Genomic DNA, 109,831 nt, shown 5'->3' with positions numbered 1-109,831 from the left:
GAACGAGTGTGATTCAGAATCTATCATCCGATTGTGAAGTGTTACGGTGAGAGAGAAAGAATAGGCGTCTGCTGTTACTAGATTCTTAGTCTCGCTTGAGCTCGCTAGAATGACGAGAGCTTTTGATCTAGATGTTGTCTAAGTCACCGTCATTCTGAACAGCGAGGAACGAGTGTGATTCAGAATCTATCATCCGATTGTGAAGTGTTACGGTGAGAGAGAAAGAATAGGCGTCTGCTGTTAGCAGATTATTAGTCTCACTTGAGCTCGCTAGAATGACGAGAACTTTTGATTTAGGTGTTGTCACAGTGGCCGTCATTCTATACAAAAAGCCCAGAAACAAGGTTCTGGGCTTTGGTAAAATAGATTGCGATTAAAGAATAAAGCGGCTTAGATCTTCATCTTCAATTGTGTCGCCTAGGCGCGCTTTCACGTAAGCGGAATCAATAACGAATTTAGCGCCAGATTGCTCCGCTGCGTCGTAAGAGATTTCATCCATTAAGCGTTCCATAACGGTGTGTAAGCGACGAGCACCGATGTTTTCTGTGCTTTCGTTGACCGTCCATGCCGCTTCCGCGATTTGCGTGATGCCGTCTTCTGTGAATTCGATGTCCACATCTTCCGTTTTCATCAACGCAACGTACTGCTCTGTTAGAGAGGCTTTTGGTTCTGTCAGAATGCGTTTGAAGTCGTTGCTGCTTAGTGCTTCTAGCTCAACACGAATTGGTAGGCGACCTTGCAATTCTGGGATCAAGTCAGATGGTTTTGCCACTTGGAATGCACCAGATGCAACAAACAGAATGTGGTCTGTTTTTACCATGCCGTGCTTGGTTGATACCGTGCTGCCTTCAATCAATGGAAGTAGGTCGCGCTGAACACCTTCGCGTGAAACGTCTGGGCCTGAGCTCTCGCCGCGTTTACAGATCTTGTCGATCTCATCGATAAATACGATGCCGTTGTTTTCAACGTTGAAAATCGCTGCTTCTTTTAGCTCTTCTTGGTTTACCAGTTTCGCCGCTTCTTCTTCCGCTAACGCTTTCATTGCGTCTTTGATTTTCAGCTTACGTTTTTTCTTAGTGTCGCCTGCCAGGTTTTGGAACATGCCTTGCAGCTGGTTAGTCATCTCTTCCATACCAGGAGGCGCCATGATCTCTACGCCCATCTGCGGTGCGGCTACGTCGATTTCAATTTCTTTATCGTCTAGTTGGCCTTCACGCAGTTTCTTACGGAAGATCTGGCGAGTGTGAGAAGACTCTTCCGTTTGCTCTGCTTGACCCCAACTATCACGTGCTGGTGGCAGTAGCGCATCAAGAATGCGTTCTTCCGCTTGCTCTTCTGCGCGGAATTTCACTTTCTCCATTGCTTGTTGATGCGTCATTTTCACAGCGACATCGGTTAGGTCACGGATGATGGTTTCAACTTCTTTACCAACGTAACCCACTTCGGTGAATTTTGTCGCTTCAACTTTGATGAAAGGGGCATTTGCCAGTTTTGCGAGGCGTCGTGCGATTTCAGTCTTACCAACACCAGTAGGGCCAATCATCAAGATGTTTTTTGGCGTCACTTCGGCACGCAAGCTTTCTCCAAGCTGCATGCGGCGCCAGCGGTTACGAAGTGCAATCGCAACCGAACGCTTGGCTTTTTCTTGACCGATAATGTGGCGGTTCAATTCATGAACGATTTCGCGAGGCGTCATTTCAGACATATTCTTTCCTTACTTCGTTACGATTACGCGGTTGGTTTTTCAGGCTCTACTGTTGAGTCTAGCTCTTCTACCGTGTGGTGATGGTTAGTGAAGACACAAATATCACCCGCGATATTGAGAGCTTTTTCCGCGATCTCACGAGCATCTAGATCTGTGTTTTCTAGTAGGGCGGTTGCGGCAGCTTGTGCGTAAGCACCACCAGAGCCAATCGCAATCAGGTCGTGTTCTGGCTGTACGACATCACCATTACCGGTAATGATTAACGATGCGGTTTCGTCGGCAACGGCAAGTAAGGCTTCGAGCTTGCGCAAAGCACGATCGCTACGCCAGTCTTTGGCTAGCTCAACTGCCGCTTTGGTTAGGTGACCTTGGTGCATTTGCAGTTTGCTTTCGAAGCGCTCAAAAAGGGTGAAGGCATCCGCAGTACCGCCGGCAAAGCCCGCTAGTACTTGGTTGTTGTATAGGCGGCGAACTTTGCGCGCATTACCTTTCATTACGGTATTGCCTAGAGATACTTGGCCATCACCCGCGATGACGACTTTATTATTTCGACGTACAGATACAATGGTAGTCACAGTCGACCTCTTGATTATTTCTCTTTGGATTTAATTCAGTATATGGGGGAGGAGAAATGGGGATTCAAGGGGGCAAAAAGAAAGGCCCTAGGATCTTAGCTCCTAGGGCCTGAGTTTAAAGATTTTCTTTCCAAATCGCACACGGCTCGATTTTCGCGCGTTGCAGTTTATGACGGTCACGTTCTGCATCACGTTTGAACTTATACGGACCTAGCACTACGCGATACCATGAACTGCCTTCTTTCTTACGAATCTTGCTCGACATCCCTTGGAACGCGATTGCAAGCTTACGCTCTTCGGCTTGTGCCTGGGTTTTGTACGCGCCACACTGCATGATGTAAGGAATTTTAGAAACTTCAATTTCTTTAGCCACAACTTCAACTTCACGTTTCGGTAGTGACTCAACATATTCCCATTTTTCTTCTGGTGGTGGCGGCAAGTCTTTTTTCGGCTTTGGTTTGCTGACAGTGGTTGTTGGCTGCTTCACGACTGGTTGTTTAGGTTCTGGGTCGCTACTCAAAAGGTAAAGACCATAGCCAAAACCGCCCACGAGCAAGATAGCGAGCAGGCCACTGCGCCAAGGTTTTTTTCTTCTCGGCGGCTGTTTTTTTGTCGACTTTTTTGGGGCGCCTCGCCCCCGTCTTACATAATCTCTATTTGCCACGGTTATTTCTGGTCATCAAGGATTCTTGCAAATATGTTAATCCAGAACGAGTTGAGAAAACACCCTATTGATAGAATCTTGATAGCTAAAGCGCGACAACGCCCGAGTGTAGGAGTGTGTTTCTGTTCTCGCTTATATTTATTTGGGGATATACAAAAAGCAGGAGGGGTAAATAAAAAGCGGCGCCTTAGCACCGCTTTGGGGATGAATACCTAATCTTTAGGTTAAGGGCGCTGTGGTGGCGCTGCACTTCCACGAATGACGAGATTAGTTTCAAGCAGACGCGAGCCTGAATGCACGTCGTGGCCTTTTAACATCTCGAGCATCATTAGCATCGCTTGTCGACCAATCTCATAGCGAGGTTGAGAGATGGTGGTCAACGGTGGATCGCAGTACTGAGCGAAGTTAATGTCATCAAAGCCCACAACAGAGAGATCTTGCGGTACTCGTAAGCCAAGCTTTTTCGCTTCTTGAATTGCGCCGATGGCCATTGTGTCACAGTGACAGAAAATAGCCGTTGGTGGTTCTGGCAATTCGAGCAGTTTACGAACGGCTTTTGCTCCGCCATCAAAAGAGAACTCAGTAATGACACTATATTGTGGATCTTTATTGATGCCGGCACGGCGCAGGGCTTGTTGGTAGCCTTGCTGGCGGAACTGACACAATATTGCTGTATCTGGTCCAGAGATTTGAGCAATGCGTTTATGACCTAATTGAGTCAGGTAATTCACCGCTTCAAATGCTGAGGTCAGGTTATCAATATGTACTGTCGGAAGCTCGAGCTCTGGCGCAAATTCACACGCCATTACCATCGGAGGTAAGTTCTTTTGCTCTGGCTTACTGACATCGAATGGTAGATCTGTACCAAGCAGTAGCATTCCATCTGCCTGCTTAGTAAATACGAGGTTAACGAAAGAGCTTTCGCGTTTCTTCTGTTGTCCGCTATCGCCCAGCAGGACTAGATAGCCATGTTCCATGGCTGCATCTTCAATACCGCGAATAATTTCAGAAAAATAAGGATCACAGATGTCGGGAACGATAGTAACAATGGTTTTTGATTCGTTTCTACGTAAGTTACGCGCTAATGAGTTTGGAGAATAACCCGCTTCAAGTACGGCATCTTCTACTCTCTTTCTTGTAGAAGAAGAGACTTTCTCTGGATTCATTAAGGCTCGAGATACCGTAGCCGTAGACACTCCCGCAAGCTGGGCAACATCCTTCATTGTCGCCATAGTTTTTAACCTCTCATTTATTTTTTGCCAAGATGACGTTATTCCGGTTTGAAATCAGAGTAATCAAACCGAGTTAGAGCTGTGTTTGCTCTTCGCTCAGTTCGTGTTGACGAGTGGGAAAATGGATTCTTCACCGCGATATCAATTTGTGGGAATAGTCATTGTTTTAATCTAAGCCTGTGCAAACAAGTCACTTTAGACTTTTCTAATTTGGATAGTCTATTCATTTCTAAAGTGAAAGTTACGGTCTGTTTAACAAAAATTGTAATCTTGGTGTGATTCTGGTCACATTAAATGGTAATTCATTACATAGTTAAACGTTTGCTAGCTGAGATCTTGTGGTTCTATGTCTAAATTCCAGCGCACTTTCTTAGCATTTGGCAACAACTCAATAGCAGGTTTGGCACTGGTTAATAACTTTTGCATCAATGAACGATGCTGAGTTTGCAGTAATAGTTGCCAACGGTATTTACCAGCCCGCTTGGCCAAAGGTGAAGGAGTAGGGCCTAACACCATGCAGGAATCATCGAACAGAGGGTGTGACTCTAACGTAAAGCGAACCTGACGCAGGAAGTCTTCAACTACCTCACTTTGGTTCGCCTCTGCTTTAAACAGAGTCAAGAAACTATAAGGCGGAAGCTGAGCCAATTTGCGTTCTTCCAGAGCAGTCACAGCAAAGTGGCGATAGTCTTTTTGAAGCAGGGCCTGCAGCAAGCTGTGCTCAGGATGGTGGGTTTGTAGGATAACCTCGCCAGGTTTACTTGCGCGGCCGGCACGACCTGCGACTTGAATAAACAACTGCGCTAGTCGCTCGGAAGCGCGGAAGTCACTACTATAGAGAGAGCCATCAACATCCAAAAGAGCAACGAGCGTTACATTTGGAAAATGGTGCCCCTTAGCCAGCATTTGGGTGCCAATCAGAATTTGATGTTCACCTTTACGAATCGATTCAAGGGCATCTTCCAAACTACCTTTGCGACGTGTGCTGTCTCTGTCGATGCGAATGGCGTTGTATTCTGGAAATAACTGAGCCAATTGTTGTTCGAGTTGTTCCGTTCCTACGCCGACGGTAACCAATTGAGTTGAACCACACCCCTGACACTGATGAATTACCGGTTGTTGTGAGCCGCAGTGATGGCAGCGTATTTCGTTGCTGTAATGGTGGAACGTGTAGTACGCATCACAGCGTTTACATTCTGCAATCCAACCGCATTCATGGCACATCAAAGCGGGCGAAAAGCCTCGGCGGTTAAGAAACAACATTACTTGATTGCCAGCTTTTAAATGCTTGCGCATCTCGGCAATCAGTTGGGCAGATAAGCCACTTTCTAAATACTGACCTTTTACATCTAACACTTTATTAGTGGTTGGCACGGCAGAGCCAGCTCGTTGGGTTAGTGTTAAATGGTGATATTTGCCTGACAAGGCATTGTGCAATGTCTCCAGTGCAGGTGTGGCTGAGCCCAGAACAATCGGAACTTGTTCTTTATGAGCGCGCATTACAGCAACATCGCGTGCATGATAACGCAAGCTATCTTGCTGTTTGTAAGAGGTGTCATGTTCCTCGTCCACAATGATAATCCCGAGATCAGCAAAAGGTGCGAGTAGGGCAGAGCGTGTGCCGATAATGATTCCGGCCGCTTTGTCGCGTGCAGAAAGCCACGCATTCAGACGCTCCGTCTCGTTTAACCCGGAGTGGATGACGTCAACTGGCACATTAAAACGGCGTTTAAAGCGGTTGATGGTTTGGGGCGTTAAGCCAATCTCTGGTACTAAAACCAAGGCTTGTTTCCCTTGCTCTAAAACTGGCTTGATAAGGTTGAGGTACACTTCTGTCTTACCTGAGCCCGTGACGCCTTCTAATAAATAGGAGGCAAAACCTGTTTGGCTATTTACACTCGCAATAGCCAGCGCTTGTTCGTGGTTGAGCTTTGGCTTTTCGACGTCGCATTCAACGTGCTGTCCCCACTGGGTGATTACAGGCTTCTTCTCGATACGTTCAATCCAGCCTTTCTCTTCTAAAGACTTTAGTACTGTTGAGGCTATCTCTTGGTCGACAAATTCCTGGTGAGGCAAAGCGCCGTTAACCAACATTTGCAAGACCTTCTGTTGTTTGACCGCTCGACGATCAAGCCCTTGCATCAGCTTGTCTTTACCGGATTCGGTAATTTGCCACTCTTGTAGCGTCGCAAAATCTGCAGGCTTTCCTTTACGTAGAGCTGCTGGCATCGCATTGTGTAGCGTATCTCCAAGTGGGTATTGGTAGAACTGGCTGCACCAAGTCAGCAACGAATAAAGCTTTTCAGACCATATCGGCTGAGAATCAAGAACTGCTTTGATTGGCTTGAGTTGATCTTTGGGAAAGTCCGAGTGATTAACCATCGCGGTGACGATGCCAACTAACGTTTGGCGTCCAAAAGGTACGGAAACGCGTCCACCAATGATCGGAAACAGGTGCCCCGGAATGGCGTAATCAAATTGTTTGTCGAGCGGAACGGGTAATGCCACTCTAGCAATGGTTGGACGCATAAATTCTTAGCTATTAAAAAAGAGGGAAAGGAAATGAGAGTCTATTAAAATCGATATGGAAATTCGAGTAAAGCAATGCGATTCAGCGTGAATCGTGCCTCTATGATTAGTCTGGCTAAAAAAGTGGCGAAAAAGTTGCCAAATGTGTTGATCCGAGCAATGTGATTCTTTACTATATCGCGCCTTGAGATATGGCTTCGGCAATTAGTTGATGCGGTATCCCATTTTATTATTAATTGCGTGTGGTGTGCGGCTTAGATTCGTATAGCGACACGGCCTACTATTGAGGTTATCCCATGAAAGCTGGTATCCACCCAGAATACAAAGCAGTAAAAGCGACTTGTTCTTGCGGCAACTCTTTTGAGTTCAACTCTACTCTAGGTAAAGAGTCTATCCACCTAGACGTATGTGACAAGTGTCACCCATTCTACACTGGTAAGCAACGTATCGTTGATACAGGCGGCCGTGTTGATCGCTTCAACAAGCGTTTCGGTGCACTATCAAGCGGTAAGAAATAATAGCAGCCGCTATTACGATTACAGTTTAGAAAAGGACGCTTCGGCGTCCTTTTTGTTTTAATGGCTACCAAGCGAAGAGGAATGTATGGGGTTTGGAATATTCCCGATTATTTTTCACTCAGCGCTTGCAACCTAAAGTGTGATCTGTATAATGCAGCGCACTGGTTAAGCCAGTTGTGAACCAATGAGCAGTGAGGAGCGAGCAAATCTAAGGATTTGTGAGGTAATGTATACTCAGCTTATGTTCGCGGTTAATACAATTAGCTATCTTTTCTTCGGAAAAACTATCCTCAAAGGTGACTTTGGCATATAGGGATAGTTAATCGAAAATTAACTGACAATGCGTCCTAATCTTGGATGCTACGGTTTCACATAAATCAATCGGCATTCTCTCGTCTCGACGAGTTTGAGTGGCGATATTGTTTGTGTAATTTATTAAATTTGGAGCTCTGTCTCATGCAGAACCAACGTATCCGTATCCGCCTAAAAGCTTTCGATTACAAACTAATCGATGCTTCTACAGCGGAAATCGTTGAAACAGCTAAGCGCACTGGCGCACAGGTTCGTGGTCCAATCCCACTGCCAACTCGTAAAGAGCGTTTCACAGTTCTTATCTCTCCACACGTTAACAAGAAAGCACGTGACCAGTACGAAATCCGTACTCACAAGCGTCTAATCGACATCGTTGAGCCAACAGACAAGACTGTTGATGCTCTAATGCGTCTAGACCTTGCTGCGGGCGTTGACGTTCAAATTAGCCTAGGTTAAGGGAGATTAGAAGTATGATTGGTCTAATCGGTCGTAAAGTGGGCATGACCCGCGTATTTACTGAAGAAGGCGTTTCTATCCCAGTAACAGTTGTTGAGGTTGAAGCTAACCGTGTTTCTCAAGTGAAAACTCTTGAAACTGACGGCTACGCAGCAATCCAGGTTACAGCTGGTTCTAAGAAAGCTAACCGTGTAAACAAAGCTGAAGCAGGTCACTTTGCTAAAGCTGGCGTTGAAGCTGGTCGCGGTCTTTGGGAATTCCGTTTAGAAAACGGCGAAGAGTTCGAAGTTGGTTCAGAACTAACTGTTGAACTATTCAACGAAACTAAGAAAGTAGACGTTACTGGTACATCTAAGGGTAAAGGTTTCCAAGGCGCTGTTAAGCGTTGGAACTTCCGTACTCAAGATATGACTCACGGTAACTCATTGTCTCACCGTGCTCCTGGTTCTATCGGTCAATGTCAGACTCCAGGTCGCGTATTTAAAGGCAAGAAAATGGCAGGTCACATGGGTGCTGAGCGTGTAACGACTCAAAACCTAGAGATCGTACGTGTTGACGCTGAGCGCAACCTGCTTCTTATTAAAGGTGCAGTCCCAGGCGCAACTGGCGGCAACGTGATCGTTAAACCAGCTGTTAAAGCATAACGTCTCAGGAGTAAGTAATGGAACTAATGGTTAAAGGTGCCGATGCACTAACTGTTTCCGAAACTACTTTCGGACGTGAGTTTAACGAAGCTCTTGTACACCAAGTAGTTGTTGCGTACGCAGCAGGTGCTCGTCAAGGTACTCGTGCTCAAAAAACACGTTCAGAAGTTTCTGGCGGTGGCGCTAAGCCATGGCGTCAAAAAGGTACTGGCCGTGCGCGTGCTGGTACAATCCGTAGCCCAATCTGGCGTACAGGTGGTGTTACTTTTGCTGCGAAACCACAAGATCACAGCCAAAAAGTAAACAAAAAAATGTACCGTGGTGCTATGAAGAGCATTCTTTCTGAGCTTGTTCGTCAAGAGCGTCTAATCGTTGTTGATAACTTCTCAGTTGAAGCACCAAAGACTAAAGAGCTAGTTGCTAAGCTTAAAGAGCTTGAGCTAACTGACGCTCTAATCGTGACTAGCGAAGTAGATGAGAATCTATTCCTAGCTGCTCGTAACCTATACAAAGTTGACGCACGTGATGTTGCTGGTATCGATCCAGTATCTCTAATCGCGTTTGACAAAGTTGTAATGACTGCAGAAGCAGTTAAGCAAGTAGAGGAAATGCTAGCATGATCACTGAAGAGCGTATCCTAAAAGTTCTACGTGCACCGCACATCTCTGAAAAAGCAACTATGGCAGCTGAGAAAGCGAACACTATCGTTTTCAAAGTAGCTAAAGATGCGACTAAAAAAGAGATCAAAGCAGCTGTAGAAAAGCTATTTGAAGTTGAAGTTAAGTCTGTAAATACTCTTATCACTAAGGGTAAGACCAAACGTCAAGGTCTACGCCAAGGTCGCCGCAGCGACGTTAAGAAAGCGTACGTTACTTTGAAAGAAGGTCAAGATCTTGACTTCGTTGGCGGCGCGGAATAACAGGAGTAGTTAAAAATGGCTATTGTTAAATGTAAGCCGACTTCCCCTGGTCGTCGTCACGTTGTTAAAGTTGTTAACGCTGACCTACACAAGGGCAAGCCATACGCACCTCTTCTAGAGAAAAACTCTAAGAACGGTGGTCGTAACAACAAGGGTCGTATCACAGTACGTCACATCGGCGGTGGTCACAAGCACCACTACCGTGTAGTTGACTTCAAACGTACTAAAGATGGTATTCCAGCGACAGTTGAGCGTCTTGAATACGATCCAAACCGTAGCGCAAACATTGCTCTAGTTCTTTACAAAGACGGTGAGCGTCGCTACATCCTAGCACCTAAAGGTGTTGTAGCTGGTGATGTTATTCAGTCTGGTGTTGATGCACCAATCAAAGCTGGTAACACTCTACCAATGCGTAATATCCCAGTAGGTTCAACAGTACATAACGTTGAACTTAAGCCTGGTAAAGGTGGTCAGCTAGCTCGTTCGGCTGGTGCTTACGCTCAAATCGTTGCTCGCGACGGTGCGTACGTAACTATCCGTCTACGTTCTGGCGAGATGCGCAAAGTTCTTTCTGAAGGCCGTGCAACAATCGGTGAAGTTGGTAACTCTGAGCACATGCTACGTGAACTTGGTAAAGCAGGTGCATCACGTCATCGCGGTATCCGTCCAACGGTTCGTGGTGTTGTAATGAACCCGATTGACCACCCACATGGTGGTGGTGAAGGTCGTACTTCTGGTGGTCGTCACCCAGTATCTCCTTGGGGTATGCCTACTAAAGGCTTCAAGACTCGTAAGAACAAACGCACTGACAAGTACATCGTACGTCGTCGTAACAAGTAATCTATATAAAGAGGAATCGCCATGCCACGTTCTCTCAAGAAAGGTCCTTTTATTGACCTACACTTGCTGAAGAAGGTAGAGAAAGCGGTGGAAAGCGGAGACAAAAAGCCTATTAAGACTTGGTCCCGTCGTTCAATGATCATCCCTACGATGATCGGTTTGACCATCGCTGTCCATAATGGTCGTCAGCACGTACCAGTATTTGTAACTGATGAAATGATCGGTCACAAACTGGGTGAATTCGCACCAACACGTACTTACCGCGGTCACGCTGCGGATAAGAAAGCTAAGAAGCGCTAAGGAGTAGATAATGGAAGCAATTGCTAAACATAACTTTGCTCGCATTTCGCCTCAGAAAGCTCGCTTAGTTGCGGATCTAATCCGTGGTAAATCTGTTGACCAAGCTCTAGAAATCCTAACGTTCAGCAACAAAAAAGCTGCTGCACTAGTTAAGAAAGTTCTAGAGTCTGCTATCGCTAACGCGGAGCACAACGAAGGTGCAGATATTGACGATCTGAATGTCGCAAAAATCTTTGTAGATGAAGGCCCAACCATGAAGCGTATTATGCCTCGTGCTAAAGGTCGTGCGGATCGTATCTTGAAGCGTTCAAGCCACATCACTGTTGTTGTAGCAGATCGCTAGAGACTAGGAGAGTAAGCAATGGGTCAAAAAGTACATCCAAATGGTATTCGTCTAGGCATCGTTAAGCCTTGGAATGCTACATGGTTTGCTAACACCAAAGATTTCGCTGACAACCTAGACGGCGACTTCAAGGTACGTCAGTTCCTTACAAGTGAACTGAAAAAAGCGTCTCTATCACGTATCGTTATCGAGCGTCCTGCTAAGAGCATCCGTGTGACTATTCACACTGCTCGTCCAGGCGTTGTTATCGGTAAGAAAGGTGAAGACGTTGAGAAGCTACGCGCAGCTGTAGCTAAAATTGCAGGTGTACCAGCGCAAATTAACATCGCTGAAGTACGTAAGCCTGAACTAGATGCGCAACTTGTTGGTGACAGCATCGCGTCTCAGCTAGAGCGTCGTGTTATGTTCCGTCGTGCTATGAAGCGCGCAGTACAAAACGCAATGCGCCTAGGCGCTAAAGGTATCAAAGTGGAAGTAAGCGGTCGTCTAGGCGGCGCTGAAATCGCACGTTCAGAGTGGTACCGTGAAGGCCGTGTGCCTCTACACACTCTACGTGCTGACATTGATTACGCAACTTCTTCGGCTCACACTCAATACGGTGTGATCGGCATTAAAACTTGGATCTTCAAAGGTGAAATCCTAGGTGGTATGCCAGCAGCTAACGCTGTAGAGCCTAAAGGCGACAAGCCTAAGAAGCAGCGTAAAGGCCGTAAGTAAGGAGTCGACAGATGCTACAACCTAAACGTACTAAGTTCCGTAAGGTTCAGACTGGTCGTAACCGTGGTCTAGCTAAAGGTACTGATGTAAGCTTCGGCGAATTCGGTCTTAAAGCTGTTGGCCGTGGTCGTCTAACTGCTCGTCAAATCGAAGCGGCACGTCGTGCAATGACACGTCACGTTAAGCGTCAAGGTAAAATCTGGATCCGTGTGTTCCCAGACAAACCAATCACAGAAAAACCACTTGAAGTTCGTCAAGGTAAGGGTAAAGGTAACGTTGAGTACTGGGTAGCCCAAATCCAACCTGGTAAGGTTATGTACGAAATGGGTGGTGTACCTGAAGAATTGGCACGTGAAGCGTTCCGTCTTGCGGCACGTAAACTGCCTTTCAAAACTACATTTGTAACTAAGCAGGTGATGTGATGAAAGCACAAGATCTACGCGAGAAAAGCGTTGAAGAGCTTAACGCTGAGCTAATGAATTTGCTACGCGAACAGTTCAACTTGCGCATGCAAGCTGCGACTGGTCAACTACAGCAAACTCATACTCTGAAAGCTGTACGCCGTGATATCGCACGTGTGAAAACTGTTTTGACTGAGAAGGCAGGCGCATAATGAGCGAAGTAAAACGTACTCAACAAGGTCGTGTTGTTAGCGACAAGATGGACAAGTCTATCACTGTTGCTATCGAACGTTTCGTAAAACACCCAATCTACGGTAAATACGTAAAACGTACGACTAAAGTACACGCACATGACGAGAACAACGAGTGTGGCCTAGGCGACACAGTTGAAATCGCAGAGTGTCGTCCACTGTCTAAGACTAAGTCTTGGACTTTGGTAAAAGTTCTAGAAAAGGCGAAGATTTAATCTCGTTAATTCTATGAAACTAAAGCGGCTCCAAAATATTTTTGGAGCCGTTTATTTTTTGACTACCCAATCACAAAAAAGGGTGGTACAATTCGCGTCCCTTTTAAAGAGGCAGCCCGACCCGTGATGGGTCTAGTTATTAATATTTAGCGGAGCACTAACATGATCCAAATGCAAAGTATGCTGGACGCAGCTGATAACTCAGGCGCACGCAGCGTAATGTGTATTAAGGTTCTGGGTGGCTCTCACCGCCGTTATGCACATATCGGTGACGTCATCAAAGTTACTGTGAAGGAAGCAATCCCTCGCGGTAAAGTTAAAAAAGGTGATGTTCTGAAGGCGGTGGTAGTGCGCACCCGTAAAGGCGTACGTCGTCCTGACGGTTCTGTCATTCGCTTCGACCGAAATGCTTGCGTATTGCTAAACGACAATACTGAGCAACCAATCGGTACACGTATCTTTGGTCCTGTGACACGCGAACTTCGTGGCGATAAGTTCATGAAGATCGTTTCACTGGCTCCAGAAGTTCTGTAAGGAGCACGTAGAAATGGCAGCTAAAATCCGTCGTAATGACGAAGTAATCGTTCTTGCTGGTAAAGACAAAGGCAAGAAAGGTAAAGTAACTAAGGTTCTAGCAACTGGTAAAGTTATCGTTGAAGGTATCAACCTAGTTAAGAAACATCAGAAACCTGTTCCAGCTATGGGTATCCAAGGCGGTATCGTAGAGCAAGAAGCAGCTATCGACGTTTCTAACGTGGCTATCTTTAACGCAGCTACTGGTAAAGCTGACCGTATCGGTTTCCGTTTTGAAGACGGCAAAAAAGTTCGTTTCTTCAAGTCTAACGGCGAAACCGTTTCTAACTAATAGAAGTAATTTGGAGTTCTACTATGGCGAAACTGCATGATTACTACAAGTCGTCTGTAGTCGCTGAACTGACCAAACAGTTCGGTTACACAAGCGTCATGCAAGTCCCTAGAATCGAGAAAATCACCCTAAACATGGGTGTTGGTGAAGCAATCAACGATAAGAAACTGCTAGAAAATGCAGCGTCTGATATGGCAACGATCTCTGGTCAAAAGCCACTTATCACAAAAGCGCGCAAATCTGTTGCAGGTTTCAAAATCCGTGAAGGCTACCCTATCGGTTGTAAAGTAACCTTGCGTGGCGAACGTATGTGGGATTTTCTTGAGCGTTTAATTAACATCGCTCTTCCACGTGTACGTGACTTCCGTGGTGTTAGCGCTAAGTCTTTTGACGGTCGCGGTAACTACAGCATGGGCGTTCGCGAGCAAATCATCTTCCCGGAAATCGACTTTGATAAAGTTGATCGAGTACGCGGTCTAGACATCACTATTACGACGTCTGCTGGTACTGATGAGGAAGGCCGTGCTCTGCTGGCTGCCTTTAACTTCCCATTCCGTAAGTAAGGTGAAGGGTTACTGTTATGGCTAAAAATTCAATGAAAGCACGTGAAGCAAAACGTGCGAAGCTAGTAGCTAAGTTCGCTGAAAAGCGTGCAGCGCTAAAAGCTATCATCAGCGATGTAAACGCATCTGAAGAAGATCGTTGGAACGCGGTTCTTACACTGCAATCTCTTCCACGTGATTCAAGTGCATCACGTCAGCGCAACCGTTGCAACCAAACTGGTCGTCCACACGGTTACCTACGTAAGTTCGGTCTAAGCCGTATTAAGGTTCGTGAAGCTTGCATGAAAGGCGAGATTCCGGGTCTTCGTAAGGCTAGCTGGTAATTGCCACTTAATCATTTGGAGTAAATCATATGAGCATGCAAGATCCGATTTCGGATATGCTGACCCGCGTTCGTAACGGTCAGGCAGCAAACAAAGTTGCTGTAAAAATGCCTTCTTCAAAGCTTAAAGTTGCAATTGCTGCACTACTAAAAGCTGAAGGTTACATCGTTGACTTCGCTGTTGAAGGCGAAGCAAAACCTGAGCTAGAAGTTACACTTAAGTACTTCCAAGCTAAACCAGTAATCGAGCAACTTAAACGTGTTTCTCGTCCAGGTCTACGTGTTTACAAGAAGAAAGATGAACTTCCTTCTGTAATGGGTGGTCTTGGTATTGCTATCGTTTCTACTTCCAAGGGTCTTATGTCAGACCGCGCTGCACGTAAAGCAGGTCTTGGTGGTGAAATCATCGCTTACGTAGCTTAATAAGGAGTAGACTATGTCTCGTGTTGCAAAAGCACCTGTCGCTATTCCAGCTGGCGTAGAGGTGAAACTAAACGGCCAAGAAATCACTGTAAAAGGTGCGAAAGGCGAACTAACTCGTGTTCTTAACAACGCAGTTGTAATCGCTCAGGAAGAAAATAACCTGACTTTCGGTCCTAAAGAAGGTGTTGCTAACGCATGGGCTCAAGCAGGTACTGCTCGCGCTCTAGTTAACAACATGGTTGTTGGTGTTACTGAAGGCTTTACTAAGAAGCTAACTCTTAAAGGTGTAGGTTACCGTGCTGCTATCAAAGGCAACGCTGTAGGTCTAACACTAGGCTTCTCACACCCAGTTGAGCACGAGTTGCCAGCGGGTATTAAAGCTGAATGTCCAAGCCAAACTGAAATCGTGATCACTGGTGCTGACAAGCAACTAGTTGGTCAAGTTGCGGCTGACATTCGTTCTTACCGTGAGCCTGAGCCATACAAAGGCAAAGGTGTTCGTTACGCAGATGAAAATGTGCGTACTAAAGAAGCTAAGAAGAAGTAAGGTAACACTATGGATAAGAAAGCATCTCGCATCCGTCGTGCTACACGTGCACGTCGTAAGATTGCAGAACTGGGTGCGACTCGCCTAGTTGTACACCGTACTCCTCGTCACGTGTACGCACAGGTTATCGCGGCTAACGGCTCTGAGGTTATCGCAGCAGCTTCTACTGTAGAAAAAGCGATCCGTGAGCAAGTGAAATACACTGGTAACGTTGATGCAGCTAAAGCAGTGGGTAAAGCTATTGCTGAGCGCGCTCTAGAGAAGGGCGTAACTGCAGTTGCATTTGATCGTTCTGGTTTCCAATACCACGGTCGAGTAGCGGCGCTAGCAGAATCTGCTCGCGAAGCTGGTCTGAAATTCTAAGGTAGGGTTGGAAGATGGCTAAAGAACAACAAGTTCAAGCGAATGATTTGCAAGAAAAGCTAATCGCAGTTAACCGTGTTTCTAAAACGGTTAAAGGTGGTCGAATCATGAGCTTCACTGCACTAACAGTAGTTGGTGACGGTAACGGTCGTGTAGGTTTCGGTTACGGCAAAGCTCGTGAAGTACCTGCAGCGATTCAAAAAGCAATGGAAAAAGCGCGTCGTAACATGACTACGATCGCTCTAAACGAAGGCACTCTTCACCACCCAGTGAAAGGTCGCCATTCGGGCTCTAAAGTTTACATGCAGCCTGCTGCAGAAGGTACTGGTGTTATCGCAGGTGGTGCGATGCGTGCAGTACTAGAAGTTGCTGGTGTACACAACGTACTATCTAAAGCGTACGGTTCTACGAACCCTATCAACATCGTTCGTGCAACGATCGATGCACTAGGTAGCATGAAGTCACCAGAAATGGTTGCTGCTAAACGTGGTCTAACTGTTGAATCTATTTCGGAGTAAGAACACCATGGCAACTATTAAAGTAACTCAAACTAAAAGCTCAATTGGTCGTCTGCCAAAGCACAAAGCTACTTTGCGCGGTCTAGGTCTTCGTAAAATCAACCACACAGTAGAACTTGAAGATACTCCGTGTATTCGCGGTATGATCAACAAGGTTTACTACATGGTTAAAGTTGAGGAGTAATCAGAATGCGTTTGAATACTCTAGCACCGGCTGCTGGCGCGAAAACTTCTGCGAAGCGAGTAGGTCGTGGTATCGGTTCAGGCCTAGGTAAAACTGGTGGCCGTGGTCACAAAGGTCAAAAATCACGTTCTGGCGGCAGTGTTCGTCCAGGTTTCGAAGGCGGTCAGATGCCTCTGAAACAACGTCTACCAAAATTCGGTTTCACTTCTCGTAAGAGCCTAGTGTCTGCTGAAGTTCGTCTAGCTGAGCTAGCGAAAGTTTCTGGTGACGTAGTTGATCTAAACAGTCTTAAAGCTGCTAACATCATCACTAAGAACATCGAATTTGTAAAAGTTGTTCTTTCTGGTGAAATCAACAAAGCAGTGACTGTTAAAGGTCTACGTGTGACTAAAGGCGCTAAAGCTGCAATCGAAGCTGCAGGCGGTAAAATCGAGGAATAATCTCGAGGAACGAGGTACAGATGGCTAAGAAACCAGGACAAGATTTTCGTAGTGCTCAGAGCGGCTTAAGTGAACTAAAGTCGCGCTTGTTATTCGTAATTGGTGCACTTTTAGTATTCCGAGCCGGCTCTTTTGTGCCGATTCCTGGTATTGACGCTGCTGTACTTGCCGATTTGTTCGAACAGCAAAAAGGTACCATCGTTGAAATGTTTAACATGTTCTCCGGTGGTGCTCTTGAGCGTGCATCTATATTAGCATTGGGCATCATGCCGTATATTTCGGCATCTATTGTTGTCCAATTGCTAACTGTAGTTCATCCAGCGTTAGCTGAACTCAAAAAAGAGGGTGAAGCAGGCCGTCGTAAGATAAGCCAATACACACGCTACGGCACGCTTGTACTTGCAACCTTCCAAGCTATAGGTATTGCAACTGGCCTACCAAACATGGTCGACAATCTGGTTGTTATCAACCAAACCATGTTTACGCTAATTGCTACCGTAAGTTTAGTAACCGGTACCATGTTCTTGATGTGGTTAGGTGAACAAATTACAGAGCGCGGAATTGGTAACGGTATTTCGATACTGATTTTTGCAGGTATTGTTGCTGGATTGCCTTCTGCAATCGGTCAAACAATCGAGCAAGCGCGTCAAGGTGAATTGCATGTACTTCTTCTGTTGCTAATCGCGGTATTAGCTTTTGCAGTAATTTACTTCGTTGTTTTCATGGAACGTGGTCAACGCCGAATCGTCGTTAACTATGCGAAACGTCAACAAGGTCGTAAAGTATTTGCTGCGCAAAGCTCGCACTTGCCTCTTAAAATTAACATGGCAGGTGTAATTCCAGCGATTTTTGCATCAAGTATTATCTTGTTCCCAGGAACATTGGCTCAGTGGTTTGGTCAAAACGGTGAGAGCAGCGCGTTCGGTTGGTTAACTGACGTGTCTTTGGCTCTTAGCCCTGGTCAACCGTTGTATGTAATGCTTTATGCAGCAGCAATTATCTTCTTCTGTTTCTTCTACACGGCGTTGGTTTTCAACCCGCGTGAAACAGCAGATAACTTGAAGAAGTCTGGTGCATTCGTACCCGGTATCCGCCCAGGTGAGCAGACAGCGAAATACATTGATAAAGTAATGACACGTTTAACCCTTGCTGGTGCACTGTACATTACCTTTATCTGTCTGATTCCCGAGTTCATGATGGTCGCGTGGAACGTACGTTTCTACTTCGGCGGTACATCGCTACTAATCGTAGTTGTTGTAATTATGGACTTTATGGCACAGGTACAGACTCATCTGATGTCTCAACAGTATGATTCTGTGTTGAAGAAAGCGAATCTGAAAGGCTACGGCCGTTAATCCGGCGGTAGACTCAGTTTCATTTACGGAGTTTAGCAATGAAAGTTCGTGCTTCCGTTAAAAAAATCTGCCGTAACTGTAAAGTAATCAAGCGTAACGGTGTCGTTCGCGTGATTTGCAGTGAGCCAAAGCACAAACAGCGCCAAGGCTAATTAGCAGAAATTTTTACTTGAAAATGAAGGTTGGGTCGAGTATATTCCTCGGCCTACCTTTTGCGTGCAAAAGAAGTAGTATTCCGCAGCGTATCCATAACGGGCTTTGCTGCGGCTAATTCTTTTATAGAAACACTTAGGAGTGAATAATGGCCCGTATAGCAGGCATTAACATTCCTGATCAGAAACATGCAGTAATCGCTCTAACAGCGATCTACGGCATCGGTAAAACTCGCTCTCAAGCTATCCTAGCTGAAGTGGGTATTGCTGAAAATGTTAAGATCAGTGAACTAACTGAAGAGCAGATCGATCAACTGCGTGATGGTGTAGCTAAGTACACTGTAGAAGGTGATCTACGTCGTGAAGTATCAATGAACATCAAGCGTCTTATGGACCTTGGCTGTTACCGTGGTCTTCGTCATCGTCGCAGTCTACCACTACGTGGACAGCGTACTAAAACCAACGCTCGCACCCGTAAGGGTCCGCGTAAGCCGATCAAGAAATAATCGGGAAGGTAGAGTACAATGGCTAAACAACCAACTCGCGCTCGTAAGCGCGTACGCAAGCAAGTTGCAGATGGCGTTGCGCACATCCATGCTTCTTTCAATAACACAATCGTAACCATTACTGACCGTCAAGGTAACGCTCTTGCATGGGCTACTGCAGGTGGTTCTGGTTTCCGTGGTTCTCGTAAGTCTACTCCGTTCGCTGCACAGGTTGCTGCTGAGCGTTGTGCTGAAATGGCTAAAGAATACGGCCTAAAGAACTTGGAAGTTATGGTTAAGGGTCCTGGTCCAGGTCGCGAATCTACTGTTCGTGCACTAAACGCCGCTGGTTTCCGCATCACAAACATCGTTGATGCTACACCAATCCCTCATAACGGTTGTCGTCCACCTAAGAAACGTCGCGTATAACGTTTCTAGGACAATTGGAGAAGAATCATGGCAAGATATTTGGGTCCTAAGCTGAAGCTTAGCCGTCGTGAAGGCACTGACTTATTCCTTAAGTCTGGTGTTCGCGCGATCGATACCAAGTGTAAAATTGATAACGCACCAGGTGTACACGGCGCTCGTCGCGGTCGTCTATCTGAGTATGGCGTTCAGCTTCGTGAGAAGCAAAAAGTACGTCGTATGTACGGCGTTCTAGAAAAACAATTCCGTAACTACTACAAAGAAGCTGCTCGCCTAAAAGGCAACACTGGTGAAAACCTACTTCAGCTTCTTGAAGGTCGTCTTGATAACGTAGTTTACCGCATGGGCTTTGGCGCAACTCGCGCAGAAGCACGTCAGCTAGTTAGCCACAAAGCTATCCTAGTAAACGGTAAAGTTGTAAACGTTCCTTCTTTCAAAGTAGCGGCTAATGACGTTGTTTCTATTCGCGAGAAAGCTAAACAGCAAGCTCGTATCAAAGCAGCTCTAGAAGTTGCTGAACAACGTGAAAAACCAACTTGGATTGAAGTAGATGGTGGCAAGATGGAAGGTACATTCAAGCGTATGCCTGAGCGTTCTGATCTATCAGCTGACATCAACGAACAATTGATCGTCGAGCTTTACTCTAAGTAAGGTTTAAACTAAAGAGAGGACACAATGCAGGGTTCTGTAACAGAATTTCTTAAGCCACGTCTAGTTGACATCGAACAAATCAGCTCGACTCACGCAAAAGTAACTCTTGAGCCATTAGAGCGTGGCTTTGGTCATACTCTGGGTAATGCACTTCGCCGCATCCTTCTATCTTCTATGCCAGGTTGTGCTGTAACAGAAGTAGAAATTGAAGGCGTACTTCATGAGTACAGCACGAAAGAAGGCGTTCAAGAAGATATTCTTGAAATTCTTCTAAACCTTAAAGGTTTGGCTGTGCGCGTTGCCGAAGGCAAAGATGAAGTGTTCATTACTTTGAACAAATCAGGCTCGGGCCCTGTGGTTGCAGGTGACATCACCCATGATGGTGATGTAGAGATCGCTAACCCTGAACACGTAATTTGTCACCTAACGGATGACAACGCAGAGATCGCAATGCGTATCAAAGTTGAACGTGGTCGTGGTTATGTTCCAGCTTCTGCGCGTATCCATAACGAAGAAGACGAGCGTCCTATCGGTCGCCTACTAGTAGATGCTACTTACAGCCCAGTAGACAAAATTGCCTACGCTGTAGAAGCAGCTCGTGTAGAACAGCGTACTGATCTAGACAAGCTTGTTATCGATATGGAAACAAACGGTACTCTAGAACCTGAGGAAGCAATCCGTCGTGCAGCTACAATCCTAGCTGAACAATTGGATGCATTCGTAGATCTTCGTGATGTACGAGTTCCTGAGGAGAAGGAAGAGAAGCCAGAATTCGATCCGATCCTACTGCGTCCTGTAGACGATCTTGAACTAACAGTTCGCTCTGCTAACTGTTTGAAAGCAGAAGCGATTCACTACATCGGTGATCTAGTACAACGTACTGAGGTTGAGCTACTTAAAACGCCTAACCTTGGTAAAAAATCTCTTACTGAGATTAAAGACGTACTTGCGTCACGTGGTCTGTCTCTGGGCATGCGCCTAGAAAACTGGCCACCTGCATCAATCGCTGAAGATTAATCGATACTAGTTAGAAGGATTAGGTCATGCGCCATCGTAAGAGTGGTCGTCAACTCAACCGCAACAGCTCACATCGCAAAGCGATGTTCAGCAACATGGCTAGCTCTCTAGTACGTCATGAAGTTATCAAGACTACTTTGCCAAAAGCAAAAGAGCTACGTCGCGTAGTTGAGCCTTTGATTACACTAGCTAAGACTGACAGTGTTGCTAACCGTCGTCTAGCATTTGCACGTACTCGTGACAACGAAGTAGTTGCAAAACTATTTAACGAACTAGGTCCACGTTTTGCTGCTCGTCAGGGCGGTTACACTCGTATCCTAAAAGCTGGCTTCCGTGCTGGTGATAAAGCTCCAATGGCTTACATTGAGCTTGTAGATCGCCCAGCTGCTGAAGAAGCTGCTGAGTAATCAGTTCGTAAGAACGAGAAAGCCGAGCATTAGCTCGGCTTTTTTGTATCTGTAATTCAGTAAACCTTTATATCCAGCCTGCATTTATTTCAACCCATGCAGACTGGCAATTTAAAAAGTGATTATCACTTGCGCTTATTTACTAGTATTCCACAACCCGCCCAACGAACTTAGAAGCCCTTCGCTAGCGCCTTGCTTGTTCAAGTAATCCAAGATTACTGGAGCAAACTGACTGATCATAGATGGGTCTAAACCTAACGTATCGAATGCACTTTTTACTGCACTGATATTCTCAATATTTCCTAGTAAGCTTTGTGCTCCTTGCAAGTTTGAAAGTCCAGGAATAAAAGACTGTAATTCACTACTATTTTCTTGCGAAAGCTGGCTTTGAGCCAAAGCGAGTAGCGCACCACTGCCTCCGGCTGCTTGCTCAGTGGATACTGGTAATTGGCTAGTTAGCATGTCTGTTAATGGAGATGACTCGGTGTTCAAGCTGCTGCCGACCATGTCCATCAGGCCACTTTCTTTACTTTTTTGAGTGACTGAATCTAAGAATGCGTGCGCACTACCAATGTTGATTGATAGGAGCGCTAGAGTTAGGAGTGTTTTACGCATAGTACCTCCAAAGGTTGAGCGTTTTTTAAAAGTGATTTTATTTTTAAAGGCTATCAGAGTGAAAGGTTCAGAGGTGAGAAAGTCTATTCAGTTTAGACAAAAAAACGGCGCTAGTGCGCCGTTTTATTTAATCATAATTGAAAATGGTTTCAATTAGATAATATCTAATAGTTCTACTTCGAAAACTAAAGCTGCAAATGGAGGGATAGCCGCACCAGCGCCACGCTCACCGTACGCAAGATCTTGTGGTACGTATAGCTTCCACTTAGAGCCAACAGGCATTAGTTGTAGTGCCTCTACCCAACCTTTGATTACACCTGTAACAGGGAATTCAGCAGGTTGACCGCGAGATACAGAGCTATCGAATACAGTACCGTCAGTTAGCTCACCGTGGTAGTGAACGCGAACTGAGCTTTCTGCTGTAGGAACTGCACCAGTACCTTCAGAAATGATTTCGTACTGAAGACCAGAGTCTAGAACGTTAACTTCAGGTCGTAGAGCGTTGTCTTTTAGGAACGCTTCGCCTTCTGCTGCCGCAATTTTTGCTGCTTCTTGGCGAGCTGTTTCTGCACGAGTGTGAAGTTCTTGTAGTGCTTTGTTGATTTCATCAATTTCGATTGATGGCATGTCACCAGTTAGTGCTGTTGCAATACCTGCTGCGATAGCATCAACGCTAAGACCTTCAAGACCAGAGCCTGCAAGTTGCTGACCCATTTGCAGACCAATGCCGTAGCTTGCTTTTTGTTCTGCAGTTTCAAATTTAATTTCAGACATGAATGTCGCTCTTATTAGGAGTGATAAAGGTAACAGGATATCAGTTTCGAGCTTAGGTTTAAATGATTGCGACTGAATGCTTAATTGAGGCGGCCAGGTTGTGACTTATCTCTTACTCCAAGTGAAATTTCTGCTAATTTAATCCCAATTCCATTTTAGTTTGGTGAAAAACATATACTCTCCGCGTCGGTATTTTTATACTGGCCGTAGAAGTGTTAAGGGACTCATTACAATGAATCGTCGCAGAAAGAAAAAGCAGCAAGTCGACTATGTCGAATTGGTTAAACAAAAATTCGCTGCTATCGACTGGAAGCAGCCGTTCAACAAAGAGCAATGGTTGGAGCGTATACAGCCTGTTAAGCAGTTTTGGTTGCGTCTGCCTAAATTTCACCAGCGTGCTTTGATGGTCTTAGTGCCATTGATTCTGGTACTCCTTGTTATTCCTTTGCCTAATAAAACAGATCAACCAGTTGAGCAGACTGAGGTCGATCATCCACGCGTAGCGATTGAGCTGAACGCGCAGAGTTTAAGCCAGCAGAGAACCTCTCAGAACTCTGGACCGAAATCTGAAGACTGGAAAGAGTACACGGTTAAAAATGGTGATACATTAGCGCAGGTTTTCAGAAGTAATCAGCTCTCTATGGCGGATCTTAGCGCTCTGGTCAAAATAGAAGGCAGTGATAAGCCGCTAAGCCAAATAAAGCAGGGACAGTTGATTCGCTTTAAGCTTAGTGACGAAGGCGAGTTAGATATGCTACAGCTGGAAAAAAGCGGGCGGTCCGTTATGTTTTTCCGTTTATCGGATGGGACTTTTGGACGTAACAAGTAAACGCTTCAAATGAAAAGACGCGAAGATATCGCGTCTTTTTAGTTAGTCTTTCATAGCGATTAGTTTTCATAGTAACCAATCGAATTGAAGCTTATTGCGCTACGGATTCTTTCCGCATATCCACATGAGGGATACCATCTTCAAGGTAGCACTCTGAGATAACCTTGAATCCATGACTTGCATAAAACTGGATGAGGTGTTCTTGAGCACCTATATCTATTGTCTGTCCTGGCCATAATGTTTCGCATTGTGCCAAGGCCTTGTCCAATAACTTATGACCTAAGCCACCGCCTCGCGCGGTTTGCTTTGTCACCACTCGACCAATACTCACATTGTCATACGTGGTGCCTGCGGGCAGTAATCGTGCGCAAGCAACCAGTTCATCACCGTGATAGCCTATTAGATGATAAACGCCTTCGAGTGTGTCCTTACCATCCAGTTCAGGATAAGGGCAGGTTTGTTCAACAACGAATACATCTACACGCAATTTCATCATTTCATACAGCTGTGTGGTTGTTAGCTGAGCAAAGGGCAAAGTAATCCAAGTGAGCATGTTGTTATCCGTAATGAGAATCGAGTGACTGACTTTACTTTGTTTTGAGCTCATACTCATTAACAAAGGTTAATTAGCACTGGTTTTCCCACCAAATCTGGTGATAATGTGCCCTCTTTCCATCTCACCTGAGGATATCCCCGTGAGCAAACAAACATTCGATCAAGTTGGGCTGAACCCAGCGTTACTCGCCACACTTGATTCCCTGAACTATACCCACATGACGCCAATTCAAGCTTTGAGCTTGCCTGCAATCCTAAAACATCGTGATGTCATCGGGCAGGGTAAAACGGGCTCAGGTAAAACCGCTGCATTTGGTTTAGGGGTTTTATCGAACCTCAACGTCAAACGCTTTCGTGTCCAGTCATTAGTATTGTGTCCAACACGTGAGCTTGCAGACCAAGTAGCGAAGGAAATTCGTACTTTAGGTCGCGGCATTCATAATATTAAAGTGCTTACTCTCTGCGGTGGGATGCCTATGGGGCCACAAATTGGTTCGTTAGAGCATGGTGCGCATATCCTAGTTGGTACTCCTGGTCGTATTTTGGATCACCTTGAAAAAGGCCGAATTGATCTTAGCGAACTGAATACCTTGGTGCTAGATGAAGCTGATCGCATGTTGGACATGGGTTTCCAAGACGCATTAGATGCAATCATCGATGCAGCGCCAAAGCAGCGTCAAACTCTACTTTTCAGTGCTACTTTTCCAGAAAAAATTGAGCAAATTGCGCAGCGTATAATGCAGACACCGGAAGTGATTAAGGTGGAATCGACGCATGATACTTCAAGCATTGCGCAGTACTTCTATAAAGTTGAAGGCTCGGAAGCGCGTGATGAAGCATTGGCGAATTTGCTGCTGACTCACCAACCAGAGTCCGCGGTTGTTTTTTGTAATACCAAAAAAGAAGTGCAAAGTGTCGCAGATGAGTTGCATCACAAAGGATTCAGCGTTATCGATATCCATGGGGACTTAGAGCAGCGTGAACGCGACCAAGCATTTGTGCAGTTTGCTAACAAGAGTGTGTCTATCCTTGTTGCAACAGACGTTGCGGCGCGTGGTTTGGACGTTGATAATCTTGATGCTGTCTTTAACTTTGAGCTATCGCGCGATCCTGAGGTTCATGTGCACCGTATTGGTCGTACAGGTCGTGCGGGTAGTAAAGGTTTAGCGTTCAGCTTTTTTGGTGAGAAAGACGGTTTACGTGTAGCTCGTATTGAAGAATACCTAGAGATGGACGTGGTACCAGCAACATTGCCTGCCAAATCAAATCAGCAGCCATACCAAGCGAAGATGGTGACGATTAACATTGATGGCGGTAAGAAACAGAAAGTACGACCGGGTGATATTTTAGGTTGTTTGACAGGAAAAAATGGTATTCCAGGCTCTCAAGTCGGAAAGATTCACCTGTTCCCTGTGCGCGCTTATGTTGCCGTCGAAAAATCTGTGGCTAAAAAGGCTCTACAAACCATTAGTAACGGCAAGATGAAAGGGCGCCAGTTCCGGGCGCGAATTCTTAAATAGCTCAAATAGCAGAGAAAAAGCTCTTCGTTTGAAGAGCTTTTTTCTTTTTTGAGTTTATTTGAGAGTGTGATCTTTGGTTAAGCGTGCTTTGATTCGACTCAAACTGATTGGCGTAATGCCCAGGTAGGCCGCAATTTGACTATCGGTAATACGTTGCTTTAAATCTGGGTAATGAGCGCAAAATAATTGATATCGTTCCTCTGGAGAGTAGAGCAACATAAAGCGTTCTTTATTCTCTTTATTAACCAGTTGGTTTTCGAGTAGCTTTAAGTAAATGGCGTGCTTTTCTGCTCGCCAGTGATGCAACGTTTCAATTGGCAAGCAAAATAGCTGACAAGCGCTCAGCGTTTCCAATAAGTAAGGCGAAGGTTGGTCCTTTATTATGCTCTCAAACCCGATAACCCAGTCCTTCTCCCAATAAAATTCTTTACTGAATTCTTTGCCGTGCTCCGTGAGATAGCTTGCGTGGCATAACCCCTCAATGATGAAGTAAAGGTGTGAGCTCAACTCTCCTTGGTGATTAAGAATGTGGCGTGTAGGCAGTTCGAGCAACTCACCATTTTCAATAAGTTGGTTTGCTTCTGTCTCTAAAAAGCCATGATTGACTAAGTCTAAAAAAAGATCGCTGTGCATGTGATAACTCGGAAACGGTTTTCTTTATTTTAACGGGTTTTATTGATAACAAAAAAGCGGCTCATGAGAGCCGCTTAGTGTTGCTGTCAAATCAACCTTATTTATTCAGATCGATTTGATAAATTGCGAAACCAATGTCGTCTGTTGACACGCGTTTCATTGGGTATTGTCCTTTCTCTTTGATGAACTGCGCCGCTTTATCGCTAGGGGAGGTTTCGAAACGAATATCTAGCTTGTTATCGGACTTAATCGGTGCGAAAGACCAGTTGTTGTCAGCGCTTGGTGTCACTTCTCCTTTTTCTTCACTCACGCGAGAAATATAAGTGGCGACGACAGAGCGGTTTTCATCTGGTGCGTCAAACGCAATGAAATCTGGGCCTGTACCAGGGAAAGTATTGCTATAAGCACGGTAGTTATTGGTTGCGATGATGAAATCTTGCTTCGGATTGACAGGCTTACCATTGAACGTCAGGTTCACAATACGCTGAGAATCTGGATTAATCACTTTACAATCCGCATCGTACTTCGGCGGTTGGGTAACGTCGATTTGGTAGTTAACCCCATCAATAACATCGAAGTTGTAAGTACGGAAATTATCCCAATCAATCAAAGATTGCGGTTTAGGATTGTTGATGTCGATGTGGTTGAATTGACCCGCACTGCACTCTAGCCATTCGCGAACTTCTTTACCTTTCACTTTCATCGCAACCAAGGTGTTTGGATATAAGTAAAGATCGGCCGCATTACGGAAGGTGAGCTGACCGGATTCTACTTCTGTAAAGTTATTCGGATCGTTCTTACGACCGCCGACTTTAAATGGTGCTGCCGCACTCAGTACTGGAATGTCAGAAAGGTCTGGGTCGCCTTGAATAAAGCGTTCTACGTAGTCTTTCTGAGCAAGGTTAACGATTTGAATGGTGGGGTCGTCCTGCACTAATGCCAAGAAGCTGTACATGACATCATTTGCTTTGCCGATTGGTTGGTTTACAAATTCACGAGTGCCTTTGTGATCTTCTTCTAACGCTTTCACAATATCTGCATCGGCTTTAGCTAATGACTTCTTATTTACTTTATCGAAGATAGGGCGTGCTTCTGCTTGGCCTTCGACGACTTGCCATCTGCCGTCTTTCTCTTTCAGCATCAAATCCATCACACCTACGTGACTTCCCCAGCGGCCCGGCATCACGGACGTTACACCATTGATGGTCCCTTTATTTATATCAACACCAGGTAGGTTTGCGAAGTCTTTCCCTGGGAAGACGGCGTGAGAGTGACCAAAAGCAATCGCATCAATACCTTCAACTTCTGTGAGGTAGTAAACAGAGTTTTCAGCGCCTAGTTTGTATGGATCAGTAGAAATGCCCGAGTGTGGAATCGCCACAATCACGTCTGCGCCTTCTTTCTTCATTTGAGGAATCAGTTTCTCTGCGGTTTCCTTAATGTCTTTAGCAAAGACTTTGCCTTCTAAGTTCTTCTTATCCCACACCATAATTTGTGGTGGTACAAAGCCGATGTAACCCACTTTTATTTGATGCGCTTCGCCGTTTGTGTCTTTAAATGTGTGAGTTTTGATGAGGTAAGGCTTGAAGTAATGCTCACCGGTTTGTTTATCAAATACGTTTGCATTGATGTAAGGGAAGTTTGCACCCTTCAACGTCGTTTGTAGGAAATCTAAGCCATAGTTGAACTCATGATTGCCAATGTTGCCCACATCGTAGTCTAGCTGGTTCATCGCTTTGTAGACTGGGTGCACGTCGCCAGGATTAATCCCCTTTGCCGCCATGTAATCGCCCATTGGGCTGCCCTGAATTAAATCACCGTTATCTACTAGTACCGTGTTTTCTGTCTCGGACTTAGCTTGTTTCACTATTGTCGCTGCGCGACTTAAACCGATTTGCTGTAATGGTTGGTCTTTGTAGTAATCGTAATCCATCACGTTGGTGTGAATGTCGGTGGTTTCGATAATACGAAGCTTGATGGTATCGGCCATTGTTGGGCCAGCAAGCGTTAGCATGCCACTTAATACTGCGAGGGAAATAGGATGAACTGCCACTTTCATTTGGTGCTCCAATTCAATGATAAGGGGAAATCGTACTGCGTAATGTATCAAACACAGATGCAACTCGATGATAAAGATACAGAAAACTGTGAACATTAATCAGTTTACTGAACCTTATTCATATTAACCGCCGACTTTTTCACGCTTTTGAATGAGACCAAACAAAAACTTCTTAGCAGATTTTTGAATAAAAAATGAAATTTTAGAATTTCAGGTAATATAAACGCCCCGCCATAATGCTTGCATAACGATATCAATGGACGATGAGCAAGCACATGGCAACGAACGATTCAGTCACTTCTTTTCCTAAACCAAAGCCCCGGTTAGTTTCTGACAACCCAGTCGCTGGTGTTACTCGTTTTGCAAAGCAATCGCTACAGCCTGGTGAAGTCGCCTTAGTAGGTGCAGGACCAGGCGATCCTGAACTTCTGACGGTGAAAGCACTGAACTGCTTGCAGCAAGCTGATGTGGTTTTGTACGACTACTTGGTGTCTGAAGAAATCATGGCATTGATTCCAAGCGATACGATTTTGGTGTGCGTTGGGAAGCGAGCTGGGCATCACAGTGTGCCGCAGGAGAAGACGAATCAGCTTTTGGTGGATTTTGCCAAGCAGGGCTACAAAGTAGTGCGCATTAAAGGTGGGGATCCGTTTGTATTCGGTCGTGGTGGTGAAGAGTTAGAAGTGCTTGCTGATGCCGGCGTTCGTTTTCAAGTTGTCCCTGGCATTACCGCAGCAGCTGGCGCAACCGCTTATGCTGGTATTCCACTGACTCATCGTGATTATGCGCAATCGGCCATCTTTGTGACTGGCCACTTGAAAGAAGAAAGTGATGAGATGGATTGGTCCACGTTGGCGCGTGGGAATCAGACTTTAGTGATCTACATGGGGCTGATGAAATCACACTATATTCAGAATCAACTCATTAAGCATGGTCGTTCAGCGTCGACTCCGATTGCCATTATTGAGCGTGGCACGCAGATTCAACAAAAAGTATTTACGGGAGAACTCTCCCAACTCTCTGATTTATCGAAGGAAGCACAGTCGCCATCTTTGATTGTTGTCGGAGAGGTAGTGCGACTGTCTCAAAAGTTAGACTGGTTTTTGTCTAGTACTGAATTCAACAAAAGTGCTATTGCCAACTCCATATAATTTCAGACCAAAGATTAGAGACGTAATGCGCCTTCAAGCTTAAAAAGGAAATACAAAACATGGACCAACAACGTTTAACTCACCTTAAACAACTCGAAGCGGAGAGTATCCACATCATCCGTGAAGTTGCGGCTGAGTTTGATAACCCAGTCATGATGTATTCGATTGGTAAAGACTCATCAGTGATGCTGCACCTAGCGCGTAAAGCTTTTTACCCAGGTAAGATTCCATTTCCATTGCTGCATGTCGACACCGATTGGAAGTTCCGCGAGATGATTGAATTTCGTGATCGCACCGCGGCCAAATACGGTTTTGAGCTTTTGGTACATAAGAATCCAGAAGGTCTAGCCATGGGCTGTAGTCCGTTTGTTCATGGTTCTTCTAAGCACACTGACATCATGAAGACTCAAGGCTTAAAACAAGCGCTGAACAAGTACGGTTTTGATGCCGCCTTTGGTGGCGCGCGCCGCGATGAAGAGAAATCACGGGCGAAAGAGCGCGTGTATTCATTCCGCGATAAGAACCATACATGGGACCCTAAAAACCAACGTCCTGAGCTATGGAAGACGTACAACGGTCAGGTTAATAAGGGTGAGAGCATTCGTGTATTCCCACTGTCTAACTGGACTGAGCTTGATATTTGGCAATACATCTATTTAGAAAACATCGAGATCGTGCCGCTTTACCTCGCGGACAAACGCCCAGTTGTTGAACGCGATGGCATGCTGATCATGGTTGATGATGATCGTATGGAGCTTCAACCGGGTGAAGTGATTGAAGAGAAGAGTGTGCGCTTCCGTACCCTTGGTTGTTATCCATTGACTGGGGCTATCGAGTCTGAAGCAAACACTTTAACTGGCATTATCGAAGAGATGCTGGTGGCAACGTCGAGTGAGCGCCAAGGCCGAGCGATCGACCACGATCAGTCAGGATCGATGGAGCTTAAGAAACGTCAAGGTTACTTCTAAAGGATCTAAGGAAAGATAATGAACAGTGCAGTTGAAGCTCAATTAGCCGAGCTTGGTATCGAAGGCTATTTAACACAACACCAGTACAAGTCGTTACTTAGATTCTTGACTTGTGGCTCGGTGGATGACGGTAAAAGTACATTAATCGGTCGCTTACTCCATGACTCAAAACAAATTTATGAAGATCAGCTAGCGGCAGTGCATTCAGACAGCCAACGTGTGGGTACCACGGGTGAAAAGCCCGACCTTGCGTTGTTGGTCGATGGCTTACAAGCTGAGCGAGAGCAGGGGATCACGATTGATGTGGCTTACCGCTATTTCTCGACGCAGAAACGTAAATTCATCATTGCAGATACTCCTGGACACGAGCAGTACACACGTAACATGGCTACAGGCGCATCGACATGTGACTTAGCTGTGATTCTGGTTGATGCACGTAAGGGCATTCTCGATCAAACTCGTCGTCACTCTTTCATTTCCAACCTGTTGGGTTTGAAGCACTTTGTTGTGGCGATCAACAAGATGGACTTAGTGGATTACTCCCAAGAGCGCTTTGAAGAGATCCGCGATGAGTATCTGAAGTTCTCTGAGAATCTGACAGGGGATATTGATATTCAAATCATCCCGATCTCAGCGCTTGAAGGGGACAATGTGGTGGATAAAGGCCAAAACCTGACTTGGTTTAAAGGCCCATCACTGCTTGAGCTTCTTGAAACGGTCGATGTGGATCAAGAAAAAGGCGCGGGTGAATTCCGCTTCCCTGTGCAATACGTTAATCGTCCTAACCTCGATTTCCGTGGTTTTGCGGGGACCATTTCTTCTGGTTCGATCAAAGTCGGTGATGCCATTAAAGCATTGCCATCGGGTAAAACGTCAACTGTGGCACGTATTGTGACCTTTGATGGTGATATCGAAGAAGCTCGTGCCGGATTAGCTGTCACTCTGACGCTAAGCGATGAGATCGATATTAGCCGTGGCGATTTGATTGTTCTAGATAATGCTCAAGTGGAAACCACAAACCATTTGCTTGCCGATGTGGTGTGGATGACAGAGCAACCCCTGCAACCGGGTCGTGACTATGACATCAAAATCGCAGGTAAGAAAACCGTAGGTCATGTTGAAGCGATTCGTCATCAATATGACATTAATAATCTCTCGACTCATAGCTCGGCAGAGCTGCCATTGAATGGTATTGGTTTGTGTGAATGGTCTCTTAATGAGTCAGTCGCGCTGGACAATTATCAAGACTGTGCAGATACCGGTGGCTTTATCATTATCGATCGTCTGACAAACGTGACGGTTGGTGCTGGCATGGTTAAAGAGAGCCTCGCCGTGGTTGAGCGCGATTTGACGGACATCTCTGCGTTTGAAGTTGAGCTTAATGCGCTTGTCCGTAAACACTTCCCACACTGGGAAGCAAAAGACGTCAGCCAGTTTCTGAAAAAGTAACTGGCTCACCCAAGTACGATAATTTCAGGCACTGTTTGCTGTTGTACTTGGGGTGTCGCTACCTAACTGAATTGCGAAATGTCGTTAGGTATTCTCCTAATACCAGAGTGCTTCGGTGGAGCCCAAGAAACCGAGCATTCTGATGTTCTTTTCGCTTGCGCTGATTTTTGTCTGTTTGCTCGTTTGTCGGTGATTCATGGATAAATGAGTCGTTGTTGTGCCCTTTAGGGCTATTTGGTAAGGAAAGGCTATGTGGGAACAAGGGTTTGTGTTAGCGATTTTGCTTGGCATTATCACTTGCTTGCTTGTCACGAAAATTAAGCCTAGTTATGTCTTTGCGGGTGCCGCTTTTATTGCATTCATGGCTGGGATGATGGATTCAGCCACTATCGCATCCAATTTTACCAACTCTTCATTGTTAACCCTGGTTCTATTGATTCTTGCATCCTGTGCTCTAGAAAAAACACTGCTGATCAGTTGGGTGAGCCGAAGTATCTCTGAGGGCCAGTTAGGCAGCGTGATTGCTAAGCTCGGTGTATCGACAGCCTTGCTCTCTTCATTTACGAATAATACCGCTGTGGTTGTCTCATTGATTGGGGCGATTAAGCGTAATCAGCAGCATGCACCTTCGAAATTACTTATTCCCTTGTCTTATGCCGCCATTTTTGGTGGCACGTTAACTTTGATTGGTACGTCGACTAACTTAATCATCAACAGCTTTGTCGAAGACGCAGGCTTACCGAGCCTGAGCTTTTTTACACCTACGATGATAGGTTTGGCTGTGCTGGTGGGAGGGATGCTGATTCTTATCCCACTGAGCTACTTGCTACCGAATTATGATGATCAAAATCAAGAAGATTTACCTTACTTTCTTGAGTCTCGCGTTGAGCCAGGCTCACCGCTAGTTGGGCGTACGATCAGCGAGAATAATTTACGTGCGCTGCGCAAACTGTTTCTTGCAGAAGTGGTGCGCGATGGTGTTACTGTTTCTTCTGTGGGACCGGATTTTGTGCTCAATGCAAAAGACCGCCTGTTATTTTGTGGCGATGTTGAGAGCGTCGCGACCCTGCAAGAAATTCCGGGCCTCAAGTTGTTTGGTCAGCAGCACTTAAATGGGCAAAACTTTATCGAAGTTGTGGTGAGCTCGTCGGCGACATTTTGCTACAAAACCCTCAAAGAGAGCCGATTCCGCGACCGATTCGATGCCGTTGTTGTGGCGATTCGCCGAGGCCACGAACGCCTAGAAGGTGGCTTGGGTAGTATTGCCTTAGCGCCAGGAGACACGTTAGTTCTGGTTCCAGGAAAGCGTTTTGAGTCTGAACGCCGAGCTCATCGTAAAGAGTTTGTTTTAGTGCATGACTTGGACTCTAGCGCTCGGCTTGATACGAATAAGTCTTCTATTGTATTACTGGGCTTTGCAGCCGTAATTGGATGCGCTCTATTAGAGTTAGTACCGATTATTAAAGGTCTAGCTGCGTACCTTATCGCGCTTATTGCGTTTGGTATTGTGCAGATTTCAGAACTGCGCCGCCGTTTTCCGATCGATATCGTCGTGATTGTCGGTTCCGCTTTGTCTATTGCTCAACTGATGATCTCTTCTGGATTGTCAGAAAGAATGGGAGTGATGTTTATTGAAGCGTTTAATGGCTGGGGAGTATTTGGTGCCTTGGTGGCGACTTATATCATGACATTGGTACTCACTGAATTGGTGACAAACAATGCCGCGGCTGCGCTTTCTTTTCCTATCGGCTATAGCATGGCGGTGGGTTATGGCGTGGATCCGATGCCATTCATCATGGCGGTTTTGTTCGGCGCGAGTGCGAGCTTTATCTCTCCCTACGGTTACCAAACTAACCTGCTGGTGTACAGCGTAGGAAATTACAAATTGACCGACTACGTGAGAATTGGAGTGCCAATTTCGATTGTGTACTCTGTATTAGTACTTACTTTGATCCCGGTCTTTTTCCCGTTTTAATTCCGATATTTACAAGGATACGTTATGACTGCCGAAACGACGGTAAAAGATGAAAACATTGTTTGGCACCAGCATTCGGTTGATAAACAGTTTCGTGCTGAATTAAAGAAGCAAAAACCTGCCGTATTGTGGTTCACTGGTTTATCTGGAGCGGGTAAATCAACCGTAGCAGGGGCGTTGGAAAATCGCCTTGCAGCATTGGGTTACCACACCTATTTATTGGATGGTGACAATGTACGGCATGGTTTGTGTAGCGATTTAGGTTTTTCTGAACAGGACCGTCGCGAGAACATTCGTCGCATTGGTGAACTGGCGAAGTTGATGGCAGATGCGGGTTTAATTGTTCTGTCGGCGTTTATTTCACCGCATCGTGCAGAGCGGAAGTTAGTGCGCGATTTATTGCCAGAAGGCGAGTTTATTGAAGTGTATGTCAATGCATCTCTAGAGGTTTGCGAAGGTCGAGATCCTAAGGGTTTATACCGTAAAGCCCGTGCGGGAGAGATTCCTAATTTCACTGGTATTGATTCGGAATATCAAGCGCCAGAGAACCCTGAAATCGATTTGCCCGCAGGAGAAAAGAGTGTCGAGGAGTTGGTGGATTTGTGCTTAATCGATCTTAAACAACGCGGTGTGATCCGATAAAAAAGCATTTAGATCATAGGTGACCTAAAGCTCTTTGAGCGGCTGGAGAAGTATTTGGATCATAGGTGGTCAAATGCTTCTCCAACTGGCTAGACAGTATGATGAACCGTACTTTTAGCTTCACTATGGACACTAAATCTATGATTTAACAGTGCAAGCATTTGATCGTAGTATTCGGCATGTGGTTTGTTTCCGAGCAAGGTACAGAGCTCATTGCCTGTGGGTGTGAAGCGGTAATATAAAAGGCGGACACCTTTACTGTTTACGTTCAGCGACAAGTTTTTACCTTGGTAGGTGAGGACCAACGGTGTCTCGATACTAATTTCGCCAGATTCAAGTTCGGCACTGTGCAGCAGCCCTAATTCAATTAAGAGCAACAAGCTTGAATACGGCAGTTGAAAACTTCCCATATTTAGGCTGTTGGCGACGTCTCGCTTGCCGAAGCTAAATATGCCTCCTTGCGCTTTGTAACCAATCAGCAGTTTTCTGCTGTGATCCCCTCCAAAACTGCACGCTAAAGAGGCGGCTCTTTGCAGAGTTTGTGCTTCCTTTGGTGACATATCTTTGAGGGTTTTCAACGCTTTCATGGATGTTGAACCCGGATTGGTCACTTCACGCTTCATCACTTGAGCCCATAGCTTTTGCATCGCGCTGTTATGGATGTCTTGAGCCATCTCAAAAAATCGATGCAACCAATCTTGGTCTGGCTCTCCCGCTGTCTCATCTCGGCATGAACTGTGCGCTAATTTTAAAATCTGTTCTAAGTTTTTTTGTCGCTGTTCTTGGCGTCTTTGCTCTCGCAATTGGGCTCTTTCAAACGCAGATTTGGCTGGCGGTTCGGTTTGCAGTAAGGCGTCAAGACCGTGTATTTGGGCAATGGTTTTTACCTTACTAGCACTGTCTTTTATGTAGCCTTGTTTCTTTTCTTGTTGCGTATTTTTTTTTGTGTCTGACTGATGTTCGATGACAACAGGTTGCTTTGTCGGGTCTGCCATTCGTTTTCCTACCAAGAACTGCGCGGTTCGCACGTTTAAATTTACACCTTATCTGACCAAGCGACCAGACAGGAGTTCTCAGTTTTTGAACGAATAGGGCTATTCAAAATGATAATGAGTTGTTAAAATTGTTATCGTTATTTTGGAGGGGCTATGAAGTTCTCAGAAGCAGGTAAACTCAAAAAGCACCTGTCGATAGCGTTTCTTTTGGTTATTTATGTGGGCGTATTAGCGTATTTATCTCGTTATATCGTGTAGCACAAAGCTAAAAAAGGCGCCAGTGTGACGCCTTAGGTGTAGCGAGGCTTATCGACGACTTAAATTACATATCGTCGTAGGCTTCTATTTCTGATCCCTCAATAACGTAAGCCGTTTCTGCCAGTTCGTGGTTTATCGTCTCGGTTTTCAACGTTCCAACCACATATATAACATCCCACAACTCTTGAACAGGCGCGCCTTTCGGAAACTTCACGTAAATGATCTGGTTTGGAGGCGGTGGTGGCACGTGAATACAAGCTCCAAAATATGGCACCAATAAAAATTCGGTGACGGTATCGGCATCACCTTCAAGTGGGATAACAAACCCCGGAATTTTAACTTGGCTTCCGTTCAGTTCTGGTCGAACGTTACCAATCTTGGACTGCTGGGCTGCGCCACCACTGTGATCAGATGCGGGCATGCCTATACTGTCGAACAATTTACGCTCTTTTTCTGGAACAAGGTCAATCCAGTCAAGCTTTAATGGTTCTTCGCTGGCCATAACAGGCGCTGTGAATGCGACGACCAGCAAGCAACTTGCGAGTATTTTTTTCCACATTTTATTAAATCCTTATTGTCATTCCGTCACTCAGTGACTGTCGGTAGGCGCGGAGTGCGGGAATGAAACCAATCACAATACCAGCGCATTGTACGAAACCTAATAGCATCCACTCATAAGTAGATAAGATGCTTAAGGTGAGATGTATTCCATAGTGCTGTTGGATGATCGGCTGCGCGATAGCCAGAATGGCATACAGCCCAGTAACGCCAGTAATAATACCAGCAGCAGTGAGCAAGCTGGCTTCACTAATTAATAGTGAGAAAACATGACGAGGCCTTGCTCCCATGGCTCGCAAAATCGCCATTTCACGGCGGCGTTCCTGTAGGCTAGTTAATAGACTGCTTAACATACCTAACAACCCTGCGATCACGACAAAACCAGATACTGCCATTAGGGCTTGCTCTGCAACCGACATCATTCCCCATAACTCATGCAACGCAACGCCGGGCATAATGGCGCTGAGCGGCTCTTTGGGGTAGGTGTTAATTTGTCTTTGCAGGGCGAAAGTTTGAATACGAGATTTCAAACCAACGAGCATAGCGGTAATTTGTTTGGGCTGAAAGTCTCTGTTTTTGAGATCTTGTGCCTTGGGTGTCGGGCCCAAACGCGCACCACTTTCCCATCCGACGTGAATGGCTTCGATGGCTTCCAATGATACATGGACAGTTTTGTCGACTGGTGTTCCTGTAGGTGCAAGGATACCGACAACTTTAAATGGCAGATTGTCATGACGGCTAAAGCCAACGTCGCTAATGCCGTGGGCAATGATGATTTCGCTACCGATATCATAACCAAGTTGTTTAGCGACATCAGAACCTAGCACGGTTTCAAATAAACCATTGAATTCTCTGCCCTTGCTAAATGTTAGTGGTTGCTTACTTCCAAACTTGTAATGCTCAAAGTAACTGTGATTGGTTCCCATAACTCGGAAGCCTTTATGCGAGTCGCCAAGCGAGATTGGAATAGCCCAATCGACTGAACGATGATTGACAAACTCTTGGTAGCTTTTCCAATCGATGTTGTTGGTCGCATTACCAATACGAAACACAGAATAGAGCAATAGGTTCACTTGCCCAGAGCGTCCACCAATAATGAGGTCAGTGCCTGAAATTGTATTGGAGAAGCTATCCTTGGCTTGAGTTCGGATACGCTCGACGCCCAAGAGGAGTACCACTGAAATCGCAACGGTCATGATGGTTAGAATTGCCGTCGCTTTGCGGTTCATCAAGCTTTTCCAGGCGAGCTTTACAACAGCACTCATGATATGGCTCCTAGGCTAGATACTTGATTAATGTCGGGTAGATTGAGCGTGCGATCGAATAAGGGTTCGAGTGTTGGGTCGTGGCTAACGAATACCAGTGTGGCATTGGCTTGATTCGCTTGCTCCATAAGGAGCTCAATAAATGCTTTACGATTGTCATAGTCTAAAGCTGAGGTTGGTTCGTCAGCGATCACTAACTCTGGATGTCCTATCAGAGCTCGAGCCGCAGCCACACGTTGTTGTTGACCAATACTCAATTCAGAGACAGGGCGTGTATGAAGCTCGTTTGGCAAGTGCAGTCGTTCTAGTAGGGCCTGAGCCTGTTCATTTAATGTTTGAGATGAGGCACCTAAATGGGCACGGTCACGTCGTATTTTACTGAACTGACATGGCAATAATACGTTTTCAAGTACGTTAAGGTACGGCAATAAATTGAACTGTTGAAAGATGTAGCCAATATGATTGGCGCGAAAGCGGTCTCTCTGACTGGCACTTAAACTAGCAAGGTCAGTATCGAGTACAGATAGAGAGCCTGAAGTTAATGTGTTAATCCCCGTCAACAAAGCGAGCAAGGTCGATTTACCGCAGCCACTTGGACCTTTGATAAACACATGCTCGCCTTGTGTAATGTGTAATTTGGGGATGTGGATGGTTGGGTTGGTTGAACCGGGCCAGAAAAATTGGGCATCCTCTAGCTCGACAACATTTGGTGTGGTTTCAGTCATATTAAATCACCAAAGCTGTGGCGTGTAAGTGGGTACTCACACGCCACTCGTGTTATTTGATTACGATTTGGGTGTTATCTTTGCTTAATTTAATTGCTGATTGCATGGTATCAGTGAATATATTGACGCTGATGGACTCTGTAGTTGGGAATTGGTTAAACCAATCGGTTTGGATTTGGCTAAGCTGATTAACTTGTTCGCAATTGAAGCGATATTGCACCGAAAATTCACCGTGACCGCCATGATCGTGCGCCTCATCATGATCGTCATGGTGGTCATGTTTATCATGATGTTCATTATGATCATGGTGTTCGTGTCCTTCATGATCGTGATGTGCATGGTCATCATGGTCGTGCTCACTATGATCATGTTCCTCATGAGTTTCGCTTAGGTTGTGGCTCACGTAAGCTTCTTCAACATTACAATCAGCTTGTGAGTTAATAGCGAACAATGCGTTGCTGTCTTCGAGTGTAGCGACGGCTTGTTTAAGCGCTTGCTCTTGTTGTGCGTTTTCTGGAGCATGTTCGAAACCCACAACATCAGCTCCAGGAGCTGTGATCTCTACTAACAGATCTTTGCCATCTTGGGCGATATTAAACTCGACGTGACCATGCACATGAGCACCATGCTGGCGGTATTCGTTTGCATTCGCTGCTGTCGATAAAGTGAGGCCAATAGCAAGGGCTAAAACGTGTTTTGATGACATTGTATTTTTCCTAATTTTACTGGCATTAACCAAAGGCGGTATTGCTCAGATTCGAGTTTCACTAAGTTATTGTTCCTGACACACTAGGTGCGGAAATGAACTCAATAATTTTGAGTGTGGAATAGTTTGGAAATTAAGCAAAATAAGGAGGGGCACGAGCAGCGCCAAGAACTTCTTCGCCGTACACGAGATGCAAAAAAACATGATGATGCTGGGCGCGCGTAAAAGTCGGTGTAGAGAGGGTAGGTTGTACCTTTGCTATACCGTGCTGAACACCAGAAAATAATTGGCAATGATGATGGGTATGATGGTCGGGCGTCAGATCGACTTGATGGAGTACAACCGCAAAGTTCCAAGCGATCAGCAACGCAACACTGAAAAATAAAGCAGTGCGATACCAATATCTTAGTGTTTTTTGCTGGTGGTGGTACATCTGAGCTCCTCTTACCGACTGTTATAATATAACACCCATAATGAATAAAAGTTCACTCTTTTGTTGGCTAGCAGAAAAATTTAACTCCACACATACGTGCCGAAAAATATTGGTAATACTCTCTGTGGAAGTGTCGCACTTATAAAGAGCAGAGTTGTCACTGCCCATGCTTCTAATCAAATTCATATAGCTCCTTACAACAAGAACAAGGAGCCATTCAATGAAGCTAGATGTTCTGTCTAATAAGCTCAATGACTTTTGTTATCTCATCTTGCTCAAGTGCGCCCTCTTTGACAAACAGAACTTTGCCCGTTTTGTCTTGAACAATAATGGCCGAACTTTCTTCTTTCAGGTCCCAAGTATTAGCAACTACGCCATTTTCATCAAGAACCATGGATGACCATGGGAACTCTTTTTTGCTGTCTTGAGCTGAAGACTTCACGAAAGAGCCTGTCCCCCAAATTGCATCATCTTGGTTGATGATAGTTGTGGTCTGGTAGCTTTCTTGTGGAAAATTTGCCGCTGTTATTGCCGACATTAAAGGGGCATTCATTTCTTTTGAACTGCTACGGCCTGCAATGGCTTGAATGACACGAACTTTGCCTTGCATATGTTGAGTTGCCCAGGGTTGGTATGCAACGCCTTCGCCTTGTAAAACAATCTCGCCGTAAGCGGCAACATTGACAGGAGGAACGCTTTTTCCCACTGACAAGTTGTGTGCAAAGGTCAAGCTTGGCGTTAAGGCCAGTAATAGAGGTAGGAGAGTCTTAGTTTTCATATTGTTATATTCCGTACGAGGTTTGGAAGCTTCCAGTATATATCCAGAACCTAGAAATTTGTAGGACCGTTGGTAACATTTATTTAACGTATGGAGTGGTGTAATCTTGCGTTATATTTAGAATTTGCTAAAATGAGTTCCGTCGCAAATTGCGCATTAAGATTGCAGAGGAAAAATAAGCAATCCGTGTTTTCTCAAAGGAATTGAGGTGAGTTATGCTACGTGAGTTTGCTGTATATCGACCATTACAAGTGGCCCGTTTTGTTAAAACGTTGTTCAAAGGTCAGTTTTTTATTGTTGGGGTTGGCTGTTTTCAGTTCGACAATGGCAAAGTGTTACTACCTGACGTCAACGATCATAAAAGGCTCACCATCTTTAAAGAAGTCAACCAAGTGATAGCATCATTATCGGCTTAGTTAGCTTGGTACCCACTTAGATTTAGAAAAGAGCGACCATATCGGTCGCTCTTTTTGTTGCTGGTTAGGTTTATCCTTGGAGGCTTGGTGGGAAGCAAACTCCCGTTCCTCCGATGCCACAGTAACCATCAGGGTTTTTCGCCAAATATTGCTGGTGGTAGGTTTCCGCAAAGTAATACGGACCTGCTGGTTGTATTTCGGTGGTGATGTTCGCGCGTTGCTCTTCTTGCAGTGCTTGCTGATACAAGAGTTTCGATTTCTCTGCGCTCTCGAGTTGCCCCGTCGAATAAGTGTAAATTGCAGAACGATATTGAGTACCTAAGTCGTTACCTTGACGCATTCCCTGAGTTGGGTCGTGTTTTTCCCAAAAAACAGCCAGTAGCTTTTCTAATGAGATGACGCGTTCATCGAAAACGACTCGTACGACTTCTGTATGACCCGTTTTACCTGTACAGACCTCTTCATACGTGGGATTGGGTGTGTACCCCCCAGCGTAACCGACCGAAGTAGATACAACGCCGTCGAGTTGCCAAAATACGCGCTCAGCGCCCCAAAAACAGCCCATTCCGAGCAAAATCTGCTGTTGGTGTGACGCAAGAGGCGCCTTTAGGTTAGATTTATTTACAAAATGATGATCGTCAATCTGCATTGGTTGATCTCTACCTGGCAAGGCATCTTCTATACTGATCAATGTTTGTTTGTTGAGCATGGTATTTGTCCTTCAATACGTGTCTTAAATTTGCGAACTTTTTCATTTCGTCTGTATCTGATGCTGTGATGACATAGACCGCGTTAAACCTATTAATATTACAGACTTAGAATCTAATTGGCGTTATCATTATTTACGTTTACTTAACCTCATTCAGCCATAAAAGCATGATAAAAAAAGCTCTCCCCACCATTGTTGGCCTGTTTGCCTTTTCTCATGGTGCCTATGCCGATGTTTCTTTGACTTTGAAAGGCATTGATGGCGCTTTAGAAGAGAATGTCAGTGCGTATCTATCATCTATTCCAGAGAAGGATTACTCCACTTCTCTGCGTTTTCAAGCGAGATTAGATCAAAGTATCACTGAAGCGCTTAACGCGCTTGGGTATTATCATGCAAAAATTTCATACTCTATTCCTGAAGCGAATGATGAGTTAATTGTGCTCATCAAGCCGGGCTTGCCAGTGAAAGTGAAAGTCATGGATGTGGTCATCACTGGAGAGGCTAAGGACGATGAAGAGTTTGCAAAACTTATTGAGCGCTCTCCGCTAAAAGTTGGTCAAGTTTTGAATCAAGGCCAATACGACAGCCTTAAGTCAGGCATTCGTAACTTGGCGCTTCAGCGTGGTTACTTCAATGGTGAGTTTACGCTAAGTCGATTAGAGGTTATCCCTGATCTGAACGAAGCTAATGTCCGTTTGCACTACAGCAGTGGAATACGTTTCAATTTTGGCGACGTTTCTTTTATTGGCAACCACATCTGGGAAGACCGTGTCGCATCACTACAACCTTTTAAAGAAGGGGACCCATACAACGTTTCGAAGCTGGGCGAGTTTAACCAGAAGCTATCAAATACGGAGTGGTTTTCCTCAGTTTTTGTTGAGCCTGAATTGGATAGGCTTGATGATGGCCGAGACTTGCCAATTAAAGTGTCTTTATCTCCTGCTTCGAAGAATCAGATCGAGACGGGTATTGGTTACTCAACGGATGTCGGCGTTCGAGGAACGTTGAAGTGGAAGAAACCTTGGGTGAGCTCCCGAGGACACAGTTTCAACACTGCTTTATCCCTATCTAAGCCAGAGCAAACCGTGACTGCTTCTTACAAAATTCCTTTAGAAGATGTCGCTAACGATTATTATCAAGTTCAATATGGGCTTAAAAACCTAGACAACCGTGACACGCAGAGTATCGAGTCTAACCTTGCAGTGGAGCGTCATTGGTTAGCAGACGGTGGTTGGCATAATACCGTTTATGTTCGTCATTTGTACGAGAGCTTTACGCAAGGTTTACAAGATGATGAATTCAACTTCGTACTTCCAGGTGCGACATTTTCTCGGACTAGGGTTCGAGGGGGCAATATGCCAATGTGGGGAGACAAGCAAAGCATCACTATTGAGTATGGTGATACCGCTATGCTTTCTGAAACTAGAGTGCTCCGCTTAATTGGCTCGACTTCTTGGATTCGTGGTATTGGAGAGAATCATCGTGGTTTGTTCCGCTTAGAAGGTGGTGCGAATATTACCGATGAACTTGAAAAACTATCACCGTCGCTGCGTTTCTTCGCTGGTGGTGACAATAATATTCGTGGTTACGGCTATGAATCTATTTCACCTGTGGATGAGAGTGGCGCCCTGACGGGGGGTAAATACATTGTTAGCAGTACATTAGAATACCAATATCGTGTTTATGGAAACTGGTGGGCTGCAACGTTTTACGATATTGGTGATGCGTTTAATGAAACACCAGATTGGAAATCAGGTGCTGGTGTTGGTATCCGCTGGGCGTCTCCGGTGGGCCCTGTTAGTTTTGATTTTGCATGGGGGTTGGATGCAAAACCAGAACGAGAGTTTCGTATCCACTTCTCATTGGGGCCTGAGCTATGATCAAAATGATGTTTAAGTGGACCAAATGGCTGTCGCTCAGTTTGATTGGTCTATTGCTGTTGCTCATCATTATTGTCGCGACAGTTTTATTTACCCACCCAGGCCTCAAATTTGCCTTGTGGGGAGCCGAAAAAGCACTACCACAATTGCAGATTGAAAAAGTGCAGGGTTCATTGTTTCCTCGCTTCGAACTGCATAACGTCAGTTTTGTCGATGAGTCTTTGAATATCGACGCCAAAGTCGAGCGTTTAGCTTTGGCAGTGAACTTCCGCTGTTTCTTTGACCCTAAGGTCTGTGTCGATGAGTTAAGACTGCAGGGGCTTGACTTTAAGATGCCAGAGCTACCGCCAGCAAGCGAGGAGCAAGAGGAAACACCACCACTGCGTTCTATCAGTACGCCAGTGCCAATTTTTGTTAATAAAGTCAGCTTTAATGACATCAATGTCAATGTGCTGGGCAATCAAATTGATTGGCAAACATTCTCGACCGCTTTGTCGATGCAGGGTGATCGTTTGGTGATCGCACCTACCGCGTTGAAAGACATTAATGTGGCTTTAGCACCAAGTGAGGCTAAACCTGAAGCGGCTGCCGAGGAGCCGAAAGAAACTGACGTTACGCCGCAAGATATTGTGTTACCCGAAGTATGGATTCCACTGACGGTTGAAGCGCGTCGTCTTGATATTCACAATTTCAAACTGGCGGGTGAAACGCCAGTGATCGTCAATCATCTTGGTTTGGTTGCAAGAGCAGGCGGTGAACGTGTTGATGTCAAAACGTTAGAGCTCGACATGCCAGAAGTGGAAGGCAAGTTGAGCACACAAGTGACGCTTTCTTCTGATTACCCTATCAAAGCGCAATTGGACGCGTTAGTGAAGCAAGCGGATGCGAAGGGACAAAAACTGTCGCTTTCGGTCTCGGGTTCGGTTGGTGATTTGTCACTAAATGCTACGCTTTCTGAGCTTGTACAAGCGGAGATCAAAGGTGATATTCAACCGCTTAAAACACAGTTGCCGTTTGATGTCGCGATTAAAAATGTACAGGCGCAATGGCCGCTATTTGGACAAAGCGATTACCAGGTTTCTGTACCAAGCTTGGCGGCAAAAGGCTCACTTGATGGCTACGAAGTCGCATTAGAAACCAAAGCTTCGGGCAAAGATATTCCCGCCGTTGATGTCGCACTAAACGGCAAAGGTACGCTAGAGCAAATTGACCTCGAAAGCCTTGTAGTGAAAACCTTAGGGGGCGAACTCTCTGGGAAAGTCATGGCCAATTGGGCCGCGCCAATCAACTGGCAAGCTGACTTGAACCTGAAAAACATTCAACCAGGTTTACAATGGAAAGAAGCTGAAGGGGATATCAGCGGTAACCTTTCGACTTCGGGGTCGTTAACAGAACAAGGCGGTTGGCAAGTCAGTTTGCCTAAGTTAGACATTGACGGCATTTTGCGAGGGTATCCGCTGAATGTTGAAGGGCAACTTGAAGCGTCTGATAAAAACGGCAAAGGCGACGACATCCAACTTACCACTCAGGGTTTAGCGCTTTCTCATGGTCCAAACCAACTCAGTGCAAAGGGTAAGATCGATAAGCAAATTCTGATGGATGTTGAGGTTAACTTCCCTGATTTTGCGAAAAGTGTTCCGGATCTTGCAGGTAAAATGCAAGGTAAAGTCGCACTACGTGGTAGCTTGAAAGAACCAGACATCAATCTTGATCTCGCTTTAAATCAGATAAACTGGCAGCAACAGGCGAACGTAGAAACGATCACCTTAAAGGGTGATGTGAAGCCTCTGCCAGCACCAAAAGCGAACATAAGCCTAATTGCGAACAACATTACCTATGACGACATAAAAGTTGATAGTGCTGACCTTGAAGTCTCTGGGGATGAAAAACTGCATCAACTGACGCTCGATGTAGTGTCTGACCTGGTGTCGACCAGTTTAGAAATTGAAGGGACATTCCAGCAGAAACCAGAAATGATTTGGAATGGGGCGCTGCGCCGCTTGACGCTGAGCTCGCAACAAGGCCCGTGGGCGTTGCAAAAATCGACCGCGGTGAAGGTCAATATCGACAAACAGATCGCGAACGTTCAAGCGCATTGTTGGTTGCAAGCGGAGTCGAGCGTATGTCTAACCGAAGACATTAGTGTCGGTAAGAGTGGCCAGGCGAAGTTAGCCATCAATGATTTTGATTTTGACCAAATCAAACAATTCCTGCCGCCAGAAACCAAGCTGCAAGGCTCGGTTAATGCACAGGCTTTTGCTAAATGGGCACCAGAGAAAAAGCCTGAAGTAACCTTAAGTGTCAATATGCCAAAAGGCCAAGTTGAACAAGCGCTTGAACAGCCAATTAAAGTCGGTTGGGAAAGCTTCAACTTTAAAGCAGCATTAGCGAAAGACAAGCTTGATGCCGAGTGGCTATTTGATGTGAAAGATAACGGTGACTTGTCTGGTAAGGTTTCTTTACTGAATGTCTCGTCTGAAAAGCCCACTATTGATGGTAAGGTTTCACTCTCTACGTTCCACTTGGACTTCTTGGCACCGTTGATTGGTGAGTACAGCTTGTTTAAAGCAAACATGAATACTGACCTAGCGATATCAGGTGACGTTATGCATCCGAAGGTGAACGGTCAGTTCTTGATTGACCAAATGAAGCTACAGGGTGAAGTCACACCGATAGATATAAACTCAGGGCAGGTCGTCATCAACTTTAAAGGTCATCAAGCGGACTTGAATGCCGGAATTTTAACCCCGGATGGTGAGTTGAACGTTACCGGTGATGCCGACTGGCAGGACTTACAGAACTGGCGCACTAAAGCGCGTGTATTTGCTAAAGAGCTCAATGTTGATTTGCCTCCAATGGTAAAAATCAAGGTTGAGCCTGACATGACAATAGATGTGACCCCTCAGCTTGCGAAAATTGAGGGTGATATTAATTTGCCATGGGGAAGAATTGTCGTCGAAGAGCTTCCACCAAGTGCGGTAGGTGTATCGAGTGATACCGTTATTCTCGATAAAAACTTGCAACCAGTGGACGATGTGGCTGCGATGCCGTTTGATGTGGAAACGAACATCAACATTAAAATTGGTGATGACTTCCAACTTGCCGCTTTTGGCTTAAAAGGTGGGTTGAAAGGGAACCTAAACGTGACACAAAAAGACAAAGGTCCTTTCATCGTTGGTGAAGTGAATGTTGTTGACGGTTCTTATCGTTCGTTTGGTCAGGACTTATTGATTAAAGAAGGTAAGATCCTGATGAATGGTCCACCAGATCAACCTTACTTGTCTATCAAAGCGATTCGTAATCCAGACAATACCCAAGATGATGTCATTGCGGGGGTACAAGTGTCGGGCCCAGCATCTGATCCGAGTATAGAAATTTTCTCAGAGCCCGCGATGAACCAAGCCAATGCACTTTCTTATCTACTTCGTGGTCAAGATATTGATGGTGAAGCCGGTGGTAATGCAATGACGACTACCTTAATTGGTTTAAGCTTGGCGAAGAGTGGTCGTGTGGTTGGTGAAATCGGTGAAGCCTTTGGCGTACAGGATTTACAGCTGGACACTGCTGGGTCGGGCGATGACTCGCAAGTGACGGTGAGTGGTTATATTCTGCCAGGTTTGCAGGTGAAATATGGTGTCGGCATCTTTAACTCCCTAGGTGAGTTCACTGTGCGTTACCGATTGATGCAAGACTTGTATTTAGAAGCGGTATCTGGTGTAGATAGCGCCGTTGACCTACTCTATCAGTTTGAGTTCGATTAAAGTGCTTTAACCTAAGCATACACAGTCATGACTAAGGAGTGGTTATGCAGCATTTGATTTTTGTCTACGGCACGTTACGCAAGGGAGAGTACAACCATCAGTATTTGCGCTCGGCGCAGTTTCTTGGTTTACATGAAACGGATGCTCAATTTGCAATGTATGACTTAGGCCCTTATCCAGCGTTGTCTGATGGGCAACGCTCGATTCAAGGTGAAGTGTATCTGATTGATGATGAAACCTTATCCGAGCTAGATAGGTTAGAAGATGTGCCAGTGGAATATCGCCGAGAGAGCATCGTTACGCCGTTTGGCCAAGCTTGGATCTACTTATATCAAGATACTGAGCAATTAACCGAAGAAATCGCTTCCGGAGATTGGTGTCAAAAGGTGTGAGCTATACTGACATTATCAATAGCAACGAGCTAAACACTAAGGAGTCACGATGAAAACATTCGTAATTGGATCAATGGCGTTGCTTCTTGCTGCATGCGCACAAACAACACTACCGACTTCGAATAATGTGACCGATTGGCAAGTGTTTGGTAAGCAGTCAGCTTTAGATGGATTACGGGAGTTATCTGAGGAGCGAATTGCGAAGCTGGATGATGTTAACCATGCGACGGCAGAACTGATAATGGCTTATCAAGCGGGTTACCAGCAAGGCAAGCAAGAGTATTGCGAGCAAAGTGCTTATATGCTCGGTGTTATCGGGCGGCCGTATTTTGGCATTTGTGATGATGTTGACCCCTTCTTTCAACATGACTACGACGCTGGACGAATGTCTTCAGCAGGCGCACCTATCTAGTTGACACAGGTAAGATGAAAGCAAAAGAGCTGCCCTAGAGCAGCTCTTTTTAATTTTGTATCAGCAGTGATGCTTATTTTTTCTGAGCTCGCTCGTAAGATTCTAGGATTTCAGCTTTGGCGGCAGCAACATCTGCCCAACCATCCACTTTCACCCATTTGCCTGCTTCAAGCTCTTTGTAACGCTCAAAGAATTGCGTGATCTGCGCTTTCAGTAGTTCTGGGATATCGTCCACATCTTGGATGTGCTCGTACTCTTTCGAGATTTTTGAGTGGGGAACCGCAAACACTTTTGCATCTTCACCCGATTCATCTGTCATCTTCAAAACGCCAACAGGACGGCAGCGAATGACTGAACCTGGCATGAGTGGGTATGGTGTTGGTACCAATACGTCGACTGGGTCGCCATCAAGAGACAGGGTATTGTTCACGTAGCCATAGTTGCATGGGTAGAACATTGGTGCAGACATGAAACGGTCGACAAATACAGCACCAGAGTCTTTATCTACTTCGTACTTGATTGGATCTGCATTTGCAGGAATTTCGATCACGACATAGATATCTTCAGGCAGCGACTTGCCTGCTGGTACATGGTTTAAGCTCATTAGAATATTCCTTTTCATTAACGATGAGTCACACAAAAGCGGCTTCATCTGATGATAAATTCGCGTTTCACTTTAGCGACAAAAACGCGGCAGGTAAACACCTGCCGCGTTGGACAAAGGTCTGAAATTATTCTTCGTCGCGGTGCAGTTCAAGGAACTCTTCAACTTTGCGAACCATGTTCTTCGAACCCACAAAGAAAGGTACACGCTGGTGCAACTCAGTAGGCTTGATGTCCATAATGCGATTCACGCCGTCCGATGCAATGCCGCCAGCTTGCTCAATGAGGAATGCCATAGGGTTACATTCGTAAAGCAGGCGTAGCTTGCCTTGCGGGTGGCTTTGTGTGCTTGGGTAAAGGTAGATACCGCCTTTCAGTAGGTTGCGGTGGAAATCAGCAACCAGCGAGCCAATGTAGCGAGAAGTGTATGGGCGACCGTCTTCTGGCACGTTTTCTTGGCAGTACTTGATGTACTTCTTCACCCCTTGAGGGAAACGAATGTAATTACCTTCGTTGATGGAGTAGATCTTACCATCATCAGGAATCATCATGTTTTCATGAGAAAGACAGAAGCTGCCGATAGATGGGTCGTAAGTAAAGCCGTTTACACCGTTACCAGTTGTGTATACCAACATGGTGGAGGAGCCGTAAATTACGTAGCCCGCAGCCACTTGTTTGTGACCAGGTTGTAGGAAGTCTTCTTCAGTTGGTGGGGTACCGATTGGAGAAACACGACGGTAAATCGAGAAGATAGTACCAACAGAGACGTTCACATCGATGTTAGAAGAACCATCAAGTGGGTCCATCAGTACTACATATTTGGCGTTTTGGTTGAGTTCTTTATTGAACGCAACTGCTTCGTCTTCTTCTTCACTGGCAACGCCACACACTTGATCACGAGCTTCAAGCGCGGCTTTAAACTTATCGTTCGCGTAAACATCGAGCTTTTGCTGATCTTCACCTTGGACATTTTCCGTGCCTACAGCACCAGTGATATCACCGAGACCCGCTGCGTTGATTTCGCGGTTAACGATTTTTGCAGCTAAACGAATGGAGGCTAAAAGGGATGATAGATCACCGCTAGCGTGGGGGAAATCCGCTTGTTTTTCGACAATGAACTCGCCTAGGGTGCGCAGTCCTGACATGGTTAATCCTTACATTTTCATTTCATTGGGGGTAGTGCGCAAGTGAGCATCTCTTTATGGATGTTAAACGATTGCGCTGGATGTAAGTTTAAGTCGCAGATCTTTTTAATGGTAATGAAGTAACTGTTTGAGATCTCAATTTATTTGTAGACTTGTTTGAGGGATTCATCAGTAAGCAAGAGGTTGTACAGTCTGTGTTCAACCTTGTCATATTTGTGAAAGGGACTGCAAGAAGAAGGCTAAAGTCACTCGCTTTTCAGGCGGTAATCGCGATAATGAAAGCATTAAAAAACGCATTACAAGGTTTAGTTTATGCACATTCATATCTTGGGTATCTGTGGCACATTTATGGGCGGCGCAGCGATTCTAGCGCGCCAATTAGGACATAAAGTCACTGGTTCTGATGCCAACGTTTATCCGCCAATGAGCACACTGCTTGAGTCTCAAGGTATTGAAATTATTGAAGGCTTTGACCCGTCTCAACTCGACCCCCAACCAGATCTTGTGGTGATTGGTAATGCGATGAGCCGTGGCAACCCTTGTGTCGAGCATGTGCTCAACACTAACATGCGTTACACCTCTGGCCCGCAGTGGCTCAACGAGTTTTTGCTGCATGATCGTTGGGTATTGGCGGTATCGGGTACACATGGGAAAACGACCACGTCGAGCATGCTTGCTTGGATACTTGAAGATTGTGGTTATCAACCGGGTTTCTTAGTCGGTGGGGTACTCGGTAACTTCGGAGTGTCTGCTCGTTTGGGTGAAAGTATGTTTTTTGTCGTTGAAGCGGACGAATATGACAGTGCTTTTTTCGATAAGCGTTCTAAGTTTGTGCATTACCATCCTCGCACTTTAATCATGAACAATCTTGAGTTTGATCATGCTGATATCTTCGATGATCTAGAAGCGATCAAGCGCCAATTCCATCATTTAGTGCGAACGGTTCCCGGCAATGGCTTAATCTTAGCTCCGAAGCAAGACCAAGCTTTGGCGGATGTATTCGAGCGTGGTTGCTGGACAGAAAAGCAGTTTTCAGGTGTTGATGGCGACTGGCAAGCGCACAAATTAGTGCTTGATGGCTCAAAATTTGACGTTGCGTTGCAAGGCGAGAAGGTTGGTACCGTCGAATGGAATTTGGTGGGTGACCACAATGTGGATAATGCGCTGATGGCAATCGCTGCTGCACGACATGTTGGAGTCACTCCGGATCTTGCTTGCCAGGCATTAGGGCGTTTCATCAATACCAAGCGCCGTTTAGAGCTGAAAGGTGAAGAACAAGGTGTGACGGTTTACGATGATTTTGCTCATCACCCAACGGCAATTGAACTTACTGTCGGTGGTTTGCGTAACAAGGTAGGTGAAAAACGCATCCTTGCTGTGTTAGAGCCGCGTTCTGCTACCATGAAGCGTGGCGTACACAAAAACACACTTGCAGAGTCACTACACAGTGCAGATGAAGTCTTCTTGTTCCAGCCAGATAATATCGAGTGGTCTGTGCAAGACATTGCCGACCAATGCACACAGCCAGCGTTTGTCGATGCGGATATAGATAACTTTGTAGCCAAGATCGTTGAACGTGCGCGACCAGGTGACCAAATTCTAGTCATGAGTAACGGTGGCTTTGGTGGTATTCACGGAAAACTTCTTGAGCAGTTAAAACAAAAAGCCTGATTGATATGCAAAACAAAACACAACCCTCTCATAAAAAAGCCATCACGTTGGCATTAACGGGTGCTTCTGGTGCTCCCTACGGCCTTCGTCTTTTAGAATGCTTGGTTGCGGCGGATTATCATGTCTACGTTCTGATTTCTTCGGCGGCTCGTGTTGTGATGGCAACCGAGCATAATCTTAAGTTGCCAAGTGGCCCAGAAGCGGCGCAGCAAGCATTGGTAGAGCACCTGAACTGCAATCCAAATAACATCACCGTTTGCGGTAAAGACGATTGGTTCTCGCCGGTTGCGTCTGGTTCTGCTGCACCTAAGCAAATGGTGGTTTGCCCATGCTCTGCGGGAAGCGTTGCGGCCATAGCACACGGTATGTCGGACAACTTGATCGAACGGGCCGCTGATGTAGTAATGAAAGAGCGCGGGCAGCTGTTGCTCGTGGTTCGCGAAACGCCATTTTCAACGCTACATCTGGAGAACATGCACAAGCTATCGCAAATGGGCGTCACCATCATGCCAGCAGCTCCAGGCTTCTATCATCAGCCAAAGAGTATTGAAGACTTAGTGGATTTTATGGTGGCGAGAATTCTTGACCACTTAGGTATTGAGCAAGGTTTGGTGCCTCGTTGGGGTTATGACCAGCGCTCGTGAGCTGATTGTGTAACCACTCAAATACCTTTACAATCCATCCAACTCATCGGGGAGCAAACCCATTTAGCATTGAGTCAATCAATGCATTGGGGCGCTGAGACCTAAGTGTTTAACTAGGGACCCGTATTACCTGAACCAGATAATGCTGGCGTAGGAATTGAGTCTGGATATTGGAAGTCCTTAATAGCCGCCTCAAACCCTGTGCCGCTCAACTTATTTCTCTGAAATACTCATGGAGAGCGAGCAGTGAAACCCACTCTAAATCTGATTGCCCTAGCTGCAATTACTTCAACTTCAGCGTTTGCTGCTGAAAACCCATTAACTATTTATACCTACGATTCTTTTGCCGCAGATTGGGGGCCGGGTCCTAAAATCGAGCAAGCTTTTGAAGCAAAATGTGGCTGTGACGTTAACTTCGTAGCGTTGGACGATGGTGTGTCGATTCTGAATCGTCTTCGTCTTGAAGGCGGTAATAGCAAAGCGGACATCGTATTAGGTTTGGATAACAATCTGATGGCAGAAGCGAAGAAAACCGGTCTGCTTGCCGAGCACAATGTAGATACGTCCAATACAGTGTTACCAAACGGTTGGAGTGACACGACGTTTGTACCGTACGATTACGGCTACTTCGCGTTTGTGTACAACAAAGAGAAACTGGCTAATCCGCCGAAAAGCATGAAAGAGCTGGTGGAAACGCGCGACGATCTGAAAGTGATTTACCAAGATCCGCGGACTTCAACGCCGGGCCAAGGCTTAATGCTATGGATGAAATCTATTTATGGCGACGATGTGACGCAAGCGTGGCAGAAGCTAGCGAGCAAAACCGTAACGGTCACGAAAGGTTGGTCTGAGGCGTATTCTATGTTCCTCAATGGTGAGTCCGATTTAGTGCTTTCTTACACCACTTCACCTGCGTACCACTTAATTGCGGAAAACGATTCGAAGTTTGCTACGGCGAATTTTGCTGAAGGCCACTACATGCAAGTTGAAGTAGCCGCCAAAGTGAAAGGGGCAAAAAACTCAGAACTTGCTGATCAATTTATGAGTTTCATTTTAAGTGATGAGTTCCAATCGGCGATGCCAACGGGTAACTGGATGTACCCAGTCACTGACGTTGAGTTACCTAAAGGTTTTGAAACTTTGAGTGTTCCAAGCAAGTCGTTGAGCTTTAGTGCTGATGAAGTGGCAAAAATGCGTAAGTCTTGGATTCGCGAATGGCAAAGCGCATTGACGTTTTAGCTGACGTTTCCATCCTCATCTGAATGAGATAGGTTTTACCTTTGAATTCTGTTCCAAAAATAGGTTTAGGGGTCGCGATGATCATCGCGACCTTTGTTATTTCTGCCCTAGGTGCTTTGATTGTTCAAGCCCCTTCACTTGATGTGTCTGTGGTATGGGGCGACCCGTACTATCAACATGTCACCAAGTTCAGTTTCTACCAAGCGTTTCTTTCCACATTGCTCAGTGTTGGCTTTGCCATTCCAGTAGCGCACGCACTTTCGCGTCGCCAATTTATTGGTAAATCATTACTGCTTAAGCTGTTTGCATCGACACTGGTGTTGCCGGTTTTGGTTGGTGTTTTTGGGCTGTTAGCGATTTATGGCAACAGTGGTTTGTTGGCGCAGTGGTTGCAAAGTTTCGACACTAAACTGCCATTCTCTATTTACGGTTTGAACGGCATTTTACTCGCCCATGTGTTCTTTAATTTACCTTACGCGGCACGATTGCTTCTGCAAGCCTTGGAGTCTATTCCTGCCGAGCAGCATAAGCTTTGCGCGCATCTTGGGATGAGCCATTGGGATAAGTTTCGCTGGGTAGAATGGCCGCGTTTAAGGCAGCAGCTTCCCCACGTTTGTGGGTTGGTGTTTATGTTGTGCTTTACCAGTTTTGCCACTGTAATGGCGTTGGGGGGCGGGCCAAAATCCACCACCATTGAATTGGCCATTTACCAAGCGATTAAGTTTGATTTTGATTTACAAGCTGGGGCGTTATTGGCGCTGTGGCAGATGCTGTTATGTGGACTGCTTGCTATTGGAGTGCAGAAGTTAACAAGGCCTGTTTCTATCAGTGCTGGAAGCACATCGGTACAGCAATATTTAACGAAGGATCATGGGTGGTCAAAAGCTTGGGATAGCTTTTGGATCATAGGTGCCTTTTTACTGGTAATACCGCCGTTATTGATGGTGTTACTGAGTGGCATCAACCAACAAGTTTGGACAGTATTAACCGATGAGCGTTTTTGGTCTGCGCTATTGAACTCCCTCAAAGTCGCCTGTGTCGCTAGCGCGCTTGCGGTCGCTGCAGGGGTGTCCATACTATTGACCAGTCGCCGTTGGCGGTTGCAGTACAAAAACACGCGAGCTGATCAGATTGAGTTAATCGGCACCGTTATTTTGGTGACTCCAGGTCTGGTGATTAGCACCGGTTTATTCTTACTACTGCGCGCATTTACCGATGTTTTTAGCTTGGCATTTTTTGTCGTGATTTTGGTGAACGGTTTGATGGCTTTGCCTTACGTGATCAAAACGCTAGCGCAGCCAATGCTGCACATTGAACAACAGTATCAGTATGTATGTGCCAGCTTAGGCATGCGTGGCTGGCAACGGTTTAAAGTGGTGGAGTGGCAGGCGCTACGCAAGCCGTTTGCACATGCGTTTGCGATCAGCTTTATGTTTGCAATAGGGGATTTAAGTGCCATAGCACTGTTTGGTGGACAAGAGTTTCGTACCTTACCTCTGTATTTGTTCCAGTTGCTTGGCAGTTATCAGATGGACGCAGCTGCGGTGGTATCGGTGACCCTATTGTTGTTGAGTGTGGGCTGTTTTGCCTTGATTGAGAAAGTATTGAAAACGAAGGAGAGAGCGTAATGTTAGTGTTGGATGATGTGCAGTACACCTACCAACGTGAACTGTTTCGTTTTGACTTAACGATTGAGCAAGGACAGATTGTATCGCTGATGGGACCAAGTGGGGCAGGGAAGTCAACCTTGCTGGCGTTGGTGGCAGGATTCATCCATCCTGACCGTGGTGATATTTGTGTTGATGGTGAGTCCATTGTGCGTAAAGAGCCTTATCTGCGTCCGTTCTCTATGTTGTTCCAAGAGCACAATTTGTTTGCTCACTTATCGGTGCGTGACAACATCGGTTTGGGCTTACACCCAGGGCTAAAGCTTACGGTGGACCAAAATCGTCAGATTGAACAAGCCGCGCAGCAAGTTGGTGTTGCAGAGTACCTCGACCGTTTGCCAGAGCATCTTTCTGGTGGCCAGCGTCAACGTGTTGCCTTAGCGCGTTGTTTTGTTCAGCCTCATCCCATGTGGCTGTTGGATGAGCCGTTCTCGGCGCTTGATCCGGTGTTGCGTGAAGAGATGCTGAGCTTGGTAAAAAAACTGGCAGCAGAGCGGGGAATAACCGTATTGATGGTCACGCACCATTTAAGCGATGCCAAAGCGATTGCCAGCCACTTTGTGTTTGTGGCGGATGGTAAAGTGGAAGCCGCGGGTGATATGTCTGCATTGAGTGAACAGCATGCTAGTGAGAAGCTTGCGGCATTTATCCGAGCCGCATGCTAGTGCCTGATAGTTGCTAGGTCATGCTTCTCCGCAACACAAACCATGCCTAGGGCCAAATTCAAATTGAGATCTTAAGCTCATGATATGGTCAATCATTGCTTGTACGCGCCGTGGGCGGTTTGCTCCAGGACGATAGACTAGATAAATAGGCATTGGTACCGTGTGCCATTGCGGCAACACTCTGACTAAGGTGCCACTTTCTAGCTCTTGCGTCATGTTTTGCACAGGTAAGTTAGCGATGCCTAGTCCTTTAAGTGCGCCTTTCAATATTGCTTCTACAGTTGTACTTGAGAAGTTACTGGTTATTGAAACATTGACGGTATTATCGTGTGAGATCAGCGTCCAAGGCCCTATTTCTGAAACATATTGATACCTCAAACAGTTGTGTTTTGTCAGGTCTTCTGGCGTTTCAGGTACGCCGAACTCAGCTAAATACTCAGGGCTAGCAGCCAGGACTCGAGTCGTATAGCCTAATTTTTTTGCGATCAATCGATCATCAACTATCTGACCGACTCGAATTGCCATATCAAAGCCGTGTGAAAACAGATCAACAAAATCGTTCGATGCTTCTAACGCAATTTGTACTTTTGGCCATTGTTTTAAAAATGGCAAAAAGATGTGTTCCGCCATATACGCATCCAACGCTGGTGGCGCGGAAATACGCAGCCGGCCTTGGATCTGTTGTTCCATCTCCAGTACGTCATGGCCAATTGAGTGGAATTCCTCAACTAAGCTTGCAGCACGCTCTAAAACCATTTGGCCAGCTTCGGTGATCACTAACTTTCGGGTTGTGCGCTCTAGGAGTTTGGCTTCAAAGTGTTGTTCGAGTTTGGTTATGGCTTTACTAACAGTAGATTTCGGTAGGTTTAACTCCAGCGCGCACTTGGTTAAGCTCAGTAGTCGACAGCTTGTGACAAAGATAGAAAGCGTTCTAAAGTCAATTGTTTCTAAATTGCGAACAATCACTTTCAATTATCCATATTGTTTCAATATTAATCTGATTATAGTCTGGCACCTCATCCTTAGCCATCAAGTTATTGTCATTTGAGGTAAACAACATGTCCAACTCTGTAGACTTATTTTCTCCTATCGAACTCGGTCAATTAGCATTAGATAACCGTGCTATTATGGCGCCTTTAACGAGAGCTCGTGCTGGCGCAGACCATATTCCTAATGACCTTATGGTTGAATACTACGCTCAACGTGCGAGTGCCGGACTTATCATTGCTGAATGCACCATGGTGATGGAAGGTACGTCTGCTTTTATGGCAGAACCGGGCATTTACAACGAAGAGCAAATCGCAGCTTGGAAAAAGGTAACGGATGCGGTTCATGAGAGAGGCGGTAAGATTGTACTGCAAATTTGGCATGCGGGACGAGCTTGTCATCCTGATCTGAATGAAGGAAAAACACCTGTAGCGGCGAGCGCATTGGCCATTCGTGATGAATTAGTCCATACCCCTTCGGGTAAGCAAGCATATACGGTACCACGAGCACTCGAAGTGGATGAGATAGCTTCCATTGTTGCGGCGTTTAAACAAGGTGCAGAAAACGCCAAGAAAGCCGGCTTTGATGGGGTCGAGATACATGGCGCCAATGGTTATCTTATTGATAACTTCCTTCGTGACGGCTCAAATTTACGTACCGATGAATACGGTGGCTCGGTTGAAAATCGTGCTCGATTTTTACTTGAGATAGTGAAAGAAGTCGTTGAGGTGTGGGGACCCGGAAGAGTCGGTCTGCGTACATCTCCGCTAAATGGATTTAATGACATGAAAGACAGTGATCCAGTTGGTTTGGTGCGTTACTTAGCAGAGCAACTTAATTCTTTCGATCTTGCTTATTGGCACGTGATGCGTGCGGATCTGAAAGGCGTACAAAAAGCAGATGTTCTCAAGCCAGCACGCGAAAACTATCAAGGTCACTTAATGGCGAACGTGGGCTACAGTGCACAAGAAGCGGCAACAGCAATTGCAGAAAACAAAGTTGATGTGGTCGCATTTGGCGTTCCCTTTATCGCAAACCCAGATTTAGTTGAGCGATTTAAGAAAAATGCACCTCTTAATGAGGCGAAACCAGAACACTTTTATTTGGGGGGAGCAGAAGGTTATACCGATTACCCAGTGATGGCATAACCCTTACTTGTTTCATATAAAAAGGACGCTAATGTTAGCGTCCTTTTTCGTTTCTGTATTTACTTAGCCTTGCGGTTTTACGACCATCACATTGATTGGAGAATATTCCACAACCTTACTCGCGACAGAGCCAAGCATTACTTTATTGATTTTAGAGCGCTTGTGGCTTGGCATAATGATGAGATCAGCGCCTAAACGTTCTGCATAATCAAGAATGGTCGCGTAGGCCTTGCCTTCAGCAACATGCACTTGGTAAACCACATCTTCAGCAATATGCTCATTAGCGAAAGTTTTTAGTTGCTGCTTCACGTCTTGCTTCATTTTGGCCGCAGCATCTTTCGGAAAGTATGTGGCAACCATCGACATGTGAATACCAGGTAGTACAGTCAGAAGATGGATTTGAGCATTTGCTTGCTTTGCCTGCCAAACCGCTAGTTCAACCGCTCGGTCTGAAAAGCCTTGGTCATTTAGATCAACCGGAACAAGAATTTGTTTGTACATTCAATGTCTCTCATTAAGGCCCCTTTATCCTCGGGGCCAAATCGGTTATGCGCTCAATTGTTCCTTACGAGCACGACGTTTTTGGTTCATTGCAAGCACCAGCAAAATCATTAAGCATGGTACAAACACCCACTCTTTCATCGGACGGTCTGCATCCTGGATAACCCACTTGATTTCCCAATCAAAGTCGATACCTGCGGACTCTGCTGGACTACCAAATTCAACCATATCGACAATCATTTTGTTGTCACTTTCGGTCAGCATCAGACCCATAGATGAAATACGTGCGTCTGCTGTTGTCGCACTGTCTTCGAATGGAAGACGAACCGTTTTCTCAATGTAGTCGCCCTCAAGGTTTTCACCGGCAACACGTAACTCCAATGATTCTCCTACATTTAGTGTTTCCGTGATTTGAGCTACCTCAACGCCAGGAGAAAGAACTTTCGCTGGGTACAGCATGTCCCACCAAAAACCTGGACGGAAAAACGAAAATGTCAGTACTAATAATAGGACTGTTTCCCACCACTTGTTACGCGTGAACCACCACCCTTGAGTTGCCGCAGAGAATATCAGCATTGCAATGATCGATGAGATGACTGTGAGTGCCAAATGCCACCAAGAGTCGATCCCCATTAACAATAGCTGGGTATTGAACACAAACATGAACGGCAAAATAGCGGTTCGAATATCGTAAGTAAAACCTTGGATACCAGTACGAATTGGATCTGATTTCGCAATTGCTGCTGCTGCAAAAGCCGCAAGGCCTACAGGTGGGGTATCGTCGGCCAAAATACCAAAGTAGAAAACGAACAAGTGCACCGCTATCAACGGAATAATTAAGCCATGCGCTGCGCCGAGCGTAACAATAACCGGCGCCATTAGCGTAGAGACCACGATGTAGTTCGCCGTTGTTGGCAGACCCATCCCCAGAACCAAGCTAATGATGGCGGTAAACAGCAGCATAAGAATGATGCTGCCACCAGAGATAAACTCGACGAAGTCGGTCATCACTAGGCCGATACCCGTTAGTGTAACAACACCAACAACGGTGCCCGCTGCCGCGGTTGCAACGCCGATACCAATCATATTGCGCGCACCAGAAACTAAGCTCTCGGCAAGATCGACAAAGCCATCTTTGGTTTGCTGAAGCATGTCTCCTTGCTTTGACAGCAGTGCAATCAACGGACGTTGAGTCAGCAAAATGAAAATCATGAATACCGTTGCCCAGAATGCCGAAAGGCCAGGTGAGAAACGTTCGACAGTCAAACACCAAACCAATACGACGATAGGGAGTAGGTAGTGCAAGCCTGACTTAACGGTTGGGCCAGGATCAGGTACTTCTGTTAATTCTGCATCAATCTCAATTGCGCCATCTTGCACGTGATTTGCTGAGACTTTCACCAACCCAACGTACGCGATTAATAGTGCGACGGTAACAATTGGTGTCGCGGCATCACCAAAGACGTCCTTTGTCCAACCCACTCCGTAGTAAACCAATGCGCTGATCACACACAATCCTAAGATTGTGCCAGTAAAGGACAGCAGACTTTGTACTAGTGTTGGATTGTGGCGACGAGGAAGGCCTGTCATGCCTGCTTTACATGCTTCAAGGTGAACAATGTAAATTAAAGCAATATAAGAGATTAGCGCTGGAAGTAGGGCAGCTTTAATCACCTCAACGTAGGAGATACCGACGTATTCCACCATCAAAAATGCTGCTGCACCCATGATTGGCGGTGTTAACTGACCATTGGTTGAAGCCGCTACCTCTACCGCACCCGCTTTTGTGCCGGGAAAGCCAACACGCTTCATCAGTGGAATGGTAAAGGTGCCAGTTGTTACTACGTTTGCGATTGAAGAACCAGAAACCAGACCAGATAAACCTGATGCAACAACGGCCGCTTTAGCTGGGCCACCTTTCATATGGCCAAGCAACGAGAAGGCAACTTTAATGAAGTAAGCACCAGCACCAGCGCGTTCCAGCATTGCTCCAAACAATACAAACAAGAAGACAAAAGAGGTAGAAACACCTAGCGCAACTCCAAATACGCCTTCAGTTGTTAGCCACAAGTGAGACATGGCCTTGTTCAAGCTTGCCCCTTTGTGCGCGATAACGTCAGGCATGTAAGGGCCTGCAAAGGTGTAAGTAAGGAAAACAGCAGCCACGACCATTAATGGTGGACCAAGTGCTCGGCGTGTTGCTTCTAAAAGGAGGAGCATACCGATAACAGCAACAACGATATCAACTGTTGTCGGTGCGCCTGAGCGTCCTGCTAGCTCAGTATAAAAAAGGTATATATAGGCTGCTGAAAAGCTGCCTGCCAACGCGAGTATCCAATCAACAAGAGGGATATGATCGCGAGGAGAATTCTTCATCGCTGGATAAGCAGTGAAAGCCAAAAAGATCGCGAAAGTAAGGTGGATAGATCGCGCTTCCGTGTCGTTCAGTACGCCAAAATTGAAAATAAATGGTAACGGGGATGCGTACCATAATTGAAATAGTGACCAACACAGAGGAACAAACCAAAGGATTCGTCCTTGCATTCCCGAAGGGCTACGTGCACCTGTGTCTGCCTGAGCCACCATTTCTTGCACATCTTGTGACGGAGCTTGATTCGTCGCCATGTACTTTTTCCTTATTATTGATGGTCCTGTCTGATTTTTATCGAGAACCACACTTCGCCTCTATCAGTGTAGTGAATGGAGCGAAGTTTGCTTTCGAGTATTTTGCTGCCTGAACTCAAAGTGTTGATTGTTGGATACTCTGTTAGGCGGCGTTTAAGTTTTCTTGGGTATGAGCTCGCAGTTTTCAGAAGAAAACTGGCGAATGAAGCATACAGTTAGAACGTGCTACAACCTGTATGCTCAAACAGGCAGAAAATACTCTTTCCTGCCTGTATGTAGAGTCTGAGGTAATTACTTAATTAGACCCATTTCTTTGTAGTATTTTTCTGCACCTGGGTGAAGAGGAATAGAAAGACCAGCTTTCACCATGTCTTCTTTCTTCAAGTTTGCGAATGCAGGGTGTAGACGTTTGAAGGTATCAAAGTTTTCAAACACAGCTTTTGCCACGTTGTAAGCGACATCGTCTGAAACATCAGAGGTCGTTACCATTGTTGCTGCAACACCAAAGCTGTTTACGTCTTTGTCTGTACCGCGGTACATACCAGCCGGTACTGAGCTAAAGGCGTAGTATGGGTTGTCGGCAACAATTTTATCGATTTTAGGGCCTGTTGCTGAAACTAGCTTCGCATCACATGATGTGGTTGCTTCTTTGATTGAACCGTTCGGGTGGCCGACCATGTAAATGAAGGCGTCAATTTTGTTATCACAAAGTGCCTGAGAGCGTTCAGAGCCTTTTAGCTCAGACGCCAATTTGAAGCTGTCGTTTGTCCAACCCATCGCTTCCATGACAACGCCCATCGTTGCACGGTCACCAGAGCCTGGGTTACCGATGTTTACTCGCTTACCTTTCAGGTCTTCAACGTTTTCAATACCTGAATCTGCACGCGCAATGATGTTGAAAGGTTCTGTATGAAGAGAGAACATTGCGCGTAGCTTCTTGTACGGGCCTTGTTCTTCAAACTTGCTCGTACCGTTGTAGCCGTGGTACTGCCAATCCGATTGCACGATACCAAAATCTAATTCGCCTGCACGGATAGTGTTAACGTTGTAAATTGAGCCACCAGTCGATTCTACTGAACAACGGATGTTGTGGTCTTTACGACCTTTATTTACCAACTTACAGATAGCACCACCAGTTGGGTAGTAAACACCTGTCACAGAGCCAGTACCGATGGTAATAAACTCTTGAGCGTTAACTGCGCCTGCGCCCATTACGGCTGCAGCGATAGCGCCTACTTTGAGAAGTTTGTTAAATGCCATGAATTTCCCTTCCTTATATTCATTATTTACCCGGAAATAACCATAAATCACTTCTGGAGTTTCCTATTTGGAAACGGCACCTTTTTCAATCCAATCGTTTGAAAAAGCGAGCGAATCATAACAAAAAATTGGCAGAAAATTATCCAATTGTTAAATGTTATAGTTGATAAGTCTGAATTTTGTATCAGGGGATAGGATTCAATTTGTGATTTAATTCTTTTTATAACAATTACTTAATTAACGTTTAGTGACTGAAATGAAAAAGATCAATTGCGTGATGTTAATCACAAAATGGGTGGTTAAAGAACGAGCGGAGTAAGCAAAAAATTTACATAAATTATGGGCTACAAAATGAGACTTCTTTTATAACCCACAATGAGTTAGCTGATTGAAGCTTTATAGAACTTAACCAGTATATTCGAACAGCTCGCACACTGATTTGAAGAGTTGCTCAGTCGTAATTGCCATGGTTGGCGTAATGAAAATGGTATCGTCACCCGCGACAACGCCAAGAATACCTTCGGATTTACCGAGTGAATCAAGCAAGCGAGCAATCAACTGTGCTGCACCTGGGCCGGTGTGAATTACCACTAACGCTGCATTACGATCGATGTCTAGTACCAGTTCACGCAGAGAGCTGCTGACTGTTGGGACACCTAGCTCAGCAGGAAGACAGTAAACCATTTCCATTTTTGCATTGCGCGTACGGACGGCGCCAAATTTAGTCAGCATACGTGAGACTTTAGATTGGTTGATACTCTCAAACCCTTGCTGTTTGAGTGCGTCAACAATCTCGCCCTGTGAGCCAAAGCTTTCTTCTTTTAACAGGGCTTTAAAGGCGCGAACTAAGTTGTCTTGTTTTTCTGAATTGCGCATAGTCATTACAAATCTCTTATTACGGGTCAGCAATTTTGCATATTCTCGCATATATATTCAGGCGGTGCCAAAGAGTCCCAGGATTATGTTAGATGCGTCACTGTAAACTATATACCACATAGAATTCTTTAGCGCGCTGAAGTAGGGCTGTATCTGTTTTCTTGAATTCCTTGTCATTTCAACAGAATAAAAGAATAATCCAAGCCCCATTTGTAGCACGGTAACAGCGAGTTGCGCGAGGTCGCAAAGCTAGCGTTAATTGATTGTAATCAAGTTGTGATTCCGATAGCTTTATTTAAGTTGGTTACAAACTACCCTACGAATACGTTTATAAGAGAAATACTCTCAAGGAGAACTACATGAAAGTAGCCGTTATTGGTGCCGCTGGTGGCATCGGTCAAGCCCTGGCCCTTCTACTTAAGAACCGTCTTCCTGCTGGTTCTGATCTAGCCCTATATGATATTGCTCCAGTAACTCCTGGTGTGGCCGCTGATCTTAGCCACATCCCTACGCCAGTTTCTATCAAAGGTTACGCTGGTGAAGATCCTACTCCAGCACTAGAAGGCGCGGATGTTGTGCTAATTTCTGCTGGTGTTGCGCGTAAGCCAGGTATGGATCGTGCGGATCTATTTAATGTAAACGCTGGTATCGTTAAATCGCTAGCGGAGAAGATTGCGGTTGTTTGTCCGAAAGCTTGTGTTGGTATCATTACAAACCCTGTAAATACAACAGTGCCAATTGCTGCTGAAGTTCTTAAAAAAGCGGGTGTTTATGATAAGCGTCGTCTATTTGGTGTAACAACGTTGGATGTTATCCGTTCAGAAACGTTTGTTGCTGAGCTAAAAGACAAAGATCCAGGTGACGTTCGCGTGCCAGTAATTGGTGGTCACTCTGGCGTAACGATCTTACCTCTACTGTCTCAAGTGGAAGGTGTTGAGTTTACAGCTGAAGAAGTAGAAGCATTAACGAAACGTATTCAAAATGCAGGTACTGAAGTTGTAGAAGCGAAAGCGGGTGGTGGTAGTGCAACACTATCAATGGGCCAAGCTGCATGTCGCTTTGGTCTGTCTCTGGTTCGTGCTCTTCAAGGTGAAGAAGGCGTAGTTGAGTGCGCTTACGTTGAAGGCGACGGCGAACACGCGACTTACTTTGCGCAACCTGTGAAACTGGGTAAAGAAGGCGTTGAAGAAGTACTAAGCTACGGCAAACTCAGCGATTACGAAAAGTCTGCATTAGACGGTATGCTAGAAACACTAAATGGCGACATCAACATTGGTGTTGAATTCGCAAAGTAATCTAGAAAGCCTATATAAGAAGAAAGCCGATCATTTTGATCGGCTTTTTTGATCCTTGATTTCTCAACTTCGTAAAAATGGTCGAATAAAACCACGTAGTGAAGGAGAAGATGATGGAAGCGAGTCGAATCCGTAAAGGCATGGTTGTTGAGTGCCAACAAGGCGTCGGTACGATATTAGTGGTCGACCATGAAGCAGAGACGGTATTGTTGTCCAAACAAGGGACTGAACAGCAACTCGCCGTTAGCTTTGATGAAATAGAAGATGATCCACAACTGCATGGCGGTAGTGACAGATATTACTAGCGCCTCGGGCGTCGTCATTAGGTATCAAACGTAAAAAAGGAAGAGTATGCTCTTCCTTTTTGCTATAAGTCTTGCGTTATGGGTAGCTATTGATTACTTCGTGCGTTGTACTGCGACATGAGCCAGAGTAACAAGCGCTTGTTTGTATTCAGACTCTGGCAACACTGATAGTTCTGCGATTGCTTTGTCTGCTTCTTCTAGAGCTTTTTGCGTTGTGTATTCCAGAGAGCCTGCTTCTTTCATGACCGCAAGAATTTCTTCTAAGCGATCCATGCCATTCGCTTTCTCAATCGCTTCACGAATCATGATGGCGTTTTCTGGTGTGGTATTACGCATAGCATGGAGTAGAGGTAAAGTTGGCTTGCCTTCGGCCAAGTCATCACCCACATTTTTACCCATGTCTTCGCCATCAGAAGTGTAATCCATGACGTCATCAATGAGCTGAAACGCAGTGCCTAGATACTTACCGTAATTTTGCATTGCGATTTCCACATGCTCAGGAGCATCATTTAAGATTGCACCGATTTGAGTTGCGGATTCAAATAAGCGCGCAGTCTTAGAGTAGATGACTTGCATGTAGCTTTCTTCTGTCGTGTCAGGGTCGTTACAGTTCATCAACTGCTGTACTTCACCTTCGGCGATCACGTTTACGGCATTGCTCATTAGTTTAAGGATCTTCATGGATCCTAGTTCCGTCATCATCTGAAATGAGCGTGTATAGATAAAGTCCCCAACTAATACGCTAGCCGCATTGCCAAATGCTGCATTCGCAGTGGCTTTACCACGGCGCATGTCTGATTCATCTACCACGTCATCATGCAGCAAAGTCGCTGTATGGATGAACTCAATAAACGCAGCTGCCATTGTATGACCATTGCCTTGGTAACCAAGTGCACGGGCTGACAGTATCGCTAAAAGCGGTCTTAGACGTTTGCCTCCACCACTCACGATATAAAAACCGAGCTGGTTGATTAAAGAGACATCAGAATTAAGTTGGGCTTGAATTGTTTCATTCACTTTTGCCATGTCATCGGCAGTAAGCGCTTGGATAGTTTTAAAATCCATCGTATATCCGGCTGAAGTTAGACCCTGCAAGGCTTATTCGATTTATATAATTGTCGAATAATACACTAAAAAACGTTGATTAATACATTACTAAAGGGCATGATTGCCGCACTTTTCTTTGGCGATTAGCTTTTCGCCAATTTTTTCAAAATATGGCTTGTCATAGGAGCATCTATTCTGTAGAATCTGCGCCCTATTGATGATTAGTTTAGCGCACACCCTCAAGAAAGGCTGTGCGGAAAAAGCGGAGTAAAATATGTACGCTGTTTTCCAATCTGGTGGTAAACAACACCGTGTAAGCGAAGGTCAAACTCTTCGTTTAGAGAAATTAGACGTTGAAACTGGTGCAACTGTAGAATTTGATAAAGTTCTTCTTGTTGCTAACGGCGAAGACATCAAAGTTGGTGCTCCTCTTGTAGAGGGCGGCAAAATTGTTGCTGAAGTTGTACAACACGGTCGTGGCGATAAAGTTAAAATCGTTAAGTTCCGTCGTCGTAAGCACTCTCGTAAGCAACAGGGTCACCGTCAGTGGTTCACTGAAGTGAAGATCACTGGTATCAACGCTTAATCTATTAGGAGAGTTTAACAATGGCACACAAAAAAGCTGGTGGTTCTACTCGTAACGGCCGCGATTCAGAAAGCAAACGTCTAGGTGTTAAGCGTTTCGGTGGTGAATCTGTACTTGCAGGTAACATCATCGTTCGTCAACGTGGTACTAAGTTCCACGCTGGTAACAACGTAGGTATCGGTAAAGACCACACTCTATTCGCTCTTACTGAAGGTAAAGTGAAGTTCGAAGTGAAAGGTCCTAAGAACCGTAAGTTTGTAAGCATCGAAGCTGAGTAATTAGGTTTTTAACCAAATTACTTAATAGCTTTAAGCTGAATTCAAAAGCCCTGCCGAATCGGCGGGGTTTTTTATTTGTGGCAGTCGACATATCGAAGTTTCTCGCTAAGATCCTAAGCGATTTGAATCTGGGAGCTTAGATCTGTCATCTGCTAAAATTGTCGGATGACATAGTAAGATTTAATCCACGCACGAAGTAGTCGGAGTAAAAGATGAAGTTCGTAGATGAAGCGGTAGTAAAAGTTCAGGCTGGTGATGGCGGTAGTGGCGTTGTCAGTTTCTGGCGTGAAAAATTCATCACTAAAGGTGGCCCTGATGGCGGTGATGGCGGTGACGGTGGTGATGTTTATATCCAAGCCGATGAAAACCTAAATACCCTGATTGATTACCGTTTCCAGCGCTTCTACGAAGCTGAGCGTGGTGAAAACGGTCGCGGTGGTAACTGTACAGGTAAGCGTGGTAAAGACATCGTTCTTCGTGTACCTGTGGGTACGCGCGCTGTGGATATCCACACAAATGAAATCGTGGCGGAAGTTGCTGAACACGGTAAGAAAGTGATGATCGCAAAAGGCGGTTGGCACGGTCTAGGTAACACGCGTTTCAAATCTTCAGTAAACCGCGCGCCTCGTCAGAGAACATTGGGTACAAAGGGTGAAGTACGCGAAATTCGCCTTGAGCTATTGCTTCTTGCTGATGTGGGTATGCTTGGTCTACCTAATGCTGGTAAATCAACCTTTATCCGCGCAGTATCAGCAGCAAAACCGAAAGTCGCTGATTACCCATTCACGACTTTGATCCCAAGCTTGGGTGTCGTAAGTGTCGTACCAGAGAAAAGTTTTGTTGTTGCAGACATCCCTGGTTTGATCGAGGGTGCAGCAGATGGCGCTGGCCTTGGTATTCGATTCTTGAAGCACTTAGAGCGTTGTCGAGTGTTGCTGCACATGATCGATATTATGCCAATTGATCAGTCCGATCCGGTGCAAAATGCATTGACGATCATTGATGAACTAGAACAATACAGCGAAAAACTGGCAAGTAAGCCGCGCTGGTTAGTGTTCAACAAAGTTGATCTAATGCCTGAAGAAGAAGCGAATGAGAAGATCCAAGAAATCTTAGACGCACTAGGTTGGGAAGACGAGTACTTTAAGATCTCGGCGATCAATCGTAACGGTACTAAAGAGCTTTGTTACAAACTGGCTGACTTTATGGATAACCTACCTCGCGAAGAGGAAGAAGTGGCTGAAGAAGATAAAGTTAACTTCATGTGGGATGATTACCATAAAGATGCGATGGCGGGTAAAGACGTTATCACTGAAGATGACGACGACGATTGGGATGACTGGGACGATGAAGAAGATGACGGTCACGTTGTCTACGTTCGTGACTAATCAGAACGGTCAAACAATGCCTGTTTGCCTATAATTCATTAAGCCGCAATTATTTATTGCGGCTTTTTTTGTATCTAAATCATATTTAGGTGATGTGATTTACGGCACAATAACCGATACGTCGTGTTTTTTGAGGGTTAGTTTGGCCCTCGCGCGTATGAATGAGTAACACCCTAAAAGGAATTAGACTTATTTATGACTCTAGAAACCATACCGCCTAGAGAGTTGGCGGTATCTACTCAACGATCGATTTCTCGTCTTGTCGCCCAAGCCGGACAAATGCTACTTGCTCATGGTGCTGAAAGTACTCTTGTGAGCGATATTATGCGTCGTATTGGCCTAGCTTGTGGGGTGAATGAAGTTGCGGTAGCACTATCAGCTAATGCATTGGTTGTGACGACGGTAATGGATGGGCATTGCATCACCACCACCCGAAGCTGCGCTGATCGTGGCATCAATATGCGCGTTATTACGCAAATTCAACGAATCTGTATCATGATGGAGCGTGGTCTGCTCGATGCAACCATGGCGCAGAAAAAGCTGAACGCTATCAGTCCAGAGCGTTATAACCGCTGGTTGGTGGTGTTTATGATTGGCTTGTCTTGTGCGGCATTCAGTCATCTAGCTGGTGGTGATTGGGGAGTCTTCATCATGACCTTTTTAGCTTCAGCTGGTGGCATGATCGTTCGCCAAGAAATTGGTCATCGTCATTTCAACCCTCTATTGAACTTTGCTGCGACCGCTTTTGTGACTACCTTAATTTCAGCACAAGCGGAAATTTACCAAATCGGTAATCTACCTACCGTAGCAATGGCATCGTCAGTATTAATGCTTGTACCTGGTTTCCCACTCATTAACTCTGTCGCAGATATGTTGAAAGGCCACATTAATATGGGGATTGCTCGATTTGTGATGGCTAGTTTACTAACGTTGGCGACATGTTTGGGGATCGTTGCTGCGATGAGTGTAACTGGAATTTGGGGGTGGGCAATCTAATGAGTTTATTTGAATTGATGTTTGGCCTGTTGAATGACATGTTTTTTGCGGCGATTCCCGCCGTAGGATTTGCATTGGTTTTTAACGTGCCACAAAGAGCTTTAGTGTATTGCGCTGTTGGTGGTGCGATTGGTCATGGTAGCCGCTACTTGATGATGCAGTTTGGCATTCCTATTGAGTGGGCAACCTTTTTTGCTGCGACGTTAGTTGGGATGATTGGTGTGTACTGGTCTCACCGTTTTCTCGCGCATCCAAAAGTGTTTACTGTGGCTGCTTTGATCCCGATGGTGCCGGGTGTGTTTGCGTACAAAGCAATGATCGCTATGGTAGAGATCAATCATGTTGGCTACTCACCCGAGCTTGTCGCAACCTGTATGGAAAACTTTCTTAAGGCCATGTTTATTATTGCAGGTTTAGCTGTTGGTCTTGCGGTTCCAGGGCTGTTATTCTATCGCCGCAGACCAATTGTATAAGGACCTAACATGATCATTAGTATGATTGCCGCGATGGCCGACAATCGCATCATTGGCAAAGACAATCAAATGCCTTGGCACCTTCCCGCTGATTTTGCTTGGTTTAAGCGTTGTACCATGGGTAAACCGGTTATTATGGGACGTAAAACGTACGAGTCTATTGGTCGCCCTTTACCAGGTCGCTTGAATATTGTTATTAGCCGTGATGAGACACTAAAGATCGAAGGCGTCACTACCGTAACATCGATTGAGCAAGCTTTGGACGTGGCTGGTGACGTGGAAGAAGTGATGATCATTGGTGGTGGTGCGATTTACGCATCTTGTCTGCCGATGGCCAATAAACTGTATGTAACACACATTGAAGCGGCCTTTGATGGTGATACTCAGTTCCCAGATTGGGGAGACGAGTTTAAGGAAACTTACTCAGAAATGTATCAAGCCGATGAGAAGAACGCCTACAACATGCGTTTTACGGTGTTAGAGAAGTAATTCGAGATTAAAACGGGGTAATGCCGTTCGTATAGCAGCGAGCGGTCATCCCAACCTACCGTCATCCTGAAAAGCGACGAACGAGCGAGGTTCAGGAGCCTCTATACGAGTACTTTGTTGTCAAAGGTATTTCTATCTATTCGCAGCGCGAGGATATTAGATTCCTCGTCTCGTTAAGGCTCGTTGGAATGACCCTACAGGAGGTGTTAAGTGACAAGTATTCTTCCTACTATGGATTATCGACTGTTATTCAGTGTTTAACTTAACGCATCCTGAGTAAAAATTTTCTTATCTTCCCAACGGATCATGGTCAGGCTTCCGCCCCAAACGCAGCCAGTATCTAGCCCGATGACTTCGTTGTTCATATAGCCTTGTAGTGCTGCCCAGTGCCCAAAGAGCACCGCTTTATTTAAGTGAATACGTTTGGGCACATCAAACCATGGAATAAGTTTGTTACCGGAAACTTGTTGCGGTGGCAATTTACAATCCATATCCAAACGACCATCAGGGAAACAAAAGCGCATCCGCGTAAAAGCATTGATAATATAACGGTATCGCTCCAAACCCTGTAGAGAGTCATCCCAAGAATCAGGTTGATTGCTGTACATGTTTTTTAATAGCCAAGGGAGCTTTCCACTTTGGATGATGCGCTCAACTTCACGGGCACACTTTCTCGCTGTTTTTAGATTCCACTGCGGTGATATGCCAGCATGACACATCACGAACTCGTCATGCTCGGCCAATAGAGGTTGCTGAGCTAGCCATGTCAGTAATTCCTCTTTGTCAGGGGCCGTGAAAATAGGTGCGGTTCTATCTTTGTCTTTGACCTTTTTTATCCCGTGAGCCACTGCGAGAAGGTGAAGGTCGTGATTACCAAGCACCACGATTGCGCTTGCGCCAAGTGACTTCACAAAGCGTAACGTTTCTAGTGATTTAGGCCCTCTGGCGACCAAATCACCAGCAAGCCAAAGTTGGTCTTTTTTCGCAGAGAAAGATACTTTTTCTAGTAGTCGCTGCAATTCATCAAAACAGCCTTGGATGTCACCAACAATATAGGTAGCCACTGAATCTCCAATTTACTAATTTAAAACATTTGGAACAGCCAAGCGAAATGGTTCGATTTCGGTGATGAACTCTTGCCCTTTCTCATCCAGCATTTTGTAGTGTCCTTGCATAACGCCGACAGGGGTTTCTAACGCGGTTCCGCTACTGTACGTGTATTCATCATTGCTTGGAATAAAGGGCTGCTGGCCTACCACTCCGTCACCTTCAACCGTCATTTGCTTGCCATTCGAGTCTGTGATTAGCCAGCGGCGGCTCACTAACTGTACGGTTTGCTGGCTAAGGTTTTTGATGGTGATGATATAAGCGAAAACGTAGCGTTGTAGCTCTGGGTTGGACTGTTCTTCGATGTATTTGGTGTGAACTTGAATTTTGATGCAAGGTTGAATGACGTCCATGTGCACTCCTCAGAAACGTAATATCCCAATAATAATAAGCCAAACCTACAAGGGTTTGGCTCATTGTTTGAGTTCTTAGTGCTGCGGGTTATCCGCAAGCCAGTTCGCCATTGCGACGAATTGTTCTAGCGTCAGGTTCTCTGGACGCATGCTTGGATTAACACCTAGTTCTTCTAGTACTTCTGTGCTTAACAACGATTTGTAGCAGTTACGAACTGTTTTACGACGTTGGTTAAAGCCTTCACGACAAACGCGATCGAGCAAACGCAGATCTTTCGCCGGGCATGGCAGCTCTTCGTAAGGTACTAAACGAACAACGGCAGAATCCACTTTCGGTGGTGGAACGAATGCCGTTGGCGGTACTTCCAGTACCGGTACCACTTTACAGTAGTACTGAGCCATTACCGTTAAACGGCCGTAAGCTTTGCTGCCAGGGCCGGCGGCTAAGCGGTTTACCACTTCTTTTTGCAACATAAAGTGCATGTCTTGAATGTCTTTATGGAACTCAAAAAGGTGGAACATCAATGGTGTAGAGATGTTGTACGGCAAGTTACCAAAAATGCGCAGCTTGTTGTTTGGCTTCACTAGTTGAGTGAAGTCAAAACGCATAGCGTCACCCTCATGGATGGTCAACTTATCTGCCAGTTCAGGGTGAGTACGTAGGCGTTCCGCCAGATCGCGGTCTAATTCGATAACTGTGAACTTATCTACTTCACGACCTACTGGCTCAGTAATTGCTCCAAGACCAGGACCGATTTCAACCAGGTTTTGACCTGGTTTTGGGTTAATCGCTGATACGATTCCATCAATAATGTATGGATCGTTCAGGAAGTTTTGACCAAAACGTTTACGCGCTTTGTGTCCTAAATGGACATCATTTCTCATTGTTTCTTCTCTACCAAATCTATCGCATGCGTGAGCGCTGTTCGGAAACTCCCTGTATCCGCTTGACCTGTCCCTGCCAGATCTAATGCAGTACCGTGGTCCACCGATGTTCTAATAAAAGGTAGACCAAGAGTAATGTTTACTGAACGACCAAAGCCTTTGTATTTTAATACTGGCAACACTTGATCATGGTACATGCCTAAAACAGCATCAGCATCATTTAAATATTTTTCATTGAAAATGGTATCAGCCGGCAGAGGGCCGATCAGGTTGATACCTTTTTCTTGTCGAATTTTTTCCAGTGTCGGAGTGATGGTTTCGATCTCTTCACGACCTAAGCAGCCATCTTCGCCAGCATGAGGGTTAAGCCCGCAAACGTAGATGTTTGGTTGTGCGATAGCAAACTTTTCTACAAGGTCTTTATGAAGAATATCGATGATTTTTTCTAATCGCTCTTCGGTGACAGCTTTGGACACATAAGCTAAAGGAATATGTGTTGTAACCAGCGCCACGCGTAGTCCTTCCGTTGCTAGCATCATTACGACTAGCGGCGTTTGTGACTTCTCGGCGAAAAATTCAGTATGACCACTGAATGCAACACCTGCGCGATTAATCACCCCCTTATGAACAGGGCCGGTGACAATAGCATCAAATTCATCATTCATACAGCCTAAAGCCGCTCTTTCTAGCGTTTTTAGTACATAGTGGCCATTCGCTTCATTGAGCTCGCCTGCGACCGCAGGTTCCGATATTTGGATATGGTCAACGATAAGCGTGCCCGCTTTTTGTGCTTTAGGTGCTTCTTCTGGATTGTAATCAGACAGTTGGACTTCGATGCCAAGCTGCTTGGCTCGCTCCGTCAGCATATTCTTATCGGCACAGACGACAATTTGGTGCGCCCAATCTTCTTTCGATAGGGCAAGCACTAAGTCTGGGCCGATACCCGCAGGTTCCCCTGCGGTTACGACAATTCTACGAATTGTATTAGTTGTCATTGTTGTCATCCACGATTTCAACAAACGCACTTGCGCGTAGCTCTTGCATCCATGCGCCCGCTTCTTCATTAAATTTACGGTTAAATAGAATACGGTAAGCTTTGTTCTTCATCGCTGAGTCAGTACGGTCAACTTGGCGACGATCCAACACTTCAACGATATGCCAGCCGTGAACGGTTTTGAACGGTTCGCTGATTGAGCCAACTGGCAGAGTTTCTACTTGGTGCTTGAATTCTGGCACGTAAAGATCTGGTGTTTGATAACCTAGTTCACCGTCTTGTGCTGCCGAGCCAGGATCTTGACTGTATTGTGTTGCCAATTGAGCGAACGTTGCTTCACCGGCTTTGATGCGGCGTACAAATTCATTCAGTTGCTTCTTCGCCCCTTCGTCGCTCAGAATCACTGTTGGTTTAATCAAAATATGACGCGCATTTACTTCCGTTACCGCAACCGTTTCTAGGCCTTTTACATCCTCTATTTTTAGGATGTGGAAACCAACGCCACTACGGAATGGACCAATAATGCTGCCTTTGTTTTGCATCTTGATCTGATCAGCAAAGATGGTTGGCATCTCTTCTTTACGCATCCATCCCCAATCACCACCCTGTAAAGCTTTAGGACCTTTTGAGTAGGCGTAGGCCATCTCCGTAAAGTCTGCACCTTCGTTTAGCTTTTTCGCGAGCGCTTTAGCTTCTGCTTCTACAGCTGACTTTTCTTTATCGTCAGAGAAGCGCAGTTGAATGTGTCCAATTTTGTATTGAACAGTCGCATTGGTTTCTTGTGATAGTTGCTCAGCAAGGCTATCGACCTCTGCTGGAAGGATATTAATACGGCGACGAACCAGTGCATTGCGAGCTTCTGATGCGGCGATTTCCTTACGAATTTGTTCGCGGAATTCTGGGTAACTTAAACCTTCACTTTCTACAGAAGCAGCGAGTTGTTCTACCGATTGCTCATTATTACGTGCGATCTCTGCAATCGCTTGGTTTAAACGGTTGTCGTCAATACGCACACCAATACGGTCTGCTTCTTGGCCTTGCAACGTATCAATGATAAGTTTTTCAACGACTTGTTCTTTTAACACGCTGGTAGAAGGTAAGCTCTTTCCACTTTGACGAGCGTTGGCTTGCAGCGTTTTCATCGCTGTTTCGATGTCGCTTTGTAGAACTACACCGTCATTCACGATGACCGCAACCTTATCGATCTCTACTGGTGCTGCAACCGCTCCGCAAGAGAGTAGGGTCGTGAATAAGATTGATTTCCAAATTTTCATTTAAAATTCCGTCAGTATTTTTGAATAGGCGTCTTATTCATTTAAGACGCCTATTTTGATTAATTGTTCAGATAGAATGGGCGGCCGTACTTAATCGCGTTGTCAGAACCATCCAGTTCTTTGACAGCAGTGTCTTCACGCTGGTTAGTCGCAAAGCCTTGAATACCGAAGTTAACGCTGAAGTTATTTTCGTATTCAGGTGATGCCCCGGTGCTGCCGATAGCTTGGTCTTCCCAACCAAGCAATTGGTTTGAGTAAGTGACGCCAATGTACCAACAGTCAGATTGGTAACGTAGGCTCGCTAACCATTCTAGGTCCGCATTTTCATTGAGGTCGTAGTAGTATTGACCACTCGCAGACCAGTTCGGGTTGAACTCGTAGGCCGCTACAATACCTGCTTGAGAAATACCTTTACGAGTAATTGTGTCTAGGTTTTCGAGAATGATCGTATCTTCGATGTATTCACGCGTAACGTAGCGATAGTTACCCTGAATAAAGCCGCCGTTGAATTGGTATTCCAAGGTACTGTTTGCCAACTGCATGGAGCTCAAATCAATATCGTATTGAATTCCACCGTGATAGAACAAGTAATCGTTGTAGTTGAAATCAGCTTCAATCGCCCATGATGAGTAATTGGTTGTCTCATCCGGAAGATTTGGGCTGTTGCTCAGTTTGGTCTTTTTATCGAAGTAGTAAATCTGACCAAATGAAACGTTAAGACGCTCTTTATAGTCATCATCAAAGAAGCGAGTACTCGCACCGTAGCTTAACTGGTTCGCCGAGGCGATTTTATCAATGCCACTGTACTTACGACTGCGGAATAGCCCGTAGTAGTCGGTTTGTAGCAAGGTGGTATCGTAGTTGTAGATGTTGGTCTGATCTTCTTCAGGTACGTACAAGTACTGCAGCTGAGGCTCCAGTGTTTGGGTGTAGCCCTTGATCCAGCTTGTATCTCGCTCTAAGTAAAGTTGCGCATGCGTACGGAACTCAGGAATAACACGAGAAACTTCATCATCCAACTGGTTTTGCAAGTTTACATCTGTCAAACCCGTTAAGTCTTGAGAGTAATACGTAGAGAGCACACGCGCTTCTGTTGTCCACGTTGCCCATGAGTTTGAGAGTGGTAATGTAAGCCCTGGTTCAATGTGAACACGGGTCGCATTTGGTCGCGCAGCATCGCTGGTATCGAAGCGGCTGACTTGGCTCTTCACGTCAAAGTTAAGGTAGTCTCCCCACAACGGCGTGTAGTAGTTCAAGTCTAACTGAGGAAGCAGGCGATAAGGGCGGTTCTCTTCTTTCAATAAGATTTGGAAGTCACGAACGGTTAACGAGGCATCCCAGAAGTCAGAACGATATTGTACTTGTCCTTCTTGAACCAGTTGACCATCTTCACGGTTACCAATATCGGAGTCGAGATCGAGGAAGTAATCAATATCACTCACTTTTGAGTAATCAACTTTGACTATCCACTGTTTATTGATGATACCGTCGTGTTTAACTTGGTAGCCCCAACGAGACTCGTCCTGATATTTGCGATCACTATTGAGGTATTCGCCTTTGATTTCCCCATTTCCCCAACCATCTGTTAGGTAGCGGAAATCAGTATCGAGTTTTGTACCACGTTGCTGCATATAGAGCGTGGTGAGTGTCATGTCATATTGAGGCGCGATGTTCCAATAGAATGGCACCTCGACTTCCATACCATCACTAGAACCGTACGATAAAGAAGGGAAGAGGAAACCCGTTTTACGCGTATCTCCAATTGGCATGGTTAGATACGGCACATAGAAAACAGGCACATCTAACACTTCAAATCGAGGGTGGTGCAGCGTCGCTGTCTCTTCATCTTGGTCAACATCGATGCCTGACGCAACCAATCGCCATGAATTATCGCCTTGAGGGCACGATGTGATAGAGCCGTCTTCGAGTTCATAAACCGACTGACCTGTGCGGGCGATATAGGCTGCAGTGCCTCGGCCTTGTTGGCAAAGGAACTGATAATCGGTGTTCTCAAGTGAAAACGTATCTTGATTAATGTCGTTAGTAACACGAGCAGATCGAGCTTTGACTTGGCCGTCATTGAAAGTCACGTTGCCTTCGGCAACCACGACGTTGTCTTGTTGGTGCAGCGTTACGCTATCTGCGGTAATTTTCTTCTGGCCTTGGGTGACTTGTACATTACCTGAGTACTGAGCTTTGTCACCATTGATGGCTTGCAGGGTGTCAGCTTCTACCACTACTGGGGTATTAAGAGCGTCCTCCTCGCCACTTGTATCGACCAAACATTGATCTGTGGCGGGCATTTCCTGCACACTATCATGGATATTCGCTTCAGCTTGAGTGGTGGGTACAAACAAGGCGGTGCTGATAGAGGCCGCTAAAAATGTGCGGGAGAAATGTTGCATTGAATTGAACTTTCCTGTGTCACTACTACTCGATGGCTATAGGGCTTGTTGTACCCTAGCGTAATAGCCAAATGAATCAACTATAGTCGCATTTATCCCAGCGTATTGATTCACTGTGGCATAATGACGACAAAATAGCTGCAAAGATAAGCAGGCGAAATGGCCTAGCCGAAATAAAACTAATTCCATTATCATAAAGGAAATCGTTGCATCCGGCACTATAAGACCGCCGTCGTCGATAAAAATTCATTGATAGAGAACACATAATGCATATTTTTGGCAAAATTCTGGGTGCCTTTTTTGGCTTGTTACTTGGCGGGCCGCTAGGTTTACTCTTTGGCTTATTTATTGGCCATCAATTCGATAAAGCACGTCGCTTGAGTCAAGCCGGGTTCTCTACTGGCGGCTTTGGAAAAGGGCCAAGTCAAGCTCAGCGCCAAGAAGAGTTTTTTAAAGCGGCGTTTGCGGTAATGGGACATGTGGCAAAAGCGAAAGGCCAAGTCACCAAAGAGGAAATCCAACTGGCTTCAGCCATGATGGACCGCATGAATTTGCATGGCGAACAGCGTCGCGCAGCGCAAGACGCGTTTCGTGAAGGTAAAGACAGCGACTTTCCGTTAGAAGATGTTCTTGTTCGTGTGAAAATTTCGACAGCTGGTCGCTTTGACTTGTTGCAATTTTTCTTAGAGCTGCAAATCTCGGCGGCCTTTGCAGATGGCTCGATCCACCCGAGTGAACGAAATGTACTACACAAGATTGCACGTGGTTTGGGTTTCTCTTCTGAGCAATTAGAGCGTCGTTTGCAAATGCAAGAAGCCGCATTTCGTTTCCAAAGCCAGGGCGGTTTTCATGGTCAGCATCAAGGCCAATCTTCAGGTGGTAGCTGGCAACAAGCTTCACAAGCGGATCAGTTGGCCGACGCGTACAAAATTCTGGATGTGTCTTCAGATGCAGACAGTAAAACCGTTAAGCGTGCTTATCGTAAACTGATGAACGAGCATCACCCGGACAAATTGATGGCTAAAGGCTTACCACCAGAGATGATGAACGTCGCGAAAGAGAAATCTCAAGAGATTCAAAACGCTTACGATCTTATTAAGAAGGTTAAAGGCTTTAAGTAGTCGGACGTTTTCTATCAAACATTTGGATGTAAAAAAGGGCACTCAGTGCCCTTTTTTTTCATGTCTTAGTCTTTGAGTTGCCGGTGTCTTTAGCTTTTGGCCTATTATGTCCCTAATGCTAATTGACCTCACATCCCCCAGTTTAGTTGGCTTGATTCAAGTCCCAATCGTATTCGTATTTCACTTTGCCAGAGAAGTTTTTGTATTGCGGTGCGTACTTTGCGATGTGTTTGAAGATTTGTTTTTCTCCACCAAAGTCCGTTGCAAACCAATCATAAATAGAAGACAGCTGTGCCGTGTTACCTTGGATAGATACGCCTTTGCTGCTGTTGATAAATGTTTTGGCGGCACTATCCAGTAGAGCTTGCGTGTTGTCAGCAGTGAATGCTTGAGATTGCAGATTAGGGCATCCTAGGCTGGCACAGTTAACCGCGTAATGCGTTCTTGGGTCATTCCAAATTGGACGCAAAATTCGATGTTCAATATCGTTTAAAGTTAGATCCTTCCCATTGACCACGACCACATCGTCTCCCCAAGGACCAAAGCTAAATAAACCACCTAGCTTGGTGATTGATTCGACTGGATAGTTATCCAAAATAAGATCTACCGTGATGGCGTTGTAAAGGTTTACCCAATAGGCATATTGCTCTGCTTGGTTGTATTGTAGAGGGTCTAGTTTTGCCAAACGCTGGATGTATTGTTTCAGCTTAGTTTTATCGACAGAGGAGACTTGGCTATAACGAAACAAGGTATTCTCGCCTTGTTCAACTAAATAAGTATCGAGCAGTTGTTGCCATTCTTGATGAGAAATTTGGGTTTGGTTGGCTTGATTCGATTGTTTCCAATATAGCCATAAGTCGGATTTTGGAGCGGAAAATGTCGAGAAAGAAACCAGAGCACACAACAGCAATAACAGACGCTTCATAGAGATACCTTTGAATGAGATATTGTTGATAGTGTAGACCAGTTTAGTGCTTGTTTTCTTTCAGTAATCAGTGGCCTTTATTCGCCGTCATTCTGAGGAGCATAAGCGATATCAGGAATCTAATACCCACAAAATCTTGAGTAAAGACAGTATGAATCTGCACAGTGCGCTCTGGCAGTCGCTCCTGAATCACACTCCTTCGTCGCTGTTCAGGATGACGAATTTCAACAGAGGCGTTCGGTATTCCGTAAGCAAAGCGATATAAAATCAGTTGTCTAAATAATTAAAAGGGCCGACAATTGCCAGCCCTTGATTTGTGTATTTACTAACGCGTCTTAACGCAAGAAGCTCGGAATATTCGCTTCGTACTCGGCAATCTTATCTTCGTGCTGAAGGGTTAGACCAATGTTGTCCAAACCGTTTAGCAAGCAATGACGACGGAACGAATCGATTTCAAAGCTGTACTCTTTGCCGTTGGCGCGAACCACATTCGCTTCTAGGTCTACTTCCACTTCTGCGCCTTCATTCGCCTCAACAAAATGGAAGATTTCATCCACTTCTTGCTCAGTCAAGCGAACTGGTACCATTTGGTTGTTGATCGAGTTGCCGTAAAAAATATCGGCAAAGCTTGGAGCGATCATCGCTTTGATGCCGTAATCCGCCAGTGCCCACGGTGCGTGCTCACGAGATGAGCCACAGCCGAAGTTCTCACGAGCCAGCAAGATAGACGCGCCTTGGTAGCGAGGTGCGTTCATCACGAACTCTGGATTTGGCTGTTCGCCAGCATCGTCTAGGAAGCGCCAGTCATGGAATAGGTGCTTACCAAACCCTAGGCGGGAGACCTTTTGTAGGAACTGCTTTGGAATGATGGCATCAGTATCAACGTTCGCTGCATCTAGAGGAACAACTAAGCCTGTGTGTTGTTTAAAGCCTGACATTGGTTTGCTCCTTAGTCTAGTTCACGAATATCTACAAAGTGACCAGCAATTGCTGCTGCCGCTGCCATCGCAGGGCTCACTAGGTGGGTACGGCCATCACGACCTTGGCGGCCTTCAAAGTTACGGTTTGAAGTAGACGCACAACGTTCATGTGGGCCCAAACGGTCATTGTTCATTGCTAGACACATCGAGCAACCTGGTAGGCGCCACTCAAAGCCCGCTTCTTTAAAGATAACGTCCAAGCCTTCCGCTTCTGCTTGCGCTTTTACTTGCTCAGAGCCAGGAACGATCAGCGCTTGAACGTGAGGCGCGACTTTGCGACCTTTCGCTACTTCAGCGGCTGCGCGCATGTCTTCGATACGTGAGTTAGTACAAGAACCAACGAAGACTTTATCGACGTTGTAATCAGACAATGACTTGCCTGCCTCTAGGCCCATGTAAGCCAATGCTTTTTCTGCCGATGCCTTTTCTACTGGGTCGGCAAAGCTTTCTGGTGCTGGGATAGGTTGATCTACCGCGATCACTTGGCCTGGGTTAGTACCCCAAGTGACTTGTGGTTTAATGTCTGCTGCGTTTAGCGTCACGACTGCATCAAACTGAGCATCATCGTCAGTTTTTAATGTCTTCCAGTATTCTACTGCTGCATCAAAGTCGGCACCTTGAGGTGAGAATTTACGGCCTTTGATGTATTCGAACGTGGTTTCATCTGGCGCAATCAAACCGGCTTTCGCACCTAGCTCTATCGCCATGTTACATACGGTCATGCGGCCTTCCATTGAAAGGTTTGTGATCGCTTCACCACAGAATTCAACCACGTAACCTGTACCACCCGCTGCTGTCGTTTCACCGATGATGGCTAGCACGATATCTTTCGCCGTGATGCCCGGATCCACTTTGCCTTTTACTTCGATCTTCATCGTTTTTGCGCGCGCTTGTTTTAGCGTTTGAGTTGCTAATACGTGCTCAACTTCAGATGTACCAATACCAAAAGCGAGAGAACCGAACGCACCGTGTGTAGCCGTGTGCGAGTCACCACAAACAATGGTCATTCCCGGTAGGGTAATACCAAGCTCTGGGCCCATAACGTGCACAATACCTTGGTATTTGTGGTTAATGTCGTAAAGCGTAACACCAAACTCTTCACAGTTTTTCGATAGCGTTTCCATCTGGATACGTGCCATCTCACCGGATGCGTTGATGTCTTTGGTGGTTGTTGAAACGTTGTGGTCCATGGTGGCAAAAGTTTTGCTGACCTGACGCACTTTACGACCTTTTTCACGCAAGCCGTCAAATGCTTGCGGAGACGTCACTTCATGTACCAAGTGACGGTCGATGTACAAGATTGGGTTTTCCCCTTCTGCTGCGACGGCAACGTGTGCGTCGTAGACTTTTTCGTATAATGTTTTGCCCATTGTTTGCTTCCTTTCCTCGTCGCCTTTGCCGCAATAACTGCGTTAGCGGCACCCATTTATCCAGTTATTTAGCGAACTAAACGCCTTAATATAAATGGGCTTGCTGCCTTGCTATTGCACCAATGACTTAGAGGAAAGCCATTGGTTGACCGAGGATTTAGTATTTATTATTAATCTGTTTTGTATTAAGAGTTTAAGATGTACTCAGCGATCTTATCGCCCATCTCAGACGTCGAAAGTGCTGGGTTGTCACCAGCAAGGTCACCCGTTAGTTCCCCCGCTGATAGCGCTTTTGAAACTGCCGTTTCGATGTCTTGTGCCGCCGTTTCCTCACCTAGGCTATAACGTAGCATCAGTGCCGCAGACAGGATTTGTGCCACTGGGTTAGCGATGTTCTTACCTGCGATATCTGGTGCACTGCCGCCTGCTGGCTCGTACAGACCGAATTTGCTTTCGTTTAGACTTGCTGACGGCAACATGCCCATAGAGCCAGTGATCATCGCGCACTCATCAGAAATGATGTCGCCGAAGATGTTTGAACACAGCATCACGTCGAACTGTGCTGGGTCTTTGATAAGCTGCATAGTCGCGTTATCAATGTACATGTGTGACAACTCGACATCTGGGTAGTCTTTTGCGGTTTCTTCGACTACTTCACGCCATAAGATAGAGCTTTGTAGAACGTTCGCTTTGTCGATAGAGCACACTTTCTTGCGACGTAGACGAGCAGATTCAAAAGCGATTTTTGCAATACGTTCGATCTCAAAGCGGTGGTACACCTCAGTATCAAATGCTTTTTCTGTTGCGCCTTCACCTTCACGACCTTTCGGTTGGCCGAAGTAGATACCACCCGTCAGTTCACGGACTACCACGATGTCAAAGCCGCGACCCGAGATGTCTGCACGTAGCGGTGAGAAAGCTTCAAGACCTGAGTGAATTTGCGCTGGACGTAAGTTACAGAACAGTTGGAAGTGTTTGCGTAGTGGCAGTAGGGCACCGCGTTCAGGTTGGTCATTTGGTGGTAAGTGCTCCCACTTAGGGCCGCCAACCGAGCCGAATAGGACTGCATCAGACTCTTCACATGCTTTTATTGTGCTCTCTGGAAGTGGGCAACCGTGATTGTCGATCGCGATACCACCTACATCATGCTCGTCACGCTCAAACGCAATACCATGTTTCTTTTCGATTGCATCCAATACTTTATGTGCCTGCGCCATTACTTCCGGGCCAATGCCGTCACCGGGTAGGACGGCAATTTTGTACGATTTGTCTGTCATGTTAATCCTTTAAGTTTTCTAATTTTGAGCTTAATTATTTCAACGAGCGTGTTCTTTCCTGAGCCGTGTAGCCCGGTTGTTATTACACAGTCGCAATCTTTTTCTGCTTCATTTCTTCGATTTTATCTGCACGATGAATGCTGTTAATAACGTGCAATAATGCTTGGCCGGAAGCCTCAACGATGTCGGTGGAAACACCCGTACCGTGGTATTTGCGACCTTTGTAGTTGGCAATGATGTCTGCTTGACCCAAACCATCTTCACCTTCACCTTTCGCGGTTAGGTCGAATTTATCCAGAACGATGTCGTAGCCTGTCACGCGGTAGATACATTGGTATAGCGCATCAACTGGGCCATTACCGACCGCTGCTTCACACATTTCTTCATCACCGCATTGCATTTTGATGCTGGTGGTAGCCATTACGCTGCCAGACTGCACGCTTAGGTAGCTCAATTTGTAGAAGTCATCTTCTTCACGCAAGTTCGAGAAGTGCATTAGGGCTTCTAGGTCGTAATCGAACACTTGGCCTTTGCGATCAGCAAGTTTCAAGAAATCCGCATACAGCGCGTCTAGGTTGTACTCGTCTTCGTTGTAACCCATGGTATCCATATGGCTCTTCACGGCAGCGCGACCGCTGCGGCTGGTTAGGTTCAGAGCTTGGTTTTTTAGGCCAATAGACTCAGGGGTCATGATTTCGTAGGTATTCTTATTCTTCAACATGCCATCTTGGTGGATGCCTGAAGAGTGGCTAAATGCATTTGCACCCACAATTGCTTTGTTGCTTTGAATCGGCATATTGCATAGCTGGCTAACCAACTTACTGGTGCGGTGAATTTCATCATGCTTAATGCCAGTGTGAACGCCCAAAAACTCTTGACGCGTCTTGATGATCATTGCGATCTCTTCAAGTGAACAGTTACCCGCTCGCTCTCCAATGCCATTGATCGTGCCTTCTATCTGACGTGCGCCAGCTTGAACGGCGGCAATAGAGTTGGCAACTGACATCCCCAAATCGTCGTGACAGTGAACGGAGATGATCGCTTTATCAATGTTCGGAACGCGGTTAAATAGGGTTTCAATAATCCCACCAAACTCACTTGGTACCGTGTAGCCAACGGTATCTGGAATGTTGATTGTACTCGCACCTGCATTGATGGCGGCTTCTACCATGCGACATAGGTTGTCTATAGGAGTACGACCTGCATCTTCACAAGAAAACTCGACATCATCAGTGTAGTTACGCGCATGTTTAACGGCGTTGACTGCCATTTCTAGTACATCGTCGTAGCTGCGGCGTAGTTTGTCTTCTACGTGAATGGTGGAAGTGGCTAAAAACGTGTGGATACGGAATTGGTCAGCCACTTTTAATGCTTCAGCGGCAGCATCAATGTCTTTCGCAACGGCACGCGAAAGGGCACAAACTCGACTGTTTTTTATGTTTTTTGCGATGGTTTGTACAGACTCGAAATCACCTGGTGAAGAGATTGGGAAGCCAGCTTCGATAACATCAACGCCGAGTCTTTCCAGCGCATAGGCAATCTGCAGTTTTTCTTTAACCGTCAAGCTTGCTGACAACGCTTGCTCGCCATCACGCAATGTGGTGTCGAATATAATGACCTGATCGTTCATGTTTGCTTCCTTCCTGATTTCTGCACTTTCGCGCAAGTGAATCGTTTACTTCCAGTATTTAGATATAAAAAAACCCGCATTCTCATGCGGGTTCTTAGAAATTGGTGTGGTTATTTTTCTTCCACAGCCTACCCGCGCGAACTGGTCACGATCAGGAGGAGGCTAAGCAGGATAGAAAAATGAGCTGACATAGTTGTTAAGCTTTCCACATAATTAAGTTAACAAATTAGTACCGCACTCCATGAAGCGCGTCAACCCTAAAGTCGATTTTTTATTCATATCGGATGAATCTTTTCGTTTGCTTGAAAAAAATGATGCACTAAGTGAAACGACATGATGCGATAGAAACGTGCTAGAAGAAGTAAGTTCTCATCAAGTTTGCGACGTTTCATTACCAAAACAAGCATCGGGATTGCGACTTGTCACACAAAGGTCCGAATTGTTTGGCAAAAGTTTTGAATGACCATTTATAGTAGTGCAGTTGCACTAGGTAAAAGAAATATAAGGGTTAGGGAAAGAATGAGGTTAACAAAACAATTTGGACGTTCAGCCATAGTATTTACTCTGGTCAGCTTGTCGGGTTGTCAGCTGTTTCAATCGCAGACCTATGTGGAAGTGGCTTCCCCCGTTGTTATGAATGATCACTCACAGAGCGTCATGGTCATCAATGATCAAATGGATCGATTTTTGAGTTATGAAGGACGCGAATCGTTCTTGAATCAGATGCTTGTTGCCCTTGAGTCTGACAGCCGAAATAAGTTTAAAGGTAAAGATCCGGAAACGTATTCTTGGTGGAAGATCCGTGTTCAACCTAGTGAGAAACAGCAAGCGGAAGTTTTCCGACCAACTACTGAAGGTGTCGATACCTCAAACCCAGTAGAGTTTATGGATGTCTCTTACCGCTCTAAGACCACATTAAACCTACGCTCCAAACCGAGTCTTGAAGGGGCAAAGCTTGGCGTATTATCGAAAGGGGAAGTCTTTAATGTGCTAGCAAAAGTGGTTGATCAACCTTGGTTTCTCGTTGAACAGAAAGGAGTGATAAAAGGTTATGTCCATAAGGATTATGCGCGCAGCAATGTGATAAATCGTGACATTTTATCTACTCAGCCTAACCCTCTACTAGAGCCTAACTCGAGTAAAACGGAGCAAACGAGTATAGAGCATGAACTGTCGGGAAACTATACTTGCCGCTCACTGAGCTATGAGCTTACAAAAGATGGCGACATGACGACAGGCTCTTTGCGCGCCTGCCGCAAGAAGAGAAAAGTCTGGTATATAGACACCCCTCAACCGCAACCATCAAACCCTTCTTAATGTTCTATTTTTATGGTTATGCCCAATAGATAAATCGTTGGGCACACCTTAATTTGGCCTTTGTCATTAATTGTCCAAACTCCCGTCATGCTGTTGTCACCTAAACCTCCTACTTTTCACAAAAAGGCGTTGTCAAAGTAAGGAAAGGTCACATGCGAACCATAGAGACAATTACACAGCCAATTGCAACCATTGCTAAGTTTGATTTAGCGCTCTCTAGTGTTTGTCTTAAGCACCGTTTTAATCAACAAGTCGCCAATATCAGTAAAGGAGTTTCCCACAGTGGTGACGGGCATCTTTACTTGGTGTTGGGGTTATTAGCTTGGTATTTAGATAAGGAGCAAGGAGTATGGTTTTTACTGGCGGGTTTACTTGCTTTTGCTATCGAGCTACCAATTTATTGGACGCTGAAAAATAGTTTTAAGCGTCGTCGCCCTGAAGAGCTTAGTGCACTCCTTCCTGCTTTTATTACCCCCTCTGATCGCTATAGTCTTCCTTCAGGACACACTGCCGCTGCGTTTGTCATGGCGACGCTGATTGATCATTTCTATCCGAGCCTAGGCGTTGCTGCATTCTTTTGGGCAAGTTTAATCGGAACCGCGCGAATCTTATTGGGTGTGCACTTTTTTACCGATGTCATCATTGGTGCACTGCTTGGCAGTCTTTGTGGTGGATTAGCGATTGCGATGTTAGGAGGCTAATTGATGAAAATCTTGTACGGTGTTCAAGGGACAGGAAACGGACATATTGCACGCGCAAGGGCGATGAGTCATGCGTTTAAAGAGCACGATGTTGAGGTCGACTTTTTGTTTTCTGGGCGAGCGCCGGAAAAATACTTTTCAATGGAAGCATTTGGCGATTACCAGACTCGCCGAGGCTTCACCTTTATTACCGAAAAAGGCTCTGTAAACTACGCGAAAACAGCATTGAATAACAATTTGGTGCAGTTTTTCAAAGAAGTTAAGCAACTCGATCTATCGTCCTACGATCTTATCATTAATGATTTCGAACCTGTGACTGCGTGGGCAGCGAGACAACAAAATAAGCCTTCTATTGGTATCAGCCACCAAAATGCTTTCCGTTATCCGGTGCCACTAAAGGGAGCAAGTTGGTTAGATAAATCCGTCATTGAATACTTTGCGCCTTCTCAACACCACCTTGGTTTGCATTGGCATCATTTTGATCAACCTTTGTTACCACCGATAGTGCATACCGTCGATAGCCAAGCAGAAAACGACGACTTCGTGTTGGTGTATCTACCGTTCGAATCGATTGAAGATATCTCGGACTTATTGTTCCACTTTAATCAACAAGCGTTTATCTGTTATCACCCGGATGTGATCGAATGTGAGCAGGTAGAAAACATAGAACTGCGCCCTTTATGCCACAGCAACTTCCAGCATCATTTGCATCGCTGTAGTGGTGTCATTGCTAATGGTGGGTTTGAGCTTCCTTCAGAAGCCTTGTCTTTGGGGAAAAAATTGTTACTAAAGCCACTCGCGGGTCAATTCGAGCAGCAGAGCAATGTTGCGACCTTAGAAGATTTAGGGCTTGCGATGTCGATGGAGAGCTTAGACATTTCCGCAGTACGCCAGTGGCTAAAGGAGCAACAAGCCGAAAGTGTGAAATACCCAGATGTTGCTCAGGCTATTGTTCATTGGGTACTGCAAGGTGCATGGGATTCAAAAGCAGAGTTATCCAGACAGCTGTGGGAGCAGGTTGATTTTCCAAGTTACGTGTCGAACATTTAAGTACGTTGTTCTAAGTACATTGTTCCTTCCATTTTTGACACGATTTTGTTGCAGCCTTTCTGTTTGGAAGGCTGCATTTTTATTCTTCCTCTCTCATTTCTATTCAGTGTGTATTTGCTGATAATTTGACTGATAAGTGCAAAATTCAATCAGAGGTATAGCTGTCATCTGTTGTTCTTATTCCAACTAATAACTGAGCTAAATGCATGCTTGTGTTGACCGCCTGTCCTATCAATTTGCTAAATACGTCCTCAAAGAATGCATTTTTACGTGTTTTATAGTTTTTTATGTTTTTATCAAGTCTTTGTTATTTAACAAATAAATACCTAATTGGCTAAAATTTACTGATTAAATATCAATCTAGTTGCGAAACCGCAATCGATTAGTTGATAGTACAGTTCGAGCCGGAAGTATCCGGACGATAAATATAATAAAAAGTTAGGTTATCTATTCGTAAAATGATTCGAATCCAGCCGCCGTCTTTTGTGCGAGATGGGATTCTATTCGTTATGAATTTAATGAACAAAGTTGACGATTACAAAAGAGGCGCACTCAATGTTAGAGAAGAAAGACGCGATGAGCGCAATTGCTAGCTACCGTATGGAAAGCACTTTGCGTGGTGTAGATTTAAACCTACTGACTGTATTTGATGCTGTAATGCAAGAGCAAAATATTACTCGTGCAGCACATAACCTAGGTATGTCTCAGCCGGCGGTAAGTAACGCCGTGGCACGCTTAAAAGTGATGTTTAACGACGAGCTATTCATGCGCCAAGGCCGTGGTATTCAGCCTACGCAACGAGCACGTCAACTGTTTGGCCCTATTCGCCAAGCACTACAGCTGATTCGCAATGAACTTCCTAGCTCTGTATTCCAACCAGAATCTTCGACTCGCTTATTCAAGCTTGCGATTTGCAGCCCTTGCGACATGCGTTTTGCTCCGAAGATCATGGCAAAAGTGAATCAACAAGCACCAAACGTTCAGCTTCACCTAGATGCAGAATTTGACCGTTTGTTGTCTGAGCGTATGCGCTACCAAGAAATTGATTTCGTGATCGACTACGCTCGTTTTGATGAGCAAGGTTTCTCAAGTACTGAAATCTTCAAAGATGAATTAGTGGTTATCGCATCAAAAACACACCCACGCATTCAAGGTGGTGTGACGGCTGAGCAACTGCTTAACGAAAAGCATGCGAAGTTATCGAAAGTGCATGGCCAACGTAGTTTCTCAGAGCAAGCGTACCGTGAACTGGATTGCCAAGCGGCGTATGAAGGTTCTAGTTTAAGCAACCTACTATACGTGGTGGGTCAATCTGAGCTTGTGACTATTGCACCACGTTGGATGGCGGAAAATGCGGTAAACAGCGATCAACTGCAAATTCTTGATTTCCCATTTGCGAACAAAGAAATCAGCGGCTTCTTAAGCTGGCATGAATCAAGCGAAAAAGATAAAGGCCACATTTGGCTGCGCGATCAACTGATGATCACTTGTGGTGAAGTCGTTGCCGCAAAATAAGATGACGTTTGGTCTTCTCGATTAGACCATATTGGTAATCATCAATTTTTACAATTCATTGGTCCCCGAGCGATTTTTGTCTCTCGGGGCTTTTTGTTTTCGTAATCAACAATCGAAACAGTAAGTTAAATAGAGTAATCATTCAGCAATTTGAGGTACGTTCGCGACGTATAAGTGATAGTTGTCTCTTATTAGTGATAAGTTTGATACTGGTCAGTTGCGTTTTAGCAAGCCGTGAGTACACTTGTTCGCTCAATTAGCTTACGCCTGTAAGCCAAAAGGTAAGTAAAAGAATGGCCAAGTTAGATTTTCATATCGTTAAACGTATTCGTGAACAAATTGCGAACGGTGGTACACGCGTTGCACTCAAGCATAAAGTGGGTGAGGAGTGGCAAGGTATTACGTGGACGCAATTTGGTCAGCAAGTTGATGCTTTATCACTTGCACTTTTGGCTCAGGGATTAGGAGTCCAAGATAAGATCGGCATTTTCTCGAACAACATGCCGCAATGGACGATCGCTGATATCGCAGCACTGCAATTACGCAGCGTGACAGTACCTATTTACCCAACCAATACTGCCGCCCAGTCGGCGTACATCATTAACAATGCAGACGTCAAAGTTCTGTTTGTTGGTGAACAGCCTCAATTTGATGCAGCCGTGAGCATTTTCGACCAGTGCGAACAGTTAGAGCTCATTGTTGCGATGTCTGATGATATAGAACTTGGCGATCATGATTTCGTTATCTCTTGGCAAGCATTTGTTGCCAAAGGCGACACTACATATCAAGTTGAATTGGACGCGCGTTTAGATCAGGCAAAAGAAGATGATCTACTCACGCTGATCTACACCTCGGGTACAACAGGCCAGCCAAAAGGCGTTATGTTGGACTACGCAAACATTGCGGCGCAATTGGAAGGGCACGATCAGCGCTTGAGCCTTTCTCAAAGTGACGTGTCATTATGTTTCCTTCCGTTGTCACACGTATTTGAGCGCGCTTGGACCTTTTATGTATTGTACAAAGGGGCGACCAACTGCTATTTGCAAGACACCATGCAAGTACGTGATGCACTGAGCCAGGTGCGACCTACCGTGATGTGTGCCGTACCGCGTTTCTATGAGAAGATCTTCTCTGCGATTCACGAGAAAGTGTCTCGCGCGCCGATTCACCGTAAGATCATGTTTACTTGGGCAGTCAACATGGGCGCAAAAATGGCCGCTTGTCATCAAGAAAAACGTCAGCCATCGCTCTTGCTGCGTAAGTCATACGCTTTGGCGGATAAGTTGGTTCTGAGCAAACTGCGTGCGCTACTTGGCGGGCAAATCAACTTTATGCCTTGTGGTGGTGCAAAGCTGGATGAAACCATCGGTCGATTCTTCCATGCGATTGGTATCAACGTTAAGTTGGGCTACGGCATGACTGAAACCACGGCGACAGTATCGTGTTGGGATGATAAATGTTTTAACCCCGACTCTATTGGTATGTCGATGCCTGGCGCACAGGTTAAGATCGGCGAAAACAACGAGATTCTGGTTCGTGGTCCAATGGTGATGCGTGGCTATTACAAAATGCCAGAAGAGACGGAAAAGACCTTTGATGAGCACGGTTTCCTAAAAACGGGCGACGCTGGTTACATTGATGAAAATGGCAACTTGTTCATCACCGATCGTATCAAAGAGTTGATGAAAACTTCAGGTGGTAAATACATCGCTCCACAAATGATTGAAGGTGCTATTGGTAAAGACCACTTCATCGAGCAAATCGCAGTCATTGCGGATACTCGTAAGTTTGTTTCTGCGCTTATCGTGCCTTGTTATGACTCGCTAGAAGAGTACGCGAAAGAGCTGAATATCAAATATCACGATCGCGTTGAGTTGATTAAGCACCACCAGGTGGTCGAGATGCTTGAGAAGCGTGTGAACGATCTTCAAAAAGAGTTGGCAAAGTTTGAACAAGTGAAGAAGTTTAAATTGTTACCAAGAGCTTTCTCTATGGATGATGGTGAGTTAACGCCAACTCAAAAACTTCGTCGTAAAGTCATCAATGACAAATACCAAGATGAAATTGAAGAAATGTATAAGGAAAAGTCGGATAAAAAGTAACTTAAGCTGACTTAGATTTTATATTGATGAAAAAGTCCCCAGTGATGTGATCGCGCATTGCTGGGGATTTTTGTTTGTATTGATTTTTTCTGTTCTGCTCGTCAAATAACGCTATTTCGCACCCTGTAGCTAACAGCTTATGAAATAATGTTCTTTTTTTGAGCGTTAAATTTTTAGGTTGTACTGTGAAATAGGAGATGTGTGGCTGCTATTCCTACTAACATTCTAATTACTAGTATCTTGTTTAAAAAGTAGACCAATCTCTCATTAGACCCTTTGATAATAAAACGTTACATTTGTTGGGTAACCTTGCGGGATGTTATGACGAACGCAAGACATAGCCGAAAACGTGGAAGTATTTCGATTAGGCTACGAATAAGACCTAGACTATGTAAAACCAGACCAATCCGTTGACCTTACGGTGAGGAAACTGGCTAAGGAGAGCAATTATGACAGCAATGTTGTCAGGCGCAGAGATGGTGGTTCAATCTCTGATAGAAGAGCACGTAGAGCAGATCTTTGGCTACCCAGGTGGCTCTGTTTTGGATATCTACGATGCACTGCATGCCAAAACCGATCAAATCAAACACGTACTTGTAAGGCATGAGCAAGCCGCCACTCATATGGCAGATGGTTACGCTCGAGCTACCGGTAAACCGGGTGTCGTACTTGTGTGCTCGGGGCCGGGCGCGACCAATACCATTACGGGTATTGCAACAGCGTATATGGACTCTATCCCAATGATCGTTATCTCGGGTAACGTACCGAATAGCCTAATTGGTAATGATGCTTTCCAAGAGTGTGACATCGTCGGTGTCTCCCGCCCAGTGGTCAAACACAGCTTTTTAGTAAAAAAAGCGGAAGATATTCCTGAAACAGTCAAAAAAGCGTTTTATATCGCGACTACGGGTCGACCTGGTCCAGTTGTGATTGATTTGCCAAAAGATGTGATGAACCCGCAAATCAAACTGCCTTATCAATATCCAGAAACGCTTTCAATGCGTTCTTACAAGCCGACAACTTCGGGCCATAAAGGCCAGATTAAAAAAGCGCTTAAATCGCTATTAGAAGCGAAAAAACCAGTGCTTTATATCGGTGGTGGTGCGGTGATTTCTGGCGCTCATGAACATATTTTAGAGCTTTCCGACAAACTGAACCTACCCGTTGTGAGTACTTTGATGGGCTTGGGGGCATTCCCGGGTACACATAAAAACTCACTGGGCATGTTGGGTATGCACGGCACTTACGAAGCTAATATGGCAATGCATGAAGCGGATCTTATTTTTGGTATCGGTGTGCGTTTTGATGACCGTACAACCAACAACCTTGAAAAGTACTGCCCAAACGCAAAAGTGATGCATATTGATATCGATCCGTCATCGATCTCGAAAAACGTGAAAGTGGATTTGCCGATCGTAGGTTCTGCGGAAAAAGTGCTGACAACCATGCTCGGGCTGCTTGCAGAGCAAGGTAGTGGAAATGATCAAGATGCTATCACTGCATGGTGGGATGACATTCAAGTATGGCGTGACCGCAACTGCTTGTCTTATGAAACGTCTCCAGAACGAATCAAGCCACAGCAAGTAATTGAAACGCTGCACAAGCTAACTAATGGTGACGCATATGTGGCGTCTGATGTGGGCCAGCATCAGATGTTTGCGGCGCTGTACTACCCATTCAATAAGCCGCGCCGTTGGATAAACTCTGGTGGTCTTGGCACCATGGGATTTGGTCTTCCGGCTGGCATGGGCGTGAAGTTTGCCATGCCACAAGAAGAGGTCGTGGTTGTGACTGGTGACGGCAGTATTCAGATGAATATTCAAGAATTGTCGACAGCCATGCAATACGACATTCCAGTGAAGATCATCAACCTGAACAACCGATTCTTAGGCATGGTAAAACAGTGGCAAGACATTATTTATCAAGGTCGTCACTCTAATTCTTACATGAGTTCTGTTCCTGACTTTGCAGCGATTGCAGAAGCTTATGGTCACGTCGGTATTCGTATCGAAACGCCTGATCAGCTCGAAGAAGGGCTACAAAAAGCGTTGGATATGAAAGATCGTCTGGTGTTTGTGGACATCAACGTAGACGAAACCGAACACGTATACCCGATGCAAATCAAAGGTGAGGGTATGGATAAAATGTGGCTAAGCAAAACGGAGAGAACTTAATATGAGACACATTATTTCATTGCTATTGGAAAACCAACCGGGTGCGTTGTCTCGTGTTGTTGGTTTGTTCTCTCAACGTGGTTACAACATTGAATCTTTGACGGTATCACCGACTGATGATGAAACCCTGTCGCGAATGAACATTACCACGACATCTGATGAGATGCAGTTGGAACAAATTCAGAAGCAGTTACACAAATTGATCGATGTGCTGAAAGTGCAAGAAGTCACCGAGTATGAGCACATTGAGCGTGAACTGATGATGGTGAAAGTGAAAGCCAGTGGTTTTGCGCGAGCAGAAGTGAAGCGGACGGCAGACATCTTTCGTGGCCAGATCGTGGATGTCACGGCTTCCCAATACACCGTACAACTTGCGGGTACGAGTGAAAAGCTAGATGCCTTCATTCAAGCGATATCCGAAGTGACCGAAGTTGTCGAAGTTGCTCGTAGTGGTGTCGTTGGCATTGCGCGAGGAGAGCGAGCCCTCAAACCTTAACTCTCTGATTGCATATAGAAAAGCCACTTAATCTAAGTGGCTTTTTTGTTTAGAAAATAACAATTAATGATATAATTGTCGTTTTAGTAAGCATGATAGGCATTAGACGTGTGAAAGTACCTAAGCGAGTCGGCACCTTATTGGCGACAGCACTATTTTTTAGTGCACTCACTGCCGCTTACTACTATCAGAAATATCTGACGTTGTTAGAAAACAATGTTGAGAACACCGCTCAAGAAGCGTTACATCAATTGGCCTATACTGGCCGTGAATACAGCAATATTCAGGATCAAATCGAAACGATCAGTGACCTACTTGGTCACAGCCAAAGTCTGTATGAATATCTGCGCCAACCTAACCGGGTGAACCGTTCCATCTTAGAAGACATGTGGATCTCGGTCGCAATCAATCAAAAGTTGTATAAGCAAATTCGCTTTCTTGATGTTTCTGGTCGAGAAAAAGTGAGGATTAATTATGAGATTGAAACAGGCGCTGCGTTGCCCGCGATCAAATTGCAAAATAAGTCAGAGCGAGATTACTTTCAATTCGCTAAGAACTTAGACGATGGCGAAATCGCTTCGTGGGGGATAGGTTTAGAACGAGAGTATGGCGAGTTAGTCTATCCCTATAGCCCGTCACTGCGTATTTTGATGCCTATTTCGCTTAACGGAAAGCGCGAAGGGTATCTTGTGCTTAATGTTGATATTGACTATTTATCCTCTCGACTCAACTATTCGTCAGTGCTTGATTTCCATATTGAGCTGATTAAAAGTGACGGATTTTACATTGATAGCCCTAAATCAGCTCGTTTGTATGGCTATATAATTCCCGCTCGCTCTCAATTTAATTTTGGCCGGATGTACCCAAACATTTGGCGTAGTTTAAATTCAAAAGATTCGGGCTATGCTTACAATGGTTCGAATTTGGTCGCGTATCGCACCATCCAGTTTGTTTCTAGCGAACCTCTTCATCTGGTTATTGATCTTACCAATGAGCAGTTATTATCCCGAGCTCAGAGGGATATTGATGACTTAATCCAAGAAGCGTTTTTTGTTCTAAGTTTGGTGCTCGGCTTCACTTTGCCGACGGCAGCCCTTGCTCTGCATTATCGGCGTCATAGTATGGAATCGAAGTTGGCTCGAGCTGCTCTTGATGGTATGACTGCGGTGATGATCTCGGATGCTTCACATAGAATCATCATGGTTAATCAAGAGTTTGAAAACATGATGGGTTACTCAACCAAGCATGCCCAAGGTTGGAGTGCACATCATTTAATTCTCTTACCTGAAGATCTCGAAGCAAACCTGAGTATCTGGAAAACACTGAAGAGTGAACACGTATGGGAAGGGGAGATTCGTTGTCGAACTAAGTTTAATCAAGTCTTTACTGCAATAATGCGTATTCAGGCGAATTTAACCAAATCAGGTAAAGTGAGTTATTACATTACGTCGCTGGTGGATATCTCTGGGCAAAAAGAGTTAGAAGAAAAATTACGAAACCTAAGCGAAAAAGATGGCTTGACGGGGTTGTGGAACCGCCGAAAATTTGAAGAGCAATTGGCGCAATATGCGGGGATTATTGAACGCTATCCTGATAGCCCTCCTGCTTGTTTGGCGTTGTTTGATATTGACCATTTTAAGCGTATTAATGACGAGCTTGGCCACGACGAAGGAGACAAGGTGATTTGTAGTGTCGCAGAAACCCTCCTAGAAGAAGTCCGCAGCACAGACTTTGTATCTCGTGTCGGTGGTGAGGAATTTGCAGTGATTATGCCGCATACAACACTAGAAGAGGCTGAAATTGTATTGAACAGGCTACGTGTCGCGGTTCAAATGCGTAGTGATAGAGGTATTACTGTAAGTGCTGGATATAGTGATTTAACCTCTGATCGTACAAGAACGTATAAATGTGCTGATATTGCTTTGTATGAGTCAAAAAGTGCAGGGCGTAACTGCGTATCGCTATGTCATAGTTATGATGATATTGCTTAGTGCTTTTACAAAAACGAAAAAACGGGGATAGACCCCCGCTTTTTAGTCTCAACGTTATTCGCTAGCCAGTATGCGACATTGGTTGTCGATGGCGGCTTCGATACACTGTATTGACTGTCTCAAATAACGCTCTAGATAACCTAAAGCATCCTGACTCTTTTTGTCTAGCGATGCCTTCATCAGTATTTCTTGCTCATCGAGATTACAGTGCCCAGGGTTCCCTGTGCCTAAAATCTGCATCGCGAAGTATTGGTAGCGTTTAATTTGCGTGAGTAGATCGCGGAAAAACCCAAACATATTGACAGAGCCAGCACCTTCAAACAGCGCAGTAAGAAACTGATTTTGGCGCTCTTCCCATTCCCTCCAACAAAAGCTTTCGCCAGGTTTTACTCGGGATAACTTGTGATAAGCAGTTAGTACATCCAGTTCCCATTTTTCATCGCCAATCATAATTGCCTTACTGAGTAAGCATGCGGAGACCATTTGCAGGCTTTCGTACAAGTCATGTAACTCATCTTTACATACAGGTGCAACCCAGCAGCCTTTTTGCGGCTCGAGTTTGACGTATTTGCTCCAAGATAATTGCACCAATGCTTCTCGAATGGGTGACGCTCCTACGTTGTACTTCTCTTTGAGTTCGGCAACCACGAGTTTTTGACCTGGTTTAAGCTCGCCATCGAGAATATCCTGACGGATCATTCTTAATACTTTGTCGGTAAGAGTGGGACTAGACACATACACCTCATAGAAACTTTAATCGTGACGATAAAATTAAACAGTACGAAATTCTGATAGAGGTAAATAATACAATTAGCCTATTATGAGAGCAAGAAAGCCATATAAAAAAGGAGGGCATAAGCCCTCCTTCTCAAGAAACTGAAGTGTTAAAAGTTCAGTCTTATAGCACGTGTACAGAAGCTGTGTTCGTAGTACCTGAAGCAACTAGAGCGCCAGAAACCATAACAACGATATCGCCTTTGTTACCTAGACCTGATTCTAGAGCAAGTTCTTTACCCGCTACGTAGAATGCGTCAGTGCTTTCGATTGAATCAACAACTACAGGAGTAACACCTTTAGTTAGAACTAGCTGTGCAGCAGTTTTCTTGTTAGTTGTCAGCGCTAGAATGTTTGCAGTTGGGAAGTACTTACGTACTGAACGTGCAGACTTACCGCCTTCAGTTGCAACAACGATAAGTGGAGCAGCTAGTTTCTCAGCTGTGTCTACTGCACCTTTACATACTGCTTCAGTGATGCGTAGGCGTGGGCTGTCTAGACGAGAACCTAGTTCAGCTTTTAGCGCTGAGTCAGTACGGTTCGCGATTTGAGCCATGATAGTTACCGCTTCAACAGGGTATTTACCTTTCGCCGTTTCACCAGAAAGCATTACTGCGTCAGTACCGTCCATTACCGCGTTAGCAACGTCGCCTGCTTCCGCACGAGTAGGACGTGGGTTGTTGATCATAGAATCAAGCATTTGAGTTGCTGTGATAACCATCTTACGTGCACGGTTACACTTCTCGATCATCATTTTCTGAGCGAAGATTACTTCTTCAGCTGGGATTTCAACACCTAGGTCACCACGTGCAACCATGATGCCGTCAGAAAGCTCTAGGATCTCGTCGAAGTTATCAACACCTTCTTGGTTTTCGATCTTAGAGATGATGTGGATGTTCTCGCCGCCGTTTGCAGCAAGTACTTCACGGATTTCTTGAACGTCAGACGCTTTACGGATGAAAGAAGCTGCTACGAAGTCAACGCCTTGCTCACAACCAAACTTAAGGTCGTTCTTATCTTTTTCAGATAGTGCAGGTAGGTTTACAGAAACGCCAGGAAGGTTAACACCTTTGTTTTCGCCTAGTGCACCGTTGTTAAGAACTTTACATTTAACTTCAGTTTCAGTCTTAGAGATAACTTCCATCTCGATTAGACCGTCGTCTACTAGGATAGTGTTACCTACGTTTAGGTCGGCTGCGAAACCAGCGTAAGTTACTGCAACTTTATCTTTGTTACCTACAACTGAAGTGTCAGTTGTGAAAGTGAATTCTTGACCTGCTACTAGATCAACATCGTTACCGCCTTCTAGCTTGATAGTGCGGATTTCTGGACCTTTAGTATCTAGAAGAATTGCTAGTGGTTTGCCAGTAGCTTCCATTACTTTACGGAAGTTCGCGATACGAGTGCCGTGTTCTTCGTAGTCACCGTGAGAGAAGTTAAGGCGCATTACGTTCATGCCTGCGTTAACTAGTTCAGTTAGCTTCTCTACAGATTCTGTTTTAGGGCCAATCGTACATACGATTTTGGTCTTTTTCATGGAAGATACTCTCCGGTAAGTATAGTTACAATTTGAAAGTCGGTTATTTACTCTGAAGTCAGGACGTTTTTGATGACATTTAGTACCTGTCACCCACCGATTTTTCGTCTCATTATTAGAACTTCAGATTCTGAAAGTCTTTCACCAAGTTTAGTCATTTTATGACTAAAAGATCGGCGATTTTGGTTACCTTTTTGTGACCAATCCCACTTTATATGCAGAAAGTTGCAAAAAAATAGCCTTCAATTCTGTAATTTTTTTTCTTTTCGGTGGCGAATTCTACCACTGAATGAATCCAATATCACTGTTTAAGAATTGTCTTAGGACAAGGTTTTATCGAGAAATATTAATTTTTTGGATCGAAATAAATGGACTTAAAAGTTTCGGTTTGACTATAATAAGTTTCACATCGAAACTTAAAATCAAAACTTAAATGTCGAAACGAAATACTCAATTAAGAAGACACGCCATTTCTAACTTGGTTTCTGAACTAGGAGAAGTCAGCGTTGATGAACTTGCTCAGAAATTCGAAACCTCAGAGGTCACGATTAGAAAGGATTTAGCTTCTTTAGAGAAAAACGGACAACTTTTGCGCCGTTACGGTGGTGCAATTGCGATTCCAACGGAAGTTATCCATGAAGAAATGAGTCCGAATGTTTCGAGTCGAAAGTTAAGTCTGGCAAAAGCAGCGGCATCACTGATCCGAGAACATAACCGAATTGTGATCGACAGTGGCAGTACAACGGCTGCGCTGATTCAGCAATTAAACGACAAACGAGGCTTGGTTGTTATGACCAACTCGTTGCATGTCGCCAATGCACTTAACGAATTAGAGAGCGAACCAACCCTGTTAATGACAGGCGGAACTTGGGATACGCACTCAGAATCCTTCCAAGGCAAAGTAGCCGAATCTGTATTAAGAGCTTACGACTTTGACCAGTTGTTTATTGGTGCTGATGGCATCGATTTAGAACGCGGTACCACCACGTTTAACGAATTAGTTGGCTTAAGCAAGGTCATGGCAGAAGTGTCTCGTGAAGTCATCGTCATGATTGAATCAGAGAAAGTAGGACGCAAGATCCCGAACTTAGAACTCGCTTGGGACCAAATTAATGTGTTGGTTACTGATGCAGAGTTACAGCCAGAACACAAAATACAGATTGAACAACATGGCGTTAAAGTCATTTGCGCCTAATCTAATAATGTAAACAGTTTCATATTTCACTTCCCTCTGGATAAAGGCCTTTGCTTGCTGCCTCTATTTGAAATCATGGTCAGGGAAGAACAAAACTACAAACGGAGATAAACACATGTGTGGAATCGTAGGTGCAGTAGCACAACGAGATGTTGCAGAAATTTTAGTTGAAGGCCTACGTCGCTTGGAATACCGCGGTTACGACTCTGCGGGCGTTGCGATTGTTGATGGTGAGACAAACCTAACGCGTATTCGTCGTCTAGGTAAGGTACAAGAGCTGGCAGACGCAGTAGACGAAGCAAAAGTGATCGGTGGTACCGGTATCGCGCACACTCGTTGGGCAACACACGGTGAACCTTCAGAAGTGAACGCACACCCACACATGTCTGGTGACATCGCAGTGGTACACAATGGCATCATTGAAAACCACGAAGAGCTACGTGAACTGCTTCAATCTCGTGGTTACGTATTTGAATCTCAAACGGATACTGAAGTTATCGCTCACATGGTTGAGTGGGAACTTCGCACTTCAGAAACGCTACTAGAAGCGGTACAGAAGACAGCAAAACAACTGGATGGTGCATACGGCACGGTAGCGTTGGATCGTAAAGATCCTTCACGCATCGTTGTAGCACGCTCAGGCAGCCCAATCGTAATTGGTTTTGGTGTGGGTGAAAACTTCTTAGCGTCTGACCAACTTGCATTACTTAACGTTACGCGCCGTTTCATGTACCTAGAAGAAGGTGACGTAGCAGAAATTACTCGCCGTGAAGTCACTGTGTTTGATGCAACGGGTGAGCTAGTTGAGCGTGAAATTGTTGAATCTAATGCAGAGCATGATGCAGGTGATAAAGGCCAATACCGTCACTTCATGCAAAAAGAAATCTATGAGCAACCTAAAGCGTTGATCAACACAATGGAAGGTCGTATCACGTCAGATTCTGTTGTGACAGACGCGATCGGTGTGCACGCGGCAGACATTCTAAGCAAAGTAGAACACGTACAAATCGTGGCGTGTGGTACGTCTTACAACGCAGGTATGACGGCACGTTACTGGTTTGAAGACATTGCAGGTGTTAGCTGTGATGTAGAAATTGCGTCTGAATTCCGTTACCGCAAGTTTGTGACTCGCCCAAACAGCCTTCTTATTACGTTGTCTCAGTCTGGTGAAACCGCTGATACGCTAGCAGCACTTCGCCTAGCAAAAGAGAAAGGTTACATGGCGGCGATGACCATTTGTAACGTAGCAGGCTCTTCTTTGGTTCGTGAATCAGATTTTGCATTCATGACTCGCGCTGGTGTCGAAATCGGTGTGGCTTCAACCAAAGCGTTCACGACTCAGCTTTCTGCACTACTTATGCTGGTAACAGCACTGGGTAAAGAGCAAGGTCGCATCAGCAAAGAGAAAGAAAAAGAGATTGTTGAAGCGCTACACGCACTTCCTAAGCAAATCAACGCGGCACTTTCTTTCGAGAAAGAAATTGAAGCACTAGCAACGGATTTTGCAGACAAGCACCACACATTGTTCCTAGGCCGTGGCGAGTTCTACCCAATCGCGATGGAAGCGTCTCTAAAACTGAAAGAGATCTCGTACATCCACGCAGAAGCGTACGCGGCGGGTGAACTGAAACACGGTCCTCTGGCCCTAATTGATGCTGACATGCCAGTTGTTGTGGTTGCACCAAGCAACGACCTACTTGAAAAGCTAAAATCAAACGTTGAAGAAGTGCGTGCGCGTGGCGGCCTTCTATACGTATTCGCAGATGCAGACGCAGGCTTCGAAGGCGATGAGACAATGAAGATCATCACAATGCCTCACGTTAGTGAAATCACGGCGGCGATCTACTACACCATCCCTATGCAGTTGCTGTCTTACTACGTAGCACTGATCAAAGGTACGGACGTAGACCAACCACGTAACCTAGCGAAAGCGGTGACGGTTGAGTAATTACGCTTAACAGCAAAAATCCTGAGCGGCACATGCGAGAGTATGTGCCGCTTTTTTATTTAAGCCCACTTTAAGGGGGTGAGTTATTGACCCAACTGGTGAGCGGTTAGAATTGCAGAGTAGACATTTTCTGCCGTCACTGGGAATGGCATATTGTGGATGGTTTCTCCCTCGGCCGTTGAGGCTTCGGCGACCTCGCGCAACTTAGCGTGGTTAAGCTCTTTAACGCCCATATCAAATAAGTTGGTTGGTAGACCTACAGAGCGGCAGAATGCAAGAACCGTATTAATCTCTTCCATCGCTGCGTTTTCTAGTACCAGCTGAACTAGTGTGCCGAACGCGACTTTCTCACCATGATAGAGATGATGACACTCTTCAAGCTTAGTTAGGCCGTTATGAATAGCGTGAGCACCCGCTAGACCACTGCTTTCAAAACCGATACCGCTTAGGTATGTATTGGCTTCAATAATGTTTTCTACCGCTTTGGTGCTCACACCATTTTCTACCGCAGCTTTTGCTTTTACACCATCTTCAAGCAAGGTTTCATAGCAAAGTTTCGCAAGCGCTTGTGCTGAACGCGTCGCTAACCCACCAGCCATTGTTGCCTTACCAGAAGTCATGTTGGCACGAGCTTCAAAGTAGGTGGAAAGCGCGTCGCCCATCCCCGATACAAGTAAGCGAACAGGGGCTTTGGCGATGACTGACGTATCCATGATGACCATGTCTGGGTTTTTAGGGATCATCAAATATTCTGCAAATTCACCTTCTGGTGTGTATATCACCGCAAGCGCTGATGTCGGCGCATCAGTCGAGGCAATCGTAGGAACCACCACGACAGGAATTTTGGTGTAAAACGCAACGGCCTTTGCTGTATCTAAGGTTTTACCACCGCCAATACCGACAATGACATCGTGTTTTTGAGTCGCACAAATGTCCGTGATGCGTTCAATCTCAACGCGCGAACATTCGCCACCAAAAATGTTCATAGTGAGTGGAAGCTTTTCGTCAGCAAAACTTTGCTTGACGTCATCACCAACCAGGTTAGTCACGAACTCATCGGCAATTACTAACGGACGTTCACCCAATGTTTTCACATAGTGAGCGATAGATGTAAGTACTTGTTCACCTTGGACGTATTTGCTTGGGCTGATAATAATTTTGTCCATAATTCAAACCTTTAACCTTTTTTATGTGTGTTTTGGACTGCAATGAATATCCATTATAAGGATAAGGTTTATATTAGGTTTGGTGTGGTAAGTGGTGAAGGATATCTATGGTTTTGTTCCATGCTTTTATGACCTCTGTGTCAAACCGACTGTCAGAAGTAATAAGCATCAGCATGCTTTATGGCGACGATCACTATTCAGGAAAATTTGTCGTTTTACGTTTCATATTGAAACGAAAATGCCGAAGATTTCGTTTCAATATGAAACGGATTGATTTTTGTTGAGCACGCTTTTTCTCTGTTTAAGATGAATTCATACCCTACATAAAAATATAAATGGAATGAGATAGAACGATGAAAAAGTTAATTAACCAAGTTGATGATGTTGTATTGCAGCAAATGGAAGGTCTGGCATTGTCCCGCCCTGAGCTAAAAGCGAACTACGAACCTCGTTACATGTGGCACGAGGAAACACCGGGGCAAGTGGCACTGGTTTCTGGTGGTGGCTGTGGTCATGAACCTTTGCACGCAGGTTTTATTGGTAAAGGCATGCTGACAGGCGCCTGCCCTGGAGAGGTATTTACTTCACCAACGCCAGATCAAATGTACGAATGTGGCAACCAAGTGAATACTGGTGAAGGCGTGCTATTTATCATTAAAAACTACACCGGAGACGTGTTGAACTTTGAAACGGCTGTGGAGCTGCTTCATACCGATGGTATCAAAGTTGGGTCGGTGTTGGTGGATGACGATGTTGCAGTCAAAGACAGCCTGTATACCGCTGGTCGCCGTGGCGTAGCTGGAACGGTATTGGTTGAAAAGTTAGTTGGGGCTGCCGCGAGCAAAGGTTATTCGTTGGAGCAATGTGAAGCACTGGCTCGTCGCGTTAATAATCACTGTCGTTCATTTGGCGTGGCGCTTAATGCTTGTGTTGTACCCGCAGCAGGTAAACCATCTTTTGTTCTGGAAGATGATGAAGTGGAGTTTGGTGTTGGTATCCATGGTGAACCAGGTATCAAGCGAGTGAAATACACCGATGTCGATACGTTAGTGGATGAAATGTTTGCTGAAGTTGCTGAAAACACACCTTATCAGCGCACATTGCGTATTTGGAATCGTGACGAAGGTGAATGGGATGAAGTGGAATCCAGCATTGAGCCTTTCGCCGCTGAACACGACTACATCGTGATGGTGAATGGTATGGGTGGTACGCCAACTTCAGAGCTTTACGGAGTGTACCGTCGTCTGGCTCATAACTGCGAGCAAGCAGGGTTCCGTATCGTGCGTAATATGGTTGGTAACTTCTGTACGTCACTCGATATGGAAGGCGTTTCGATTACGTTGCTAAAGGCAGACAAAGAGATGTTGGAGCTGTTTGATGCTCCTGTCGATACGGCCGCGATCAAGTGGTAACAGGGGAGAGCAAACATGCAAATTGAAAAACAACATATCGTTCACTGGCTAGAGTTATGTGCAAAAACGTATCAAGAGAATCAAGATTTTCTGACCGACCTTGATCGTGATATTGGTGACGCCGACCACGGTCTCAATATGAACCGTGGCTTTAAAAAAGTTGCGGAAAAACTGCCGCAATTTGCGGACCAAAATATCGGCAGCATTCTCAAGAATACGGGTATGACCTTGCTTTCTAGTGTCGGTGGGGCAAGTGGCCCGCTGTATGGCACGCTGTTTATTCGTACGGCTGCCGCTGTCGGAACTCGAGAGCAATTAACGTTTGAAGAGTTAGTGGATGCACTAAAAAGCGGTGTGGATGGCGTGGTGTCTCGTGGTAAAGCAGAGCTGGGTGATAAAACCATGTGTGATGTTTGGTTACCCGTTTTAGTTAGCGTGAAGGCGTCGTTAGAAAATGGCATGAGCGCCGATCACTTACTTAATGAAATGGTTGAGCTAGCAGAAACGAACGCGGTTGCCACGATTGAAATGTTGGCGAAAAAAGGGCGAGCAAGCTATTTAGGTGAACGCAGTATTGGTCACCAAGATCCCGGTGCAACCTCTTCTTTGTTAATGATTAAAGCACTACAGCAGGCAATAGCAGGTAATTAAGATGGTGGGAATTGTAGTTGTATCTCATAGTCGTCGACTTGCCGAAGGGGTGGCAGAACTTGCCACCCAAATGACGCAAGGCAAAGCCAAGCTTGCGATTGCTGCTGGGATTGATGATCCAGAGAACCCGATCGGAACCGATGCCATTGCCGTGATGGAAGCGATTGAGCAGGTACAAGATCAACAAGGGGTTGTTGTGTTGATGGATCTTGGCAGCGCGTTGCTTAGCACGGAAATGGCTCTGGATCTGATTGATGATCATGTGAGGGAAAATGTCACCCTTATCTCGGCACCTATTGTTGAAGGAACCATGGCGGCGTCGGTGGCTGCCGCCGCCGGACTGCCTTTATCGACGGTAGTCGAAGAGGCACAGAATGCGTTAAGCGTAAAACAAGAGCACCTTGGTGATCAGCCACTAACATCCGCTGAGATAGCGCCAGTATCAGAGAGCTTTGAGCAAGAATGGACATTTGATTGGGTAGTGCAAAATCCGCATGGATTACATGCTCGTCCCGCTGCGGCCATTGTTGGTGCACTCGCGCCTTTTGACTGCCAATTATGGTTGAAAAAAGGCGAGCGCCGTGTGAACGCGAAAAGCTTAAACAGCATTGCGAAACTTGGCGTTCGTAGCCAAGAGACGATCACGCTGTGCGCACTCGGCTCTCAATCCAGTGAAGCAATCAAGGCATTTGAAGCCTTAGCTTATGAGCACTTCGGAGAAAAAGAGGCGGTTGAGCAAGGCATTATCGAACCTGAAGAAAGTTCAGATACTCTGCTCGATGGCATGGCCTCAAATCAGATTGAAGGTGCTGTTGTTGGTATTCGAGTCAATGACGGTATCGCTACTGCTCCTGCTGTCCTTTTTACTCATGAAATGCCAGCAGTGCCTGAACGTGATTTCCAAAGTGAACAAGATGAAATTGAACGGGTTAAGCGTGCGATAGGCGTGGTTGTTCAACATTTGCAGGAGCAAGCGAAGCAGCCGAAAGGGGAAATATTTGCTGCTCATAGCATGATGCTCAGTGACCCAGAATTATGGGCATCGGTCGAGTCGCGAATTCAAACGGGCATGATAGCCGAGCAAGCTTGGATAGAATCACTACAAACGTTGGCCGAAGAGTTTCGCCAGGCAGAAAGTCAGTACATGCGGGAACGCGAAGCAGATGTACATGATATCGCACGCCAAGTTATGGTCGAAATGACAGGCGTAACGCCTAATGCCATCGACATTCAGGAACCGAGTATTTTGTTGGCCCGCGACCTGATGCCTTCTGATGTGGCCGGGCTTGATAAATCGAAAGTGCTTGGTATCTGTTTGAGTGAGGGAGGGAAAACCTCTCACAGTGCGATTCTTGCTCGTGCGATGGGGATTCCTGCCATCGTTAAAGCTCAGGGCTGTCTTGATGCTGTGCGTGCTGGGCAAGTGGTGACTATTGATGGCTTTCGAGGGCATTTATGGTTCTCTCCTTCAGATGCCATACAGCAGGAATTAGAAGCGCAACAAATTGAGTGGCAAAGTACCCGACAAAGTGCGCTAGCGAGTGCTCAGCAAGCCGCAGTTACCTGTGATGGCGTCCATATTCCAGTATTCGCCAATATTGGCGGACCAAAGGATATTGATGATGCGCTAACATCGGGGGCTGAGGGCGTTGGTCTATTTCGGACTGAGTTTCTATTTCAAAACAGTGATGAGTTGCCGACTGAGGAAGCGCAATATCAAGTGTATCGTGATATTGCTGCCGCACTTGGTGATAAGCCACTTACGATTCGTAGTCTAGATGTTGGCGGTGACAAGCCTTTAGCCGCTTATCCTATGCCAGCAGAAGATAATCCATTTTTAGGTTTGAGAGGGGTGCGGTTGTGTCTTCAACATGAGTCATTGTTTACCGCTCAACTTCGAGCCATTCTGAGAGCCTTTCACGAGCAACCGAATATTCAATTGATGATACCGATGGTGGCTCAGGTTGAAGAAGTGAGAAAAGTAAAAGTGCTGTTGGCGCATCAAGCAAACCAACTCGGCTTGGATGCGACTCATTTGCGCGTTGGTATTATGATTGAGGTGCCAGCCGCGGTGTTGAATGCTGATGCGTTAGCTCGAGAAGTCGACTTTTTCTCTATCGGCACCAATGATTTGACTCAATATGTTATGGCCGCCGATCGAGGTAACGCTGCTGTTGCTGAATTGGTGAACTACTTTGAACCATCGGTACTAAAAGCCATTGAGCTCACGTGTGCAGCAGGCGATCGCGCGGGCATACCGGTTAGTATGTGTGGTGAGATGGCTGGCGATCCAAATGCCACAGAAACATTGCTCCGCGTGGGGTTGCGAAAATTCAGCGCCAGTTCGAGCATGCTACCGGGACTAAAAGCGCAGATTCGTCAGTTGTCTGTCGATGTTTAATCGATACCTTATCGTTAGTACACCTGTACCGGCGTGCTTACGCCGGTTTTACTTTTGTTATAGGAACGCCAATTCACGACTTAATACAGCTTCATTTGCTCCTGCAGCCCAAACTTATTAATTTTTCTCCATAAGGTCGTGCGGCCAATTTGCAATGCTTTCGCCATATCATGCATTTTGCCATCACACTGATTCCAAGCCTGAACAATCGCTCTTCTCTCGGCTTCTTCTAACGTGATTACTGGCGTATTTTCTGCGGTATGGCGAGAATTCAGTTTAATGTCTTCAGGAATATCGTTCAGCTTGATTAAGTTGGAACTGCGGTTAAGCAAAATTCGCTCAGTTCGATTTCTTAATTCGGAGTTATTGCCTGACCAACGAAAATTCATCAACGCTTCCAGTGCGACTGGCTCTATCGAGATCGTCACATTGTGGCGGCGTTCGTAATGGCTGATAAGCTGCTGGACGAGAAATTCAATGTCTTCTTTACGCTTTCGTAGTGGTGGAATATGCAGCTCGTTCGAGGAGATTTCATAATAAAGTTGCCGACCAAATGAGCGCTGAGTGACATACTCGCTGATCTCTGAAGCGGTGCTGGTAATAAGTTGAAAATCTACGGGGATCAATCGCAAACTGTCGCTGCGGCTGACGAGCCCAGTTTTTAACAACTTAAGTAGCACGGCTTGTAAATCGGGCGACAGATATTCCACCTTTTCTAAAAAGAGCGTACCGCCATGGGCGAGCTCAAACTTTGAAGGCATGCCTTGCCCTTCGTCGTACCCCAGGGTTTCTTTGACCAGTTGCTCTGTATTGATGGAGCGGCAGTTGAGCGTAATGAATGGTCCTTCTTTGTAGGCGCTTTCGTTATGAATCGCCATGGCGAGAGTGGCTTTTCCTACGCCTTCTTCACCTGTAATTAGAATCGGTGATTTTGACTTTATGGCCCGTTTTGCCACGGTAATGACATGCTTCATTTTTCGTGAAATGACGGGCAAAGTGCTGAACGTATAGCGCGCACTGCCACCTATTTGTTGTTGAGCAAGTTCGCGAATTTTATCGATAGGGTGCAAGAACAATAAGTGTGTGCCGTCGTTGAGTGGACGCAAGGTGATGATCGCCTCAACAAACTCGCCACGAACCTCTACCGTTGTGAGTTTACGGTTTATGCTCGCACCTGACTCAATACTAGTAAGGACATTCGGTGGGAAGCGCAAAACAGAAAAGACTTCTTTATCCAAGACCTGACTGGCTTCAATGTTTAACAAACGCTCGGACTGGTGATTTACCATGGTGATGCGATTTTCTTCATCCCACGCTAGAAGGCCGTCATCCATGCACTCTAACGTTGCGTTATGCGCACAAGTGAGGCGGTTCATGTTCTCTTGTTCCGACTGAATGTGGATTTGCAAGCTGACTTCTTTCGCGCTCGACGCGATGATGACTAAGTCTTCTTTCTTATAGCTTTCCGCTTTTCTGAAAAGGCATGTTGTACCGCGTAATTTGCCAAATTGGTCAAAAATAGGCGCCGCTGCAGAGGCATAAGAGTGCAAGTGGCGATTGAAATGTTCGGCAGCAAAAACTTCACACGGGATATGAGTATTGATACAGAGATTGACTGCATTTGTGCCTATCTTTCCTTCGGAGAGAAAGCAGCCTTGTTTAATACCGAGCGCCTGCATCTCTTGTTGCATTGAGTTATGTCCCACAACAGATAGAACGCAGCCGTTGCCGTCAGTCACCATCAATACCAGGTCTTCGTCACCAAGCATATCGTACGTATCTTCAAGCACGGTCGTGGCGCATTCGATGAGATATTCGTTGCGCTTCATTAGAGATGAGAAGGTAAATCCAGAGGCAATATGTGGTTTTGACCAGGTGTAAGGGCTGCATTGCTTTATGCAACGCTCCCACGACTCGAGGACGGGAGTGCGGGAAAATTCTGGAGATACCCAGTGGTGTTTCTGGAAAAACTCCCACTTAGTTTTAGTGTCTTCGATTGAAAGCATGCGATCCCGTTTCAATACTAGCGATAGATTGGTCTGATGTTACAGAGACATCGGAATATGGACTGTGATGGCTTTCACGCACGTTGTATAGAAGAATGTGCAAAAAGAGGGGCGAGTTGAGGAGGCTTCCGTGCCAGTTTTTCGATTAAAAAGGGCTGTCTTTGCCGAGCTCATTGCAAATCTCGACAATGGCAAGTGAGAGCCCTGACTTAATGATTTGTTGTTGACGTTGCAGTTGTAGCTGATAAAACTCAAGGTCGATGTCGTCATCTGGTTCGCTGACTTCCAGTTGTACCATGCCCATTTTCTTCACCAAGTGCAGTTTCTTAATTGGTTCTAGAATATTCGGGTCAGTGAATTCGTAATCTGAAGCGTCACTATTGAGTTGGTTTTTGAGTTTGATGATGTCTTCGATGTCGTGGTAAATGTCATCGGGGAGCACTCCCAAGCCAAACAATAACTTCAAACGAACAGACAGATCGCCCAGCGGTCCAGAGTCTTGTAGCAGCGGACCGACAACCGATTGAACAGCGAAGTTATCTTTACGAAAGATTCTTTGCACCAACCCGTCGATCGAATCGTTAAAAACGTCGACTGCTGCAATGAAAAAGCCTCGTACCGATGGTGCGCTGTTTAATCGCTCAATGATCTCGGTTTCGTTGATGTTATCTGCCATATACTGAATACATTTCTAATTATTAGCTATCCCAACTCTTCAAGCAGAGAAGGACATAGAAGGGGAGCCGAGCTCCCCTAGGTAAATCAAAGTTGGTTGTAAAGTGTCTCGATTTGAGCCACTTCATCACTGTCTTCTGCAAGACCTGTGTATGTCGCTAGCGTCTTCTTCACACCCACTTCTTTTAATGAGTTTTGTAGCTCTACGGCTTGTGGGTCAGTGTCGTTAGTGTACTTCAACGCAGCGGCAATGCCTTTCAAAAGTGTTTTATTTTCAGTGCCATACTCAATTGTACCGAGTAAAGGCTTCACTAATCTATCGTTTGCACCCAATTTTCTAATTGGTTGACGACCTACGCGATCCACCTCATCCACTAAGTATGGGTTGGCAAAGCGTCCTAAAATCTTCTCGATGTAGGCGTTGTGCATGTCACGGTCGAAGCCGTAACGTTTGATCAGCACTTCACCACTCTCTTGCATCGCCTGTTTTACTTCAGCGTGAATGCTTGGGTCTTCAATTGCTTCACGAATGGTACGATGGCCTTTCAAGCAACCTAGGTAAGCGGTAATGCAATGGCCTGTATTGAGAGTGAATAGCTTGCGTTCTACGAATGCCATTAGGTTGTTGGTTCTTTCCATGCCAGCTATGTCAGGGATTTCGCCCTTGAATTGCTGCTCATCCACAATCCATTCGCTAAAACTCTCTACAGTGAC

At 45.5% G+C, this 109,831-nt stretch carries 112 protein-coding genes and 1 riboswitch (1 of these 113 running past the window's edge); of the genes, 69 read left to right on the top strand and 43 right to left on the bottom strand.

Features of this window, described 5'->3' with window-relative positions:
* Nucleotides 1-373 precede the first annotated feature (373 nt).
* From hslU to priA, 5 genes are all read right to left on the bottom strand, one after another.
* On the bottom strand, nt 374-1,705 hold the full coding sequence (hslU, locus tag R7P80_RS12810) for an HslU--HslV peptidase ATPase subunit (protein ID WP_225491716.1): 1,332 nt from the start codon (nt 1,703-1,705) through the stop codon (nt 374-376).
* Between the two features lie 23 nt (nt 1,706-1,728).
* A complete protein-coding gene (gene hslV / locus R7P80_RS12805; protein WP_005383176.1) occupies nt 1,729-2,280 on the bottom strand; it encodes an ATP-dependent protease subunit HslV in 552 nt (183 codons plus the stop codon).
* 115 nt (nt 2,281-2,395) lie between these two features.
* Nucleotides 2,396-2,944: a cell division protein FtsN gene (gene ftsN, locus R7P80_RS12800; protein ID WP_017820300.1), complete on the bottom strand. Its 549-nt coding sequence runs from the start codon at nt 2,942-2,944 to the stop codon at nt 2,396-2,398.
* Nucleotides 2,945-3,168: 224 nt separating this feature from the next.
* A complete protein-coding gene (cytR, locus tag R7P80_RS12795; RefSeq protein WP_254901949.1) occupies nt 3,169-4,197 on the bottom strand; it encodes a DNA-binding transcriptional regulator CytR in 1,029 nt (342 codons plus the stop codon).
* 303 nt (nt 4,198-4,500) lie between these two features.
* Nucleotides 4,501-6,705 (bottom strand): primosomal protein N', encoded by a 2,205-nt coding sequence (gene priA, locus R7P80_RS12790; RefSeq protein WP_213869765.1) that lies wholly within the window; start codon nt 6,703-6,705, stop codon nt 4,501-4,503.
* 296 nt (nt 6,706-7,001) lie between these two features.
* On the opposite strand from priA, the gene rpmE reads away from it, so the two are divergent.
* From rpmE to rplQ, 29 genes are all read left to right on the top strand, one after another.
* Nucleotides 7,002-7,223: a 50S ribosomal protein L31 gene (gene rpmE / locus R7P80_RS12785; protein WP_005379546.1), complete on the top strand. Its 222-nt coding sequence runs from the start codon at nt 7,002-7,004 to the stop codon at nt 7,221-7,223.
* Between the two features lie 456 nt (nt 7,224-7,679).
* Nucleotides 7,680-7,991, top strand: coding sequence for a 30S ribosomal protein S10 (gene rpsJ / locus R7P80_RS12780; RefSeq protein ID WP_004410492.1), 312 nt, complete (start codon nt 7,680-7,682; stop codon nt 7,989-7,991).
* A 14-nt stretch (nt 7,992-8,005) separates the two neighbouring features.
* Nucleotides 8,006-8,635 carry a 50S ribosomal protein L3 gene (gene rplC / locus R7P80_RS12775; RefSeq protein ID WP_005379555.1) on the top strand — a complete coding sequence of 210 codons (630 nt, stop codon included), beginning with the start codon at nt 8,006-8,008 and terminating at the stop codon, nt 8,633-8,635.
* Nucleotides 8,636-8,652: 17 nt separating this feature from the next.
* Nucleotides 8,653-9,255: a 50S ribosomal protein L4 gene (rplD, locus tag R7P80_RS12770; RefSeq protein ID WP_005379556.1), complete on the top strand. Its 603-nt coding sequence runs from the start codon at nt 8,653-8,655 to the stop codon at nt 9,253-9,255.
* Nucleotides 9,252-9,554 carry a 50S ribosomal protein L23 gene (gene rplW / locus R7P80_RS12765; RefSeq protein WP_004398471.1) on the top strand — a complete coding sequence of 101 codons (303 nt, stop codon included), beginning with the start codon at nt 9,252-9,254 and terminating at the stop codon, nt 9,552-9,554. Before rplD ends, rplW begins: the two co-directional genes overlap by 4 nt.
* 15 nt (nt 9,555-9,569) lie before the next feature.
* Nucleotides 9,570-10,394: a 50S ribosomal protein L2 gene (gene rplB, locus R7P80_RS12760; protein ID WP_005383168.1), complete on the top strand. Its 825-nt coding sequence runs from the start codon at nt 9,570-9,572 to the stop codon at nt 10,392-10,394.
* A gap of 21 nt (nt 10,395-10,415) precedes the next feature.
* Nucleotides 10,416-10,694, top strand: a complete 279-nt coding sequence (gene rpsS / locus R7P80_RS12755) for a 30S ribosomal protein S19 (RefSeq protein ID WP_004394525.1) — start codon at nt 10,416-10,418, stop codon at nt 10,692-10,694.
* A gap of 10 nt (nt 10,695-10,704) precedes the next feature.
* Complete coding sequence (gene rplV / locus R7P80_RS12750) at nt 10,705-11,037, top strand: 50S ribosomal protein L22 (protein WP_005383164.1); 333 nt, start codon at nt 10,705-10,707, stop codon at nt 11,035-11,037.
* An 18-nt stretch (nt 11,038-11,055) separates the two neighbouring features.
* Complete coding sequence (gene rpsC / locus R7P80_RS12745) at nt 11,056-11,754, top strand: 30S ribosomal protein S3 (RefSeq protein WP_005383161.1); 699 nt, start codon at nt 11,056-11,058, stop codon at nt 11,752-11,754.
* Between the two features lie 11 nt (nt 11,755-11,765).
* A complete protein-coding gene (gene rplP / locus R7P80_RS12740; protein ID WP_005379577.1) occupies nt 11,766-12,176 on the top strand; it encodes a 50S ribosomal protein L16 in 411 nt (136 codons plus the stop codon).
* Nucleotides 12,176-12,367 carry a 50S ribosomal protein L29 gene (rpmC, locus tag R7P80_RS12735; RefSeq protein WP_005379576.1) on the top strand — a complete coding sequence of 64 codons (192 nt, stop codon included), beginning with the start codon at nt 12,176-12,178 and terminating at the stop codon, nt 12,365-12,367. Before rplP ends, rpmC begins: the two co-directional genes overlap by 1 nt.
* Nucleotides 12,367-12,621: a 30S ribosomal protein S17 gene (rpsQ, locus tag R7P80_RS12730; protein WP_005379575.1), complete on the top strand. Its 255-nt coding sequence runs from the start codon at nt 12,367-12,369 to the stop codon at nt 12,619-12,621. Before rpmC ends, rpsQ begins: the two co-directional genes overlap by 1 nt.
* Before the next feature lie 162 nt (nt 12,622-12,783).
* Complete coding sequence (gene rplN, locus R7P80_RS12725) at nt 12,784-13,155, top strand: 50S ribosomal protein L14 (RefSeq protein WP_004410450.1); 372 nt, start codon at nt 12,784-12,786, stop codon at nt 13,153-13,155.
* Nucleotides 13,156-13,168: 13 nt separating this feature from the next.
* Complete coding sequence (gene rplX / locus R7P80_RS12720; RefSeq protein WP_005379574.1) at nt 13,169-13,486, top strand: 50S ribosomal protein L24; 318 nt, start codon at nt 13,169-13,171, stop codon at nt 13,484-13,486.
* 23 nt (nt 13,487-13,509) lie between these two features.
* Entirely contained in the window at nt 13,510-14,049 is a 540-nt protein-coding gene (gene rplE / locus R7P80_RS12715) for a 50S ribosomal protein L5 (RefSeq protein ID WP_005379573.1), read from the top strand.
* 17 nt (nt 14,050-14,066) lie between these two features.
* Nucleotides 14,067-14,372, top strand: a complete 306-nt coding sequence (gene rpsN / locus R7P80_RS12710; RefSeq protein ID WP_004410442.1) for a 30S ribosomal protein S14 — start codon at nt 14,067-14,069, stop codon at nt 14,370-14,372.
* Between the two features lie 29 nt (nt 14,373-14,401).
* Nucleotides 14,402-14,794 (top strand): 30S ribosomal protein S8, encoded by a 393-nt coding sequence (gene rpsH, locus R7P80_RS12705; protein WP_005379572.1) that lies wholly within the window; start codon nt 14,402-14,404, stop codon nt 14,792-14,794.
* 13 nt (nt 14,795-14,807) lie between these two features.
* Complete coding sequence (gene rplF, locus R7P80_RS12700) at nt 14,808-15,341, top strand: 50S ribosomal protein L6 (protein ID WP_005379570.1); 534 nt, start codon at nt 14,808-14,810, stop codon at nt 15,339-15,341.
* A 9-nt stretch (nt 15,342-15,350) separates the two neighbouring features.
* Complete coding sequence (gene rplR, locus R7P80_RS12695) at nt 15,351-15,704, top strand: 50S ribosomal protein L18 (RefSeq protein WP_005379568.1); 354 nt, start codon at nt 15,351-15,353, stop codon at nt 15,702-15,704.
* Nucleotides 15,705-15,718: 14 nt separating this feature from the next.
* Nucleotides 15,719-16,222, top strand: a complete 504-nt coding sequence (gene rpsE, locus R7P80_RS12690) for a 30S ribosomal protein S5 (RefSeq protein WP_004745894.1) — start codon at nt 15,719-15,721, stop codon at nt 16,220-16,222.
* Between the two features lie 7 nt (nt 16,223-16,229).
* Nucleotides 16,230-16,406 (top strand): 50S ribosomal protein L30, encoded by a 177-nt coding sequence (gene rpmD / locus R7P80_RS12685; protein ID WP_005379565.1) that lies wholly within the window; start codon nt 16,230-16,232, stop codon nt 16,404-16,406.
* A gap of 5 nt (nt 16,407-16,411) precedes the next feature.
* The gene (gene rplO, locus R7P80_RS12680; protein WP_005383155.1) at nt 16,412-16,846 is read left to right on the top strand and encodes a 50S ribosomal protein L15; all 435 of its coding nucleotides are present in this window, start codon (nt 16,412-16,414) and stop codon (nt 16,844-16,846) included.
* Between the two features lie 20 nt (nt 16,847-16,866).
* A complete protein-coding gene (secY, locus tag R7P80_RS12675; protein ID WP_005379562.1) occupies nt 16,867-18,201 on the top strand; it encodes a preprotein translocase subunit SecY in 1,335 nt (444 codons plus the stop codon).
* 38 nt (nt 18,202-18,239) lie between these two features.
* Complete coding sequence (gene rpmJ / locus R7P80_RS12670) at nt 18,240-18,353, top strand: 50S ribosomal protein L36 (RefSeq protein ID WP_000868186.1); 114 nt, start codon at nt 18,240-18,242, stop codon at nt 18,351-18,353.
* 149 nt (nt 18,354-18,502) lie between these two features.
* Nucleotides 18,503-18,859, top strand: coding sequence for a 30S ribosomal protein S13 (rpsM, locus tag R7P80_RS12665; RefSeq protein ID WP_005383154.1), 357 nt, complete (start codon nt 18,503-18,505; stop codon nt 18,857-18,859).
* Nucleotides 18,860-18,877: 18 nt separating this feature from the next.
* Nucleotides 18,878-19,267, top strand: a complete 390-nt coding sequence (gene rpsK, locus R7P80_RS12660; protein WP_001118870.1) for a 30S ribosomal protein S11 — start codon at nt 18,878-18,880, stop codon at nt 19,265-19,267.
* A gap of 27 nt (nt 19,268-19,294) precedes the next feature.
* Nucleotides 19,295-19,915 carry a 30S ribosomal protein S4 gene (gene rpsD / locus R7P80_RS12655; RefSeq protein WP_005383146.1) on the top strand — a complete coding sequence of 207 codons (621 nt, stop codon included), beginning with the start codon at nt 19,295-19,297 and terminating at the stop codon, nt 19,913-19,915.
* A gap of 24 nt (nt 19,916-19,939) precedes the next feature.
* Entirely contained in the window at nt 19,940-20,932 is a 993-nt protein-coding gene (locus R7P80_RS12650) for a DNA-directed RNA polymerase subunit alpha (RefSeq protein WP_005383143.1), read from the top strand.
* A 26-nt stretch (nt 20,933-20,958) separates the two neighbouring features.
* The gene (gene rplQ / locus R7P80_RS12645) at nt 20,959-21,339 is read left to right on the top strand and encodes a 50S ribosomal protein L17 (RefSeq protein WP_005383141.1); all 381 of its coding nucleotides are present in this window, start codon (nt 20,959-20,961) and stop codon (nt 21,337-21,339) included.
* 135 nt (nt 21,340-21,474) lie between these two features.
* Here the strand turns inward: rplQ and R7P80_RS12640 are convergent, their stop codons facing one another.
* Both R7P80_RS12640 and R7P80_RS12635 read right to left on the bottom strand, forming a co-directional pair.
* Nucleotides 21,475-21,954 (bottom strand): DUF2780 domain-containing protein, encoded by a 480-nt coding sequence (locus tag R7P80_RS12640; protein ID WP_225467948.1) that lies wholly within the window; start codon nt 21,952-21,954, stop codon nt 21,475-21,477.
* Between the two features lie 153 nt (nt 21,955-22,107).
* Nucleotides 22,108-22,728 (bottom strand): FKBP-type peptidyl-prolyl cis-trans isomerase, encoded by a 621-nt coding sequence (locus R7P80_RS12635; RefSeq protein ID WP_005383137.1) that lies wholly within the window; start codon nt 22,726-22,728, stop codon nt 22,108-22,110.
* Between the two features lie 232 nt (nt 22,729-22,960).
* Here R7P80_RS12635 and R7P80_RS12630 point away from each other — a divergent pair, with 232 nt between their 5' ends.
* A complete protein-coding gene (locus R7P80_RS12630; RefSeq protein WP_213889136.1) occupies nt 22,961-23,557 on the top strand; it encodes a LysM-like peptidoglycan-binding domain-containing protein in 597 nt (198 codons plus the stop codon).
* A 91-nt stretch (nt 23,558-23,648) separates the two neighbouring features.
* Here R7P80_RS12630 and R7P80_RS12625 read toward each other — a convergent pair whose 3' ends face one another.
* Nucleotides 23,649-24,110, bottom strand: a complete 462-nt coding sequence (locus tag R7P80_RS12625; RefSeq protein ID WP_104976039.1) for a GNAT family N-acetyltransferase — start codon at nt 24,108-24,110, stop codon at nt 23,649-23,651.
* Nucleotides 24,111-24,252: 142 nt separating this feature from the next.
* Here R7P80_RS12625 and dbpA point away from each other — a divergent pair, with 142 nt between their 5' ends.
* The gene (gene dbpA / locus R7P80_RS12620; RefSeq protein WP_213909573.1) at nt 24,253-25,632 is read left to right on the top strand and encodes an ATP-dependent RNA helicase DbpA; all 1,380 of its coding nucleotides are present in this window, start codon (nt 24,253-24,255) and stop codon (nt 25,630-25,632) included.
* 54 nt (nt 25,633-25,686) lie between these two features.
* Here dbpA and R7P80_RS12615 read toward each other — a convergent pair whose 3' ends face one another.
* Both R7P80_RS12615 and cpdB read right to left on the bottom strand, forming a co-directional pair.
* Entirely contained in the window at nt 25,687-26,265 is a 579-nt protein-coding gene (locus tag R7P80_RS12615) for a Crp/Fnr family transcriptional regulator (protein ID WP_132936726.1), read from the bottom strand.
* Nucleotides 26,266-26,362: 97 nt separating this feature from the next.
* Nucleotides 26,363-28,324, bottom strand: a complete 1,962-nt coding sequence (gene cpdB, locus R7P80_RS12610; RefSeq protein WP_165935352.1) for a 2',3'-cyclic-nucleotide 2'-phosphodiesterase — start codon at nt 28,322-28,324, stop codon at nt 26,363-26,365.
* A 275-nt stretch (nt 28,325-28,599) separates the two neighbouring features.
* On the opposite strand from cpdB, the gene cobA reads away from it, so the two are divergent.
* The 5 genes from cobA to cysC all read left to right on the top strand — a co-directional run bounded on the left by cobA (nt 28,600) and on the right by cysC (nt 34,509).
* Nucleotides 28,600-29,475: a uroporphyrinogen-III C-methyltransferase gene (cobA, locus tag R7P80_RS12605; protein ID WP_031780800.1), complete on the top strand. Its 876-nt coding sequence runs from the start codon at nt 28,600-28,602 to the stop codon at nt 29,473-29,475.
* A 59-nt stretch (nt 29,476-29,534) separates the two neighbouring features.
* Nucleotides 29,535-30,443: a sulfate adenylyltransferase subunit CysD gene (gene cysD, locus R7P80_RS12600; protein ID WP_005379592.1), complete on the top strand. Its 909-nt coding sequence runs from the start codon at nt 29,535-29,537 to the stop codon at nt 30,441-30,443.
* Nucleotides 30,444-30,461: 18 nt separating this feature from the next.
* Entirely contained in the window at nt 30,462-31,892 is a 1,431-nt protein-coding gene (gene cysN, locus R7P80_RS12595) for a sulfate adenylyltransferase subunit CysN (protein ID WP_017633444.1), read from the top strand.
* A gap of 250 nt (nt 31,893-32,142) precedes the next feature.
* Entirely contained in the window at nt 32,143-33,867 is a 1,725-nt protein-coding gene (locus tag R7P80_RS12590; RefSeq protein ID WP_054574242.1) for an SLC13 family permease, read from the top strand.
* A 24-nt stretch (nt 33,868-33,891) separates the two neighbouring features.
* Complete coding sequence (gene cysC, locus R7P80_RS12585; RefSeq protein ID WP_033906013.1) at nt 33,892-34,509, top strand: adenylyl-sulfate kinase; 618 nt, start codon at nt 33,892-33,894, stop codon at nt 34,507-34,509.
* Nucleotides 34,510-34,598: 89 nt separating this feature from the next.
* On the opposite strand, the gene R7P80_RS12580 is transcribed toward cysC, so the two are convergent.
* From R7P80_RS12580 to R7P80_RS12550, 7 genes are all read right to left on the bottom strand, one after another.
* Complete coding sequence (locus R7P80_RS12580) at nt 34,599-35,504, bottom strand: TIGR03899 family protein (RefSeq protein ID WP_005379599.1); 906 nt, start codon at nt 35,502-35,504, stop codon at nt 34,599-34,601.
* A 322-nt stretch (nt 35,505-35,826) separates the two neighbouring features.
* Complete coding sequence (locus tag R7P80_RS12575) at nt 35,827-36,321, bottom strand: DUF3299 domain-containing protein (protein ID WP_005379600.1); 495 nt, start codon at nt 36,319-36,321, stop codon at nt 35,827-35,829.
* 4 nt (nt 36,322-36,325) lie between these two features.
* A complete protein-coding gene (locus R7P80_RS12570) occupies nt 36,326-37,585 on the bottom strand; it encodes an ABC transporter permease (RefSeq protein WP_213891728.1) in 1,260 nt (419 codons plus the stop codon).
* Nucleotides 37,582-38,310 (bottom strand): ABC transporter ATP-binding protein, encoded by a 729-nt coding sequence (locus tag R7P80_RS12565; RefSeq protein ID WP_005379603.1) that lies wholly within the window; start codon nt 38,308-38,310, stop codon nt 37,582-37,584. The genes R7P80_RS12570 and R7P80_RS12565 overlap by 4 nt, the downstream gene beginning before the upstream one ends.
* A 52-nt stretch (nt 38,311-38,362) precedes the next feature.
* Nucleotides 38,363-39,016: a zinc uptake protein ZrgA gene (gene zrgA, locus R7P80_RS12560; protein WP_025768357.1), complete on the bottom strand. Its 654-nt coding sequence runs from the start codon at nt 39,014-39,016 to the stop codon at nt 38,363-38,365.
* A gap of 133 nt (nt 39,017-39,149) precedes the next feature.
* Nucleotides 39,150-39,449: a DUF2607 family protein gene (locus R7P80_RS12555; protein WP_005379608.1), complete on the bottom strand. Its 300-nt coding sequence runs from the start codon at nt 39,447-39,449 to the stop codon at nt 39,150-39,152.
* 226 nt (nt 39,450-39,675) lie between these two features.
* Nucleotides 39,676-40,227, bottom strand: coding sequence for a YtfJ family protein (locus tag R7P80_RS12550; RefSeq protein ID WP_213869768.1), 552 nt, complete (start codon nt 40,225-40,227; stop codon nt 39,676-39,678).
* Between the two features lie 215 nt (nt 40,228-40,442).
* Between R7P80_RS12550 and R7P80_RS12545 the strand changes: the two genes are divergently transcribed.
* On the top strand, nt 40,443-40,643 hold the full coding sequence (locus tag R7P80_RS12545) for a DUF1107 domain-containing protein (RefSeq protein WP_005379612.1): 201 nt from the start codon (nt 40,443-40,445) through the stop codon (nt 40,641-40,643).
* A gap of 70 nt (nt 40,644-40,713) precedes the next feature.
* On the opposite strand, the gene msrA is transcribed toward R7P80_RS12545, so the two are convergent.
* The gene (gene msrA, locus R7P80_RS12540) at nt 40,714-41,352 is read right to left on the bottom strand and encodes a peptide-methionine (S)-S-oxide reductase MsrA (protein WP_017820282.1); all 639 of its coding nucleotides are present in this window, start codon (nt 41,350-41,352) and stop codon (nt 40,714-40,716) included.
* A gap of 167 nt (nt 41,353-41,519) precedes the next feature.
* Here msrA and R7P80_RS12535 point away from each other — a divergent pair, with 167 nt between their 5' ends.
* The 4 genes from R7P80_RS12535 to R7P80_RS12520 are packed head-to-tail and all read left to right on the top strand — an operon-like array spanning nt 41,520 to nt 47,797.
* A complete protein-coding gene (locus tag R7P80_RS12535) occupies nt 41,520-43,232 on the top strand; it encodes an autotransporter assembly complex protein TamA (RefSeq protein ID WP_005383121.1) in 1,713 nt (570 codons plus the stop codon).
* Entirely contained in the window at nt 43,229-46,993 is a 3,765-nt protein-coding gene (locus tag R7P80_RS12530) for a translocation/assembly module TamB domain-containing protein (RefSeq protein WP_017820281.1), read from the top strand. The genes R7P80_RS12535 and R7P80_RS12530 overlap by 4 nt, the downstream gene beginning before the upstream one ends.
* 44 nt (nt 46,994-47,037) lie before the next feature.
* The gene (locus R7P80_RS12525; RefSeq protein WP_033906019.1) at nt 47,038-47,385 is read left to right on the top strand and encodes a gamma-glutamylcyclotransferase; all 348 of its coding nucleotides are present in this window, start codon (nt 47,038-47,040) and stop codon (nt 47,383-47,385) included.
* A gap of 49 nt (nt 47,386-47,434) precedes the next feature.
* A complete protein-coding gene (locus tag R7P80_RS12520; protein ID WP_005379633.1) occupies nt 47,435-47,797 on the top strand; it encodes a DUF2799 domain-containing protein in 363 nt (120 codons plus the stop codon).
* Between the two features lie 73 nt (nt 47,798-47,870).
* Here R7P80_RS12520 and ppa read toward each other — a convergent pair whose 3' ends face one another.
* Complete coding sequence (ppa, locus tag R7P80_RS12515; protein ID WP_005379635.1) at nt 47,871-48,401, bottom strand: inorganic diphosphatase; 531 nt, start codon at nt 48,399-48,401, stop codon at nt 47,871-47,873.
* 127 nt (nt 48,402-48,528) lie between these two features.
* Nucleotides 48,529-49,545: a class 1 fructose-bisphosphatase gene (gene fbp / locus R7P80_RS12510; protein ID WP_005383114.1), complete on the bottom strand. Its 1,017-nt coding sequence runs from the start codon at nt 49,543-49,545 to the stop codon at nt 48,529-48,531.
* 312 nt (nt 49,546-49,857) lie between these two features.
* Here fbp and mpl point away from each other — a divergent pair, with 312 nt between their 5' ends.
* The 5 genes from mpl (at nt 49,858) to thiQ (ending at nt 55,431) form a co-directional block, all read left to right on the top strand.
* On the top strand, nt 49,858-51,216 hold the full coding sequence (gene mpl / locus R7P80_RS12505) for a UDP-N-acetylmuramate:L-alanyl-gamma-D-glutamyl-meso-diaminopimelate ligase (RefSeq protein ID WP_054728440.1): 1,359 nt from the start codon (nt 49,858-49,860) through the stop codon (nt 51,214-51,216).
* A 5-nt stretch (nt 51,217-51,221) separates the two neighbouring features.
* On the top strand, nt 51,222-51,860 hold the full coding sequence (locus R7P80_RS12500; protein ID WP_025768362.1) for a flavin prenyltransferase UbiX: 639 nt from the start codon (nt 51,222-51,224) through the stop codon (nt 51,858-51,860).
* 37 nt (nt 51,861-51,897) lie between these two features.
* Nucleotides 51,898-52,034: riboswitch (TPP riboswitch) on the top strand.
* A gap of 72 nt (nt 52,035-52,106) precedes the next feature.
* On the top strand, nt 52,107-53,099 hold the full coding sequence (gene thiB, locus R7P80_RS12495; RefSeq protein WP_104978741.1) for a thiamine ABC transporter substrate binding subunit: 993 nt from the start codon (nt 52,107-52,109) through the stop codon (nt 53,097-53,099).
* Between the two features lie 41 nt (nt 53,100-53,140).
* On the top strand, nt 53,141-54,727 hold the full coding sequence (thiP, locus tag R7P80_RS12490) for a thiamine/thiamine pyrophosphate ABC transporter permease ThiP (protein ID WP_017820277.1): 1,587 nt from the start codon (nt 53,141-53,143) through the stop codon (nt 54,725-54,727).
* Nucleotides 54,727-55,431, top strand: coding sequence for a thiamine ABC transporter ATP-binding protein (gene thiQ, locus R7P80_RS12485; RefSeq protein WP_005379648.1), 705 nt, complete (start codon nt 54,727-54,729; stop codon nt 55,429-55,431). The genes thiP and thiQ overlap by 1 nt, the downstream gene beginning before the upstream one ends.
* An 18-nt stretch (nt 55,432-55,449) precedes the next feature.
* On the opposite strand, the gene R7P80_RS12480 is transcribed toward thiQ, so the two are convergent.
* Nucleotides 55,450-56,397 (bottom strand): LysR family transcriptional regulator, encoded by a 948-nt coding sequence (locus tag R7P80_RS12480; protein ID WP_042522435.1) that lies wholly within the window; start codon nt 56,395-56,397, stop codon nt 55,450-55,452.
* 92 nt (nt 56,398-56,489) lie between these two features.
* Here R7P80_RS12480 and R7P80_RS12475 point away from each other — a divergent pair, with 92 nt between their 5' ends.
* Nucleotides 56,490-57,566 (top strand): alkene reductase, encoded by a 1,077-nt coding sequence (locus R7P80_RS12475; protein ID WP_025768366.1) that lies wholly within the window; start codon nt 56,490-56,492, stop codon nt 57,564-57,566.
* A 63-nt stretch (nt 57,567-57,629) separates the two neighbouring features.
* On the opposite strand, the gene R7P80_RS12470 is transcribed toward R7P80_RS12475, so the two are convergent.
* From R7P80_RS12470 to argR, 4 genes are all read right to left on the bottom strand, one after another.
* Nucleotides 57,630-58,067, bottom strand: coding sequence for a universal stress protein (locus R7P80_RS12470; protein ID WP_005379654.1), 438 nt, complete (start codon nt 58,065-58,067; stop codon nt 57,630-57,632).
* A gap of 45 nt (nt 58,068-58,112) precedes the next feature.
* Nucleotides 58,113-60,692 carry a TRAP transporter permease gene (locus R7P80_RS12465; protein ID WP_017820274.1) on the bottom strand — a complete coding sequence of 860 codons (2,580 nt, stop codon included), beginning with the start codon at nt 60,690-60,692 and terminating at the stop codon, nt 58,113-58,115.
* A 291-nt stretch (nt 60,693-60,983) separates the two neighbouring features.
* Nucleotides 60,984-61,952: a TAXI family TRAP transporter solute-binding subunit gene (locus R7P80_RS12460; RefSeq protein ID WP_005379657.1), complete on the bottom strand. Its 969-nt coding sequence runs from the start codon at nt 61,950-61,952 to the stop codon at nt 60,984-60,986.
* Nucleotides 61,953-62,357: 405 nt separating this feature from the next.
* A complete protein-coding gene (gene argR, locus R7P80_RS12455; protein WP_005379659.1) occupies nt 62,358-62,828 on the bottom strand; it encodes a transcriptional regulator ArgR in 471 nt (156 codons plus the stop codon).
* Between the two features lie 359 nt (nt 62,829-63,187).
* Between argR and mdh the strand changes: the two genes are divergently transcribed.
* A complete protein-coding gene (mdh, locus tag R7P80_RS12450) occupies nt 63,188-64,123 on the top strand; it encodes a malate dehydrogenase (RefSeq protein WP_005379660.1) in 936 nt (311 codons plus the stop codon).
* Between the two features lie 113 nt (nt 64,124-64,236).
* The gene (locus R7P80_RS12445) at nt 64,237-64,428 is read left to right on the top strand and encodes a hypothetical protein (protein WP_005379661.1); all 192 of its coding nucleotides are present in this window, start codon (nt 64,237-64,239) and stop codon (nt 64,426-64,428) included.
* A 93-nt stretch (nt 64,429-64,521) separates the two neighbouring features.
* On the opposite strand, the gene ispB is transcribed toward R7P80_RS12445, so the two are convergent.
* Nucleotides 64,522-65,493 (bottom strand): octaprenyl diphosphate synthase, encoded by a 972-nt coding sequence (ispB, locus tag R7P80_RS12440; protein WP_005383097.1) that lies wholly within the window; start codon nt 65,491-65,493, stop codon nt 64,522-64,524.
* A 256-nt stretch (nt 65,494-65,749) separates the two neighbouring features.
* On the opposite strand from ispB, the gene rplU reads away from it, so the two are divergent.
* The 6 genes from rplU (at nt 65,750) to folA (ending at nt 69,685) form a co-directional block, all read left to right on the top strand.
* The gene (rplU, locus tag R7P80_RS12435; protein WP_005383096.1) at nt 65,750-66,061 is read left to right on the top strand and encodes a 50S ribosomal protein L21; all 312 of its coding nucleotides are present in this window, start codon (nt 65,750-65,752) and stop codon (nt 66,059-66,061) included.
* A gap of 20 nt (nt 66,062-66,081) precedes the next feature.
* On the top strand, nt 66,082-66,339 hold the full coding sequence (rpmA, locus tag R7P80_RS12430) for a 50S ribosomal protein L27 (RefSeq protein ID WP_005383095.1): 258 nt from the start codon (nt 66,082-66,084) through the stop codon (nt 66,337-66,339).
* A gap of 212 nt (nt 66,340-66,551) precedes the next feature.
* Nucleotides 66,552-67,727 (top strand): Obg family GTPase CgtA, encoded by a 1,176-nt coding sequence (cgtA, locus tag R7P80_RS12425; RefSeq protein ID WP_005383091.1) that lies wholly within the window; start codon nt 66,552-66,554, stop codon nt 67,725-67,727.
* Nucleotides 67,728-67,922: 195 nt separating this feature from the next.
* On the top strand, nt 67,923-68,723 hold the full coding sequence (locus R7P80_RS12420; RefSeq protein WP_005383089.1) for a threonine/serine exporter family protein: 801 nt from the start codon (nt 67,923-67,925) through the stop codon (nt 68,721-68,723).
* A complete protein-coding gene (locus tag R7P80_RS12415; protein ID WP_053306852.1) occupies nt 68,723-69,196 on the top strand; it encodes a threonine/serine exporter family protein in 474 nt (157 codons plus the stop codon). The genes R7P80_RS12420 and R7P80_RS12415 overlap by 1 nt, the downstream gene beginning before the upstream one ends.
* Before the next feature lie 9 nt (nt 69,197-69,205).
* Nucleotides 69,206-69,685: a type 3 dihydrofolate reductase gene (gene folA, locus R7P80_RS12410; RefSeq protein WP_225491717.1), complete on the top strand. Its 480-nt coding sequence runs from the start codon at nt 69,206-69,208 to the stop codon at nt 69,683-69,685.
* A gap of 257 nt (nt 69,686-69,942) precedes the next feature.
* Here the strand turns inward: folA and apaH are convergent, their stop codons facing one another.
* From apaH to lptD, 6 genes are all read right to left on the bottom strand, one after another.
* A complete protein-coding gene (apaH, locus tag R7P80_RS12405; RefSeq protein WP_115385709.1) occupies nt 69,943-70,749 on the bottom strand; it encodes a bis(5'-nucleosyl)-tetraphosphatase (symmetrical) ApaH in 807 nt (268 codons plus the stop codon).
* Between the two features lie 15 nt (nt 70,750-70,764).
* Nucleotides 70,765-71,145 (bottom strand): Co2+/Mg2+ efflux protein ApaG, encoded by a 381-nt coding sequence (gene apaG / locus R7P80_RS12400; RefSeq protein ID WP_005379668.1) that lies wholly within the window; start codon nt 71,143-71,145, stop codon nt 70,765-70,767.
* Between the two features lie 75 nt (nt 71,146-71,220).
* Nucleotides 71,221-72,030 (bottom strand): 16S rRNA (adenine(1518)-N(6)/adenine(1519)-N(6))-dimethyltransferase RsmA, encoded by an 810-nt coding sequence (gene rsmA, locus R7P80_RS12395; protein ID WP_005379669.1) that lies wholly within the window; start codon nt 72,028-72,030, stop codon nt 71,221-71,223.
* Nucleotides 72,027-73,025, bottom strand: a complete 999-nt coding sequence (gene pdxA / locus R7P80_RS12390) for a 4-hydroxythreonine-4-phosphate dehydrogenase PdxA (RefSeq protein ID WP_005383085.1) — start codon at nt 73,023-73,025, stop codon at nt 72,027-72,029. Before pdxA ends, rsmA begins: the two co-directional genes overlap by 4 nt.
* On the bottom strand, nt 73,015-74,298 hold the full coding sequence (gene surA, locus R7P80_RS12385; RefSeq protein WP_065274128.1) for a peptidylprolyl isomerase SurA: 1,284 nt from the start codon (nt 74,296-74,298) through the stop codon (nt 73,015-73,017). Before surA ends, pdxA begins: the two co-directional genes overlap by 11 nt.
* 59 nt (nt 74,299-74,357) lie before the next feature.
* Entirely contained in the window at nt 74,358-76,703 is a 2,346-nt protein-coding gene (lptD, locus tag R7P80_RS12380; protein WP_225491718.1) for an LPS assembly protein LptD, read from the bottom strand.
* A 266-nt stretch (nt 76,704-76,969) separates the two neighbouring features.
* Between lptD and djlA the strand changes: the two genes are divergently transcribed.
* Nucleotides 76,970-77,824 (top strand): co-chaperone DjlA, encoded by an 855-nt coding sequence (djlA, locus tag R7P80_RS12375; RefSeq protein WP_005383076.1) that lies wholly within the window; start codon nt 76,970-76,972, stop codon nt 77,822-77,824.
* 142 nt (nt 77,825-77,966) lie between these two features.
* Here the strand turns inward: djlA and R7P80_RS12370 are convergent, their stop codons facing one another.
* The 5 genes from R7P80_RS12370 to leuA form a co-directional block, all read right to left on the bottom strand.
* Nucleotides 77,967-78,749 (bottom strand): DUF547 domain-containing protein, encoded by a 783-nt coding sequence (locus R7P80_RS12370; protein ID WP_225491719.1) that lies wholly within the window; start codon nt 78,747-78,749, stop codon nt 77,967-77,969.
* 335 nt (nt 78,750-79,084) lie between these two features.
* Nucleotides 79,085-79,687, bottom strand: coding sequence for a 3-isopropylmalate dehydratase small subunit (gene leuD / locus R7P80_RS12365; protein ID WP_042522424.1), 603 nt, complete (start codon nt 79,685-79,687; stop codon nt 79,085-79,087).
* 11 nt (nt 79,688-79,698) lie between these two features.
* The gene (gene leuC, locus R7P80_RS12360) at nt 79,699-81,099 is read right to left on the bottom strand and encodes a 3-isopropylmalate dehydratase large subunit (RefSeq protein WP_225491720.1); all 1,401 of its coding nucleotides are present in this window, start codon (nt 81,097-81,099) and stop codon (nt 79,699-79,701) included.
* Between the two features lie 185 nt (nt 81,100-81,284).
* Nucleotides 81,285-82,376, bottom strand: a complete 1,092-nt coding sequence (leuB, locus tag R7P80_RS12355) for a 3-isopropylmalate dehydrogenase (RefSeq protein WP_054574254.1) — start codon at nt 82,374-82,376, stop codon at nt 81,285-81,287.
* A gap of 82 nt (nt 82,377-82,458) precedes the next feature.
* On the bottom strand, nt 82,459-84,006 hold the full coding sequence (leuA, locus tag R7P80_RS12350; protein ID WP_005379685.1) for a 2-isopropylmalate synthase: 1,548 nt from the start codon (nt 84,004-84,006) through the stop codon (nt 82,459-82,461).
* Between the two features lie 519 nt (nt 84,007-84,525).
* Between leuA and R7P80_RS12345 the strand changes: the two genes are divergently transcribed.
* From R7P80_RS12345 to R7P80_RS12310, 8 genes are all read left to right on the top strand, one after another.
* Nucleotides 84,526-85,323, top strand: coding sequence for an SH3 domain-containing protein (locus tag R7P80_RS12345; RefSeq protein ID WP_054574255.1), 798 nt, complete (start codon nt 84,526-84,528; stop codon nt 85,321-85,323).
* Between the two features lie 152 nt (nt 85,324-85,475).
* On the top strand, nt 85,476-86,024 hold the full coding sequence (locus tag R7P80_RS12340; protein ID WP_005379690.1) for a phosphatase PAP2 family protein: 549 nt from the start codon (nt 85,476-85,478) through the stop codon (nt 86,022-86,024).
* 3 nt (nt 86,025-86,027) lie between these two features.
* Complete coding sequence (locus R7P80_RS12335; RefSeq protein ID WP_005379691.1) at nt 86,028-87,074, top strand: MJ1255/VC2487 family glycosyltransferase; 1,047 nt, start codon at nt 86,028-86,030, stop codon at nt 87,072-87,074.
* Nucleotides 87,075-87,629: 555 nt separating this feature from the next.
* Nucleotides 87,630-88,589, top strand: coding sequence for a LysR family transcriptional regulator CalR (gene calR, locus R7P80_RS12330; RefSeq protein ID WP_005379693.1), 960 nt, complete (start codon nt 87,630-87,632; stop codon nt 88,587-88,589).
* Between the two features lie 293 nt (nt 88,590-88,882).
* Complete coding sequence (locus tag R7P80_RS12325) at nt 88,883-90,691, top strand: AMP-dependent synthetase/ligase (protein ID WP_033906039.1); 1,809 nt, start codon at nt 88,883-88,885, stop codon at nt 90,689-90,691.
* Between the two features lie 449 nt (nt 90,692-91,140).
* On the top strand, nt 91,141-92,865 hold the full coding sequence (locus R7P80_RS12320; RefSeq protein WP_225491721.1) for an acetolactate synthase 3 large subunit: 1,725 nt from the start codon (nt 91,141-91,143) through the stop codon (nt 92,863-92,865).
* Between the two features lies 1 nt (nt 92,866).
* Nucleotides 92,867-93,361 carry an acetolactate synthase small subunit gene (gene ilvN, locus R7P80_RS12315; protein ID WP_005379697.1) on the top strand — a complete coding sequence of 165 codons (495 nt, stop codon included), beginning with the start codon at nt 92,867-92,869 and terminating at the stop codon, nt 93,359-93,361.
* A 110-nt stretch (nt 93,362-93,471) separates the two neighbouring features.
* Nucleotides 93,472-95,352, top strand: coding sequence for a GGDEF domain-containing protein (locus R7P80_RS12310; RefSeq protein WP_053303326.1), 1,881 nt, complete (start codon nt 93,472-93,474; stop codon nt 95,350-95,352).
* A gap of 54 nt (nt 95,353-95,406) precedes the next feature.
* On the opposite strand, the gene R7P80_RS12305 is transcribed toward R7P80_RS12310, so the two are convergent.
* Nucleotides 95,407-96,093, bottom strand: a complete 687-nt coding sequence (locus R7P80_RS12305; protein ID WP_080659233.1) for a GntR family transcriptional regulator — start codon at nt 96,091-96,093, stop codon at nt 95,407-95,409.
* A 157-nt stretch (nt 96,094-96,250) separates the two neighbouring features.
* A complete protein-coding gene (gene pykF, locus R7P80_RS12300) occupies nt 96,251-97,663 on the bottom strand; it encodes a pyruvate kinase PykF (protein ID WP_005392243.1) in 1,413 nt (470 codons plus the stop codon).
* A gap of 433 nt (nt 97,664-98,096) precedes the next feature.
* Between pykF and R7P80_RS12295 the strand changes: the two genes are divergently transcribed.
* On the top strand, nt 98,097-98,858 hold the full coding sequence (locus R7P80_RS12295) for a DeoR/GlpR family DNA-binding transcription regulator (RefSeq protein WP_225491722.1): 762 nt from the start codon (nt 98,097-98,099) through the stop codon (nt 98,856-98,858).
* 115 nt (nt 98,859-98,973) lie between these two features.
* A complete protein-coding gene (gene glmS / locus R7P80_RS12290; RefSeq protein WP_225491723.1) occupies nt 98,974-100,806 on the top strand; it encodes a glutamine--fructose-6-phosphate transaminase (isomerizing) in 1,833 nt (610 codons plus the stop codon).
* Between the two features lie 83 nt (nt 100,807-100,889).
* Here the strand turns inward: glmS and R7P80_RS12285 are convergent, their stop codons facing one another.
* Nucleotides 100,890-101,972, bottom strand: coding sequence for a glycerol dehydrogenase (locus R7P80_RS12285; RefSeq protein WP_005379703.1), 1,083 nt, complete (start codon nt 101,970-101,972; stop codon nt 100,890-100,892).
* 353 nt (nt 101,973-102,325) lie between these two features.
* On the opposite strand from R7P80_RS12285, the gene dhaK reads away from it, so the two are divergent.
* From dhaK to ptsP, 3 genes are read left to right on the top strand one after another with little or no spacing between them, the layout of a single operon-like run.
* Nucleotides 102,326-103,384: a dihydroxyacetone kinase subunit DhaK gene (dhaK, locus tag R7P80_RS12280; protein ID WP_005379704.1), complete on the top strand. Its 1,059-nt coding sequence runs from the start codon at nt 102,326-102,328 to the stop codon at nt 103,382-103,384.
* A gap of 15 nt (nt 103,385-103,399) precedes the next feature.
* A complete protein-coding gene (gene dhaL / locus R7P80_RS12275; RefSeq protein ID WP_005379705.1) occupies nt 103,400-104,035 on the top strand; it encodes a dihydroxyacetone kinase subunit DhaL in 636 nt (211 codons plus the stop codon).
* A 1-nt stretch (nt 104,036) separates the two neighbouring features.
* The gene (gene ptsP / locus R7P80_RS12270) at nt 104,037-106,436 is read left to right on the top strand and encodes a phosphoenolpyruvate--protein phosphotransferase (RefSeq protein ID WP_225491724.1); all 2,400 of its coding nucleotides are present in this window, start codon (nt 104,037-104,039) and stop codon (nt 106,434-106,436) included.
* Nucleotides 106,437-106,516: 80 nt separating this feature from the next.
* Here the strand turns inward: ptsP and dhaR are convergent, their stop codons facing one another.
* The 3 genes from dhaR to R7P80_RS12255 all read right to left on the bottom strand — a co-directional run.
* Complete coding sequence (gene dhaR / locus R7P80_RS12265; protein WP_225491725.1) at nt 106,517-108,442, bottom strand: dihydroxyacetone kinase operon transcriptional regulator DhaR; 1,926 nt, start codon at nt 108,440-108,442, stop codon at nt 106,517-106,519.
* Between the two features lie 145 nt (nt 108,443-108,587).
* Nucleotides 108,588-109,118: an MltR family transcriptional regulator gene (locus R7P80_RS12260; protein ID WP_005379708.1), complete on the bottom strand. Its 531-nt coding sequence runs from the start codon at nt 109,116-109,118 to the stop codon at nt 108,588-108,590.
* An 86-nt stretch (nt 109,119-109,204) separates the two neighbouring features.
* Nucleotides 109,205-109,831 carry the 3' portion of a mannitol-1-phosphate 5-dehydrogenase gene (locus tag R7P80_RS12255; RefSeq protein WP_213868543.1) on the bottom strand. 522 nt of this gene lie beyond the right edge of the window, so the window shows 627 of its 1,149 coding nt (coding positions 523-1,149); its start codon lies off the right edge, out of view; its stop codon occupies nt 109,205-109,207.

This window comes from Vibrio sp. 2092 (assembly GCF_033339635.1).
GTDB lineage: Bacteria > Pseudomonadota > Gammaproteobacteria > Enterobacterales > Vibrionaceae > Vibrio > Vibrio alginolyticus.
The sequence above is the reverse complement of the archived record's forward strand: the minus strand, read 5'-3'. Positions and strand labels throughout refer to the sequence as shown.

Bases quoted from the DNA above. Each gene is read 5' to 3' on its own strand.
- hslU (WP_225491716.1), bottom strand. From the start codon at position 1,705: ATGTCTGAAATGACGCCTCGCGAAATCGTTCATGAATTGAACCGCCAC.
- priA (WP_213869765.1), bottom strand. From the start codon at position 6,705: ATGCGTCCAACCATTGCTAGAGTGGCATTACCCGTTCCGCTCGACAAA.
- rpmE (WP_005379546.1), top strand. From the start codon at position 7,002: ATGAAAGCTGGTATCCACCCAGAATACAAAGCAGTAAAAGCGACTTGT.
- rpsJ (WP_004410492.1), top strand. From the start codon at position 7,680: ATGCAGAACCAACGTATCCGTATCCGCCTAAAAGCTTTCGATTACAAA.
- rplC (WP_005379555.1), top strand. From the start codon at position 8,006: ATGATTGGTCTAATCGGTCGTAAAGTGGGCATGACCCGCGTATTTACT.
- rplD (WP_005379556.1), top strand. From the start codon at position 8,653: ATGGAACTAATGGTTAAAGGTGCCGATGCACTAACTGTTTCCGAAACT.
- rplW (WP_004398471.1), top strand. From the start codon at position 9,252: ATGATCACTGAAGAGCGTATCCTAAAAGTTCTACGTGCACCGCACATC.
- rplB (WP_005383168.1), top strand. From the start codon at position 9,570: ATGGCTATTGTTAAATGTAAGCCGACTTCCCCTGGTCGTCGTCACGTT.
- rpsS (WP_004394525.1), top strand. From the start codon at position 10,416: ATGCCACGTTCTCTCAAGAAAGGTCCTTTTATTGACCTACACTTGCTG.
- rplV (WP_005383164.1), top strand. From the start codon at position 10,705: ATGGAAGCAATTGCTAAACATAACTTTGCTCGCATTTCGCCTCAGAAA.
- rpsC (WP_005383161.1), top strand. From the start codon at position 11,056: ATGGGTCAAAAAGTACATCCAAATGGTATTCGTCTAGGCATCGTTAAG.
- rplP (WP_005379577.1), top strand. From the start codon at position 11,766: ATGCTACAACCTAAACGTACTAAGTTCCGTAAGGTTCAGACTGGTCGT.
- rpmC (WP_005379576.1), top strand. From the start codon at position 12,176: ATGAAAGCACAAGATCTACGCGAGAAAAGCGTTGAAGAGCTTAACGCT.
- rpsQ (WP_005379575.1), top strand. From the start codon at position 12,367: ATGAGCGAAGTAAAACGTACTCAACAAGGTCGTGTTGTTAGCGACAAG.
- rplN (WP_004410450.1), top strand. From the start codon at position 12,784: ATGATCCAAATGCAAAGTATGCTGGACGCAGCTGATAACTCAGGCGCA.
- rplX (WP_005379574.1), top strand. From the start codon at position 13,169: ATGGCAGCTAAAATCCGTCGTAATGACGAAGTAATCGTTCTTGCTGGT.
- rplE (WP_005379573.1), top strand. From the start codon at position 13,510: ATGGCGAAACTGCATGATTACTACAAGTCGTCTGTAGTCGCTGAACTG.
- rpsN (WP_004410442.1), top strand. From the start codon at position 14,067: ATGGCTAAAAATTCAATGAAAGCACGTGAAGCAAAACGTGCGAAGCTA.
- rpsH (WP_005379572.1), top strand. From the start codon at position 14,402: ATGAGCATGCAAGATCCGATTTCGGATATGCTGACCCGCGTTCGTAAC.
- rplF (WP_005379570.1), top strand. From the start codon at position 14,808: ATGTCTCGTGTTGCAAAAGCACCTGTCGCTATTCCAGCTGGCGTAGAG.
- rplR (WP_005379568.1), top strand. From the start codon at position 15,351: ATGGATAAGAAAGCATCTCGCATCCGTCGTGCTACACGTGCACGTCGT.
- rpsE (WP_004745894.1), top strand. From the start codon at position 15,719: ATGGCTAAAGAACAACAAGTTCAAGCGAATGATTTGCAAGAAAAGCTA.
- rpmD (WP_005379565.1), top strand. From the start codon at position 16,230: ATGGCAACTATTAAAGTAACTCAAACTAAAAGCTCAATTGGTCGTCTG.
- rplO (WP_005383155.1), top strand. From the start codon at position 16,412: ATGCGTTTGAATACTCTAGCACCGGCTGCTGGCGCGAAAACTTCTGCG.
- secY (WP_005379562.1), top strand. From the start codon at position 16,867: ATGGCTAAGAAACCAGGACAAGATTTTCGTAGTGCTCAGAGCGGCTTA.
- rpmJ (WP_000868186.1), top strand. From the start codon at position 18,240: ATGAAAGTTCGTGCTTCCGTTAAAAAAATCTGCCGTAACTGTAAAGTA.
- rpsM (WP_005383154.1), top strand. From the start codon at position 18,503: ATGGCCCGTATAGCAGGCATTAACATTCCTGATCAGAAACATGCAGTA.
- rpsK (WP_001118870.1), top strand. From the start codon at position 18,878: ATGGCTAAACAACCAACTCGCGCTCGTAAGCGCGTACGCAAGCAAGTT.
- rpsD (WP_005383146.1), top strand. From the start codon at position 19,295: ATGGCAAGATATTTGGGTCCTAAGCTGAAGCTTAGCCGTCGTGAAGGC.
- R7P80_RS12650 (WP_005383143.1), top strand. From the start codon at position 19,940: ATGCAGGGTTCTGTAACAGAATTTCTTAAGCCACGTCTAGTTGACATC.
- rplQ (WP_005383141.1), top strand. From the start codon at position 20,959: ATGCGCCATCGTAAGAGTGGTCGTCAACTCAACCGCAACAGCTCACAT.
- R7P80_RS12640 (WP_225467948.1), bottom strand. From the start codon at position 21,954: ATGCGTAAAACACTCCTAACTCTAGCGCTCCTATCAATCAACATTGGT.
- R7P80_RS12635 (WP_005383137.1), bottom strand. From the start codon at position 22,728: ATGTCTGAAATTAAATTTGAAACTGCAGAACAAAAAGCAAGCTACGGC.
- R7P80_RS12630 (WP_213889136.1), top strand. From the start codon at position 22,961: ATGAATCGTCGCAGAAAGAAAAAGCAGCAAGTCGACTATGTCGAATTG.
- R7P80_RS12625 (WP_104976039.1), bottom strand. From the start codon at position 24,110: ATGCTCACTTGGATTACTTTGCCCTTTGCTCAGCTAACAACCACACAG.
- R7P80_RS12615 (WP_132936726.1), bottom strand. From the start codon at position 26,265: ATGCACAGCGATCTTTTTTTAGACTTAGTCAATCATGGCTTTTTAGAG.
- cpdB (WP_165935352.1), bottom strand. From the start codon at position 28,324: ATGAAAGTGGCAGTTCATCCTATTTCCCTCGCAGTATTAAGTGGCATG.
- cobA (WP_031780800.1), top strand. From the start codon at position 28,600: ATGGCAACGAACGATTCAGTCACTTCTTTTCCTAAACCAAAGCCCCGG.
- cysD (WP_005379592.1), top strand. From the start codon at position 29,535: ATGGACCAACAACGTTTAACTCACCTTAAACAACTCGAAGCGGAGAGT.
- cysN (WP_017633444.1), top strand. From the start codon at position 30,462: ATGAACAGTGCAGTTGAAGCTCAATTAGCCGAGCTTGGTATCGAAGGC.
- R7P80_RS12590 (WP_054574242.1), top strand. From the start codon at position 32,143: ATGTGGGAACAAGGGTTTGTGTTAGCGATTTTGCTTGGCATTATCACT.
- cysC (WP_033906013.1), top strand. From the start codon at position 33,892: ATGACTGCCGAAACGACGGTAAAAGATGAAAACATTGTTTGGCACCAG.
- R7P80_RS12580 (WP_005379599.1), bottom strand. From the start codon at position 35,504: ATGGCAGACCCGACAAAGCAACCTGTTGTCATCGAACATCAGTCAGAC.
- R7P80_RS12575 (WP_005379600.1), bottom strand. From the start codon at position 36,321: ATGTGGAAAAAAATACTCGCAAGTTGCTTGCTGGTCGTCGCATTCACA.
- R7P80_RS12570 (WP_213891728.1), bottom strand. From the start codon at position 37,585: ATGAGTGCTGTTGTAAAGCTCGCCTGGAAAAGCTTGATGAACCGCAAA.
- R7P80_RS12565 (WP_005379603.1), bottom strand. From the start codon at position 38,310: ATGACTGAAACCACACCAAATGTTGTCGAGCTAGAGGATGCCCAATTT.
- zrgA (WP_025768357.1), bottom strand. From the start codon at position 39,016: ATGTCATCAAAACACGTTTTAGCCCTTGCTATTGGCCTCACTTTATCG.
- R7P80_RS12555 (WP_005379608.1), bottom strand. From the start codon at position 39,449: ATGTACCACCACCAGCAAAAAACACTAAGATATTGGTATCGCACTGCT.
- R7P80_RS12550 (WP_213869768.1), bottom strand. From the start codon at position 40,227: ATGAAAACTAAGACTCTCCTACCTCTATTACTGGCCTTAACGCCAAGC.
- R7P80_RS12545 (WP_005379612.1), top strand. From the start codon at position 40,443: ATGCTACGTGAGTTTGCTGTATATCGACCATTACAAGTGGCCCGTTTT.
- msrA (WP_017820282.1), bottom strand. From the start codon at position 41,352: ATGCTCAACAAACAAACATTGATCAGTATAGAAGATGCCTTGCCAGGT.
- R7P80_RS12535 (WP_005383121.1), top strand. From the start codon at position 41,520: ATGATAAAAAAAGCTCTCCCCACCATTGTTGGCCTGTTTGCCTTTTCT.
- R7P80_RS12530 (WP_017820281.1), top strand. From the start codon at position 43,229: ATGATCAAAATGATGTTTAAGTGGACCAAATGGCTGTCGCTCAGTTTG.
- R7P80_RS12525 (WP_033906019.1), top strand. From the start codon at position 47,038: ATGCAGCATTTGATTTTTGTCTACGGCACGTTACGCAAGGGAGAGTAC.
- R7P80_RS12520 (WP_005379633.1), top strand. From the start codon at position 47,435: ATGAAAACATTCGTAATTGGATCAATGGCGTTGCTTCTTGCTGCATGC.
- ppa (WP_005379635.1), bottom strand. From the start codon at position 48,401: ATGAGCTTAAACCATGTACCAGCAGGCAAGTCGCTGCCTGAAGATATC.
- fbp (WP_005383114.1), bottom strand. From the start codon at position 49,545: ATGTCAGGACTGCGCACCCTAGGCGAGTTCATTGTCGAAAAACAAGCG.
- mpl (WP_054728440.1), top strand. From the start codon at position 49,858: ATGCACATTCATATCTTGGGTATCTGTGGCACATTTATGGGCGGCGCA.
- R7P80_RS12500 (WP_025768362.1), top strand. From the start codon at position 51,222: ATGCAAAACAAAACACAACCCTCTCATAAAAAAGCCATCACGTTGGCA.
- thiQ (WP_005379648.1), top strand. From the start codon at position 54,727: ATGTTAGTGTTGGATGATGTGCAGTACACCTACCAACGTGAACTGTTT.
- R7P80_RS12475 (WP_025768366.1), top strand. From the start codon at position 56,490: ATGTCCAACTCTGTAGACTTATTTTCTCCTATCGAACTCGGTCAATTA.
- R7P80_RS12470 (WP_005379654.1), bottom strand. From the start codon at position 58,067: ATGTACAAACAAATTCTTGTTCCGGTTGATCTAAATGACCAAGGCTTT.
- R7P80_RS12465 (WP_017820274.1), bottom strand. From the start codon at position 60,692: ATGGCGACGAATCAAGCTCCGTCACAAGATGTGCAAGAAATGGTGGCT.
- R7P80_RS12460 (WP_005379657.1), bottom strand. From the start codon at position 61,952: ATGGCATTTAACAAACTTCTCAAAGTAGGCGCTATCGCTGCAGCCGTA.
- argR (WP_005379659.1), bottom strand. From the start codon at position 62,828: ATGCGCAATTCAGAAAAACAAGACAACTTAGTTCGCGCCTTTAAAGCC.
- mdh (WP_005379660.1), top strand. From the start codon at position 63,188: ATGAAAGTAGCCGTTATTGGTGCCGCTGGTGGCATCGGTCAAGCCCTG.
- R7P80_RS12445 (WP_005379661.1), top strand. From the start codon at position 64,237: ATGGAAGCGAGTCGAATCCGTAAAGGCATGGTTGTTGAGTGCCAACAA.
- ispB (WP_005383097.1), bottom strand. From the start codon at position 65,493: ATGGATTTTAAAACTATCCAAGCGCTTACTGCCGATGACATGGCAAAA.
- rplU (WP_005383096.1), top strand. From the start codon at position 65,750: ATGTACGCTGTTTTCCAATCTGGTGGTAAACAACACCGTGTAAGCGAA.
- rpmA (WP_005383095.1), top strand. From the start codon at position 66,082: ATGGCACACAAAAAAGCTGGTGGTTCTACTCGTAACGGCCGCGATTCA.
- cgtA (WP_005383091.1), top strand. From the start codon at position 66,552: ATGAAGTTCGTAGATGAAGCGGTAGTAAAAGTTCAGGCTGGTGATGGC.
- R7P80_RS12420 (WP_005383089.1), top strand. From the start codon at position 67,923: ATGACTCTAGAAACCATACCGCCTAGAGAGTTGGCGGTATCTACTCAA.
- R7P80_RS12415 (WP_053306852.1), top strand. From the start codon at position 68,723: ATGAGTTTATTTGAATTGATGTTTGGCCTGTTGAATGACATGTTTTTT.
- folA (WP_225491717.1), top strand. From the start codon at position 69,206: ATGATCATTAGTATGATTGCCGCGATGGCCGACAATCGCATCATTGGC.
- apaG (WP_005379668.1), bottom strand. From the start codon at position 71,145: ATGGACGTCATTCAACCTTGCATCAAAATTCAAGTTCACACCAAATAC.
- rsmA (WP_005379669.1), bottom strand. From the start codon at position 72,030: ATGAGAAATGATGTCCATTTAGGACACAAAGCGCGTAAACGTTTTGGT.
- pdxA (WP_005383085.1), bottom strand. From the start codon at position 73,025: ATGACAACTAATACAATTCGTAGAATTGTCGTAACCGCAGGGGAACCT.
- surA (WP_065274128.1), bottom strand. From the start codon at position 74,298: ATGAAAATTTGGAAATCAATCTTATTCACGACCCTACTCTCTTGCGGA.
- lptD (WP_225491718.1), bottom strand. From the start codon at position 76,703: ATGCAACATTTCTCCCGCACATTTTTAGCGGCCTCTATCAGCACCGCC.
- djlA (WP_005383076.1), top strand. From the start codon at position 76,970: ATGCATATTTTTGGCAAAATTCTGGGTGCCTTTTTTGGCTTGTTACTT.
- R7P80_RS12370 (WP_225491719.1), bottom strand. From the start codon at position 78,749: ATGAAGCGTCTGTTATTGCTGTTGTGTGCTCTGGTTTCTTTCTCGACA.
- leuD (WP_042522424.1), bottom strand. From the start codon at position 79,687: ATGTCAGGCTTTAAACAACACACAGGCTTAGTTGTTCCTCTAGATGCA.
- leuC (WP_225491720.1), bottom strand. From the start codon at position 81,099: ATGGGCAAAACATTATACGAAAAAGTCTACGACGCACACGTTGCCGTC.
- leuB (WP_054574254.1), bottom strand. From the start codon at position 82,376: ATGACAGACAAATCGTACAAAATTGCCGTCCTACCCGGTGACGGCATT.
- leuA (WP_005379685.1), bottom strand. From the start codon at position 84,006: ATGAACGATCAGGTCATTATATTCGACACCACATTGCGTGATGGCGAG.
- R7P80_RS12345 (WP_054574255.1), top strand. From the start codon at position 84,526: ATGAGGTTAACAAAACAATTTGGACGTTCAGCCATAGTATTTACTCTG.
- R7P80_RS12340 (WP_005379690.1), top strand. From the start codon at position 85,476: ATGCGAACCATAGAGACAATTACACAGCCAATTGCAACCATTGCTAAG.
- R7P80_RS12335 (WP_005379691.1), top strand. From the start codon at position 86,028: ATGAAAATCTTGTACGGTGTTCAAGGGACAGGAAACGGACATATTGCA.
- calR (WP_005379693.1), top strand. From the start codon at position 87,630: ATGTTAGAGAAGAAAGACGCGATGAGCGCAATTGCTAGCTACCGTATG.
- R7P80_RS12325 (WP_033906039.1), top strand. From the start codon at position 88,883: ATGGCCAAGTTAGATTTTCATATCGTTAAACGTATTCGTGAACAAATT.
- R7P80_RS12320 (WP_225491721.1), top strand. From the start codon at position 91,141: ATGACAGCAATGTTGTCAGGCGCAGAGATGGTGGTTCAATCTCTGATA.
- ilvN (WP_005379697.1), top strand. From the start codon at position 92,867: ATGAGACACATTATTTCATTGCTATTGGAAAACCAACCGGGTGCGTTG.
- pykF (WP_005392243.1), bottom strand. From the start codon at position 97,663: ATGAAAAAGACCAAAATCGTATGTACGATTGGCCCTAAAACAGAATCT.
- R7P80_RS12295 (WP_225491722.1), top strand. From the start codon at position 98,097: ATGTCGAAACGAAATACTCAATTAAGAAGACACGCCATTTCTAACTTG.
- glmS (WP_225491723.1), top strand. From the start codon at position 98,974: ATGTGTGGAATCGTAGGTGCAGTAGCACAACGAGATGTTGCAGAAATT.
- R7P80_RS12285 (WP_005379703.1), bottom strand. From the start codon at position 101,972: ATGGACAAAATTATTATCAGCCCAAGCAAATACGTCCAAGGTGAACAA.
- dhaK (WP_005379704.1), top strand. From the start codon at position 102,326: ATGAAAAAGTTAATTAACCAAGTTGATGATGTTGTATTGCAGCAAATG.
- dhaL (WP_005379705.1), top strand. From the start codon at position 103,400: ATGCAAATTGAAAAACAACATATCGTTCACTGGCTAGAGTTATGTGCA.
- ptsP (WP_225491724.1), top strand. From the start codon at position 104,037: ATGGTGGGAATTGTAGTTGTATCTCATAGTCGTCGACTTGCCGAAGGG.
- dhaR (WP_225491725.1), bottom strand. From the start codon at position 108,442: ATGCTTTCAATCGAAGACACTAAAACTAAGTGGGAGTTTTTCCAGAAA.
- R7P80_RS12260 (WP_005379708.1), bottom strand. From the start codon at position 109,118: ATGGCAGATAACATCAACGAAACCGAGATCATTGAGCGATTAAACAGC.